At 71.2% G+C, this 111,353-nt stretch carries 107 protein-coding genes and 1 pseudogene; 53 read left to right on the top strand and 55 right to left on the bottom strand.

Going from position 1 to position 111,353, the window contains the following annotated elements; genetic code table 11:
* The coding region (locus G3I78_RS14235; protein ID WP_164424228.1) for a molybdopterin molybdotransferase MoeA at window positions 1–1,176 on the top strand (1,176 nt) is incomplete at its 5' end.
* A complete protein-coding gene (locus tag G3I78_RS14240; RefSeq protein WP_343243746.1) occupies window positions 1,173–2,279 on the top strand; it encodes a potassium channel family protein in 1,107 nt (368 codons plus the stop codon). The genes G3I78_RS14235 and G3I78_RS14240, both read left to right, overlap by 4 nt.
* On the opposite strand, the gene G3I78_RS14245 is transcribed toward G3I78_RS14240, so the two are convergent.
* Both G3I78_RS14245 and G3I78_RS14250 read right to left on the bottom strand, forming a co-directional pair.
* On the bottom strand, window positions 2,280–3,128 hold the full coding sequence (locus tag G3I78_RS14245; protein ID WP_164424232.1) for an ABC transporter permease: 849 nt from the start codon (window positions 3,126–3,128) through the stop codon (window positions 2,280–2,282). It abuts the gene before it with no gap.
* Entirely contained in the window at window positions 3,125–4,117 is a 993-nt protein-coding gene (locus tag G3I78_RS14250) for an ATP-binding cassette domain-containing protein (RefSeq protein WP_164424234.1), read from the bottom strand. The genes G3I78_RS14245 and G3I78_RS14250 overlap by 4 nt, the downstream gene beginning before the upstream one ends.
* 128 nt (window positions 4,118–4,245) lie before the next feature.
* Between G3I78_RS14250 and G3I78_RS14255 the strand changes: the two genes are divergently transcribed.
* Entirely contained in the window at window positions 4,246–5,232 is a 987-nt protein-coding gene (locus G3I78_RS14255; protein ID WP_164424236.1) for an NAD(P)H-quinone oxidoreductase, read from the top strand.
* A gap of 3 nt (window positions 5,233–5,235) precedes the next feature.
* Here G3I78_RS14255 and G3I78_RS14260 read toward each other — a convergent pair whose 3' ends face one another.
* Complete coding sequence (locus tag G3I78_RS14260; protein WP_164424238.1) at window positions 5,236–5,934, bottom strand: hypothetical protein; 699 nt, start codon at window positions 5,932–5,934, stop codon at window positions 5,236–5,238.
* A 136-nt stretch (window positions 5,935–6,070) separates the two neighbouring features.
* On the opposite strand from G3I78_RS14260, the gene G3I78_RS14265 reads away from it, so the two are divergent.
* Both G3I78_RS14265 and G3I78_RS14270 read left to right on the top strand, forming a co-directional pair.
* A complete protein-coding gene (locus G3I78_RS14265; RefSeq protein WP_164424240.1) occupies window positions 6,071–6,613 on the top strand; it encodes a bacterial proteasome activator family protein in 543 nt (180 codons plus the stop codon).
* A 384-nt stretch (window positions 6,614–6,997) separates the two neighbouring features.
* A complete protein-coding gene (locus G3I78_RS14270; protein ID WP_164424242.1) occupies window positions 6,998–8,560 on the top strand; it encodes a protein kinase in 1,563 nt (520 codons plus the stop codon).
* 75 nt (window positions 8,561–8,635) lie between these two features.
* On the opposite strand, the gene G3I78_RS14275 is transcribed toward G3I78_RS14270, so the two are convergent.
* From G3I78_RS14275 to G3I78_RS14285, 3 genes are all read right to left on the bottom strand, one after another.
* Complete coding sequence (locus G3I78_RS14275) at window positions 8,636–9,664, bottom strand: phosphotransferase (protein ID WP_164424244.1); 1,029 nt, start codon at window positions 9,662–9,664, stop codon at window positions 8,636–8,638.
* Between the two features lie 92 nt (window positions 9,665–9,756).
* On the bottom strand, window positions 9,757–10,197 hold the full coding sequence (locus G3I78_RS14280) for a pyridoxamine 5'-phosphate oxidase family protein (RefSeq protein ID WP_164424246.1): 441 nt from the start codon (window positions 10,195–10,197) through the stop codon (window positions 9,757–9,759).
* A 72-nt stretch (window positions 10,198–10,269) separates the two neighbouring features.
* On the bottom strand, window positions 10,270–10,926 hold the full coding sequence (locus tag G3I78_RS14285; protein ID WP_164424248.1) for a response regulator transcription factor: 657 nt from the start codon (window positions 10,924–10,926) through the stop codon (window positions 10,270–10,272).
* A 323-nt stretch (window positions 10,927–11,249) separates the two neighbouring features.
* Between G3I78_RS14285 and pdhA the strand changes: the two genes are divergently transcribed.
* From pdhA to G3I78_RS14300, 3 genes are read left to right on the top strand one after another with little or no spacing between them, the layout of a single operon-like run.
* The gene (pdhA, locus tag G3I78_RS14290; RefSeq protein ID WP_164424251.1) at window positions 11,250–12,401 is read left to right on the top strand and encodes a pyruvate dehydrogenase (acetyl-transferring) E1 component subunit alpha; all 1,152 of its coding nucleotides are present in this window, start codon (window positions 11,250–11,252) and stop codon (window positions 12,399–12,401) included.
* A gap of 1 nt (window position 12,402) precedes the next feature.
* Window positions 12,403–13,380 (top strand): alpha-ketoacid dehydrogenase subunit beta, encoded by a 978-nt coding sequence (locus tag G3I78_RS14295; RefSeq protein ID WP_164424253.1) that lies wholly within the window; start codon window positions 12,403–12,405, stop codon window positions 13,378–13,380.
* A gap of 10 nt (window positions 13,381–13,390) precedes the next feature.
* Window positions 13,391–14,869, top strand: coding sequence for a dihydrolipoamide acetyltransferase family protein (locus tag G3I78_RS14300; RefSeq protein ID WP_164424255.1), 1,479 nt, complete (start codon window positions 13,391–13,393; stop codon window positions 14,867–14,869).
* Window positions 14,870–15,001: 132 nt separating this feature from the next.
* Here G3I78_RS14300 and G3I78_RS14305 read toward each other — a convergent pair whose 3' ends face one another.
* Window positions 15,002–15,742: an alpha/beta hydrolase gene (locus tag G3I78_RS14305; RefSeq protein WP_164424257.1), complete on the bottom strand. Its 741-nt coding sequence runs from the start codon at window positions 15,740–15,742 to the stop codon at window positions 15,002–15,004.
* 198 nt (window positions 15,743–15,940) lie between these two features.
* Entirely contained in the window at window positions 15,941–16,840 is a 900-nt protein-coding gene (locus G3I78_RS14310) for a serine hydrolase (protein ID WP_164424259.1), read from the bottom strand.
* A 209-nt stretch (window positions 16,841–17,049) separates the two neighbouring features.
* Between G3I78_RS14310 and G3I78_RS14315 the strand changes: the two genes are divergently transcribed.
* Window positions 17,050–17,700, top strand: coding sequence for a GntR family transcriptional regulator (locus G3I78_RS14315; protein WP_164424261.1), 651 nt, complete (start codon window positions 17,050–17,052; stop codon window positions 17,698–17,700).
* Complete coding sequence (locus tag G3I78_RS14320; RefSeq protein WP_164424263.1) at window positions 17,697–18,992, top strand: MFS transporter; 1,296 nt, start codon at window positions 17,697–17,699, stop codon at window positions 18,990–18,992. The genes G3I78_RS14315 and G3I78_RS14320 overlap by 4 nt, the downstream gene beginning before the upstream one ends.
* A 33-nt stretch (window positions 18,993–19,025) precedes the next feature.
* On the opposite strand, the gene G3I78_RS14325 is transcribed toward G3I78_RS14320, so the two are convergent.
* Complete coding sequence (locus tag G3I78_RS14325; protein ID WP_164424265.1) at window positions 19,026–19,850, bottom strand: maleylpyruvate isomerase family mycothiol-dependent enzyme; 825 nt, start codon at window positions 19,848–19,850, stop codon at window positions 19,026–19,028.
* 181 nt (window positions 19,851–20,031) lie between these two features.
* Between G3I78_RS14325 and G3I78_RS14330 the strand changes: the two genes are divergently transcribed.
* Complete coding sequence (locus G3I78_RS14330) at window positions 20,032–20,826, top strand: carbon-nitrogen family hydrolase (protein ID WP_164424267.1); 795 nt, start codon at window positions 20,032–20,034, stop codon at window positions 20,824–20,826.
* A 22-nt stretch (window positions 20,827–20,848) separates the two neighbouring features.
* Here G3I78_RS14330 and G3I78_RS14335 read toward each other — a convergent pair whose 3' ends face one another.
* The 13 genes from G3I78_RS14335 to G3I78_RS14395 form a co-directional block, all read right to left on the bottom strand.
* Window positions 20,849–21,088: a hypothetical protein gene (locus G3I78_RS14335; protein WP_164424269.1), complete on the bottom strand. Its 240-nt coding sequence runs from the start codon at window positions 21,086–21,088 to the stop codon at window positions 20,849–20,851.
* Window positions 21,085–21,981 carry an EamA family transporter gene (locus G3I78_RS14340; RefSeq protein ID WP_164424271.1) on the bottom strand — a complete coding sequence of 299 codons (897 nt, stop codon included), beginning with the start codon at window positions 21,979–21,981 and terminating at the stop codon, window positions 21,085–21,087. The genes G3I78_RS14335 and G3I78_RS14340 overlap by 4 nt, the downstream gene beginning before the upstream one ends.
* Window positions 21,978–22,502, bottom strand: coding sequence for a flavin reductase family protein (locus tag G3I78_RS14345; protein WP_164424273.1), 525 nt, complete (start codon window positions 22,500–22,502; stop codon window positions 21,978–21,980). The genes G3I78_RS14340 and G3I78_RS14345 overlap by 4 nt, the downstream gene beginning before the upstream one ends.
* Window positions 22,499–23,782: an MFS transporter gene (locus G3I78_RS14350; protein ID WP_343243747.1), complete on the bottom strand. Its 1,284-nt coding sequence runs from the start codon at window positions 23,780–23,782 to the stop codon at window positions 22,499–22,501. The genes G3I78_RS14345 and G3I78_RS14350 overlap by 4 nt, the downstream gene beginning before the upstream one ends.
* Window positions 23,779–24,873: an LLM class flavin-dependent oxidoreductase gene (locus G3I78_RS14355; RefSeq protein WP_164424275.1), complete on the bottom strand. Its 1,095-nt coding sequence runs from the start codon at window positions 24,871–24,873 to the stop codon at window positions 23,779–23,781. Before G3I78_RS14355 ends, G3I78_RS14350 begins: the two co-directional genes overlap by 4 nt.
* Window positions 24,870–26,129, bottom strand: coding sequence for an ATP-grasp domain-containing protein (locus tag G3I78_RS14360; protein WP_164424277.1), 1,260 nt, complete (start codon window positions 26,127–26,129; stop codon window positions 24,870–24,872). The genes G3I78_RS14355 and G3I78_RS14360 overlap by 4 nt, the downstream gene beginning before the upstream one ends.
* Entirely contained in the window at window positions 26,126–27,457 is a 1,332-nt protein-coding gene (locus G3I78_RS14365) for a biotin carboxylase (protein ID WP_164424279.1), read from the bottom strand. The genes G3I78_RS14360 and G3I78_RS14365 overlap by 4 nt, the downstream gene beginning before the upstream one ends.
* A 62-nt stretch (window positions 27,458–27,519) precedes the next feature.
* Window positions 27,520–28,857 carry an ATP-grasp domain-containing protein gene (locus tag G3I78_RS14370; RefSeq protein WP_343243748.1) on the bottom strand — a complete coding sequence of 446 codons (1,338 nt, stop codon included), beginning with the start codon at window positions 28,855–28,857 and terminating at the stop codon, window positions 27,520–27,522.
* A gap of 194 nt (window positions 28,858–29,051) precedes the next feature.
* Window positions 29,052–29,813 carry an iron-containing redox enzyme family protein gene (locus G3I78_RS14375; RefSeq protein ID WP_164424281.1) on the bottom strand — a complete coding sequence of 254 codons (762 nt, stop codon included), beginning with the start codon at window positions 29,811–29,813 and terminating at the stop codon, window positions 29,052–29,054.
* 56 nt (window positions 29,814–29,869) lie between these two features.
* Window positions 29,870–30,202: a 2Fe-2S iron-sulfur cluster-binding protein gene (locus tag G3I78_RS14380; RefSeq protein WP_343243749.1), complete on the bottom strand. Its 333-nt coding sequence runs from the start codon at window positions 30,200–30,202 to the stop codon at window positions 29,870–29,872.
* Window positions 30,199–31,365: an NAD(P)/FAD-dependent oxidoreductase gene (locus G3I78_RS14385; protein WP_343243750.1), complete on the bottom strand. Its 1,167-nt coding sequence runs from the start codon at window positions 31,363–31,365 to the stop codon at window positions 30,199–30,201. Before G3I78_RS14385 ends, G3I78_RS14380 begins: the two co-directional genes overlap by 4 nt.
* Entirely contained in the window at window positions 31,362–32,291 is a 930-nt protein-coding gene (locus G3I78_RS14390; protein WP_164424283.1) for a 2-dehydropantoate 2-reductase, read from the bottom strand. Before G3I78_RS14390 ends, G3I78_RS14385 begins: the two co-directional genes overlap by 4 nt.
* A 164-nt stretch (window positions 32,292–32,455) precedes the next feature.
* Window positions 32,456–32,632, bottom strand: coding sequence for a hypothetical protein (locus G3I78_RS14395; protein ID WP_164424285.1), 177 nt, complete (start codon window positions 32,630–32,632; stop codon window positions 32,456–32,458).
* A 108-nt stretch (window positions 32,633–32,740) separates the two neighbouring features.
* Here G3I78_RS14395 and G3I78_RS14400 point away from each other — a divergent pair, with 108 nt between their 5' ends.
* Entirely contained in the window at window positions 32,741–33,769 is a 1,029-nt protein-coding gene (locus tag G3I78_RS14400; RefSeq protein WP_164424287.1) for a hypothetical protein, read from the top strand.
* A gap of 75 nt (window positions 33,770–33,844) precedes the next feature.
* On the opposite strand, the gene G3I78_RS14405 is transcribed toward G3I78_RS14400, so the two are convergent.
* Window positions 33,845–34,342 (bottom strand): LURP-one-related family protein, encoded by a 498-nt coding sequence (locus G3I78_RS14405; RefSeq protein ID WP_164424289.1) that lies wholly within the window; start codon window positions 34,340–34,342, stop codon window positions 33,845–33,847.
* A 99-nt stretch (window positions 34,343–34,441) separates the two neighbouring features.
* Here G3I78_RS14405 and G3I78_RS14410 point away from each other — a divergent pair, with 99 nt between their 5' ends.
* A complete protein-coding gene (locus tag G3I78_RS14410) occupies window positions 34,442–36,292 on the top strand; it encodes an NHL domain-containing thioredoxin family protein (protein ID WP_164424292.1) in 1,851 nt (616 codons plus the stop codon).
* Between the two features lie 62 nt (window positions 36,293–36,354).
* Here G3I78_RS14410 and G3I78_RS14415 read toward each other — a convergent pair whose 3' ends face one another.
* The 3 genes from G3I78_RS14415 to G3I78_RS14425 form a co-directional block, all read right to left on the bottom strand.
* Window positions 36,355–36,585 (bottom strand): DUF6458 family protein, encoded by a 231-nt coding sequence (locus G3I78_RS14415; RefSeq protein ID WP_164424294.1) that lies wholly within the window; start codon window positions 36,583–36,585, stop codon window positions 36,355–36,357.
* A gap of 68 nt (window positions 36,586–36,653) precedes the next feature.
* On the bottom strand, window positions 36,654–37,946 hold the full coding sequence (locus G3I78_RS14420) for a M18 family aminopeptidase (protein ID WP_164424296.1): 1,293 nt from the start codon (window positions 37,944–37,946) through the stop codon (window positions 36,654–36,656).
* Between the two features lie 88 nt (window positions 37,947–38,034).
* Window positions 38,035–39,861, bottom strand: a complete 1,827-nt coding sequence (locus G3I78_RS14425) for an acyl-CoA dehydrogenase (protein WP_164425254.1) — start codon at window positions 39,859–39,861, stop codon at window positions 38,035–38,037.
* A gap of 221 nt (window positions 39,862–40,082) precedes the next feature.
* Between G3I78_RS14425 and G3I78_RS14430 the strand changes: the two genes are divergently transcribed.
* Complete coding sequence (locus G3I78_RS14430; RefSeq protein WP_164424298.1) at window positions 40,083–40,550, top strand: SseB family protein; 468 nt, start codon at window positions 40,083–40,085, stop codon at window positions 40,548–40,550.
* A gap of 17 nt (window positions 40,551–40,567) precedes the next feature.
* Here the strand turns inward: G3I78_RS14430 and G3I78_RS14435 are convergent, their stop codons facing one another.
* A complete protein-coding gene (locus G3I78_RS14435; RefSeq protein WP_164424300.1) occupies window positions 40,568–41,296 on the bottom strand; it encodes a TetR/AcrR family transcriptional regulator in 729 nt (242 codons plus the stop codon).
* Between the two features lie 176 nt (window positions 41,297–41,472).
* Here G3I78_RS14435 and G3I78_RS14440 point away from each other — a divergent pair, with 176 nt between their 5' ends.
* Together G3I78_RS14440 and G3I78_RS14445 are read left to right on the top strand one after the other, a co-directional pair.
* The gene (locus tag G3I78_RS14440) at window positions 41,473–43,035 is read left to right on the top strand and encodes an MFS transporter (RefSeq protein ID WP_164424302.1); all 1,563 of its coding nucleotides are present in this window, start codon (window positions 41,473–41,475) and stop codon (window positions 43,033–43,035) included.
* A gap of 111 nt (window positions 43,036–43,146) precedes the next feature.
* Window positions 43,147–44,118 (top strand): pirin family protein, encoded by a 972-nt coding sequence (locus G3I78_RS14445; protein WP_164424304.1) that lies wholly within the window; start codon window positions 43,147–43,149, stop codon window positions 44,116–44,118.
* Between the two features lie 80 nt (window positions 44,119–44,198).
* Here the strand turns inward: G3I78_RS14445 and G3I78_RS14450 are convergent, their stop codons facing one another.
* On the bottom strand, window positions 44,199–45,068 hold the full coding sequence (locus tag G3I78_RS14450) for a Bro-N domain-containing protein (protein WP_164424306.1): 870 nt from the start codon (window positions 45,066–45,068) through the stop codon (window positions 44,199–44,201).
* A gap of 145 nt (window positions 45,069–45,213) precedes the next feature.
* On the opposite strand from G3I78_RS14450, the gene G3I78_RS14455 reads away from it, so the two are divergent.
* Window positions 45,214–46,260, top strand: a complete 1,047-nt coding sequence (locus G3I78_RS14455; RefSeq protein ID WP_164424308.1) for an AI-2E family transporter — start codon at window positions 45,214–45,216, stop codon at window positions 46,258–46,260.
* Here the strand turns inward: G3I78_RS14455 and G3I78_RS14460 are convergent.
* Window positions 46,230–48,353 carry a SpoIIE family protein phosphatase gene (locus tag G3I78_RS14460; RefSeq protein ID WP_164424310.1) on the bottom strand — a complete coding sequence of 708 codons (2,124 nt, stop codon included), beginning with the start codon at window positions 48,351–48,353 and terminating at the stop codon, window positions 46,230–46,232. The two genes, G3I78_RS14455 and G3I78_RS14460, sit on opposite strands and share 31 nt — an antisense overlap.
* Window positions 48,354–48,496: 143 nt before the next feature.
* On the opposite strand from G3I78_RS14460, the gene aspS reads away from it, so the two are divergent.
* From aspS to G3I78_RS14490, 6 genes are all read left to right on the top strand, one after another.
* Window positions 48,497–50,260 carry an aspartate--tRNA ligase gene (aspS, locus tag G3I78_RS14465; RefSeq protein WP_164424312.1) on the top strand — a complete coding sequence of 588 codons (1,764 nt, stop codon included), beginning with the start codon at window positions 48,497–48,499 and terminating at the stop codon, window positions 50,258–50,260.
* Between the two features lie 397 nt (window positions 50,261–50,657).
* Complete coding sequence (locus G3I78_RS14470; protein ID WP_164424314.1) at window positions 50,658–51,554, top strand: intradiol ring-cleavage dioxygenase; 897 nt, start codon at window positions 50,658–50,660, stop codon at window positions 51,552–51,554.
* A 149-nt stretch (window positions 51,555–51,703) separates the two neighbouring features.
* On the top strand, window positions 51,704–53,014 hold the full coding sequence (locus G3I78_RS14475) for an MFS transporter (RefSeq protein ID WP_239157827.1): 1,311 nt from the start codon (window positions 51,704–51,706) through the stop codon (window positions 53,012–53,014).
* A gap of 30 nt (window positions 53,015–53,044) precedes the next feature.
* Entirely contained in the window at window positions 53,045–54,004 is a 960-nt protein-coding gene (locus tag G3I78_RS14480; protein ID WP_164424318.1) for an intradiol ring-cleavage dioxygenase, read from the top strand.
* A 219-nt stretch (window positions 54,005–54,223) separates the two neighbouring features.
* On the top strand, window positions 54,224–54,991 hold the full coding sequence (locus tag G3I78_RS14485) for a hypothetical protein (protein ID WP_164424320.1): 768 nt from the start codon (window positions 54,224–54,226) through the stop codon (window positions 54,989–54,991).
* Window positions 54,992–55,152: 161 nt separating this feature from the next.
* Complete coding sequence (locus tag G3I78_RS14490) at window positions 55,153–56,511, top strand: polysaccharide lyase family 1 protein (protein ID WP_164424322.1); 1,359 nt, start codon at window positions 55,153–55,155, stop codon at window positions 56,509–56,511.
* Between the two features lie 23 nt (window positions 56,512–56,534).
* Here the strand turns inward: G3I78_RS14490 and G3I78_RS14495 are convergent, their stop codons facing one another.
* From G3I78_RS14495 to G3I78_RS14520, 6 genes are all read right to left on the bottom strand, one after another.
* Window positions 56,535–57,011: a hypothetical protein gene (locus tag G3I78_RS14495; protein ID WP_164424324.1), complete on the bottom strand. Its 477-nt coding sequence runs from the start codon at window positions 57,009–57,011 to the stop codon at window positions 56,535–56,537.
* A 126-nt stretch (window positions 57,012–57,137) separates the two neighbouring features.
* Window positions 57,138–58,070, bottom strand: a complete 933-nt coding sequence (locus G3I78_RS14500; RefSeq protein ID WP_164424326.1) for a hypothetical protein — start codon at window positions 58,068–58,070, stop codon at window positions 57,138–57,140.
* Window positions 58,067–58,651: a hypothetical protein gene (locus tag G3I78_RS14505; protein WP_164424328.1), complete on the bottom strand. Its 585-nt coding sequence runs from the start codon at window positions 58,649–58,651 to the stop codon at window positions 58,067–58,069. The genes G3I78_RS14500 and G3I78_RS14505 overlap by 4 nt, the downstream gene beginning before the upstream one ends.
* Before the next feature lie 113 nt (window positions 58,652–58,764).
* The gene (locus tag G3I78_RS14510; protein ID WP_164424330.1) at window positions 58,765–59,022 is read right to left on the bottom strand and encodes a hypothetical protein; all 258 of its coding nucleotides are present in this window, start codon (window positions 59,020–59,022) and stop codon (window positions 58,765–58,767) included.
* Window positions 59,019–59,366, bottom strand: a complete 348-nt coding sequence (locus tag G3I78_RS14515) for a hypothetical protein (RefSeq protein ID WP_203615029.1) — start codon at window positions 59,364–59,366, stop codon at window positions 59,019–59,021. Before G3I78_RS14515 ends, G3I78_RS14510 begins: the two co-directional genes overlap by 4 nt.
* Window positions 59,367–59,428: 62 nt before the next feature.
* Window positions 59,429–60,301 (bottom strand): helix-turn-helix domain-containing protein, encoded by an 873-nt coding sequence (locus G3I78_RS14520; protein ID WP_164424331.1) that lies wholly within the window; start codon window positions 60,299–60,301, stop codon window positions 59,429–59,431.
* Between the two features lie 374 nt (window positions 60,302–60,675).
* On the opposite strand from G3I78_RS14520, the gene G3I78_RS14525 reads away from it, so the two are divergent.
* Window positions 60,676–61,551, top strand: a complete 876-nt coding sequence (locus G3I78_RS14525; RefSeq protein ID WP_164424332.1) for a helix-turn-helix transcriptional regulator — start codon at window positions 60,676–60,678, stop codon at window positions 61,549–61,551.
* On the top strand, window positions 61,548–61,760 hold the full coding sequence (locus tag G3I78_RS14530; protein WP_164424333.1) for a DUF397 domain-containing protein: 213 nt from the start codon (window positions 61,548–61,550) through the stop codon (window positions 61,758–61,760). Before G3I78_RS14525 ends, G3I78_RS14530 begins: the two co-directional genes overlap by 4 nt.
* Before the next feature lie 177 nt (window positions 61,761–61,937).
* Here G3I78_RS14530 and metG read toward each other — a convergent pair whose 3' ends face one another.
* Together metG and G3I78_RS14540 are read right to left on the bottom strand one after the other, a co-directional pair.
* A complete protein-coding gene (metG, locus tag G3I78_RS14535) occupies window positions 61,938–63,644 on the bottom strand; it encodes a methionine--tRNA ligase (protein WP_164424335.1) in 1,707 nt (568 codons plus the stop codon).
* Between the two features lie 155 nt (window positions 63,645–63,799).
* Window positions 63,800–65,584 carry a VWA domain-containing protein gene (locus G3I78_RS14540; protein ID WP_164424337.1) on the bottom strand — a complete coding sequence of 595 codons (1,785 nt, stop codon included), beginning with the start codon at window positions 65,582–65,584 and terminating at the stop codon, window positions 63,800–63,802.
* Between the two features lie 272 nt (window positions 65,585–65,856).
* Here G3I78_RS14540 and G3I78_RS14545 point away from each other — a divergent pair, with 272 nt between their 5' ends.
* Window positions 65,857–67,935 carry a PhoX family protein gene (locus tag G3I78_RS14545; RefSeq protein ID WP_164424339.1) on the top strand — a complete coding sequence of 693 codons (2,079 nt, stop codon included), beginning with the start codon at window positions 65,857–65,859 and terminating at the stop codon, window positions 67,933–67,935.
* Window positions 67,936–68,007: 72 nt separating this feature from the next.
* Here the strand turns inward: G3I78_RS14545 and G3I78_RS14550 are convergent, their stop codons facing one another.
* The gene (locus G3I78_RS14550; RefSeq protein WP_239157828.1) at window positions 68,008–68,994 is read right to left on the bottom strand and encodes a LysR family transcriptional regulator; all 987 of its coding nucleotides are present in this window, start codon (window positions 68,992–68,994) and stop codon (window positions 68,008–68,010) included.
* Window positions 68,995–69,143: 149 nt separating this feature from the next.
* Between G3I78_RS14550 and snpA the strand changes: the two genes are divergently transcribed.
* Window positions 69,144–69,806, top strand: a complete 663-nt coding sequence (gene snpA / locus G3I78_RS14555) for a snapalysin (RefSeq protein ID WP_164424341.1) — start codon at window positions 69,144–69,146, stop codon at window positions 69,804–69,806.
* Window positions 69,807–69,866: 60 nt separating this feature from the next.
* On the opposite strand, the gene G3I78_RS14560 is transcribed toward snpA, so the two are convergent.
* The 3 genes from G3I78_RS14560 to G3I78_RS14570 are packed head-to-tail and all read right to left on the bottom strand — an operon-like array spanning window position 69,867 to window position 73,519.
* A complete protein-coding gene (locus tag G3I78_RS14560) occupies window positions 69,867–71,792 on the bottom strand; it encodes an FUSC family protein (protein ID WP_164424343.1) in 1,926 nt (641 codons plus the stop codon).
* Between the two features lie 22 nt (window positions 71,793–71,814).
* Window positions 71,815–72,762 (bottom strand): endonuclease/exonuclease/phosphatase family protein, encoded by a 948-nt coding sequence (locus tag G3I78_RS14565; protein ID WP_164424345.1) that lies wholly within the window; start codon window positions 72,760–72,762, stop codon window positions 71,815–71,817.
* Window positions 72,763–72,772: 10 nt separating this feature from the next.
* Window positions 72,773–73,519 carry an alpha/beta hydrolase gene (locus G3I78_RS14570; RefSeq protein WP_164424347.1) on the bottom strand — a complete coding sequence of 249 codons (747 nt, stop codon included), beginning with the start codon at window positions 73,517–73,519 and terminating at the stop codon, window positions 72,773–72,775.
* Between the two features lie 74 nt (window positions 73,520–73,593).
* Between G3I78_RS14570 and G3I78_RS14575 the strand changes: the two genes are divergently transcribed.
* Window positions 73,594–74,937: a PLP-dependent aminotransferase family protein gene (locus G3I78_RS14575; RefSeq protein WP_164424349.1), complete on the top strand. Its 1,344-nt coding sequence runs from the start codon at window positions 73,594–73,596 to the stop codon at window positions 74,935–74,937.
* On the opposite strand, the gene G3I78_RS14580 is transcribed toward G3I78_RS14575, so the two are convergent.
* Window positions 74,916–75,512: an HAD family acid phosphatase gene (locus tag G3I78_RS14580; protein ID WP_164424351.1), complete on the bottom strand. Its 597-nt coding sequence runs from the start codon at window positions 75,510–75,512 to the stop codon at window positions 74,916–74,918. The genes G3I78_RS14575 and G3I78_RS14580 overlap by 22 nt on opposite strands.
* Window positions 75,513–75,566: 54 nt before the next feature.
* Window positions 75,567–76,442 (bottom strand): hypothetical protein, encoded by an 876-nt coding sequence (locus tag G3I78_RS14585; protein ID WP_239157829.1) that lies wholly within the window; start codon window positions 76,440–76,442, stop codon window positions 75,567–75,569.
* A 120-nt stretch (window positions 76,443–76,562) separates the two neighbouring features.
* Here G3I78_RS14585 and G3I78_RS14590 point away from each other — a divergent pair, with 120 nt between their 5' ends.
* Window positions 76,563–77,111: an SH3 domain-containing protein gene (locus G3I78_RS14590; protein WP_164424353.1), complete on the top strand. Its 549-nt coding sequence runs from the start codon at window positions 76,563–76,565 to the stop codon at window positions 77,109–77,111.
* A gap of 75 nt (window positions 77,112–77,186) precedes the next feature.
* On the opposite strand, the gene G3I78_RS14595 is transcribed toward G3I78_RS14590, so the two are convergent.
* Window positions 77,187–77,615 carry a hypothetical protein gene (locus G3I78_RS14595; protein ID WP_164424355.1) on the bottom strand — a complete coding sequence of 143 codons (429 nt, stop codon included), beginning with the start codon at window positions 77,613–77,615 and terminating at the stop codon, window positions 77,187–77,189.
* A 246-nt stretch (window positions 77,616–77,861) separates the two neighbouring features.
* Between G3I78_RS14595 and G3I78_RS14600 the strand changes: the two genes are divergently transcribed.
* Window positions 77,862–79,016 carry a hypothetical protein gene (locus G3I78_RS14600; RefSeq protein WP_164424357.1) on the top strand — a complete coding sequence of 385 codons (1,155 nt, stop codon included), beginning with the start codon at window positions 77,862–77,864 and terminating at the stop codon, window positions 79,014–79,016.
* Here G3I78_RS14600 and G3I78_RS14605 read toward each other — a convergent pair.
* On the bottom strand, window positions 79,013–80,248 hold the full coding sequence (locus G3I78_RS14605; protein WP_164424359.1) for an amidohydrolase: 1,236 nt from the start codon (window positions 80,246–80,248) through the stop codon (window positions 79,013–79,015). The two genes, G3I78_RS14600 and G3I78_RS14605, sit on opposite strands and share 4 nt — an antisense overlap.
* 116 nt (window positions 80,249–80,364) lie before the next feature.
* Between G3I78_RS14605 and G3I78_RS14610 the strand changes: the two genes are divergently transcribed.
* On the top strand, window positions 80,365–81,177 hold the full coding sequence (locus tag G3I78_RS14610; protein ID WP_164424361.1) for a hypothetical protein: 813 nt from the start codon (window positions 80,365–80,367) through the stop codon (window positions 81,175–81,177).
* Between the two features lie 82 nt (window positions 81,178–81,259).
* Here the strand turns inward: G3I78_RS14610 and G3I78_RS14615 are convergent, their stop codons facing one another.
* The gene (locus G3I78_RS14615; protein ID WP_164424363.1) at window positions 81,260–82,033 is read right to left on the bottom strand and encodes an NPP1 family protein; all 774 of its coding nucleotides are present in this window, start codon (window positions 82,031–82,033) and stop codon (window positions 81,260–81,262) included.
* Between the two features lie 161 nt (window positions 82,034–82,194).
* Between G3I78_RS14615 and G3I78_RS53185 the strand changes: the two genes are divergently transcribed.
* The 3 genes from G3I78_RS53185 (at window position 82,195) to G3I78_RS14625 (ending at window position 86,630) form a co-directional block, all read left to right on the top strand.
* A complete protein-coding gene (locus G3I78_RS53185; RefSeq protein WP_343243751.1) occupies window positions 82,195–83,925 on the top strand; it encodes a hypothetical protein in 1,731 nt (576 codons plus the stop codon).
* 168 nt (window positions 83,926–84,093) lie between these two features.
* Window positions 84,094–85,941, top strand: a complete 1,848-nt coding sequence (locus G3I78_RS53190; RefSeq protein WP_343243752.1) for a hypothetical protein — start codon at window positions 84,094–84,096, stop codon at window positions 85,939–85,941.
* Between the two features lie 80 nt (window positions 85,942–86,021).
* A complete protein-coding gene (locus tag G3I78_RS14625; RefSeq protein WP_164424365.1) occupies window positions 86,022–86,630 on the top strand; it encodes a tellurite resistance TerB family protein in 609 nt (202 codons plus the stop codon).
* Between the two features lie 10 nt (window positions 86,631–86,640).
* Here G3I78_RS14625 and G3I78_RS14630 read toward each other — a convergent pair whose 3' ends face one another.
* On the bottom strand, window positions 86,641–86,940 hold the full coding sequence (locus G3I78_RS14630; protein ID WP_164424367.1) for a DUF6401 family natural product biosynthesis protein: 300 nt from the start codon (window positions 86,938–86,940) through the stop codon (window positions 86,641–86,643).
* 117 nt (window positions 86,941–87,057) lie between these two features.
* On the opposite strand from G3I78_RS14630, the gene G3I78_RS14635 reads away from it, so the two are divergent.
* Window positions 87,058–87,672, top strand: a complete 615-nt coding sequence (locus G3I78_RS14635) for a Uma2 family endonuclease (RefSeq protein WP_164424369.1) — start codon at window positions 87,058–87,060, stop codon at window positions 87,670–87,672.
* A gap of 16 nt (window positions 87,673–87,688) precedes the next feature.
* On the opposite strand, the gene G3I78_RS14640 is transcribed toward G3I78_RS14635, so the two are convergent.
* Window positions 87,689–87,895, bottom strand: a complete 207-nt coding sequence (locus G3I78_RS14640; protein WP_164424224.1) for a hypothetical protein — start codon at window positions 87,893–87,895, stop codon at window positions 87,689–87,691.
* A gap of 90 nt (window positions 87,896–87,985) precedes the next feature.
* Here G3I78_RS14640 and G3I78_RS14645 point away from each other — a divergent pair, with 90 nt between their 5' ends.
* From G3I78_RS14645 to G3I78_RS14665, 5 genes are all read left to right on the top strand, one after another.
* Entirely contained in the window at window positions 87,986–89,332 is a 1,347-nt protein-coding gene (locus G3I78_RS14645; RefSeq protein WP_164424371.1) for a helix-turn-helix transcriptional regulator, read from the top strand.
* A gap of 149 nt (window positions 89,333–89,481) precedes the next feature.
* Complete coding sequence (locus G3I78_RS14650; RefSeq protein ID WP_164424373.1) at window positions 89,482–90,495, top strand: permease; 1,014 nt, start codon at window positions 89,482–89,484, stop codon at window positions 90,493–90,495.
* A complete protein-coding gene (locus tag G3I78_RS14655) occupies window positions 90,483–91,472 on the top strand; it encodes a TIGR03943 family protein (RefSeq protein WP_343243753.1) in 990 nt (329 codons plus the stop codon). The genes G3I78_RS14650 and G3I78_RS14655 overlap by 13 nt, the downstream gene beginning before the upstream one ends.
* A gap of 346 nt (window positions 91,473–91,818) precedes the next feature.
* The gene (locus G3I78_RS14660) at window positions 91,819–92,634 is read left to right on the top strand and encodes a GAF and ANTAR domain-containing protein (protein WP_164424375.1); all 816 of its coding nucleotides are present in this window, start codon (window positions 91,819–91,821) and stop codon (window positions 92,632–92,634) included.
* A 443-nt stretch (window positions 92,635–93,077) separates the two neighbouring features.
* Complete coding sequence (locus G3I78_RS14665) at window positions 93,078–93,776, top strand: GAF and ANTAR domain-containing protein (protein ID WP_343243776.1); 699 nt, start codon at window positions 93,078–93,080, stop codon at window positions 93,774–93,776.
* Window positions 93,777–93,795: 19 nt separating this feature from the next.
* Here the strand turns inward: G3I78_RS14665 and G3I78_RS14670 are convergent, their stop codons facing one another.
* Window positions 93,796–94,605 (bottom strand): hypothetical protein, encoded by an 810-nt coding sequence (locus G3I78_RS14670; RefSeq protein ID WP_164424378.1) that lies wholly within the window; start codon window positions 94,603–94,605, stop codon window positions 93,796–93,798.
* Window positions 94,606–94,698: 93 nt separating this feature from the next.
* On the opposite strand from G3I78_RS14670, the gene G3I78_RS14675 reads away from it, so the two are divergent.
* Window positions 94,699–95,115 carry a dihydrofolate reductase family protein gene (locus G3I78_RS14675; protein ID WP_164424380.1) on the top strand — a complete coding sequence of 139 codons (417 nt, stop codon included), beginning with the start codon at window positions 94,699–94,701 and terminating at the stop codon, window positions 95,113–95,115.
* Here G3I78_RS14675 and G3I78_RS14680 read toward each other — a convergent pair.
* The gene (locus G3I78_RS14680) at window positions 95,108–95,776 is read right to left on the bottom strand and encodes a DUF4232 domain-containing protein (protein WP_164424382.1); all 669 of its coding nucleotides are present in this window, start codon (window positions 95,774–95,776) and stop codon (window positions 95,108–95,110) included. The two genes, G3I78_RS14675 and G3I78_RS14680, sit on opposite strands and share 8 nt — an antisense overlap.
* Window positions 95,777–96,146: 370 nt before the next feature.
* Between G3I78_RS14680 and G3I78_RS14685 the strand changes: the two genes are divergently transcribed.
* The 9 genes and pseudogenes from G3I78_RS14685 (at window position 96,147) to G3I78_RS14725 (ending at window position 103,887) form a co-directional block, all read left to right on the top strand.
* On the top strand, window positions 96,147–97,226 hold the full coding sequence (locus G3I78_RS14685; RefSeq protein ID WP_164424384.1) for a hypothetical protein: 1,080 nt from the start codon (window positions 96,147–96,149) through the stop codon (window positions 97,224–97,226).
* A 128-nt stretch (window positions 97,227–97,354) separates the two neighbouring features.
* Entirely contained in the window at window positions 97,355–98,050 is a 696-nt protein-coding gene (locus tag G3I78_RS14690; protein ID WP_164424386.1) for a DUF4062 domain-containing protein, read from the top strand.
* Window positions 98,051–98,057: 7 nt separating this feature from the next.
* A complete protein-coding gene (locus G3I78_RS14695) occupies window positions 98,058–98,669 on the top strand; it encodes a uracil phosphoribosyltransferase (RefSeq protein ID WP_164424388.1) in 612 nt (203 codons plus the stop codon).
* 19 nt (window positions 98,670–98,688) lie between these two features.
* Window positions 98,689–98,907, top strand: coding sequence for a DUF1653 domain-containing protein (locus G3I78_RS14700; RefSeq protein ID WP_164424390.1), 219 nt, complete (start codon window positions 98,689–98,691; stop codon window positions 98,905–98,907).
* Between the two features lie 216 nt (window positions 98,908–99,123).
* Window positions 99,124–100,344 (top strand): annotated as a pseudogene (gene thrS / locus G3I78_RS14705) (threonine--tRNA ligase); the annotation flags it as partial.
* Between the two features lie 38 nt (window positions 100,345–100,382).
* Window positions 100,383–101,345, top strand: coding sequence for a nucleoside hydrolase (locus tag G3I78_RS14710; RefSeq protein ID WP_164424395.1), 963 nt, complete (start codon window positions 100,383–100,385; stop codon window positions 101,343–101,345).
* A gap of 115 nt (window positions 101,346–101,460) precedes the next feature.
* A complete protein-coding gene (locus G3I78_RS14715) occupies window positions 101,461–102,447 on the top strand; it encodes a helix-turn-helix domain-containing protein (RefSeq protein ID WP_164424397.1) in 987 nt (328 codons plus the stop codon).
* 215 nt (window positions 102,448–102,662) lie between these two features.
* Window positions 102,663–103,154, top strand: coding sequence for a hypothetical protein (locus tag G3I78_RS14720; RefSeq protein ID WP_164424399.1), 492 nt, complete (start codon window positions 102,663–102,665; stop codon window positions 103,152–103,154).
* 64 nt (window positions 103,155–103,218) lie between these two features.
* A complete protein-coding gene (locus tag G3I78_RS14725) occupies window positions 103,219–103,887 on the top strand; it encodes a hypothetical protein (protein ID WP_203614993.1) in 669 nt (222 codons plus the stop codon).
* 5 nt (window positions 103,888–103,892) lie between these two features.
* On the opposite strand, the gene G3I78_RS14730 is transcribed toward G3I78_RS14725, so the two are convergent.
* Window positions 103,893–104,096 (bottom strand): DUF397 domain-containing protein, encoded by a 204-nt coding sequence (locus G3I78_RS14730; protein WP_164424403.1) that lies wholly within the window; start codon window positions 104,094–104,096, stop codon window positions 103,893–103,895.
* Between the two features lie 6 nt (window positions 104,097–104,102).
* Window positions 104,103–104,984 carry a helix-turn-helix transcriptional regulator gene (locus G3I78_RS14735; protein WP_164424404.1) on the bottom strand — a complete coding sequence of 294 codons (882 nt, stop codon included), beginning with the start codon at window positions 104,982–104,984 and terminating at the stop codon, window positions 104,103–104,105.
* A gap of 230 nt (window positions 104,985–105,214) precedes the next feature.
* Here G3I78_RS14735 and G3I78_RS14740 point away from each other — a divergent pair, with 230 nt between their 5' ends.
* The gene (locus tag G3I78_RS14740) at window positions 105,215–105,592 is read left to right on the top strand and encodes an ATP-binding protein (protein WP_164424406.1); all 378 of its coding nucleotides are present in this window, start codon (window positions 105,215–105,217) and stop codon (window positions 105,590–105,592) included.
* A 68-nt stretch (window positions 105,593–105,660) separates the two neighbouring features.
* Here G3I78_RS14740 and G3I78_RS14745 read toward each other — a convergent pair whose 3' ends face one another.
* Complete coding sequence (locus tag G3I78_RS14745; protein ID WP_164424408.1) at window positions 105,661–105,876, bottom strand: hypothetical protein; 216 nt, start codon at window positions 105,874–105,876, stop codon at window positions 105,661–105,663.
* A 47-nt stretch (window positions 105,877–105,923) separates the two neighbouring features.
* Complete coding sequence (locus G3I78_RS14750) at window positions 105,924–106,133, bottom strand: hypothetical protein (RefSeq protein WP_164424409.1); 210 nt, start codon at window positions 106,131–106,133, stop codon at window positions 105,924–105,926.
* Window positions 106,134–106,434: 301 nt separating this feature from the next.
* Between G3I78_RS14750 and G3I78_RS14755 the strand changes: the two genes are divergently transcribed.
* Window positions 106,435–107,694: an MFS transporter gene (locus tag G3I78_RS14755; RefSeq protein WP_343243754.1), complete on the top strand. Its 1,260-nt coding sequence runs from the start codon at window positions 106,435–106,437 to the stop codon at window positions 107,692–107,694.
* Between the two features lie 624 nt (window positions 107,695–108,318).
* Here the strand turns inward: G3I78_RS14755 and G3I78_RS14760 are convergent.
* Window positions 108,319–109,257 carry an LAETG motif-containing sortase-dependent surface protein gene (locus G3I78_RS14760; RefSeq protein ID WP_164424411.1) on the bottom strand — a complete coding sequence of 313 codons (939 nt, stop codon included), beginning with the start codon at window positions 109,255–109,257 and terminating at the stop codon, window positions 108,319–108,321.
* 289 nt (window positions 109,258–109,546) lie between these two features.
* Between G3I78_RS14760 and G3I78_RS14765 the strand changes: the two genes are divergently transcribed.
* On the top strand, window positions 109,547–111,208 hold the full coding sequence (locus tag G3I78_RS14765; protein ID WP_164424413.1) for a glycoside hydrolase family 13 protein: 1,662 nt from the start codon (window positions 109,547–109,549) through the stop codon (window positions 111,206–111,208).
* Window positions 111,209–111,353 lie beyond the last annotated feature (145 nt).

Genomic DNA, 111,353 nt, shown 5'->3' on the forward strand with positions numbered 1-111,353 from the left:
GTCCCCCTGGCCGCCCGTGCGGTCACCCGCGGTGCCCGCCGCGCCCCCGTGTCCGTGCGGCTCGACGACGCCCTCGGCCTCACCCTGGCCGCTCCCCTCGCCGCCCTCACCGACCTGCCCTCCTTCGACACCTCGGCCATGGACGGCTGGGCGGTCGCGGGACCCGGGCCCTGGGCCGTACGGGACGAGGGCGTGCTGGCCGGGCACGCCGGGCCCGCGCCGCTCACCGACGGCGAGGCGGCCCGGATCGCCACCGGCGCGCGCATCCCCCCGGACACCACCGCCGTCCTGCGCAGCGAGCACGGACAGCTCGACGAGAAGGACCGGCTGCACGCCACCCGCGAGGTCGTGCACGGCCAGGACATCCGCCCGCGCGGCCAGGAGTGCCGCAGCGGCGACCAGCTCCTGCCGCCCGGCACCCTGGTCACCCCGGCCGTCCTGGGCCTCGCAGCGGCGGCCGGATACGACACCCTGGCCGCCGTCCCGCTGCCCCGCGTCGAAGTCCTCGTCCTGGGCGACGAGTTGCTCACCGAGGGCACCCCGCGCGACGGGCTGATCCGGGACGCGCTCGGCCCGATGCTGCCGCCCTGGCTGCGCGCGCTCGGCGCCGAGGTCACCGCCGTACGCCGGCTGGGCGACTCCGCCGAGGCGCTGCACCGGGCGGTCGCCGGTTCCGAGGCCGACGTGATCGTGACGACGGGCGGCACCGCGGCCGGGCCCGTGGACCACGTCCACCCCACCCTGAAGCGCGTCGGCGCCGAACTCCTGGTCGACGGCGTCAAGGTGCGCCCCGGCCACCCCATGCTGCTGGCCCGGACCAAGGAGCACCAGCATCTCGTCGGCCTGCCGGGCAACCCGCTGGCCGCCGTCTCCGGCCTGCTCACGCTCGCCGAGCCGCTGCTGCGCACCCTGGCCGCACGCCCCGCCCCGGAGCCGTACACCCTGCCCCTGCGCGAGGAGGCGCACGGCCACCCGTACGACACCCGGCTCGTCCCGGTCGTGCTGCGCGGCGACAGCGCGGTCCCGCTGCACTACAACGGCCCGGCGATGCTGCGGGGCATCGCGGCCGCCGACGCCCTCGCCGTCGTACCGCCCGGGGGTGCCCGGGCCGGTCAGGAGGCCGAACTGCTCGATCTGCCGTGGGCGTCCGCCGGAATCGGGGTGTGTTTCACGTGAAACTTCCGGGCCATGACGCGATCGCCCGGCAGGCGGACGAGCATCTGGTGACCCATCGGGTGAAGCTTCCGCGCAAGGTGGTGGAGCATCCGTTCCGGCAGGTCGCCAAGCGGGTGCTGATGGCCCTGCTGGTCCTGACGGCGACCGCCCTGATCGTCTATGTCGACCATGACGGGTACAACGACAACTCGGACAAGTCCGTCGACTTCCTCGACGCCTGGTACTACGCGACCGTCACCCTCTCCACCACCGGATACGGCGACATCACCCCGGTCAGCGACGCGGCCCGGCTCACCAATATCTTCGTCATCACGCCCCTGCGCGTGCTGTTCCTGATCATCCTGGTCGGCACCACGCTCGAAGTCCTCACCGAACGCACCCGTGAGGAGTGGCGGCTCAACCGCTGGAGGTCCACCTTGCGCGACCACACCGTCGTCATCGGCTTCGGCACCAAGGGCCGGTCGGCGATCCAGACCGTCTGCGCGACGGGCCTGAAGAGGGAACAGGTCGTGGTGGTCGACCCCAGCGGCAAGGCGATCGAGGCGGCGACCGCCGAGGGCTACGCGGGCATCGTCGGGGACGCGACGCGCAGCGAGGTGCTGAAGCGGGCCGAGGTGCACAAGGCGCGGAAGATCATCATCGCCACCCAGCGCGACGACACGGCGGTGCTGGTGACGCTGACGGCCCGGCAGCTAAACAAAGCCGCGAAGATCGTGGCCGCGGTGCGCGAGGAGGAGAACGCGCCGCTGCTCAAGCAGTCCGGCGCCGACGCGGTCATCACCAGCGCCAGCGCGGCCGGCCGGCTGCTCGGGCTCTCGGTGCTGAGCCCCGCCGCCGGCATGGTCATGGAGGACCTCATCCAGCAGGGCAGCGGCCTCGACATCGTCGAACGGCCCGTCATAAAGGCCGAGGTCGGCATGAAGCCGCGCGAGACGGACGACCTGGTGGTGAGTGTGCTGCGCGGGCACCGGGTGCTCGGCTACGACGATCCCGCCGTGGGCACGCTGGAGCTGACGGACCGGCTCATCACGATCGTGCGGGCGTCGCCGGGCATCCAGGTGGCACCCGACGCGCGCCCGCTTCCCCCGATGCCTTCGAGCTGATCACTTGCGGTTGTAGAGCCGCATGGTGACCGGCCCGAAGACCGCGACGAACAGGCCCGCCCAGCCCAGCGCCCAGGCGACCTCGTCGGCCGGCCAGTCGCCCGCCATCAGCCCGCGCACCGCCGAGGCGAGGTGGGTGACCGGGCTGTTGTTGACGAAGGCCTGGAGCCAGCCCGGCATGGTGCTCGGGTCGACGAAGACGTTGGACAGGAAGGTCAGCGGGAAGATCACCATCATGCTGACGCCCATCACCGACTTCTCGGTGCGCAGCAGCAGCCCGAACATGGTCCAGATCCACGAGAACGCGAACGAGAAGACGACCAGCAGGGCGATCCCGGCGAGCACTCCGGCGACTCCGCCGTCCGGGCGGTAGCCCAGGACGATGCCGACGGTGAGCATCACGACCGAGGCGATGGTGTAGCGCAGGGCGTCGCCGAGCAGATAGCCGACCATCACCGACGGCCGCCAGATCGGCAGCGTGCGGAACCGGTCGAAGACGCCCTTCTCGATGTCGGTGTTCACCGAGATGCCGGTGTACATCGTGATCATCACGACCGACATGACGAGGATGCCCGGCAGCAGGAACTGGATGTACTCCTTCGGGGAGCCGGCCAGGGCACCCCCGAACAGGTACGTGTACATCAGCACCATCATGATCGGGAACGCGGTGACGTCGAAGAGCTGCTCCGGCACGTGCTTGATCTTGAGGATCGCCCGCCAGCCGAAGGTCAGCGAGGCCGACAGGGCGCTCGGACGCGGCGGCCGCTCCCCGGTGACCAGCAGCGCGGCCAGCGACTCGGCGCTGACGGGGGCGAGATCCTGGGTCTCGGTCTGGGTCACGGTGCTCATGCCGCCATCTCCTCGGCGTCGTCGGTGGGGTGTCCGGTGAGGGCGAGGAACACCTCGTCCAGGCTGGGCTGCCCCAGCGAGAAGTTGTCGACGGTGATGCCGGTGCGGGCCAGTTCGGCGAGTGCCCGGGAGGCCTGCTCGGCGGCCGTGTCACCGGCCTCCGAGGCGAGCCGGGCCGTCAGCGCGACCGAGTCCGGTTCCAGCTGCACCCGCGCGTCCAGGGACCGCCGTAGGATCTCCGCCGCCTCGGGCCGCTGTCCGCCGTCGCGCAGTCGCAGATGTACGGTCCCTGCGCCCACGGAGGCCTTCAGCTCGCCCTTGGTGCCCTCGGCGATCACCCGGCCGTGGTCGATGACGGCGATCCGGGAGGCCAGCTGGTCGGCCTCGTCGAGGTACTGCGTGGTCAGCAGCACGGTGGTGCCCTGGGCGACGACCGCGCGGACGATGTCCCAGACCTGGTTGCGCGAGCGCGGGTCGAGGCCGGTGGTGGGCTCGTCGAGGAAGAGCAGCTCGGGGGTGTTGAGGATGGACGCGGCGATGTCGATACGGCGCCGCATTCCGCCCGAATAGTGCTTGACCTGCTTGTTCGCCGCCTCCGTCAGCCCGAAGGCCTCCAGGAGCTGACCGGCACGCACGCGTGCGTGCTTCTTGTGGTGGCCGAGGAGACGGCCCAGCAGGACCAGGTTCTCCATGCCGGTGAGGTCCTCGTCGACGGAGGCGTACTGGCCGGTGAGGCTGACCCGGCCGCGGACCTCGTCGGCCTCGCGGACGACGTCGTGGCCGAAGACGTGTGCCTGGCCGGCGTCTGGGCGCAGGAGGGTGGCGAGCATTTTCACGGTGGTGGTCTTGCCGGCGCCGTTGGGTCCCAGGACGCCGTAGACCGTGCCTGCCGGCACCGCCAGGTCGACTCCGTCGACGGCCCTGGTGTCGCCGAACGTCTTGACCAGGCCCGCTGTCTCGATGGCCAGGGCTGACGTGTGCTGGCTCATGGGTGGACTTCCTTCCGCGTACTTGGGCTACGCATGGGGAGACCTTTACCGTCGCGCGAATTCATCGGTCCCGCACGTGAGAATTTGGGTGGGTCAGGTTGTGGGGCGGTGCGGGTAGCGTCGGTTTCATGTATGCGATCACGATTCCTGAACCCGGTGGGCCCGAGGCGTTGGTCTGGGACGAGGTCCCGGATCCCATCGCCGGTGACGGCGAGGTGCTGGTCGACGTGGTGGCCGGGGCCGTCAATCGGGCCGACATCCTTCAGCGGCAGGGGTTCTACAACCCGCCGCCCGGTGCCTCCCCCTATCCCGGACTGGAGTGCTCCGGGCGGATCGCCGCGGTCGGGCCCGGGGTCTCCGGGTGGGCCGTCGGTGACGAGGTGTGCGCGCTGCTCGCGGGCGGCGGGTACGCGGAGAAGGTCGTCGTACCGGCCGGGCAGCTGCTGCCCGTGCCCAAGGGCATCGACGTGAAGCGGGCCGCCGCGCTGCCTGAGGTGGTCTGCACGGTCTGGTCGAACGTCTTCATGGTCTCCCACCTGCGCCCCGGCGAGACGCTCCTCGTGCACGGCGGCTCCAGCGGTATCGGCACGATGGCGATCCAGCTCGCGAAGGCCGTCGGCGCGAAGGTCGCGGTGACGGCGGGCACGCAGGAGAAGCTGGACCGCTGTGCCGAGCTGGGCGCGGACATCCTGATCAACTACCGCGAGCAGGACTTCGTCGAGGAGATCAGGACGGCCACCGACGGGGCGGGCGCCGACGTCATCCTCGACAACATGGGCGCCAAGTACCTCGACCGCAATGTGCGGGCCCTCGCCGTCAACGGACGGCTCGCCATCATCGGCATGCAGGGCGGCGTCAAGGCCGAGCTCGACATCGCCACGCTCCTGACCAAGCGGGCCGCGATCAGCGCGACCTCGCTGCGGGCCCGGCCGCCGGCCGAGAAGACGGCGATCGTGGCGGCCGTACGGGAGCATGTGTGGCCGCTGCTCGACGCCGGGCACGTCCGTCCGGTGGTCGACCGCGAGCTGCCGATGAGCGATGCGGCCGGTGCGCACCGGGTCGTCGAGGAGAGCGGACACGTGGGCAAGGTTCTGCTGGTCGCGTCCGCGTCCTAGACCTCAGCCGCGGCGCACCCGCAGGGCGAGCAGGCCGAGGCCCAGGCCCAGGCCGACCAGGACCAGGCCGGTGCCGAGGGGCAGGATGAACACCTTGGGCTCGGCCGCGGTGGGCTGCGCCGCGTGGGGCCGCGGCGGGACGGCCGGGCGCCGGGGCGGCTCCGATACGGCGGTGAGGGCGCCGTCGTCGTTGCCGTCGCCGGAGTCGGCGCGGGGCGGTGGGGACTCGGTGTCGGCGGGGGTGACCTCCTCCGAGGCCTCTGGGTCCTCCGGCCGTCCGGGCCGTTGCCTGCCCTCGCCCGCTCGGCTTCCCGCACGGGTCGGGGTGGCTGTGGAGGACGGGGTCGGGGCTGCGGAGGCGGAGGGGGAGGCGCGGAGCGGGCCGTGGGCCGGGGTGGCGGTGGTGCTTGGTGCGGTGGCGTCGACGTACGACTGTGTCGGCCAAGGAGTCGTGGCTCCGGGACCACGCACCGACCCCGGCACCGACCCCGGCACCGACCCCGGCACCGACCCCGACCCCGGCACCGGCACCGGCACCGGCACCGGTACCGGCACCGACCCCGGCACCGAGCCGAACCCGGCCGCCGTCGACATGACCACCCGTGCCCCGACGCCGTACGCCTGGCTCGCCCCCTGGGGGATCGCAGCCGTGCTCGATCCCACCACGATCGCCAGTGCCGTCGCGCATAGCCAGGGAGTCACGGGACAAGGGTGGCATTTCGGTCGGGTGCTGGCATTTCGGGTGGTGCTGTGGTGTCGATCTGCTGGTGGAGCGGTGGATCAGGTGTCACCGGGGGCACCTCAGTGGTGAGGTGTACGGGTGCGAGAGAATGGCGGCATGGAGATGCCGAGGAACGAAGGTTCGCCGGAAAGCCCCCAGATCCTGGTCGTGGGACAGGACGGGATGGCGCTGGGCGGCGGGGGTGACGAGGACTCCCGCGAGGTTCCGGTCACGGAGATGGTCGAGCAGCCCGCGAAGGTCATGCGGATCGGCAGCATGATCAAGCAGCTGCTCGAAGAGGTGCGCGCGGCTCCCCTCGACGAGGCCAGCCGGGCCCGGCTCAAGGAGATCCACCACAGCTCGGTGAAGGAGCTGGAGGACGGGCTCGCCCCCGAGCTGGTGGAGGAGCTGGAGCGGCTCTCCCTCCCCTTCAACGAGGACGCGACCCCGAGCGACGCGGAACTGCGCATCGCGCAGGCCCAGTTGGTGGGCTGGCTGGAGGGTCTCTTCCACGGGATCCAGACCACCCTGTTCGCCCAGCAGATGGCCGCGCGGGCGCAGTTGGAGCAGATGCGCCGCGCACTGCCCCCGGGCGTCGGCGGCCAGGAAGAGGGCGGCGACCCGCGCGCGGGCGGCCGCACGGGCGGACCGTACCTGTAACCACCGACCGCGAAGGGCCCGGCAGCCGACGCTGCCGGGCCCTTCATGTCACCTGTGGGAAGCGCTCGTTCGGGTTCTTTCTGCCAGGCGGGCCGGCGTGACCTTGGACACGGCACCCCGGCCCGTCCCGTCGGGCGGTGCGGCGGGCCCGGTGCCCGTTCCATGACCGTAAGCGAAAGAAAAGGCGCGCGGGCGTTACAGGTGCCCTACCGCCGGTACACAGGATTTGCACGCCGAGACGTAGTACAGGTTTGATGACCGGTCCGTCTCGGGCCGGTCCCCGGGCTCATCCCGGACCGGCGGCTTGCGCTGAGGCTGTAGCGTGGCCGACGGAGACCGTAACAACACCGCGCGCACCGCGGGCAGAAACGACGGCGAGGACCGATGGCACAGCAGCAGCGCGCTCAGGGCCCGTCCGACCCCGAGGCGGCTGGCGGCGGAATGTCAGATGCGCCGGAGCTGTGGGGTAACGGCGGACTGGTGGGGGACGGCCGATATCGGCTGACCCGCAGACTCGGCCGGGGCGGTATGGCCGAGGTGTTCGCGGCCGAGGACGTACGGCTCGGCCGCACCGTGGCGGTCAAGCTGCTCCGCGCCGACCTCGCCGAGGACCCGACCTCCAAGGCCCGCTTCACGCGCGAGGCCCAGTCCGTGGCCGGCCTCAACCACCACGCGATCGTCGCCGTGTACGACTCCGGCGAGGACTTCGTGGGCGGCCAGTCGGTGCCGTACATCGTCATGGAGATCGTCGAGGGACGGACGATCCGCGATCTGCTGATCAACGCCGAGGCGCCGGGGCCCGAGCAGGCCCTGATCATCGTCTCCGGCGTCCTGGAGGCGCTCGCCTACTCGCACCAGCACGGCATCGTGCACCGTGACATCAAGCCCGCGAACGTGATCATCACGCACAACGGCGCCGTCAAGGTCATGGACTTCGGCATCGCCCGCGCCCTGCACGGCGCGTCCACCACCATGACCCAGACCGGCATGGTCATGGGCACCCCGCAGTACCTCTCCCCGGAGCAGGCCCTCGGCAAGGCCGTCGACCACCGCTCCGACCTGTACGCCACGGGCTGTCTCCTCTACGAACTCCTCGCGCTGCGGCCCCCGTTCACCGGCGAGACCCCGCTCTCCGTCGTCTACCAGCACGTGCAGGACATCCCGACGCCTCCGTCGCAGGTCTCCGACGCCGTGCCGCCGGAGCTCGACGGCCTGGTCATGCGCTCGCTCGCCAAGGAGCCGGACGACCGTTTCCAGACGGCCGAGGAGATGCGCGGGCTCGTCCAGTACGGCCTCCAGATGCTGTACGACCAGGGCGGCCACACCGGCACCTGGAACACCGGCCCGGTGACGGCGCACGACGGCCGGAACACGCCCTCCGGTGGCTTCGCGAGCACCAGCGTGCTTCCGCACCCCGGCGCCGCCTCCGGCACCACCCAGATCCCCCAGCCGATCCTGCCCGGCGGCTACGGCGGCGGGGACGACGGCGGCTTCGAGGGGCACGGCAACCGGGGCAGCGGCCGCGGCAAGCTGTGGATCCTCGCCGTGCTCGCGGTGATCGCCATCGCGGCGGGCGTCGCCCTCGCGCTCAACGGCGGCGGCGGGGGCGGTGCCGGCACCGACACCACGCCCACGGCGACCACCTCGCAGAGCACCGACGACCAGTCGGCGAGCGAGACGCCGAGCGACGAGGCTACGGAGGAGTCGACCGACACCTCCACGGACGACAGCGGCAGCTCGGGCGGCTCGTACACGCCGTCCTACACCCCGTCGTACACGCCGTCCTACACGCCGACGCCGACGCCCACGGAGCCGACCGAGGAGCCGACGACCAGCGAGCCGACGGACGAGCCGACCACGGCGGACCCGACCGGCGACCCGACCGGTGACCCGACGGGCGGCACCATCTCGGGCGTCACGGACGGCGGCACCGGCGGCGACGACTGACCGAGCCGCGGCTGACCGAGCCCAACCTTCACGCGCGCGTGCGACCCGAGGACGGGTCCACGCGCGCGTGCCGTTTCAGTCGACGAACGCGTCGCACACCGCGTCGTACTCCCGCGTCCACCACACCACCAGCGCCGAGGCCGCCGGGAACTGGGGGTCCGCGCGGGTGTCGCCGCGCTCGTAGTGCCAGCGCAGCATCCAGAAGTCGTTGAGCCGCTCCCACCACACCCGGTGCACGGCCGCGGCCAGCTCCGAGGGCGTGGCGCCCGCGGTACGCCGGTACGCGCGCGCGTACGCCCGCACCTTCGGCAGGTCCAGCGGCCCCGGCGGTCGTACGAAGAAGATCGCGGCGGCGCGTACGGCCTCCTCGGCGCGGGGCTGGACGCCGAGCCGGTCCCAGTCGACGATCGCGGCGGGCGCGTCGCCCCGGTAGAGCAGGTTGAAGGGGTGGAAGTCGCCGTGCACCCAGCCCGCCGGGGCGCCGCGCGGAGGCCGCCGCCCGACGTGCTGTTCGAGCAGTGCCCGCCGCTCCAGGAGCCGGTGGCGGGCCAGCTCGTCGAAGGAGTCCGCGGGACGGTGCCGGCGCACGCGCGCGAGGAGGTCGTCGATGAGGTCGAGGGTGCGGACGGGGTCGGCGCCGGCGTCGGTCCTCCCGCCCCGCTCCCGGCCCGGCTCCGTCCCCACGCGCGCGTGGGTGGGCATCACCCGCTCCAGGCTCGCGTGCACCACTCCGAGCAGTGACCCCAGGCGTTCGCACTGGGCGGTGGTGAGCTGGGCGCCGTGGCGGTGGCGGCCGTCGATCCAGGGGTGCAGGGCGTAGGCGTGGCCGCCGACCACCGCGACCGTACGGCCGTCGCGGGCGGGGAGCGGCGGGGCCACCGGGACGCCGAGGTCGGCGAGGCGCTGGGTGGCCCGGTGCTGGCGGGCGATGGCCTCGGGGGCGGCCGTCTCGGGGTCGAAGTGGTGCTTGAGGAAGTAGCGGCCGCGGGTCGTACGGAGCCGGTAGCCGCGGTTCAGCAGCCCTTGGTCGACCGGGTCGCAGGCGAGCGCGGACCCGGCGGAGTACTGGCGGAGGAGGGCGCCCAGCGGGGGCGCGTGAGGCATGAGGGGTGGTACAGGAGAGCGCGGCACGCGGCAGATGCTAGGGCACGGGAAGGGGCCGTGAACTGGGCATTGTCACAGCCAGTCATATTCGTTCACGGTGTGTACTTGAAGTGGCGTTCCAGGCCGCCGTCCGTCGAGTGCACGGTCCCGAACTGTGGCTCGACGGACAGATAGACGGGCTCGTACGGCTCCCCGTCGACCAGTCCGGGCGCGGGCCCGAACCGCTCGACCTCCGCCGCGGTGGGCTCGTACGCCACGCACTCGCCCACCACTTGCACCGACCACAGGCTCTCCCCCGGCCGGGCGGAGCCGAGGTTGTCCGAGCCGTACGCCACCACGCTGCCGACGCACGCCCGGTGGTAGCCGACGCTCCTGGGCATCCGGATCAGGAGCCGGCCGTCCGCCACGATGTGCCGGGCGAAGGCGAGGAAGGGCAGGGCGCGCATGCTGGTCGCGACCCGGCCGTAGTCGGTGCGGGCGAGCAGGTCCACGGCGAGCTGTTCGACGGGGGGCTGGGAAACGGCAGGGGGCATACGGAGACTGTGCGGGACGGGCGGACCGCTCCAGTAGGGCCGTAGGTCCTCACTTCGGTGCTTCTCCGTGACTCAGCGCTTCTCCGCCTGTAGGCGGGCCACATACGCGGCGGCCTGTGAACGGCGCTGCATGTCGAGTTTGGACAGCAGGCTCGACACATAGTTCTTGATCGTCTTCTCGGCGAGATGCAGCCGCTCGCCGATCTGGCGGTTGGTGAGGCCCTCGCCGATCAGGTCGAGGATGCGGCGCTCCTGGTCGGTGAGGTGCGCGAGCCGGTCGTCCCGCTTGACGCCGCCGTCGCGCAGCCGCTCCAGCACGCGCGCGGTGGCGACCGGGTCCAGCAGGGAGCGTCCGGCGGCCACGCCCCGGACGGCGTCCAGCAGCTCGGCGCCGCGGATGGCCTTGAGGACGTATCCGGAGGCGCCCGCCATGATCGCGTCGAAGAGCGCCTCGTCGTCGGCGAACGAGGTCAGCATCAGGCACCGCACCGAGTCGTCCCCGGAGCGGATCTCCCGGCACACCTCGACCCCGCTGCCGTCGGGAAGCCGTACGTCGAGGACCGCCACGTCGGGCCGGGTGGCCGGAATCCGCGCCAGGGCGTCGGCGGCCGTACCGGCCTCTCCGACCACCTCGATGTCGTCCTCCACCGAGAGGAGCTCATGGACGCCTCGCCGGACGACCTCATGGTCGTCGAGTAGAAATACCCTGATTTTTCCTTCTTCGCGCACTCGACAAGTCAAACACGGAAAGTCTTCCGGTGGCCTGGGTGGACGGGATAACGTGCCGTTGCTCCGGCCTCCTGCAAGGCTGTGACCAGCGACCCTTCGAGCCTTTCCCGATTTACTTGGAAATCCAAGCAAAATCGCAGGTCAAAGGGGGTTTCACAGAAATGTGGAGCACTGGGTAACGTGATTCTTGCAGGGCGCTCGCCGGGGCACCTGTCACGCCTGTTCCGGCCGAGTCGCACCCACCCCGTGCACGGGAGTCGGGAAACAGGTGAGCCGCACTGGTACCCGGCAACCCCGGGGGCCGGACCGACGGAGGAGCACACGTGACCGTGGAGAGCACTGCCGCGCGCAAGCCGCGACGCAGCGCCGGGACCAGGAAGTCCCCGAGCACCAAGCCCGAACTCGTTCAGCTGCTGACGCCCGAGGGCAAGCGCGTCAAGAACGCCGTGTACGACAAGTACGTCGCGGACATCACCCCCGAAGAGCTCCGCGGTCTGTACCGCGACATGGTGCTCACCCGCCGTTTCGACGCCGAGGCCACCGCACTCCAGCGCCAGGGCGAGCTGGGCCTGTGGGCCTCGCTGCTCGGCCAGGAGGCCGCCCAGATCGGCTCCGGGCGCGCCCTGCGTGACGACGACTACGTCTTCCCGACCTACCGCGAGCACGGCGTGGCCTGGTGCCGTGGGGTCGACCCGACCAACCTGCTCGGCATGTTCCGCGGGGTGAACAACGGCGGCTGGGACCCGAACAGCAACAACTTCCACCTGTACACGATCGTCATCGGCTCCCAGACGCTGCACGCCACGGGGTACGCGATGGGCGTGGCCAAGGACGGCGCGGACTCGGCGGTCATCGCCTACTTCGGCGACGGCGCCTCCAGCCAGGGCGACGTGGCCGAGTCGTTCACCTTCTCCGCGGTCTACAACGCCCCGGTCGTGTTCTTCTGCCAGAACAACCAGTGGGCGATCTCCGAGCCCACCGAGAAGCAGACCCGCGTCCCGCTCTACCAGCGCGCGCAGGGCTTCGGCTTCCCCGGCGTCCGGGTCGACGGCAACGACGTGCTCGCCTCCCTGGCCGTCACCAAGTGGGCCCTGGAGCGGGCCCGCGGCGGCGAGGGCCCCACGCTCGTCGAGGCGTACACCTACCGCATGGGCGCCCACACCACCTCCGACGACCCGAGCAAGTACCGGGCCGACGAGGAGCGCGAGGCGTGGGAGGCGAAGGACCCGATCCTGCGCCTTCGCCGGTACCTGGAGTCCTCAAACCACGCGGACGAGGGATTCTTCGCGGAACTGGAGACCGAGTCCGAGGCGTTGGGCAAGCGAGTGCGTGAGGTGGTGCGTGCCATGCCGGACCCGGACCACTTCGCCATCTTCGAGAACGCGTACGCGGACGGACACGCGCTCGTCGACGAGGAGCGGGCCGAGTTCGCCGCCTACCAGGCGTCGTTCGCCGACGCCGAAGGGGGAAACTGAGATGGCGGAGAAGATGGCGATCGCCAAGGCGATCAACGAGTCGCTGCGCAAGGCCCTGGACTCCGACCCCAAGGTCCTCGTCATGGGCGAGGACGTCGGCAAGCTCGGCGGCGTCTTCCGTGTCACCGACGGCCTCCAGAAGGACTTCGGCGAGAGCCGGGTCATCGACACCCCGCTCGCCGAGTCGGGCATCGTCGGCACCGCGATCGGCCTGGCCCTGCGCGGCTACCGCCCGGTGGTGGAGATCCAGTTCGACGGCTTCGTCTTCCCGGCCTACGACCAGATCGTCACCCAGCTCGCCAAGATGCACGCGCGCTCGCTGGGCAAGGTCAAGATGCCGGTCGTCGTGCGCATCCCCTACGGCGGCGGCATCGGCGCGGTGGAGCACCACTCGGAGTCCCCGGAGGCGCTCTTCGCGCACGTGGCGGGCCTCAAGGTGGTCTCCCCCTCGAACCCCTCGGACGCGTACTGGATGATGCAGCAGGCCATCCAGAGCGACGACCCGGTGATCTTCTTCGAGCCCAAGCGCCGGTACTGGGACAAGGGCGAGGTCAACACCGAGGCCATCCCGGGTCCGCTGCACAAGGCCCAGGTGGTCCGGGAGGGCACCGACCTGACCCTCGTCGCGTACGGCCCGATGGTGAAGCTCTGCCAGGAGGTCGCCGCCGCGGCCGCCGAGGAGGGCAAGTCGCTGGAGATCCTGGACCTGCGCTCGGTCTCGCCGCTGGACTTCGACTCGATCCAGACCTCGGTGGAGAAGACCCGCCGCCTGGTCGTGGTCCACGAGGCCCCGGTGTTCTTCGGTTCGGGCGCGGAGATCGCGGCCCGGATCACCGAGCGCTGCTTCTACCACCTGGAGGCCCCGGTGCTCAGGGTCGGCGGCTACCACGCCCCCTACCCGCCGGCCCGCCTGGAGGAGGAGTACCTGCCGGGCCTGGACCGGGTGCTCGACGCCGTCGACCGTGCCCTGGCGTACTGAGGAGAGGGTCGTGACGACGATGACGGAAGCGTCCGTACGCGAGTTCAAGATGCCCGACGTGGGCGAGGGGCTCACCGAGGCCGAGATCCTCAAGTGGTACGTCCAGCCGGGGGACTCGGTGACGGACGGCCAGGTGGTGTGCGAGGTCGAGACGGCCAAGGCGGCCGTCGAACTGCCCATCCCCTACGACGGGGTGGTGCGCGAGCTGCGCTTCCCCGAGGGCACCACGGTGGACGTGGGCACGGCGATCATCACCGTGGACGTGTCGGGCGGCACCGGCGCGGCGCCCGCCCAGGAGACCCCCGCGGTCGCCGAGCACCCCGCCGCGCCCGCCGCTCCCGCTCCCGCCGAGGAGAAGCCCGAGGGCCGCAAGCCGGTCCTCGTCGGCTACGGCGTGGCCGTCTCCTCGACCAAGCGCCGGCCCCGCAAGGGCCCCGAAGTACCGGTCCAGCAGGCCTCGGTGGAGATCCGGACCGAGCTGAACGGCCACGGCCCGGCCCCCGCCGAGCAGGCCACCGCAGGCCAGGCTCCTGCGAGCCAGGCCACCGCAGCCCAGGCCGCCCCGGCGCAGTCCCGCCCCCTGGCGAAGCCGCCGGTGCGCAAGCTGGCGAAGGACCTGGGGGTCGACCTCAGCACAGTGGTCCCGTCCGGCCCGGACGGCGTCATCACGCGCGAGGACGTGCACGCGGCGGTCGCTCCGGCCGAGGCCCCCGCACCCGTGCCCCCCCTGACGGCACCGGCCGCGGTGTCCGCCGCGTCCGCCGCCCCCGCCGCGTCCTACGACTCGGCGCGCGAGACCCGGGTCCCGGTCAAGGGCGTCCGCAAGGCCACGGCCGCGGCGATGGTCGGCTCGGCGTTCACGGCCCCGCATGTCACGGAGTTCGTGACGGTGGACGTGACGCGCACGCTGAAGCTGGTCGAGGAGCTCAAGCAGGACAAGGACCTCCAGGGCCTGAGGGTCAACCCGCTCCTGCTGATCGCCAAGGCGCTGCTGGTGGCGATCCGCCGCAACCCGGACATCAACGCGTCCTGGGACGAGGCGAACCAGGAGATCGTGCTCAAGCACTACGTCAACCTGGGCATCGCGGCGGCCACTCCGCGCGGTCTGATCGTCCCGAACATCAAGGACGCCCACACCAAGACGCTGCCGCAGCTGGCGGAGTCCCTGGGCGAGCTGGTGTCCACGGCGAAGGATGGCAGGACCTCCCCGGCCGCGATGCAGGGCGGCACCGTCACCATCACCAACGTCGGCGTCTTCGGCGTCGACACCGGCACCCCGATCCTGCCGCCCGGCGAGTCCGCGATCCTCGCCGTCGGCGCGATCAGGCTCCAGCCGTGGGTCCACAAGGGCAAGGTGAAGCCCCGTCAGGTGACCACGCTGGCGCTGAGCTTCGATCACCGGTTGGTGGACGGGGAGTTGGGCTCGAAGGTCCTCGCCGACGTGGCGGCGGTCCTGGAACAGCCCAAGAAGCTGATCACCTGGGCCTGACCCGGCGGACCGGCCAAGACCGAGGGGACGGCCACGACTTCGTGTCGTGCCCGTCCCCTCGGCCGTCACCGGCTCACCTCACCGTCACCGGCTCACCGAATCCGTCTCCGGATCACTTCATCCGTCTCCGGCTCACTTCAGGTGCCGGTCGAAGAACCGCGCCGCCGCGTCCCCCTCGTACTGCGGGACACCGGTGTGTCCGCCCATGTTGGCGTGCAGCGACTTCTCCTTGGAGCCGAAGGCGTCGAACAGGTCCAGGGCGGCCTGCCGGTCGTTGCCCTCGTCGTCCCACTGGAGCAGGACGTGCAGGGGAACGGTGACCCGGCGGGCCTCCTCGAACATGGCGCGGGGGATGAAGCTCCCGGCGAACAGGACAGCGGCCGAGATACGCGGTTCGACCACCGCCAGCCGGGTCCCGATGGAGATCACGCCCCCCGAGTATCCGACCGGACCGCCGATCTCGGGCAGCGACAGGAGGGCATCCAGGGTCGTCTGCCACTCCGGGACCGCCTCGTCGACCAGGGGGAGGATGAGGGCGTCGATGATCCCGTCGCTGACCGGCTCACCGGCGCCCATGGCCCGGCGCAGGTCCGCGAGGGCCTGCGCGACGGCGGGCCGGCGGGGCCGGTCGCCGTTTCCGGGGAGCTCGATGGCGGCCGTGGCGTAGCCGCATGCCGCCGAGTGCAGGGCTCGGCCCACCAGTCGGGGGTAGGCCCTGCGCAGCCCGACGGGAGGGGGGCTGACGAGGATCAGCGGCACCGGCGCGGACGCCGTCGCGGACGCGGGCGTCCACAGGATGCCGGGGATCTCGCCGAGGGTGAACTCACGCTCTAGGACGCCGTCTTCGAGGTGCTGTTCGGAAGTGAAACGCATGGTCGTGCCTTTCGGGAAAGCGCTGGAACGGCGCTCCCGGACGACCTATCGCCCGACCGCGACCCCGGAGGGGAGCACCCACGTGTTTACGTTCACGGGTACCACCTCCTGGTCTCTTGCACGGCCTCCGGAAAACTAGCAGGGGCCGCCGCGACCCGCCAACGGGTTTTCGCGACGGCCCCTGCCGGGCTGTGTGCGTCAGCTGATCTTCGCGTAGCCGTAGTTGATGAGCTTCTTCACGTCCGCCGTGCGGTTGGCGGCCGAGGAGGCGGTCATGACCGCGCCCATGACGGACTCGCCGTTCTTCGTGGCGGCGAAGACGAGGCAGTACTTGGAGTCGGTGCCCGAGCCGGTCTTGATGCCGAGGGTGCCGTTCCAGCCGAGCAGGGTGTTGGTGTTCGTCCAGGCGGCCATGGTGCGGGTGCTGCCGGTCTTGGTGATCGTCTTGGCCTTGTACGACTTGGTCTTGACGACTGCCTTGAAGGTGCTGCTCTTCATCGCGCTGCGGGCGAGCAGCGTGAGGTCCCGCGGGGTCGAGGCGTTCGAACCATTGCTTATTCCGTCGAACGAGTCGAACTTGGTGTTCTTCATGCCCAGGCTCTTGGCCGTGGAGTTCATCTTCGCGATGAACGACTTGGTGCGCGCGGAGACCGTGGAGCCGGTGCCGAACTTGTCGGCCAGCGCCATCGCCGCGTCGCAGCCGGACGGCAGCATCATCCCGTAGAGCAGCTGACGGACGGTGACCTTGTCGCCGACGATCAGGTGAGCCGACGACGCGCCCTTGCGGACGATGTAGTCGCTGTAGTCCTTCTTGATCGTGATCTTGGCGTCCAGGTTCAGGTTCGACTGCGACAGGACGACCTTGGCGGTCATGATCTTCGTGGTGGAAGCGGTGAGCCGCTTGGTGTCAGGTGCCTTGCTGTAGAGCGTCTTGCCGTTCGCGCTGTTCATCAGGAACCCGCCCTTGGCGGTGATGGTCGGCGTCGTGACGGCCTGCGCGGGTGCCGCGGTGAGAGCTCCGGTGGCGAGCACTGCGCCGGTCGTGACGACGACGGCTGCGGCTCTGCGGACACGGAAGCTCTTGTTGGCGGTTTTCAAGTCAAATACCCCGAATGCGTCGAATGCCCCTGAAGCGCGGCCGAGTTGAAGGGGAAGAAGGTGGGGCCGCGCATGTCTGACACGTAGATAGCACGGAAGGTTGTGCGGCCGCTGGGGCGGGGTGCGGCTTTCAGGGGGCCGCCCCGGCCGAGGGGTCCGCATGCTGGACGTGATCCACCATGCGTACGTGTTGTATCTAAGCTGTGGGCATGACCCTGGCCGTGAAACAGCCCCCCGCCGCCGACCGTGTGTACACCCACGTCAAGCAGGGTGTCCTCGACCGCCGCTACGAAGGCGGCACGCTGCTCACCGAGGGCGAGCTCGCCGAGGCCGTCGGGGTCTCTCGCACGCCCGTGCGGGAGGCGCTGCTGCGTCTGGAGGTCGAAGGGCTGATCAGGCTCTACCCGAAAAAGGGAGCGCTCGTCCTGCCCGTCTCCGCCCAGGAGATCGCGGACGTGGTCGAGACCCGCCAGCTCGTCGAGGGCCACGCCGCCCGCAAGGCCGTACCGGCGTCCCCGCGGCTCATCGCCCGCCTGGAGGAGCTGCTCGCCCAGCAGAAGGAGCAGGCCGAGGCCGGGGACCTGGCGGGCGCCGCCGTCACCGACCGCTGCTTCCACGCCGAGATCGTCCGCAGCGGCGGCAACGAGATCCTCAGCCGGCTCTACGACCAGCTCCGCGACCGGCAGCTCAGGATGGGCGTCGCCGTGATGCACGCCCACCCCGACCGGATCACCAAGACCCTCGTCGAGCACGAGCAGATCCTCCGGGCGCTGCGCTCCGGGGACGCGGAGGCGGTCGTAGCGCTGATCCACGGGCATGTGGAGTGGTTCTCCAACCTGGCGCGGGGGGAGGTCCGATGAGCCGCTCCCCGCTTCCCGGCGACCCTCCGGGCGGGCGGCGCGCGATGGCCGTGTGGGGCATCGGCGTCTCGGTCTACTTCGTCGCCGTCATCTTCCGTACGTCCCTCGGGGTCGCCGGCCTCGACGCGGCCGACCGCTTCCACGTGAACGCCTCCGCCCTGTCGACCTTCTCGATCCTCCAGCTCCTCGTCTACGCCGGCATGCAGATACCCGTCGGCCTGCTGGTCGACCGGCTCGGCACCAAGAAGGTGCTGGCCATCGGGGCCGTGCTGTTCACGGCGGGACAGCTGGGCTTCGCCTTCTCCCCCTCCTACGGCACCGCCCTCGCCTCCCGCGCGCTGCTGGGCTGCGGTGACGCGATGACCTTCATCAGCGTGCTGCGCCTGGGCACCCGCTGGTTCCCGGCCCGCCGCGGACCGCTGGTCGCGCAGTTCGCCGGGCTCGCCGGCATGGCGGGCAACCTGGTCTCCACGCTGGTCCTGGCCCGGCTGCTGCACGGCATCGGCTGGACGGCCGCGTTCGCGGGCAGCGCGCTCGCCGGGGTCGTCGTCCTGGTGCTGCTGCTCCTCTTCCTCAAGGACCACCCCGAGGGCCACGAGCCGGAACCCTTCCCGCACCGCGGCGCGGCCTACGTACGGCGTCAGATCGCCGCGTCCTGGCGCGAGCCCGGCACCCGGCTCGGCCTGTGGGTGCACTTCACCACGCAGTTCCCGGCGATGGTGTTCCTGCTGCTGTGGGGACTGCCGTTCCTCGTCGAGGCGCAGGGGCTGTCCCGGGCGACGGCGGGCGAACTGCTCACCCTGGTCGTGCTCTCCAACATGGTCGTCGGGCTCGTCTACGGCCAGGTCGTCGCCCGGCACCACGGGGCGCGGCTGCCGCTGGCGCTCGGCACCGTGGGAGCGACGGCGCTGCTGTGGGCGAGCACGCTGGCCTACCCCGGCGAACACGCGCCGATGTGGCTGCTGGTCGTGCTGTGCGTGGTGCTCGGCTCGTGCGGCCCCGCCTCGATGCTCGGCTTCGACTTCGCCCGGCCGGCGAACCCGCCGGAGCGCCAGGGCACCGCCTCCGGCATCACCAACATGGGCGGCTTCGTCGCCTCGATGACCACGCTGTTCGCGGTGGGCGTGCTGCTGGACGCGACCGACGGCGACTACGGAGTCGCCTTCTCGTCGGTGTTCGTGCTCCAGGCGCTCGGGGTCAGCCAGATCCTGCGGCTGCGCGGGCGCGCGATCAGCAGGGAGCGGGAACGTCTGGTCGCCAGCCGGGTCGAGACGGTGCACGTCCCCGCGTAGCCGCCCGGGCCACGGGGGACTCACACCCGATTCCTACGGCGTCACCGTGAAGTTGCGCAGGATCGCCGCCGTCAGTTCCGGGTCGCCCTCCGCCTTCACCCGGTCCGACACCGCGTCCAGCGGCACCCGGCCGCAGGCGAGGCGGACGTAGGTCTCCCAGTCGAGGGTCAGGGTGGCGGCCGGGCCGAGCGCGGGCGCGGTCTCCAGGGTGCCGCGGCCCTGGATGTCGACGCGGATGGTGCGCAGGAACTCGATGGGGCCGTGCACGTCGAAGACGATCGCCGAGCTGCGCGGGGCGTCGGCCTTGACGGCCACTATGTCGGGCAGCGCGGCCAGCAGGACGTCCCGGGCGATGTGCGCGCCGGGGGAGTCGAGGTCACCGGGGCGGCCGAGGGCGGTGCGCAGGTCCTGTTCGTGCACCCAGACGTCGAAGGCGTGGCCGCGCATGGACTCCGCGAGCGTCAGTTCGGTTCCGAGCGGGCCGCGCACCTTGGTGCCGGGGTCCCGGGACTCGTTCCGCAGCTGGCGGTTGCGGCGGATGATGACGTACTCCAGCTCGGAGGTCATCTCCGGCGCCGTGTGGTGGCGGCGGACGTCGACCTGCATCTCCATGTACCGCTGGTGGTCGTTGGTGACGTGGAACAGGTCGCGGGGGAGGGTGTGGATGGGCCGGGGGTCGCCCAGCATCTCGCAGTCCAGCCCGATGACATGGGAGACCACGTCCCGCACCGACCAGCCCGGGCACGGGGTGCGGCGGTTCCACTCTCCCTCCACGAGCGGGGTGACCAGCTCGGATATCGCTTCGATGGAGTGGGTCCAGGCGTCGGCGTAGGGCTGGAGGGTGGGATGCAGACTCACGGAACGGGACCCCTCGGCGGTCGGAGCACGGGCTGGTGATGGCGGCGTTGCCAGTGGAGGTGGTGGCTGTCGGCGGGTGTCTTGAAACGCTAAGTTACGCTGCTGTGAGGCACCCCGGCAGTGCTTTCGTGTGACGATCGTAGGCCCGTGTGGACGGCTCGAATGCCAGGACGGTGGTAGTGTGCGCGCCTCTCTGATCCAGATTGCCGTGGATGAGGGTGAATCGGTTGATTCGCGCCGTGAGCGAGTGGCCTCGCTGGTGCGTGATCAGGCCGGTGCCGATCTCGTCGTGCTGCCGGAGCTGTGGACCACCGGGGCGTTCGCCTTCGAGGAGTTCGGCCGAGAGGCCGAGCCGCTGGTGGGGCCGACGTACGAGGTGATGGCCAAGGCGGCGAGCGACGCGGGCGTCTGGCTGCACGCGGGGTCGATCCCCGAGCGCGACGAGGCGGGGCGGCTCTACAACCGCTCGCTCGTCTTCTCCCCCGCCGGTGAACTGGCCGCGAGCTACCGGAAGATCCACCGCTTCGGCTTCGACAAGGGCGAGGCGGTGCTGATGGGCAGGGGCGAGGACCTGGTGACGGTCCCGGTGCCCGGCACCACCCTCGGGCTCGCCACCTGCTACGACCTGCGCTTCCCCGAACTCTTCCGCGGACTGGTGGACGCCGGTGCCGAGGTCCTGGTGCTGCCCGCGGGCTGGCCGGAGCGGCGCCGGGCGCACTGGACGCTGCTGGCCCAGGCGCGCGCGGTGGAGAACCAGGCGTTCGTGCTCGCGTGCGGAACGGCCGGGACCCACGCGGGAGTTCCGCAGGCCGGTCACTCGATCGTGGTGGACCCGTGGGGCGAGGTGCTGGCCGAGGCCGGATCCGGTGAAGAGATCCTCACCGTCGAGTTCGACCCGGCGAAGGTGGCGGCGACCCGGGAGCAGTTCCCCGCGCTCAAGGACCGGGTGCTGGGACTGGAGACTCCGGGGCGCTGAACCGCCGTACGCGAAAGGGCCGTCAGCCGCCCGGAGCCGGCCGTACGCCCACCGAGCACGGCACCGGGTGCGCGGCCGCGGAGCCCGGTCCGGCCAGCAGGGACGCGGCCAGCCGTGCCGCGTGCTCGCCCGCGACGACCAGTTCGACGCAGTCGTCGCGGTCGCCGCGGACGGTGATGTGGAAGGAGACATGGCCCTCGGTGTCGTACGACAGGGTCACGGCCCCGTCCACCACGCCGGGGATGGTCGTCGGTGCGTTCATGCTTCCGCCTCCTGGAGTGAGTTGCGCAGCGCGGCCGTCAGCCGGGTGCCGTACAGGCTGATCACCAGGCCGAGGACGATCAGCAGGCCCGAGACCACCTTCAGGGCGGGCAGGGCCTCGTCGAAGATCACCACCGAGCCGAGCACGCCGAAGACGGGGACCAGCAGCGACAGCGGGGCGACCGTGGAGACCGGGTACTCCTTGAGCAGCCAGTTCCAGACGCCGTACGCGAAGAGCGTGGTCGGGTAGGCCTGGAAGAGGATCGACGCCACGGCCGTCAGGTCGAGCGCGGACGCGAGGCCGGTGTAGCCGGACGTGCCGTGCACCGCCAGGTCCAGCAGGAAGAGCGGGACCGGGGAGAACACGCAGGACCAGACGAGGAAGGCCAGGACGTCGTCCGGCGCGGCCTTCTTCAGCAACACGTTGGCGGTGCTCCAGGAGAACGCGCCGAGGACCACCAGGGCGATCCCGGCGGCGCTCACGCTGCCGTCGGTCAGGAAGAAGACGCAGGCGAGGCCGGAGAGGGCGACCGCAGTGCCGTAGAGCTGGTTGCGGGTGAGCCGTTCGCGGAAGACGGCGGCGCCCAGGAAGATCGTCAGGAACGCGCTGAGCTGGAGCACCAGCGAGGCCAGGCCCGCCGAGAGGCCGGCCTCCACACCGAGGTTGACCACACCCCACAGGCCCACGCCGAACACCAGGCCGTAGCCGGCGAGATACCGCCAGGGCACGGCGGGGCGGCGGACGAACAGCACCGCGGGGAACGCGCAGAGCGCGAAGCGGACGCCGGCCAGCAGGAACGGGTCGACCGACTCCAGGCCGATCTTGATCACGGAGAAGTTGATGCCCCAGATCGCGGTGACCACCACCGCGAGCAGGACGTGCCGGGTCCTCATGGGCTCTGCCTCCCGTCGTCGGCGGTGGTCCGGAAGTCCCGGCGGTGCCACAGCAGCGGCCGGGACGCGGGGGCGGCGGTGTGCAGTCCGGTCAGTTCGCCGATCAGCAGCTGGTGGTCGCCGACCGGGACGAGGTCGGCCGTACGGCAGCGCAGCGCGGCGTGCGCGCCGACCAGCCGGGGGAGCCGGGTGCCGGGCCAGTCCTCGAAGGGGAGTCCCGCGAAGCGGTCGGCCCCGTGCTCGGCGAACTTCCGGGCCACCGGCGCCTGGTGCTCGCCCAGCAGGTTGACCACGAAGCCGGTGACCTCGCCGAACGCCGCCCGGCAGCTGGAGCCGTTCGACAGCCCCACGACGACCAGCGGCGGCTCCAGCGACGCCGAGGTCACCGAGCTCGCGGTGAAGCCCCAGCGGCGGCCGTCGGCGTCCCGGGTGGTGATCACCGTCAGCGGGGCCGCGAGCAGGGACATCGCCTCGCGGAACACCGCCGGGTCCGCGGCGGCACCCTTGGTGAGCGTGGTCATGCGGTCCTCCCCAGTTCGGGCACCGGCTCGGCGGTGACGGTGTCGGCGAGCGCCCGCCGGAACGCCCCGATGGTCAGCGGCATCACGACCGCGCCGACCGCCGCGAGACCCAGCGCGAGCACCGTGATCAGGTGCTGCGGTCCGAACGAGGCGCCCAGCGTGCCGATCAGCAGCCCGCCCACGGGGTACGGCGCCCAGCCCACCAGGAAGAAGGGGCCCATGACCTTCCCGAGGTGCTCCGCCGGGATGACCTTCACGCGCTCGGTGCGGTTGAAGACGTTGAAGTAGGCCACCCCGACCATCGCGACCACGAACCCGGCCGCGTACAGCGGGAATCCGGTGGCGAAGCTCAGCACCAGCAGGGCCGCGCACTGCACGGTGTAGCCCACCACCCCGAGGAAGGACACCCCGAACCGGCGCACCAGCAGCGGGGTGAGCGCCAGGTTGGCCAGCCCGCTGACGCCGACGAGCGTGTTGAGGAGGGCGAACGACGACTCGGGGGCGCCCAGTTCACCGGTGACCACGGCGGCGTTCGCGGCCAGTACGGTCGCGAAGACCAGGTTGATCGAGAAGTTGAGGACGGCGAGCAGCACGACCGGGCGGTTGGTCATCAGCAGCCGCCAGCCGAGGCCCAGGTCGGAGAGGGTGGCCCGGACGTTCCCGGCCGCCTGTCCGCCGGTGCCTGCGGTGCTCACGGTGCCTCCGGTACGGGGCAGGCCCAGCCAGCAGGCCGCGCCGCCCGCGAACAGGGTCGCCGCCAGCACCAGCAGCCAGATCTTGCCGAGCAGGGCCGCCGCGAGGACGGCGAGACCGGGTCCGAGCGCGGTGGCCAGCAGCTCCATGTTCTGGAACAGCGCCTGGGTGCGCGGCAGGTCGTCGCCCTTGGCGAGCCGCGGCACCACCTTCTCCACCGACATCCGCACGACCGGCATCACGGAGGCGAGCAGCGCCCCGTTGGCCATCAGCAGCCCGACGGTCCAGGACGGCACGGCCAGGCACAGCGCGACCGTGCACAGCAGGACGACGGCCCGCCCCGAGTTGCCGCGCGAGAACAGCCGTACCCCGCCGTCGCGGTCGGCGAGCAGGCCCGCGAACGGGTACATCAGCAGCGCCGGAAGCCACTCGATGGCGAAGGAGGCGCCGAGCGTGGAGACCTTGCCGGTCTCCTGGTAGATGAGCAACGGCACGGCGAACAGGACGAGTTGGTCGGCCATCAGGCCCGAGCAGACACCGGTGGCGAACAGGAACCGGCGCAGCCGCTCGGCGGGGGTCCGGCTCACCGGACACCCCCGGACGGGGCGAGTTCCTCAGCCGCCTCCAGCTCACGGACCAGCGGGACCACCCGGGTGTAGAAGTGCCGCATCTCGTCCCGGGCCGGCCAGCCGGAGAAGATGAACTGGCCCACCCCGGCCGCCTTGTACTCCAGCAGGTACCCGGCCACCTCGGCGTAACTGCCCACCAGGCACAGGGCGGGACCGCCGCGGTAGGCGACGGCCCCGGAGAAGATCAGCGGCGACAGCCAGCCGTGGTCGGACTGCTCGGCCAGCCGGAAGGAGTTCTTGACCGCGTGCGAGTCCGCGGCGGCGACGAATTCCGCGACGAACTCACGGTGGTTCTCGTCGGTGTCCCGCATCACCTCGGCCAGCTCGGCGAGCGCCTCCTCACGCGTCTCGCGCGCCAGCACCTGCATCCGCAGCCCGACCTGCCGGCCCTGCTCCAGGAACGGCCCGGTGACCTTCGCGATCTCCTCGGGGGTGTCGCCGTACCGGAACCAGCAGTCGCCGTACCGCAGCGCCATCCGCTGGGCGGGCCCGGAGGCACCGCTGACATAGATCTCGGGCCGCCGCCCCTCGTGCAGCCCGAGCCCCAACTGGGCGTCCTTGAGGCGGTAGTGGTCTCCGTCGTACGACAACGGGGCCTCTCCGCCCCACAGTCGGTGCAGGATGTCGAGGAACTCCTCGGCGCGCGCGTACCGTTCGTCGTGGGCGAGGAAGTCGCCGTAGTACGCCTGCTCCACCGGGGAGATCCCGGCGACCAGGTTGAGCGCGATCCGGCCCTCGGACATCCAGGACACGGTGTTGACGATCTGGGTGAACAGCGTCGGGGAGAGCAGGCCGGGGCGGTAGGCCAGGATGTAGCGCACCGCCCGGGTCTCGCGGACCAGCGCGCCGAGCAGCGGCAGCGGGTCGGGCAGGCTGTAGCTCTGGGCCATCAGCAGGGACTCGACGCCCAGCCGGTCCGCCTCGCGGGCGAAGTCGATGGCGCCCTCCAGGTCCAGGACGTTCGAGCGGTACTGCTCGGTCGACTTCTTCTGGCCGCTGTCCAGGGCTGAACCCCAGTGGAACCTGAGCGCGGTGGGGGCGCTGCTCATACCTGTGCTCCTTCGTGAGCGTGAGTGCGGATGCGCAAGGAGGCGAACAGCCGGGCCATCCACTCCCGGGTCTCCTCGGGCGAGCCGGTGCCGGCGATACCGGCGAGGGGTGTCTCGTGGGCGCCGTAGGTGATGTGGTCGGGCAGGGCGGTGCCGTGCGCCGCCTCCTGCCAGGTGACCGAGCGCGGATCGGCCGAGAACTCCTCGGCGCCGTCGAAGCCCGCGAAGACACCGGGGGCCAGATGGTGGCCGGGGTGCACGAACCAGCCGTACCAGCGCGCGGACCCGCGCTCCGGCAGCAGGCCGGCCACCCGCTCGCCGAGCAGGACGCGCAGCTCCCAGGAGGGCAGGTGGACGCCGGTGCGCAGCTCGAAGGTGGCGGCCACGTCCGCGCCGCCGACCCGGTTGCCGACCTCCAGGAAGACCAGCTCGCCGCCGCTGTCCCGGATCGCCTCCAGATGGAAGCTGCCCTCCCGGATCTCCACCGCGTCCAGCGCCCGCGCGACCCACTCCCGGGCCGCGTCCGTCAGCCGGATCTGGAAGGACCCGAGCGGCACGCCCTGCGCGTAGCCGAGGCAGGTGCCCAGGTACTCGCTGCCGGTCAGCGCCAGCACCCGGCCGTCCTGGACCAGTCCGTCGAAGTGCAGCACCGGCCCGTCGACGAACTCCTCCACCTCGTACGACGCCACGGCCTCGTCGGTCACCTCGGTGCCGTCCAGCTCGGACACCCCCGAGGTGCGGCCGGTCACCGAGGCGTAGGCCTCGCGGGGATCGCCGTACACGACGACGTCCTCGCTGGAGGCGCCCCGGTGCGGCTTGAGGACGGTCGCGCCGGACCAGGGCGCCCGGCCGTCCGCGCGGAGGAAGTCGGTGAGCGGCAGGAAGCGCGGGACCCGCAGTCCGGCGCGGTCCACGGCCCGCTTCATCAGCACCTTGTCGCGGGCCAGCAGGACGCGCGCGACCGGGGCGCCCGGGACGCCGAGGCGCTCGCGCAGCCGGGCCGCGTCCAGGAGTTCGTACTCGGACATCGAGATGATCCGGTCGAACGTCCGCGGGTCCCCGTCGAGCCACTGAACGGCCTCGTCGTACGGGTCGCGCAGGCCGGGCCGCTCCACCTCCTCGCGGCGCAGGCCCTCGGGGAGCGTGTCGAGCGCCGGGCGCCTGCCGAAGTAGGTGACGTCGTGGACGTCGTGGTCGATGCCCCGGTGGTACTCGATCTTGGGGTAGGGGACGCGGTGCAGGACGAGGATCTTCATGGGCAGGTCTCCAGCAGTGCGGGGGCCGCGGGCCGGTGGGCGGCGCAGGCGGTGTCGAGGGCGGCCGGCCACACCTCGCGCAGGGTGTGCACGACCTCGCGGACGTCGGTGTGCGCGGAACGCAGGACCACGCAGCACTGGGCGGCGAAGTCGGCGTTGTCGCGGGCGGTGGCGTGCAGTTCGCGGCGGTCCGGCGCGACCCAGCCGAACTCGGGCGCGGTCAGCTCGTCCGGCGCGAGGCCGTGCCGGGACCGGGTGGCGGCCAGGGCGTCCTCGAACGGGTCGGCGTCCGGGCGGACGTCGGCCGGGGCGAACGCCCGGTCCGTCGCCACGCCGAGCATCACGGTCGCGGCGGCGCAGTCCGGCTCGGGCAGCGCGGTCTCCACGGGCCGGCCGAAGGCCGCGTCCACCCACTTCTCGTACAGGTCGACGCCGTGCACCCAGCGGGCCAGCGACCAGATCCGCATGCCGGCCGGGCGGCGGTTGGGCTCGACGACCGCGGCGGCCGTGTCGTCGTCGCTGAGCTTGATCTCGTTGTGGAAGGGCCCGTCGCACTGGCCCACCAGCCAGTTCGCGAGGCCGCCCGCGCGGCGCAGGGTGGCCCGTCCCGCCGGGGTCACCCGGGCCGGCAGCACCTGGGCGACCTCGACCGGGTAGCGGCCGGGGGCGCTGACCTTCTCGGTGACGAAGGAGAGCTCGCCGAGGCCGTCGTAGGAGAACTCCCTGCGGTACGGGATGAGTTCCTCGCACAGCACGCCGTCCGCGAGGTACGGGCGGACCTCCGCCCAGGCCGCGTCCAGGTCGTCGCCGGGGCGGACCAGGACGACACCGCGGTTGTTGCCCTCCTTGGCGGGCTTCACGACGAAGCCCTCGGGGTGGCGGCGGGCGAACGCGGCGATGTCCGCCGGGGATTCGACCTCGACGAAGTCGACGGGGGTGAGGCGCTGGGCGGAGAGGAGGTCCCGGTGGCGGTGCTCGGTGTCCCGGTAGGTGATCTTGCAGAAGGCCGCGGCCGCCGGCTGCGGGGCGTCCACCCTCAGGCCGAGCCGGGTGAGGAGGTCGGCTCCGCTGTGCACGGCGTCGTCCGAGAAGACGACGCCGGCGGCGAACTCCTCGCGGCGGGGGGACAGGAGCTTCTCGCCCTTCGCGGCGAAGTCCGGGTCCAGGGGGTCGAGTTGCACGACCTCGTCGCTGATGCGGGTGTCGGTGTCGGTGGGGTGCGCGCGGATCAGGGTGGTGAGGGCGCCGTGCCGTTCCCGGGCGTAGCGGCGGATGCGCTGTACGTCCGCCACACGGCTCAGGTTGTAGTCGACTATCAGGAAGCGCATGGTCGTGGGTCTCCGTTTCGGGTGCGGCGCCGTCGGGGCTGGTCGCGCAGTTCCCCGCGCCCCTAAGCGGGTTGGGCGTAGCGGACTTCGATCGCGTGCTCGGAGACCTGGACCAGCCTCGGCAGGAGGACGTCCCGTTCGTCGAGCCGGAAGCGCCACAGGAGCTGGCCCAGGAAGACCTCCCGGGAGCGCGGCTCCACGGTGTCGCCCTCCTTCAGGAGGATCTGCTCGACCACCGGAGCCAGCGGGAGGTCCTCGGCCAGGCCGATGCGGGTGATGCGGCCGGGGTGCGCGAAGAAGACCCGGAAGAAGGTCGCCCGGTCGGTGGGCGGGGTGCCGTCGGGGGCGTAGGCGAGGGGGCGCAGGCGTTCCCTGGACCGCTCCGCCGGGTGGGTCAGGACGTCCAGCCAGAGGTCCAACAGGCTTGCCTCGCCGTTGAGTTCGCGGACGCTCGGGCTGATCAGGGCGCCGCCGACGCGGGGGTTGACCTCGATCAGGTCCCAGCGGGAGCCGTCGTGGCGGGCCTCGACGTGGAAGCAGCCCCAGCGCAGGTCCAGATGGGCGAGGAGGGCGGTGAGCCAGGTGATGCCCTCGGCCGTGACCGCCCGGTCCACGGAGTACGGCGGGCTCACGCACGCGTCCTCCAGGACCGCGCCCGCGGTCTCCGTCAGCACGTACTTCTCGTGCACGCCGGCCACGAAGACCTCGCCGTCGACGACGAGCACCTCGAAGCTGAACTCCCGGCCCGGCAGGTAGTCCTCGACCAGGAACGCGGGTCCGGTCTCGGCGAAGACGGAGGCGTACACGGTGTCGCCGGCCGCCTCGGCGGTGATCCGCTCGATCTCCGCCCAGCTCGTCGTCGCCGACAGCGGGAAGGTGCCGTAGGAGGCGATCCCGCTCACCGGCTTGACGAAGTGACGCCCGGGCCGCCGCTGGTGTTCGGCCAGCGACTCCTCGGTGAGCGCGACGGCGCGCACGGCGCTCAGACCGGCCGCCGTGAGCTTCTGACGGAGTGTCAGTTTGTCGCGCAGGGCCAGCACTTGGTCCGGGCCCAGGTCGGGCACGCCCAGCAGCGCGTTGGCGTGCGCCATCAGATGCCGGTAGCCCTCCCACACGGTGACACAGCCGAGCAGGGTCTCGCCGCGGGCGCGCAGCTCCCCGACGTACGACTCCACGTCGGCCCGCGTCAGCACGTGGGCGCCGGTGGCGTGGACGTGGGTCGCCTTGGCCGCCAGGTCGTGCAGCCGGGCCGGGACGTGCTCGGGCTCCGGCAGCGAGGTGAGGACATGACTGCGCAGGCCGCGCGCGTCCAGGGCCGCGATCAGATCCTCCATGAAGGAGAAACCGACGTGACTGAGCAGCAGCACGCCATTGCCGGGGGTCGTGCTTGGGTTGCTCACGTTGGTGTCCCTTCGGTGGGGTGGTGGGTGGGTGGGTGGGTGGTGCGGGGGGTGGGGTTTGGGGGCTGGGCTTCTTGGACCTGGACCCGAGGGAGATCGGGTCCAGGGCCGCACCGCGCAGGCGCCTGCGCGGTGCGGGGTCCGGTTCAGGCCGTCCGGTGTCCGACCGTGGGCGGAAGCGCCCGGCGGTCGGGTCAGGCGGCGGCCTTCTCCGTGGCGCCCAGCGTGTCGGCGTAGAGCTCCTCGAAGTACTGGGCCAGCAGGCGCTGGTGCTCCGCGAGGTAGCGCTTGAGTGCCTCGATGTCCTGCTCGCCGCGGATGAGGAAGCGCAGCGCGGCCCAGACCTCGCCCGGGTGGTCGTCGTTGATGTCCGTGTGCGAGTGGCTGATCTGGCCGCCGATGTTGCCCTCGCCGACGGACTCCTTGAGCGCGACGAGCTTCTTCGGCTCCAGCTTCACGTTCACGTACTCGACCAGGTACGAGTAGGCGACCACGCCGAGCGGGCCCTCGTGGTCGAGCAGGTAGGAGAAGTAGCCGGTCAGCAGCTTGGTGGAGAGGTAGGGCTCGACCGCGAGGAAGTCCTCACGGCTCACGCCGACCTTGGCGAGGTCGTCGATGAAGAGCTCGTCGTGGAGCATCTCCTCCTGCTCGTAGTTGGCCCACACCTGCGCGGCCTCGGGGCTGCGCTTGGCGATCTCGGTGAGCGCCTTCGACTCGGCGACGCGCAGCAGCCGGATGCGCCAGGCCGTCTCGATCAGGTTCCGCTTGTAGTACTCGGAGTCGACGTCCTTGCCCTCCAGATGCGCGGCGGCCGGCACGGTCTCGTACCAGTCCGCTATCTGACGGTCGATCTGTACGTCGATCTCGGCGCGGAGTTCGGCGGAGGCGGCCGCGTTCAGGAACGGGCGGCGGTTGTCGTAGCCGACGTTGATGACGCGGTTGGCGAGGCTGGACATGGTGGATTCCTTGTCTTCTCAGGTGCGTTGTCGGATGTGGTCGGTGGGGTGGGTTCTCAGGAGTCCGCCGGGAGGCGGATGGTCGCGGAGTCCAGGAGGCGGCACTGGCAGGCCAGCCGGTGCCGGCCGTCGGCCCGGCCGAGGTCCTCCAGGAAGTCGAGCTCGTCGGGGTCGCTCGCGCCGAGCGCTTCGGCGCCCTCGACGACCTCGACCACACAGGCCCCGCAGGCACCGGAACGGCAGCCGAACGGGATGACGCGCTGCGGGGTCTCGTACTCGACGTCGGTGAGCGGGGAGCCCGCGGGCAGCAGGATCTCCAGACCCTGCGGGAGCAGGGTGAGCTTCTTCAGCAGCACGGCGGTCACAGGCCTTTCGCGTGCGGTGGTCACCGGCCCTGGGGTGGCGGACGGTCGGAGGAGTGCTCGGGGGCGAGCCGGGTGCCGGGGCGCAGGGCCACGGCGGCGTGGTGCACCGCGGTCGCGGCCTCGCCGAAGCCGACCGAGATCAGCGGGACCCGGCCCGGCCGGGCGCAGACGTCGCCGACCGCGTAGACCCCGGGCAGGCTGGTGCGCTGGGAGGCCGGATCGACGGTGAACTGGCCGAACTCCAGTTCGGCGCCCCAGTCGGCGAGCGGCCCGAGGCGGGTGACGAAACCCAGGGCGGCGACGAGCGACTGGGCGGGCAGGTCCACGGTGTCACCGGCGCCGCCCCCGGAATGTTCACCGGATTCCGTGGTCACCGTCACCCGCTCCAGCCACTCTGTTCCGTGACAGGCGGTCACCCGAGCGTCCGTCAGGACGCGTACGGGAGCGTCGTACACCTGCTTGACGCTGTACTCGTGGGCCCGGAAGGAGGCGCGGCGGTGGACCAGGGTGGTGCTGCGCGCGAGCGGTGCGAGGGCCAGCGCCCAGTCCACGGCGCTGTCCCCGCCACCCACGATCACCACGTCCCGTCCCTCGTGCTCGGTCAGGCGCGGCACGTGATAGGCGAGACCCCGGCCCTCGTACGGCAGCGCGGCGGGCAGGGTGCGGGGCGTGCAGCGGCCGAGCCCGGCGGCGATCACCACGGCACCGGCGTGCACGAGGTGCCCCCGGTCGGTGCCGACGGTCCAGCCGTCGCCGCGCCGGGTGAGCGTGGTCGCGCCGTGCCCGAGCAGATAGCGCGGTTCTCCGGCGGCCGCCTGCGCGACCAGTCCGTCGATCAACTCCCGCCCCTTCACGGCGGGGAGTCCGGCGATGTCGTAGAGGGGCTTCTCCGGGTAGAGGGCGGCGACCTGGCCGCCGGGGTGGTCGAGCGCGTCGACGACCGCGCAGGTGAGACCGCGGAAGCCGGCGCAGTAGGCGGCGTAGAGGCCGGTGGGGCCGGCGCCTATGACGGCGATGTCGACGGTGGACTCGGAGGCGGGTCCGGGGTCCGGTGCGGCGGTGGGGTTCGCGAGGGGTTCGTAGGCGTTCGTGCCGTTGGATCCGGTCGTTTCCGTCTCCGTCTCCGTTTCCGTCTCCGTTTCCTTTTCCGCCCCCGTCTCTGTCTCCGTTTCCGTCTCCGTGGTCACCACTGCTGCTCCCCGCGTTCCTCCCGCAGCCGCAGCACCTCGTACAGCACGCGGTGCACCGGGGTCGGGACGTCGTGCCGGGTGCCGAGGCGGACCACCGAGCCGGTCCAGTCCTCGAGTTCGGAGGGGAGGCCGGCCAGGATGTCGCGCTGGAGCGAGGAGGTGCCGTGGGCGGGCTGGGCGTCGATGAAGTCGAGGGTCGACGCGACGACACCCTCGGGCAGCCGGACCCCGGCCGCCGCGGCGAGCCGCTCGATCTCGCGCATGCCGTCGGTGAGCAGCGCCCGGGTCCCGGCGCGGGAGCGCAGCACCCCGAACGGCGAGTCCGTCACCGCGCCGAGCGAGCCGAAGGGCACGACGAACAGGAACTTCGCCCACAGCTCGGCCCGGACGTCCGCCGTGACGGGCGCCTTCACCGAGGCTCCGGTGAGCGCCGCCCGCAGCCGCCGGACCCGCTCGGAGTCCCGGCCGTCCCACTCCCCGAGGGTGAGCGAGCCCTCGCCGCCCACGTGCTGGACGCGGCCGGGCCCGGACAGCCGGGCGATGATCTTCGCGACGCCCGGCAGCACCGCCTCGCGTCCGAAGACCTCGGCGACCCGTTCCGGCGCCTCGACGCCGTTCTGCAGTGTCACGATCCCGGTGTCCGGTCCGACCAGCGGCTTCGCCAGTCGCAGTGCGGGCTCCAGCTGCCAGGTCTTGACCGCGAGGAGCACGAAGTCGGCCGTACCGATGCCGTGTGTGTCGTCGGTGGCCCGCACGGACGGCAGGGTGAAGCCGCCGTCCGGGCCCTCGACCGTGAGTCCTTCGCGGCGCAGTGCCTCGAGATGCCCGCCGCGGGCGACGAACCGGACGTCGTGTCCCGCGGCCGCGAGCCGTCCACCGAAGTAACCACCGATACCACCGGTACCGATTACCGCTGTTTTCACGATTCTTTCCTCGCTCTTTGCCCGATCTTTATCCGGTGCGGTGGGCGGCTAATGTTGCCGGAGCATTGCTTTATTGCGGGACTATTGCGGAACGAGAGATCCCCATTCCGTTTCGCCGTCGGCTATAGTTGATCCGTTTCACCGGCTGTCGTTTCCCGGAAGGATCAGTGCCAGATGGCGTCGTCCGCGTGCACGGATGCGCTGATCGCGCTTTGCTCCTGCCCGACCTGCTCGGCACCTGCGACCGCGCCCAGCAGGGCGTTCGTCGTCGCACCGGTGGCGAGAATTTCCACAAGCGAAAGGGCGGCTATGAACGAGACGAAAGAATGCTTGACACGCACTAGTGATTCCCCCATGTGTGTAGCGACTGTCGGGGGGTTTCCCCGGGCCGCGACAAATACCCTGCCGGATCGTATGCGGTACGCGCCACAGAAGACCGGTGGTGAGAAGTGCCAGACGAGTTCTTCTCAGGCCTGATTCCGCCCATCGGTGAACTGCATGAGCGGCTGTACTCCACAGCCCTGGAGAACGGAGTTCTCAGTCCGCTGCGCGCGGCCGCCGAGCTGGACGTCGCCCAGGCGGAGGTCGAGACGGCCGTACTGGATCTCGTCGAACTCCATCTGCTGCACCCGGCCGAGGACGCCGACGACCTCGGCGACTCGGGGAAGCGGACGTACACCGCCAACAGCCCGGACGTGGCCGCGACTCATCTCAATGGGCCCGTGGAGGCCCGGATACGGCAGATGCAGCGCCAGGTCGACCAGGTCAACAGCCATGTCATGACCATGCGTACGGTGTTCGAGCGGGCCTGGCAGAGCCACTCGCTGCTGGCCACCGTGGAGCATCTGACCGAACTTGACGCGATCCGCACGGTCCTGGAACGGCTCTCGGCGACCACGCGCGCGGAGATGGCCTCCGCGCATCCCCTGCTGCCGCCGCAGGCCGTCCTGGAGGAGGGCAGACGGCGGACCGCGGAGGCGGCCGAGCGGGGCGTGCTGGTCCGCACCCTCTACCCGCACTCGGTGCTCTCGCACGCCTACATGCGCCAGCACATGGGCGCGGCCACCGAGCTGGGCATGCAGTTCCGCACAGTCGGCCACATCACCGACCGGATCATCCTCTTCGACGACACCGCCGTCATCACCGACCCGGAACGGCCCCCGGGCCAGGGCGCGCTCGTGGTCCGCGACCGCTCCCTGGTCCGCTATCTGTACCGGTCCTGGGAGAGCATGTGGAACTCCGCGCGCCCCTTCACGGCCGCGGACGTCGACCCGCCCGCCGCGCCCAAGGACGAGGTGCGCCGGGCCGTGCTGAGCATGCTGGAGTCCGGCATGAAGGACGAGATGGCCGCCCGCCGGCTGTCCATGTCCACCACGACCTACCGCCGCCACGTCTCCGAGGTCCTGCTCGAACTCGGCGCCCAGAGCCGCTTCCAGGCGGGAAGCTACGCGCGCCGGGTGGGGTGGCTCAGCGACTGAGCGGAGGAGCGGCGCGACCGGGCCGAGGATCGGCGCGAGCGGGCGGAGGAGCGGCGCGAGCGGGCGCCCCGGATGTCAGTCGTCCTCCCGGTCCTTCTCGGCCAGGTGGATCACACAGACCGCGACCGCGATGAGCAGCGCCGGGTCCGCGTCGTCGCGGACGATGTCGACGCCGTACGTCTCGCGTACGTGCAGCCAGCGCCGGGAGACGACCGCGAGGAGTTCGCCGTCGTACTCGACCGCGAACTCGCGGTCCAGGATCTTGCCGCTGACGTCGAGTTCGGTGCTGCCGTCGGCGAGCGCCACCCGGTAGTGGTTGCGCAGCAGCGACAGCCGCTTGCGCCTGATGGTGGCCAGCGGCTCGCCGTCCCGCTCGATCACCATCGTGTCGCGCAGGGCGAACATCTTCTGGTGGATGTCGATCAGGACCCGCCCGCGGGTGTCCTTCAGCTCGAAGGTGTCCCGGATCCGCATGGCCTTGCCGTCGACGAGGAAGACCTTGTTGCCCTGGTCGTCCTCGATCCAGTAGTCGTCACCGAAGCCGAGCAGCCGGTCGCGTACGAGGAATCTCATGCCGTTACCGCTTCCCCGCCGGCCGCCCCGGAACGCCATCGATGGGCCGACGGGGCACGCGCCGAGGTGACTGTCGGTGGCGGGTGGCACTCTTGAGCCATGAGCAGGTCCACGAGTGATTCCGCGGGTTCCGCACCCCGCCGCGTCCGCGTCCGCGCCCCCGAGCTGGTCGGCGAGGGCGGCTGGCTGAACACGGGCGGGCAGGGGTACACCCTCGCCGACCTGCGAGGACGCATCGTCGTCCTGGACTTCTGGACCTTCTGCTGCATCAACTGCCTGCATGTCCTCGACGAGCTGCGCGAGCTGGAGGAGAAGCACTCCGACACCGTCGTCGTGATCGGGGTCCACTCACCGAAGTTCGTCCATGAGGCGGAGCACGCGGCGGTGGTGGACGCGGTCGAGCGGTACGGCGTGGCGCATCCCGTGCTCGACGACCCCGAGCTCGCCACCTGGAAGCAGTACGCGGTGCGGGCCTGGCCGACGCTCGTGGTGATCGACCCCGAGGGGTACGTCGTCGCGCAGCACGCGGGCGAGGGCCATGTGCACGCCATCGAGCGCCTGGTGACGGAGCTGGAGGCCGAGCACGCGGCGAAGGGCACCCTGCGCCGCGGCGACGGACCGTACGTCCCGCCGGAGCCCGAGCCGACCACCCTGCGCTTCCCCGGCAAGGCGCTCCTGCTGCCCTCCGGGAACCTCCTGGTCAGCGACACCACCCGGCACCGACTGGTGGAGCTTGCGGCGGACGGCGAGACCGTCGTACGCCACATCGGCTCCGGCACGCGCGGCTTCGCCGACGGCACGGCGGACACGGCGACGTTCAACGAACCGCAGGGCCTCGCCCTTCTCGACGACGGCGCCGTGGTCGTCGCCGACACCGTCAACCACGCCCTGCGCCGCCTCGACCCCGGCACCGGCGAGGTCACCACCCTGGCCGGCACCGGCCGCCAGTGGTGGCAGGGCTCCCCCACGGCGGGCCCCGCGCGCGAGACCGACCTGTCCTCCCCGTGGGACGTGGCCGTGTGGCACGGCCTGGTGTGGATCGCGATGGCCGGTGTCCACCAGTTGTGGGCGTACGACCCGGGCGACAGGACGGTCGCGGCCGTGGCCGGCACCACCAACGAGGGCCTGGTCGACGGCCCCGGCGCCGAGGCCTGGTTCGCCCAGCCCTCCGGCCTCGCCGTGTCACTCGACGGCGAGCATCTGTGGCTCGCCGACTCCGAGACCTCCGCGCTGCGCCGGGTCGACCTCGACGGCACCGTCCACACCGCCGTCGGCACCGGCCTCTTCGACTTCGGCCACCGCGACGGCCCCGCCGGACAGGCCCTGCTCCAGCACCCGTTGGGCGTCACCGCGCTGCCCGACGGCTCGGTCGCGGTCAGCGACACCTACAACCACGCCCTGCGCCGCTACGACCCGGCGACCGGCGAGGTCACCACCCTCGCGACCGACCTGCGCGAACCGAGCGACGCGGTGCTGGTCGGCGACGACATCGTGGTGGTCGAGTCGGCCCGCCACCGCCTGACCCGCCTGCGCCTGCCGGAGGAGGCGGTCCGTGTCACCGCGGTCGCCCACCGCACCCGGCGCGCGGCGACCGAAGTGGCCCCGGGCAAGCTCGTGTTGGACGTGATCTTCCAAGCTCCCGCGGGCCAGAAACTCGACACCCGCTACGGCCCGTCCAGCCGCCTCCTGGTCTCCTCCACCCCACCCGAACTGCTCCTCGCGGGAGAGGGCGCGGCCACGGACCTCACCAGAACCCTGGAACTCAACCCTGCGGTCCCCCGAGGCGTCCTGCACATCTCGGCGATGGCGGCCTCCTGCGACGACACCCCCGACACCGAATACCCGGCCTGCCACGTGCACCAGCAGGACTGGGGAGTCCCGATCAGAGTGACCGAGGGCGCGACCAACAGACTCCCACTGATCCTCGCGGGGATGGACGAAGGTGGTTAGGGGCGCGGGGAACTGCGCGACAAGCCCCCACCGGCGGTCAGCCGAATCACAACGGGACTCGCTCAGTACTCGTCTCGCCGATGCCGGTCATCCACAACGGTCGTGGACGCCGGAGGCACGACCACCTGCCGCCGCCGTCGCGCGATACTGCTGAACGTCGTCACCCCGATCAACCCCACGATCATCAGAATGACCCCGACCAGATCCAGATTGACCCCCTGCATGTCCCAGTCCGTCGCGAACGTGAGAATCGCTCCCACGGCGATGAGGATGATGCACCCGCCGAGGCCCATGAGTGTCGCCTCCCTGTCCGGCCCGGTCGTTCCGGCCCGCACACGCGGGTACCCCCACTCCGTCCGAACTACCCCTCCAGGAACGCCACCAGCGCGTTGGCCAGCAGATGCGGGTCGTCCGCGCCGCACAACTCCCGGACGCTGTGCATCGAAAGGATCGCCACCCCGATGTCCACGGTCTTGATGCCGTGCCGGGCCGCGGTGATCGGCCCGATGGTGGTGCCGCAGGGCATGGAGTTGTTGGAGACGAACGACTGGAAGGGCACCCCGGCCCGCTCGCAGGCCGCCGCCCACACCGCCCGCCCCGAACCGTCCGTGGCATAGCGGTTGTTGACGTTGACCTTGAGGATCGGCCCGCCGTTGACGCGCGGGTGGTGCGTCGGGTCGTGCCGCTCCGCGTAGTTGGGGTGCACCGCGTGCCCGGTGTCGGAGGACAGGCACACCGTCCCCGCGAACGCCCGCGCCCGGTCCTCGTACGACCCGCCGCGCGCGAACACCGACCGCTCCAGGACCCCGCCGAGCAGCGGCCCGTCCGCGCCTGTGTCGGACTGCGAGCCGTTCTCCTCGTGGTCGAAGGCGGCGAGCACCGGGATGTACGGCAGTTCACGGGAGGACACCGCGGTCAGGGCGGCCACGCCCGCGTGCACGGACAGCAGGTTGTCCATGCGCGGTCCCGCCAGCAGCTCCTTGTCCCGGCCCAGATAGGCGGGCGCCTCCACGGAGTGCGTCATCAGGTCCCAGCCGGTCACCTCGCCCGCGCCGAGCCCCAGTTCCTCCTCCAGGAAGGCGATCAGGTCACCGTCGCGCACATGGTCGCCGAGCCCCCAGACGGGCTGGAGGTGGCGCTGCTTGTCGAGCTTGAGGCCGTCCGAGGACACCGCGCGGTCCAGGTGGATGGCGAGCTGGGGCACCCTCAGCAGCGGCCGGTCCACGTTCACCAGGCGCGTGGAGCCGTCCCGCAGGGTCAGCCGGCCGGCCAGCCCCAGGTCACGGTCGAGCCAGGAGTTCATCAGGGGGCCGCCGTAGATCTCGACGGCGACCTGGCGCCAGCCGTGCGCCCCCGCGTCCGGCAGCGGCTTCACGCGCAGGTTCGGGGAGTCGGTGTGCGCGCCGACGATCCGGTACGGCGTGTGGGGCGCCGCGCTCTCGGGGACGTACCAGGCGATGATCGCGCCGCCGCGCAGCACGTACTTGCCGCCGCTCGTCCCGTCCCAGGCGTCCGTCTCCGAGACCTGGCGGAAGCCTGCCTTCTCCAGCCGCTCGGCGGCGTTCGCCACCGCGTGGTACGGCGTGGGGCTCGCCGCCAGGAAGGACATGAGGTCGTCGGTGTGGCCGCGGTCGAAGCGGTGGGGTGCGCTCATGGGGTTCACCTTAACGACGTACGAGAGCCCGCTCCCGGCGATGGGGAGCGGGCCCTCGTGAGGACGTGTGCAGCTGTACAGATGTGTCCTAGAACGCGGCCTCGTCGAGCTCCATGAGGTCCAGCTCGACGCCCTCGGCGACCTTGCGGGCCAGGGTCACGCCGGGCAGGACGTTGGCCGCGAAGAACTTCGCCGCCGCGATCTTGCCGGTGTAGAAGGCCTTGTCCTTCTGCGAAGCCGTCTCCAGCTTCTCGGCGGCGACGGCCGCGCCCTTGAGGAGCAGGTAGCCGACGACGACGTCACCGGAGGCCATCAGCAGACGGGTGGTGTTGAGGCCCACCTTGTAGATGCTCTTGACGTCCTGCTCGGTGGCGGCGAGGTCGGTCAGCATGAGGCCGACGATCGCCTCCAGCTCGACGGCGGCCTTGGCCAGGTGCTCACGGGCGCCCGCGAGCTCCTCGCCGCCGGTGCCGAGCGCCAGGAACTTCTTGATGTCCTCGGCGAGGGAGTTGAGGGCCGCGCCCTGGTTGCGGACGATCTTCCGGAAGAAGAAGTCCTGGCCCTGGATCGCGGTGGTGCCCTCGTACAGGGTGTCGATCTTGGCGTCCCGGATGTACTGCTCGATCGGGTACTCCTGGAGGAACCCGGAGCCGCCGAAGGTCTGGAGTGACTGGGCGAGCTGCTCGTAGCCCTTCTCGGAGCCGTAGCCCTTGACGATCGGCAGGAGCAGGTCGTTCAGGGCCTCCAGGGCCTTGACGTCCTCGCCCGCCGCCTCCTTGACCTGGATCTCGTCCTGGACGGAGGCCGTGTACAGCACCAGGGCGCGCATGCCCTCCGCGTACGCCTTCTGCGTGATCAGCGAGCGGCGCACGTCCGGGTGGTGGGTGATGGTGACCTTGGGCGCGGTCTTGTCGCCGAAGGCGGCGAGGTCGGAACCCTGGACGCGCTCCTTGGCGTACTCCAGCGCGTTCAGGTAGCCCGTCGACAGCGTGGAGATGGCCTTCGTGCCGACCATCATCCGCGCGAACTCGATGATCCGGAACATCTGGCGGATGCCGTCGTGCTTGTCGCCGATCAGCCAGCCCTTGGCGGGGTGGCGGTCGCCGAAGGTCATCTCGCAGGTGTTGGAGGCCTTCAGGCCCATCTTGTGCTCGACGTTGGTGGCGTAGGCGCCGTTGCGCTCGCCCAGCTCGCCGGTCTCGAAGTCGAAGAGGTACTTGGGCACGAGGAAGAGGGAGAGCCCCTTGGTGCCGGGCCCGGCACCCTCGGGGCGCGCCAGCACGTAGTGGAGGATGTTCTCCTCCATGTCGTGCTCACCGGACGTGATGAAGCGCTTGACGCCCTCGATGTGCCAGGAACCGTCCTCCTGCTGGACCGCCTTGGTGCGGCCGGCGCCGACGTCGGAGCCCGCGTCGGGCTCGGTCAGCACCATGGTGGAGCCCCAGGTCTTCTCCACGGCGATCTTCGCGATGTGCTTCTGGACGTCGTTGCCCTCCTCGAAGAGGATGCCGGCGAACGCCGGGCCCGAGGAGTACATCCACACGGCCGGGTTCGCGCCGAGCAGCAGCTCCGCGTACGCCCAGATCAGGGAGCGCGGGGAGGTGGTGCCGCCGATCTCCTCGGGCAGGCCCAGGCGCCAGTACTCGGAGTCCATGAAGGCCTTGTAGCTCTTCTTGAAGGAGGCCGGGACCGGCGCGGTGTTGGTCTCGGGGTCGAAGACCGGCGGGTTGCGGTCGGCGTCGGCGAAGGACTCCGCCAGCTCGTTCTCCGCGAGGCGGGTCAGCTCCTCCAGGACGCTCTTCGCGGTGTCCGTGTCCATCTCCGCGAACGGTCCGGTGCCGTACACCTTGTCGCGTCCGAGTACTTCGAAGAGGTTGAACTCGATGTCGCGCAGATTCGACTTGTAGTGCCCCATGGCGACGGCTCCGTAGAGAGATCGGCGAGGCACTTGGTTCCTCGCGCTCGTTCACATACCAACAAGTAGCTACGATGATGCTACCCGTCGGTAATAAGCCGCAACCCCGATCCGGCCATCTGTGACGGTTCCCACCGGCACCGCCGGCGGCCGGTCGCGGCCCGCACGGAAGACGCCAGTGGCTGTCCGCCGCCCGCACCCCCCTCGGTACGCTTACGCCCATGTACGGCTACGACCAGAATCCTGGTGCCCAGCAGCAGTACGGCGTCCCGCCCCAGCAGCCGATGCAGGGCGGGTACGGCCAGCAGCCGCCGCTGTACCCCGAGCCGTCCCCGCCCTCGCTCGCGGACGCGGTGCGTGCCTTCACCACGGGACAGATGTCGGCCGAGGACTTCCAGCAGGTCTTCGCCACGTCCAAGGTGTACTGCCCGCGCGGCGACAACCCCGGATTCCTCGCCCTGCACAACACCCAGCAGCCGGTGATCCCCATGTTCACCTCGCTCAAGGAGCTGCGGCGGTACGCGGGCAAGGAGTCCAAGTACTTCGTCATCACCGGCGCCGAGGTGATCGACCTGCTGCCGACCGGCTACGGCTTCGTCCTCGACATGGAGGGCGAGCACCGGATGGTCTTCGACGCGAAGGCGGTCGAGCAGATGGTGGAGTTCGCGATGCGGCGGATGTACGGCTGAGCCGCCGCGACGCGGGTTCACCGCGCCAGCCGTAGCTCCAGGCCGTCCAGGACGACGTCCAGCGCGGCCGTGAACTTCGCCTCCCGCAGCGCGGCCGGGTCCGTGGTGGCCGCCTCCTGCGTCTCGCTGTGGCCCCGGGCCAGATGGCTGTGCGGCGCCGTGGCCTGCTGGACCGCGGGCAGCAGCCGGGCGATGAGGCCCGACTCGGAGTCGCCGGAGCGGGCGACCGTGGTGAGCCAGGCGGCCTCCGTGGTGCTCATGCCGATCACGTACGACATCACGGCGTCGATCGCCGTGGCCGGATTCCGGAATCCGGCGGCCGTGAACAGGGCCGCCAGCCGCTCCGAGTAGGACATGAGGTTGGGGCCGAGATAGGCGAGCCCGGCCTGTCCGAGGACCGGCGGCAGCCACGGGTGCCGCAGGGCCGTCGTACGGAAGGAGCGGGACGCCTCCGTGACGGCCCCGCGCCAGTCCGGGCCGTCCGCCGCCGGGACGTGGATCTCCGCGGCGACCTCGTCCACCGCCAGCTCCATCAGCTCGTCCTTCGTGGCCACGTGCCGGTACAGGGAGGCCGCGCCCGCGTTCAGCCGGGTGGCGAGCTTGCGCATGCTCAGGGCCTCGACGCCCTCCGCGTCCAGCATCACGATCGCCTCGCGCACGATCGCGGTCCGGCTGAGCGCGGGCTGGTCGGCCTCGCGCTGCGGACGGGCCCAGACGGAGGGGACGGGGCTCGGCTTCGTCGTCATCGCTGCTCCTTCTCCTGCGGCGCCCTTTTCGCAAGGCGCCTTCCGGCACGGTCCGACCTGCTGCGTACATCGTTCGCGTCCAGCGTACATGAATCGGGACTTGCGAACACTGTTTCCCTGTGCGTACAGTGTTCGCAACGAAGGAACGGTGTTCACGAAGCCGGAGGGGACCTGTCATGGATGCCTTGGAAACCCGCGATCCACGCCGCTGGTGGATCCTGGTCGTGCTGTGCCTCAGCTCGCTGGTGCTGGTCGTCGACAGCATGGCGCTGACCGTCGCCGTGCCCGTGATGACCGAGGAGATCGGAGCGAGCGCCCAGGACACCCAGTGGATCCTGGACTCCTACATCCTGGTCTTCGCCGGCCTCCTGCTCACCTCCGGCAGCCTCGGCGACCGGTTCGGCCGCCGCAGGGTGATGCTGATCGGACTCCTGCTCTTCGGGGCCGCCTCCCTGGCCGCGGCCTGGTGCGCCACCCCCGGTGAGGTCATAGCCGTCCGGGTCGCGATGGGAGTCGGCGGCGCGCTGATCATGCCGTCCACCCTCTCGATCCTCATCACCGTCTTCGACGAGGAGGAGCGCGGCAGGGCGATGGCCGCCTGGAGCTCGGTGGCGATGCTCGGCCTGGTCGGCAGCCCGGTCCTGGGCGGGATCCTGATCGCCCACTTCTCCTGGCAGTCGATCTTCTACCTCAACGTGCCCGTGGTGGCGCTCGCGATCGTCGCCGGTCTGGCGCTGATGCCGGAGTCCCGGGCGCCCTGGCAGAAGGCCGACCCGCTGGGCGCGGTGCTGTCAGCGGCCGGGATGACCGCCCTGGTCTGGTGGATCATCGAACTCCCGCAGCACGGCGTGTGGACGGCCGCCCTGCCGGTGGCCCTCCTGTCCCTGGCCGGCTTCGTGATCTGGGAGAACCGCACCGAGTCCCCCATGGTCCCGCTGGTCCTCTTCAAGCACCGGAACTTCAGCGGGGGTTCGCTCTCGCTGGCCCTGGTCCAGATCGGCAACGGCGGTCTGCTGCTGGTCCTCACCCAGTACCTCCAGTTCGTGCTCGGCTACTCGCCCGTCAAGGCGGGCCTCGCCTTCCTGCCGCTGGCGGTCACGGCCCTGCTCGGCAACGGCGTCGGGGTCAAGCTCGCCGCGAAGTACGGCAACCGGTGGGTGATCCTCGCGGGGATGCTGGTGATGGTGGCCTGCTTCACCCTGCTGACCACGGTCTCGGCGGACTCCGGCTTCACCGTCCCGGCGGTCGCGCTCGGACTGCTCGGCCTCGGCGCGGGTCTGGCGATGCCGGCCGCGGTGGCCGCGCTGATGGGTACCATCCCCGAGGACAAGGCGGGCGTCGGCTCGGCTCTGAACGACACCGTCCAGCAGGCCGGTACCGCGCTGGGCATCGCGATCCTCGGTTCGCTCCTGTCGAGCGGCTTCGCGGACCGGATGCCCGAGGGGACGCCGGAGCAGGCGAGGCACTCGATCGCCGGGGCGGTGGCCCTGGGGGACAGCGCTCTGGTGACGGCGGCCCGCGAGGCCTTCACGGCCTCCATGTCCACGACCTTCACGGTCAGCGCGATCGGAGTCCTGGCGGCGGCGCTGCTGGCGGCGCTGATGATGCGCGACGACCGCCGGGGGGCGGAGGGCCCGGAGGGGCCGGCCGCGCGGCCCGAAGGGGCTGACGAGATCGAAGGGGCCGAAGCGGCTGAAGGGGTCGAGGGGGCTGATCGGGAGACGGAACTCGCCGCGTGAGCCGACGCGGGGAGAGGGCGACGCCCGGAGGGAATGTCCTCCGGGCTTTTCCCGTTGGGGTGGCAGAAAGTTCAACGCTCAACTAAACTCGAAGCACAAGGAGGTACCGACATGCCAGCAGTGACTGTCGACAACCCGCTGACCCTGCCCCGCGTGGCCGCGCCGGCAGACGCGGTGGCCCGCCCCGTCCTGGGTGTGACGACGGCGCCCAGCGGCTTCGAGGGCGAGGGCTTCCCGGTACGCAGGGCGTTCGCCGGGATCCACTACCGCCACCTCGACCCGTTCATCATGATGGACCAGATGGGCGAGGTGGAGTACGCGCCGGGCGAGCCGAAGGGTACGCCCTGGCATCCGCACCGCGGCTTCGAGACCGTCACCTACATCATCGACGGGATCTTCGACCACCAGGACTCGCAGGGTGGCGGTGGCACCATCACCAACGGCGACACCCAGTGGATGACGGCCGGTTCGGGCCTGCTGCACATCGAGGCGCCGCCGGAGTCGCTGGTCATGTCCGGCGGTCTCTTCCACGGCCTCCAGCTGTGGGTGAACCTGCCGGCCAAGGACAAGATGATGGCCCCGCGCTACCAGGACATCCGGGGCGGCAACGTGCAGTTGCTGTCGACCCCCGACGGCGGCGCGCTCCTGCGGGTGATCGCCGGTGAGCTGGACGGCCACGAGGGCCCCGGGGTCACCCACACCCCGATCACGATGATCCACGCGACACTGGCGCCGGGCGCGGAGCTCACGCTGCCGTGGCGGGAGGACTTCAACGGCCTGGCGTACGTGCTGGCGGGCCGCGGTTCGGTGGGCGCGGAGCGCCGCCCGATCCACCTCGGCCAGACCGCGGTCTTCGGCGCGGGCGGCTCCCTGACGGTCCGTGCGGACGAGCAGCAGGACTCGAACACACCGGACATGGAGGTCGTCCTCCTGGGCGGCCGCCCGATCCGCGAACCGATGGAGCACTACGGCCCGTTCGTCATGAACACCCGTGAGGAACTCCAGCAGGCGTTCGACGACTTCCAGAAGGGGCGGCTGGGGACGATCCCGGCTGTGCACGGAATGACCGAGGGCGGGCTGTAGGTCCGGTACTGTACGACACAGGCCCGATGCCGCAACTTTGGTTTGCGGCATCGGGCCTGCTCTGTGCAGGCGCTACCGGACTACGGCAGTACGTAGAACGGGGCGCCGTTCGGAGTGCGCCCCACCTGGCGTACGCATTCCTGCTCGGACAGCAGCTCCAAGCTGTCCTGGACGCGGTCGGGCGAAAGCCCGGTGCAGACGGCGATCTCCTCCGCGGTGTAACCGGCGCCGCCGTGCAGCAGTGCCGGGGCCAGGTGGGCGGCCACCGCATGGACGTCCTCGGTGACGACGAGGTTTCTGGACCTCCAGTTGGCCAGGAGCTGCTGGGGTGTCAGCTCCGGGGCACGGACGGGGCGGGTGCGGTCGTCGGAGCGCCGGAGGGTCTTGGTGATGTCGCGGAGCATCTCGACGATCGTGTTCTGCTGGTCGTCGATCTGTCGTAGCGTCGCGTCCGTCCTGGCGCTGCGCGCTTCGAGTCGGACGAGCGCGTCGGTGAGTTGCTGGGGTACGGCGTAGGCAGTGGTGCCGGTGGGCTGTACAGGCGCTGGGTCCAGTGAGTAGGAGCCGTCGCGCTGGATGGTGGCGATGACTTCTGAGACCCACTCCTTGAAGGGTCGTGACGTCGGCTTTGTGCAGCCGTTGACCAACCGGATCAGGCCCTGGAGGTCCACCAGGTGCATGTCTCGGCGCCACTCCCGACCTGCGGGAATGCTGAGAACGTATCCTCCAGTTACGTTCTCAAGAATCTCTCGGTGCTCTGTCGGGACGTGGTCCGTCAGAGTTTTCCGAGGGTTGGTGTAGCCCAGCTCCTTGAGTAGGTCCACCGCCGGAAACCAGTGCGTCCCGTCCGGCATCGTCAGCCTCCGGACCCGCGCCCCCGTCGCCGCGAACACGAAGTCGTTGATGTCGATCGCGTCGGGGCGCTGTTCCTTGTTGTTCTGCTCGTCCATCGAGCATCACCTCCGCTCGGGAACGTAGGCGTCGGCTTCTGCAACTGGTGTCTGAAGAATGGCCGTTCACCCGATATAGCGAAAGAAGTATCGATTCAGTCGATGTCGCGGAGCTGTCGACGGCCCCCTGTGATCGCCTGACCCCATGCAGCTCCTCCCCACCCCCGTCCGCCGTCTGGCCGCCTGGTGTCTCGTCGTTCTGCTGGTCGCCGGGGTCGGCTATGTCGGGATCGCGTTGTGTGTGGAGTTCAGGACCGCTGTCGTGCCGGTGTTGCTGGCGTTGCTCGGGACCGCTCTGCTCGGGCCGTTGCACCGGCGGCTGGTCGGGGCCGGGCTGCATCGGTCGCTGGCCGCCGGGGTGACCTGTGTGGCGGTGGTCGCCGTTGTCGGCGGGGCCGTGTACATCGTGGTCGCCGCGCTCATCGACACCGGTGACCAGATCCTCGACTCGTTGAAGGACGCCGCCCAGGGGGTGGCCGATCACTTCGGGGCCGCCGGGACCTCGCTCGACGATCTGGCCTCCAACGCCAAGGAGTTGCTGTCCAAGTTCGGGGGGACCGCCGCCTCCGGGGTCATCAGCGGGGTGAGCGTCGTGGGCGAGAGCATCGCCATGGCCGTACTCGCGCTGCTGCTCGTGTTCTTCTTCCTGCGGGACTCCCATCTCGCCGTCACCACCCTGCGCTCTTTCGTGCCCCGCTCCTCCGGCGACCTGGTCGAGGCCATGGCGCGACGGGCGTACGGAGGGGTCGAGGGGTTCATGCGGGGGACGACCCTGATCGCCCTGATCGACGCCCTCTGCATCACCGTCGGGCTGCTGGTCCTCGATGTGCCGGGGGCCGTCGGGCTGGGCGCGCTCGTCTTCGTCGGGGCCTACATCCCCTACCTCGGCGCCTTCATCTCCGGTGCCGTCGCCGTGCTCGTCGCCTTCGCCGACCGGGGGTTCGTGATCGCGCTGTGGGCGCTCGGGGTGGTGCTCGCCGTGCAGGTCCTGGAGGGGCATGTGCTCCAGCCGATGATCCAGAGCCGGACCGTGCAGATGCATCCCGCGGTCGTCATGCTCGCCATCACCGCCGGGGCCTCCGTCTCCGGGGTCCTCGGGATGCTGCTCGCCGTACCGCTCACCGCCGCCGCCTTCGGGGTCGTGCACGAGCTGCGGGAGCGCTACTCGGAGACCTCGCCCGAGGACTCGTAGAACTCGAACCAGATGCTCTTGCCCTCGCCCCGCGGGTCGACGCCCCACAGGTCGGCCAGCAGTTCGATCAGCATCAGACCGCGGCCGGAGGAGGCCAGTTCGCCGGGGCGGCGCTTGTGGGGCAGGTCGTCGCTGGTGTCGGTGACCTCGACGCGCATCCGCCGGTCGCCCGTCTCGCCCCGGACCTCCGCGAGCAGCAGGGCGTCCGCGTCGGTGTGGACGAGGACGTTGGTCAGCATCTCGGAGAGCAGCAGGACCGCGGAGTCCACCTGGTCGGACGAGGGCCAGTCGTGCAGCAGCTCGCGCAGCTGCTGGCGGGCCACCGCGACCCGCTCCGGTTCCGCCTGGGCCACCGAGAGCATCGTGCGCCGCACCGCCGGCCGGACCGCGACCGTGTCCGGGCGGCCGCACTCCTCGCCCTGCCGGCACAGCAGCAGCACCGCGATGTCGTCCTCACGGCGGTCGGCCAGCGGACCGGTGGTGTGGTGGGAGGAGGGCCCGTGGACGGCCTGGACCAGGGCGTCGGCGAGCCCCTCCAGATCGCCGTCGTGGGTCTCCAGGATCGTACGGATGCGCTTCCAGCCGGTCTCGAAGTCATGGCCGCCGGTCTCGATCAGGCCGTCGGTGCAGAGCATCAGCGTCTCGCCGGGCTCCAGGACGATCCGGGTCGTCGGGTAGTCGGCGTCCGGGTCGATGCCCAGCGGGAGGCCGCCGTCCGTGCGGCGGGCCAGGACCGTGCCGTCGGCCATGCGGATCGCCGGGTCGGGATGGCCGGCCCGGGCCACCTCCAGGACCCCGCTGCCCGGATCGGCCTCGACGTACAGACAGGTCGCGAAGCGCGGGTCGACGACGTCCTCGTCGCCCATGCCGTGCAGGAAGCGGGAGGCGCGGGAGAGCACCGCGTCGGGGCGGTGGCCCTCGGAGGCGTAGGCGCGCAGGGCGATCCGGAGCTGGCCCATCAGCCCGGCCGCCCGCACGTCATGGCCCTGGACGTCCCCGATGACCAGGGCGAAGCGCTCTCCCCCGGGCAGCGGGATCATGTCGTACCAGTCGCCGCCGACCTGGAGGCCGCCGCCGGTCGGGACGTAGCGGGCGGCGACGGTCATGCCCGGTATCTCGGGGCCGAGCATGGGCAGCATCGAGCGCTGGAGGCCGTCGGTCAGCTCCCGCTCCGACTCCTCGACCCCGGCCCGGGAGAGCGCCTGGGCCAGCATCCGCGCCACCGTCGTCAGCACCGAGCGCTCGTCCGGGGTGAAGGCGACCGGATAGGTGAAGCCCGCCATCCACGCGCCCATGGTGCGGCCCGCGACCGTCAGCGGCAGGAACGCCCAGGACTGGCGGTCGAAGTGCCGGGCGAGCGGCCAGGTGACCGGGTAGCGCCGCTTGTACTCGTCGGGGGAGGAGAGATAGACCGCGCGGCCGGTGCGCACGACCTCGGCGGCCGGATAGTCCGTGTCCAGGGCCATGTGGGAGAAGGGGCCCTCGTCGCCGGGCTGCTGACCGTGGTGGCCGATGATCGTCAGCCGGTCGCCCTCGACGCCGAAGACGGCCAGTCCGTCGGGGCTGAAGCCGGGCATGGACAGGCCCGCGGCGACCCGCAGCACCTCGGCGGTCGAGCGGGCCTCGGCGAGGGCGCGGCCCGCGTCCAGCAGGAACGCCTCGCGGGAGCGCCGCCAGTCACCGGTGACCGCGGTACGCCCGGCCGGGGTGCCGGGGACCGGTTCGGTGACCTCCTGGAGGGTGCCGATCAGCTGGAAGGACCGCTTCTCGCGGTTGTACGACGGCTTGGAACGCGAGCGCACCACACGGATGACCCGGCCCTGCTCGTCCATGATCCTGATCCGCACCTCGGCGAGGGTGTCCTCGGCGACGGCGAGCCCGACCACGCTGATGATCTCGTTCCAGTCGACCGGGTGCAGACGGGCCCTGGCCTGGGCCTCCGTGAGCGTGGCCTGCTCGGCGGGCAGCCCGAGCAGCCGGGCCGCCTCGGCGTCGACCGTGACGAGCTCCGTGGCCGTGTCCCACTGCCACAGGCCGGTCGCGAGGGCGGTGAGGACCTCCCCCACGGCGGGCAGGGGCTCACCAGTGCGCATTGCCCCACTTTAAGAACAGGAGATCCCCGAGTGCCACTGTTCGCCGAGTCGTAATGGTGGGGAGGCGATCTCGGGGGCCCCGGTAGGCTGGGTGCTGTTTCACGTGAAACACACCCCGATCCGCGAAGGCTGGATGAACGACGATGCATCGGTACAGGTCCCACACCTGCGGCGAGCTCCGCTCCTCTGACGTCGGCACCGACGTCCGGCTGAGTGGCTGGCTGCACAATCGGCGCGACCTGGGCGGCATCCTCTTCATCGATCTGCGCGACCACTACGGCATCACGCAGCTGGTCGCCCGTCCCGGCACCCCCGCCTACGAGGCCCTCGACAAGGTGACCAAGGAGTCGACGGTCCGCGTCGACGGCAAGGTCGTCTCCCGGGGCGGCGAGAACATCAACCCGGAGCTGCCCACCGGCGAGATCGAGGTCGAGGTCGGCGAGGTCGAGCTGCTCGGCGCGGCTGCCCCGCTGCCGTTCACGATCAACGCCGAGGACGGCGTCAACGAGGAGCGGCGCCTTGAGTACCGCTTCCTCGACCTGCGCCGCGAGCGCATGCACAAGAACATCATGCTGCGCTCTTCGGTGATCGCCTCGATCCGCTCGAAGATGGTCGCGCTGGGCTTCAACGAGATGGCGACCCCGATCCTGTCCGCCACCTCCCCCGAGGGCGCGCGCGACTTCGTGGTCCCCTCCCGTCTGAACCCGGGCAAGTTCTACGCCCTCCCCCAGGCGCCGCAGCAGTTCAAGCAGCTGCTGATGATCTCCGGCTTCGACCGCTACTTCCAGATCGCGCCCTGCTTCCGGGACGAGGACGCGCGCGCGGACCGTTCGCCGGGCGAGTTCTACCAGCTCGACGTCGAGATGAGCTTCGTCGAGCAGGAGGACGTCTTCCAGCCGATCGAGCGGCTGATGACGGAGCTGTTCACGGAGTTCGGCGGCGGCCGTGAGGTCACCTCGCCGTTCCCGCGCATCCCGTTCCGCGAGTCGATGCTGAAGTACGGCTCGGACAAGCCGGACCTGCGCGCCCAGCTGGAGCTCGTCGACATCACCGACGTCTTCGAGGGCTCGGAGTTCAAGGCGTTCGCCGGCAAGCACGTGCGGGCGCTCGCGGTGCCGGATGTCTCCGCGCAGCCCCGGAAGTTCTTCGACCAGCTCGGTGACTACGCGGTCTCGCAGGGCGCCAAGGGTCTGGCCTGGGTCCGGGTGGCCGAGGACGGTTCGCTGTCCGGCCCGATCGCGAAGTTCCTCACCGAGGAGAACGTCGCGGAGCTGACCAAGCGGCTCTCCCTGGCCGCCGGTCACGCGGTGTTCTTCGGTGCGGGCGAGTTCGACGAGGTCTCGAAGATCATGGGCGCGGTCCGCGTCGAGGCCGCCAAGCGCGCCGGGCACTTCGAGGAGGGCGTCTTCCGGTTCTGCTGGATCGTCGACTTCCCGATGTACGAGAAGGACGAGGAGACCGGCGCGATCGACTTTTCGCACAACCCGTTCTCCATGCCGCAGGGCGGCCTTGAGGCCCTGGAGACCCAGGACCCGCTGGACATCCTGGGCTGGCAGTACGACATCGTCTGCAACGGCGTCGAGCTGTCCTCCGGCGCGATCCGGAACCACGAGCCGGACATCATGCTGAAGGCGTTCGAGATCGCGGGCTACGACCGCGAGACCGTCGAGGAGAAGTTCGCGGGCATGCTGCGCGCGTTCCGCTTCGGCGCCCCGCCGCACGGCGGGATCGCCCCCGGCGTCGACCGGATCGTCATGCTCCTCGCCGACGAGCCGAACATCCGCGAGACCATCTCCTTCCCGCTCAACGGCAACGCCCAGGACCTCATGATGGGCGCGCCGACGGAGCTGGAGGAGACGCGGCTGAGGGAGCTGCACCTGTCGGTGCGCAAGCCGCAGCCGAAGTAGATCGGCACAGCCGTAGCGCCCAGGGCGTGCCGCCGGATCCGGTGGCACGCCCTGTTTGCGGGCACCGGCGACGCCTCACGCGCCCTTGCTCGCAGAGTCTCGGCGGACGCGTGCAGCCCTGGTTTGCAGGTCCTGGCGATACCGTCACGCGTCCCTGGCTTGCGGGTCTCGGCAACGGTGTGCGCCTGCACGGCTCACGTCGAGGGACCGACGGGCCGGGCGACCGGAGTGCTTCGCCGGACCGCGGTGCGGCAGATGCAGGTGGCTGTGTGGCGGGTACAGGCGACCGTGTGATGTGTGCAGGTGGCTCGGAACCGACGGCGGTTCCGGGCCACTTCGTTATTCACAGCTTCTTCCGATGTTCCTGCCAGGATCTCGGCCTCTACGGTCCCTGGGCATGACGGACACTCAAGAAACCGACAGCACAGGGAAGTTGACGCGGCGCAAGGCCGTCGCGGTGGGCGCGGGAGCGGTCGCGGCGGTCGGGCTGGGGGCCGGTGCCGCGGGCGCCCTGACCGCGGGGAGAAAGCCGAAGCCCGCGGCCGGGGCCTGCTACAAGCTCACCTCGGAGACCACCGAGGGGCCCTATTACATCGACGCCGACAAGCTCCGCCGGGACATCACCGAGGACCGCGAGGGCATCCCGCTCCTCCTCGACCTCAGGGTGATCGACTCCGAGACGTGCAGACCGATCAGGAACGCGGCCGTCGACATCTGGCACTGCGACGCGGTCGGCGTCTATTCCGGCTACGAGTCCCAGGGCAACGGCGGCGGAGGCGGAGGGCCCGCGCCCACCGGGGCGCCGACCGACGTACCTACCGACGTACCTACCGACGCCCCCACCGGGACCCCCACCGGCCCTCCCCCGGGCGGCGGTCACCAGGAACCCACCGACGACACCCGCTATCTGCGCGGCACCTGGCGCACCGACCGGCACGGTCACGTCGGCTTCCGGACCGTCTTCCCGGGCTGGTACCGGGGCCGTTGTGTGCACATCCACGTCAAGGTGCACGTGGACGGTGAGTGGACGGACGCCGGGTACGAGGGCGGCCACGCCTGCCACACCGGCCAGTTCTTCTTCGACGAGGAGTCCGTCCTGGCCTCGGCGGAGCTGGAGCCGTACGCGTCCAACGAGGCCGAGCGCACCACGCTCACCGAGGACACGATCTACGACCAGAGCGGGGTCACGGGCGGGCTGCTCCGGCTGAGGTATCGCAAGGGCGACATCGGCAGGGGTGTGCGCGGGTCGATCACGGTCGGGGTGGATCCGGAAGCGACGAACGACGGTTCGTAAGAGCACCGGCTCGTAAAGGCGTCCTCCATCGATAGTTCACATATATGGCCATCCGTCAGCCCATTGACCCGGACGATTGCCATCCGTAGCGTTCTCCGGGCTCAAGTACGTGATGCATGGTCATGTATGTGAACGTCGAGGAGACAACGATGTCAGCCGAGAGCCGCGCCGTCGGCAAGTTCCTGCGCAGAATGATGCCGCTGCTGGTCCTGATGCTGCTGGTCAACAACCTGGACCGGACGAACATCGGGTTCATCCAGGAGGACCTCCAGGCCGACGTCGGCGTCAGCGCGACCGCCTACGGTCTCGGCGCCGGGCTCTTCTTCATCGGGTACGCCCTCTTCGAGGTCCCCAGCAACATGCTGCTGGAACGCTTCGGCGCCCGGGTCTGGCTGACCCGCATCATGATCACCTGGGGCCTGGTGATCGTGGCGATGTGCTTCATCCACAACGTCACGATGTTCTACACCCTGCGCTTCCTGCTCGGCGTCGCCGAGGCCGGCTTCTTCCCCGGCGCCATGCTCTACATCACCCAGTGGCTGCCCGACTCCAGCCGCGGCCGGGCCACCGCGATCTTCCTGGGCGGTTCGGCCGCCGCGGGCATCGTCACCGGCCCGATCACCGGCGCCCTGCTGGAGCTGCACGGAGCGGGCGGGATCGCCGGCTGGCGCTGGATGTTCGGCCTGGAGGGCACCTTCTCGGTGGTCGTCGGCATCGTCGCGGGCTTCTTCCTGGTCTCCCGGATCGAGGACGCCCGCTGGCTCGACGCCGACGAGAAGGCGGCCCTGCGCGCGGCCGTCTCCCAGGACGAGCGGGCCCGCAGCCACGCGCCCAAGGTCTCCCGCCTCAAGCTGCTGATCCACCCGCAGGTCCTGCTGCTGACCGGCGCCTTCTTCGCGATGACCCTCACCGGCTACGCGATCACCTTCTGGCTGCCGAGCCTGATCGAGGAGATCGGCGGACTGTCCTCCTTCGAGGTCGGCGTCCTGTCGGCGATCCCCGCGGTCTGCTCCATGATCGCCATGTACTCGATGAGCCGCTTCACCGACCGCGCCCCCGACCGCCGCCCCTTCCTCGCGATCACGCTCGTCCTGTCCGCGATCGGCACCTACCTCGCCACCCTGGGCAACCCCTGGTTCGGGCTCGCGGCGATCACCCTCGCCGGTGTCGGCTCCAAGTGCGCGGCCACCCTGTTCTGGCCGATGGCCCAGTCCGGGCTCGACCTCAGGATCGCCGCGCCGGGCCTCGCGCTGGTCAACTCCATCGGCAACCTGGGCGGCTTCGTCTCGCCGTTCCTCTTCGGCTATCTCAAGGACACGACCGGCAGCACCAACGGCGGCCTCTACATCCTTACGGCGGCCTCGCTGCTCGCGGTGGTCGCCGCGAAGTACATCCGCGGCGCGCGGACCGCCGTAGAGCTGAAGGAGGCCACAGGAAGCCACAGTCCGCTCCCACGCTGAGGACAGCCTTCTTACCTAACTTCCCTGTTCATGACGGGAAACCAGCCGGAACACCAGCAGACGGCCCACGAGCCGAAACACAAGAAGGACCTGACGCGGCGCAAGGTCGTCGTGGCCGGAGCGGGCGCGGCCGTGGCGGTGGGCGCCGCCGGCACCCTCGCCGCGTCGGGTGCCTTCGCGGGCGAGAAGAGCACGGCAGCCTCGGCGAGCGGCACCTCCACCGCCGCCGGGACCTGCTACAAGCTCACCTCGGAGACCACCGAGGGCCCCTACTACATCGACGCCGACAAGCTCCGCCGGGACATCACCGAGGACAAGGAGGGCATCCCCCTCACCCTCGCCCTCAAGGTGATCGACTCCGAGACCTGCAAGCCGCTGCGCAACGCGGCCGTCGACATCTGGCACTGCGACGCGCTCGGCCTCTACTCGGGCTACGAGAGCTTCTCCCAGGGCGGCGGCACCGCCCCCACCGACGCCCCCTCCGGCACGCCGACGGACACCCCGTCCGGCACCCCGACCGGCGAACCCCCGTCCGGGGCGCCCTCCGGCGGCACCGGCGGTGGCGGCGGCCACGAGGAGCCGACCAGCGACACCCGCTATCTGCGCGGCACCTGGCGGACCGACAAGCACGGGCTGGTCACCTTCAAGACGATCTTCCCGGGCTGGTACCAGGGCCGTTGCGTGCACATCCACACCAAGGTGCACGTCGGCGGCGAGTGGACCGACGCCGGCTACGAGGGCGGCACCACCTGCCACACCGGCCAGCTGTTCTTCGCCGAGGAGGCCGTCCTCGCCTCGGCCGAGGTCGAGCCGTACTCCACCAGCACCACCACCCGCACCACGCTCACCGAGGACACGATCTACGACCAGAGCGGCACCACGGGCGGCCTGCTCAAGCTGAAGTACCACAAGAAGGACATCGCCAAGGGCGTCCAGGCGTCCCTCACCCTGGGCGTCGACCCGGACGCGACGAACGAGGGCACGTCCTGACGTCGTAGCCCCGTGTTCGTGCGCAGAGGCGCCCGGGACCGCACGGTCCCGGGCGCCTCCGTCGGTGAACGGACCTGCTACGGGAGGCGGGTGCGGCCGTCATGGCGAGTCCATGGCCGCCGCACAGGTTCCTCGGTGCCTCCGCATAGTCCGGAGGCGTGTCATAGGGGTCATGAGGTCGTGTCGGCCTGCTGACCTGCTGAGACGCTGGAGGAAGCGATGGGGTTCATGGTGTTGCTCGCGCTGGTGCTGATCGCCGGTGCGGTCGCCGTGGTGGCGGCGCAGCGGCGGGCGGTGGGTGGGGTGGGGGTGGTGCCGAAGGTGCCAGTTGCCCCTGTCGCGCCCGTCGGTCCCGTCGCGCATACCGTTTCCGACCTCGACGCCCGGGCTGAGGCCGAGCGGTGGGTCGAGAGGCTCGGCGGGAGTCTGTCCACACTGGACTCGGGCGGTGACTCGGGCAGTGGCTCGGGCGGTGATGTCGGTGGCGGCAAGGCCGCCGGGCAGGCGCTGGCCGACGCGGAGGAGCGGTACCGGGCCGCGCGGGGGCAGCTCGCCGCCGCCGGTACGCCCGCGCAGTACGCGATGGTGACGCAGACCGCGGTGGAGGGCCTCTACTACGTCCGCGGCGCCCGGATCGCGCTCGGGCTCTACCCCGGGCCCGCCCTTCCCGATCTCGGTACGGCCACCGTCACGGCCAGGGACGGCCGGGTAACGGTCGACGACCGGACGTACGCCGTCTCCGACCGGCCCGGCGGGGCGACCCCGTACTACTACCCGGGCGGGGTCGTGGGCGGACGGCGGGTGCCCGGGGGCTGGTACAGCCGACCCTGGTGGAAGACGGCGCTGGTGGCGGGCGCGGCGGGGGCGGGCGGGATGCTGCTGGCCGACGCGCTGTTCGACGGGTTCCACCAACACGGGCCGGGCGGGGGCCTGTTCGGCGGACCGGGTGGATTCGGTGGACCGGGCGGGTTCGACGGGATCTTCTGAACTCCGTCCCGCCGTAAGCCGACACGGGTTTGATCCACGGCAACTCATCCGGGACCGGCGGCGACTGAGGGGTCGTAAGCCTCTTCACGAGGGCTTCACAAGCCTCCACGTGAGGGCTTCACAGACCGCTCCAGCTGTACGAACCCGTAAGGACGTTCCCTGTGGCCTCCCCCTCCCCCTCCCACCGCCGCTCCCTCCGCAAGCGCCGTACCCTCGTCGTCTCCGCCGCCGTGGTGGCCGCGGGCGTCGGCGCCGGTGCCGTCGTGATGAACGCGAACGCCGGGACCGTGGACCTGTACCACCAGACGCTCGCCGCGAAGGACGGCTGGGCGTCGTCCGGTACCGGCACGACCGGCGGCACCAAGGCCGACTCGGCGCACACCTTCACCGTCGCCGACCGGGCGCAGTTGGTGAAGGCGCTCGGGTCCGCGTCCGACACCACCCCGCGGATCATCCGGATCAAGGGCACCATCGACGCCAACACGGACGCCGCCGGCAAGAAGCTGACGTGCGCCAACTACGCGTCGGGGACCGGCTATTCGCTGACGTCGTACCTGAAGGCGTACGACCCCGCGGTGTACGGCCGCTCGAAGCTGCCGTCGGGCACGCAGGAGAAGGCGCGGGCCGCGGCGCAGGCCAAGCAGGCGAAGAACATCGTGTTCAAGGTGCCGGCCAACACCACGATCGTGGGCGTGCCGGGCACGAAGGCCGGGATCTCCGGCGGGATGCTCCAGATCCAGAACGTCGACAACGTCATCGTCCGCAACCTCTCCTTCGCCGCGACCGAGGACTGCTTCCCGCAGTGGGACCCGACGGACGGCGACGACGGCAACTGGAACTCCAACTACGACTCCGTGACGCTGCGCGGCGCGACCCATGTCTGGGCGGACCACAACACGTTCACGGACGCGCCGCACCTGGACTCCGCGAACCCGAAGTACTACGGCCGCGAGTACCAGATCCACGACGGGGCGCTGGACATCACCAAGAGCTCCGACCTGGTGACCGTCTCCCGCAACCAGTTCACCAACCACGACAAGACGATGCTGATCGGCAGCAGCGACAGCGAGCCGAGCGGCAAGCTGCGGGTCTCGATCCACCACAACGTCTGGAAGGGCATAGTCCAGCGCGCCCCGCTGGCCCGCGTCGGCCAGATCCACATCTACGACAACTACTACGACGTCACGGCCCTCAACGGCTACGCGGTGCAGTACAGCATCAACTCCCGTGCCAAGGCCCAGGTCGTCGCCGCGAACAACTACTGGAAGGTGCCGTCCTCCGTGAAGGTCGCGAGGCTCCTCTCCGGCGACGGCACCGGCGCGATCAAGGGCTCCGGCAACCTGGTCAACGGCACGGCGACGGACCTGGTCGCCGCCTACAACGCCGCGTCGTCGAAGGACCTGAAGACGACGGTGAACTGGACCCCGACCCTGACGGCGGGCCTGGAGACCTCGGCTTCCGTCGTGAAGAACCTGCCGACGTCGCTGGCGACGACCACGGGGGCCGGAGTGCTCTCCTAGCTCACGTGCAGCTCACGTGCAGCTCACGTGTCGTAGGTCCCGTCCCACGGCTCCGCGAAGGCGAGGCGGTCCGGGTACAGCTCGGCCCACTGCTCGCCCTCGTCCTCGCGGAGGACCAGGCCGAAGAGGACGCCTTCGTGGGTCACCTGGAAGGGGCGGATCGCGATGTCCGTGTAGGAGCGGCGCGGAAGGCTGCGGAGCAGGGTCGCGCGGTGCACCTGGGCGCGGGTGAGGGGAGAGGCGTCACCCTCGGGGTTGCGCTTCTGCTCCGCCCAGGTACCGGCGCACCAGATGTCCGAGTCGCGGTAATTGCCGTCCGCGTCGAAGGTGTGCAGAACCGCGTAGAGGCGTTTCTGCTCTTCCCAGCCTTCCTCAAGGTGGAACCCCTCGGGAAAGGCATACGTGATCGACGCCAGGAACTGACCCTCCGCATACCGCCCGATCGTCTCGGTGCGGTGCTGCGGCTCGTACGCGACAGGAATGACCCCGGGCACTGCCATGGCGCAAACCATACGTCTTGGCGGGGACACGGCGATGCCCGGGTCGGTATCCGGACCACTCGGGGGGAGCTTTCGAAGCAGTCGTGACAGAGCTGATGGACTTGCTGGCTTCGCCCGGCCGCACGACTACGGTTCGAGTGGTAGAGCCGCCTGCTCGGCAGCCGGACCGAGGTACGTGTACCCGGAGGACCGCGCGATGCCCAGGGAGTCCAGCTGCTGCCGGAACCGGACCCGGAAGTGGACGTTGTCTCCGAGCCCGGGACGCATGCGCAGCAGTTCTTCGGGATCCTCGAAATGGACCTCGTACGCGAGCGAGTTCTTGGCCGTACCTGTTTTGACCTTCACCACACCGCTTTCCCGGAGTTCGGTGATGCGCCCGGAGACGATCATCTCCTGGTCGCGGTCCCTGGTCTCCCTGAGCCGCTTCACATAGCTCCTGCCACGCGCGGTCAGGTGGGCGCGGCGCAGGCTGCCGTCGGCGCAGTACCAGGTGACGCCCAGGTCGAGCGCATACTTGCCAAGAGCCCGGGACACGGATTCGAGCGCGTCGAAGAGCTTCGTCCACTCCCGGATGTCCCGCTCCGACTCCAGAGCGTCGAGGAGCAGGGTGAGAGTGCCGAGGCCGGAGGCCGCGGCGGACGTGGCGGGTACGCGAAGGGCGTCGGGGTGCGAGGACTCGACGGGAGTGAGGACAGGTCGGGCGTGGATGACGGTGCTGCCTGCCGAGATTCCGGTGAGTTCCAGCTGTACCGGCGTACCTGCTGCTTCCGAGACCAGCTTTTCCACGGGCTCGAGCAGTGCGTCGCCCCACTCGAAGCGGAGAGTACCGCCGTCGGTGTCCGGTCCGGTCAGGCGGAGCTGAAGTTCCTCTTCGAGCTGAGCGTCCGGCGCGTACTCCCGTGCCGCGGCCAGCCGGCTCGCGCGGTGGTCGGCCTCGATCTCCTCGTCGTCCCTCTCCTCCGTGCCCAGTGATTCCAGGAGCTGGGCGGCACGTCGGGATTCGGCGGGATCGTCTTCCTGGAGCGCGCGCCTGCGGTCGCGCCAGCTGTCGCCGGTCACAGTCGCACCTCCAGGTAGCCGCGTGCCGGGGCGGCACTGTCCTCTGACGGTGAGCGGTCTTCTGCGTCCGGCAGCCGACAGCGCTGCCACCAGTCGTCCCACACACCTCGTTCTGTGAAGTATGTCCGTTCGTCCGGAGTGAAGCGCTCCGGCTCGAAGACATGCGGAACGGGCCGGTACCCGATGCGCAGCGGCGAGACGCCGAACTTCTCCCGCATTCTGGACCGGCTCTGGAAGGCGGAGGTCAGCCATTTCGAACCCGCCTTCCCTCTTACGGCACGTTCGGCACGGGTGTCGATGAGCAGTGTGACGTCAATGTTCGCCGGGTCGAGTTTGGCACTGACGAAGCTGCCGCCGAGCCACAGGCTGTGGATGAGCGGTAGGCCGCCGAGGGCGTCTGCGTAGGCGTCCTCCAAGGTGAGGAACCGGTCGAGGTAGTCGTGCAGGCCGTCCCACAGCCGGGTACGGGTCCGGGAGTCCTCGAATTGGGGAGCGCTGACCAGCAGGGACTCCGCCTCGTCGAAGGAGACGGAGTATCGGCCCAGAGGGAGGAAACCGTTTTTGGCGAAGGAGGGCGACACGCAAGGTCCTGTCCGACGAAAGGGAGATTCATCCTGCCTGGTCGGCTTTGCAGCTGTGGATGGATTTCAGGAAAAAGGTCCCAAAGGCTGCGGACCGTGGGGTGCGCGCGGGCTCAGAATCCCAAGTACGTGATCTGGACGATGAACACGCGCTCGCTGCGCACGACGACCTGATACGTGAACATTCCGCCTGGAACGATGACATCGCCGCCCCTTGGGTCGCCGCCTTGGTGAGCCCGGCCGTGGATATGGACCGCCTCGGCGGCTCTGACCAGTTCGTCCGCCTTGCTTGCCACCTTGGCGAGGAACTCGGCGGGCGCGGTACGGGCGACCTCCTCTGCTCCGAAGGCGTACTCCCACTTCCAGCTCAACCGCGGACTGCCGTCATGGCTTCGTCCAGTACGGCGGTCAGCTCGCGCAGGGCCTCCCGCGCGACGTCGGGATCCTCGTCCTCCAGCGTGCTCTGCGCACGCTCGAAACGAGAGGCCAGGTCGGGACGGCGGGCGATCTCGATGTCCCTGGCCCAGCGGAGGACCCAACTCTGTACGGGGCTCAGGGACTCCCACTTCACGGCCTTGGCGAAGGCATCGTCCTTCGTGGCCTGCATCTCCTCGAGACGGGCCGGAGCCACGACGGCGAGGGCCGTGCGCAGGGCGTCAGGGGTCTGCTCGGGGCGCGGGACCAGTTCCCGCCCGTGGTCGGCCAGCGTGCTCATGGTGTCCTCCAGGAGTACCCCTGCCAGGGTATCCGGGCCGGACCGGGCGAGGGCTCGCATGCTCACACGGGCTCCTTCGGATTGGCTCGGCAGCCGCGGCAGCGGCCGGGGGTGGGGGAACGGAAGGCGAGGCCGCAGCCGTCGCAGGTCTTGAAGGGGTGTCTGGGCTCCGGCGCCGGTGAGGCCGGGGGCCTGGGCGGGGGAAGGGGCGGCAGCTGGGCCGTCAGGCGGTGGGCGAGGAAGGCGGCCGGGCGGATCAGGGGTTCGTTCGGGAGGTTCTCGGTGAGGGCGTGGCGTATGGCGGTGGGGGCGATGTCTCGCTCCAGCCACGCGGCGACGCCGGGGGCGAGGTGTTCCGCGTCTGTGGCGGACAGGAGGAGACGGGGGTCGCGGCGGCGGAGGCCGGCGAGGATGTCGATGGCTGCCTGGAGGAGGGCGGGGGAGGTGTATCCCGGCTGCGGCACGGCGGGGAGGCGCTTCTTGCGGGGAGGGGGCTTGTCCGCGGCAGGGTGCTGGGCGGCCCTGTTGGAGCTCTCGGTGGGGCTGGTGGTTCGGTGCCCTGGCCTGTTGCAGGAGACCGTGCGGGTGACCATCTGGCCGGTGGGGGTGCGTACGTGGGAGCGGCGGAGGTAGCCGTTGGCTTCGAGTTCACGGAGGGCGGCGGCGATGCGGGTGGGGCCCTCGGGGAAGCGGTTGGCGAGGGTCTTGATGTCGACAGCCGTGCCTGGTCGTACCGACTGGATGTAGCACGCGAGCCCGATGGCGAGCAGCGACAACTCCTGGTGCTGGACGAGGTGGTTGCCGATCACCGTGAAGTTCTCGGTGTGGCGGGCGTTGTCGTGGACCACGCCGGAGTGGGGTCGCGCGTGGGGGTGGTTTTTGCCCGGTACGCGGGACTGGGCGCGCGTGGGCGCACTAGGATTTTCGGTATCCATCGGGAAGAGGGTCCGTTCTTCCTTGGTGGTCAGGCCCTCGCCTTGGGATTGCACTCCCGGCGAGGGCCGACGCATGTCTGGGGTTGTCGGTCTTGCTGCGCTGAGCGTAAGGCAGGCAACCGGTCCCGAATCCAGCCGAGTTGGGCATATTCACCCTCGCGGGTGAGTTTGCCCGGCGGGAGGGAGGGGTGGGGCTTGGTGGGGTCCTTTTCTCCCCGTGGGTGGTGCATAGGGAGCGCAGGTCACACCGGAACGCGGCCCCTCGGATTCCGGCGCAGCGGTTGTCCAGGCCTTGTCCAGAGGTGTCCGGACTGTCCGGAGTACGTGTACGGGTAGGGGCGTTGCGGCACGGTCGTACGACGGAGGGGTGCGGGATGTCGGTGGAGTCGGAGGCGGGACGGCTCAAGACGGAGGCGGACGAGCCGGGTTGGGAGGTGGATCCGGACGACGACTGGGGGCTGGCCGTACTTGCCACGGTGGGGCGGCAGTTGAGGCTGCGACGGGAGGCCGTGGGGCTGCGCGTGCCCGACTTCGGGGAGGCGGTCGGGTACGGCGAGGACATGGTCTACAAGATCGAGGCGGGTAAGCGGATTCCTAGAAAGGAGTATCTGGACCGGTCCGACGAGGTGTTGGACGCGGGCGGGCTGATCTCGGCGTCCTGGGAGGACGTGAAGAAGGTCCGGTACCCGAAGAAGGTGCGGGACCTGGCGACGCTGGAGGAGAAGGCGGTCGAGATCGGGGTGTATGTGTGCAGCAGCATTCCAGGCCTGCTCCAGACGCCCGACCACGCACGGGCCCTACTGGGATCCTGGCTGCCCGTCTACGCGCCTGAGGATCTGGAACGCCGTGTGGCCGCCCGGATGGCCCGGCAGTCGGTCTACGAACGCTCGCCGGCTCCCACCCTCGCCTTCGTCCTGGAAGAGGCGACGCTGCACCGCGGGGTTGGAGGCACAATGGTGCGGCGACAGCAGTTCGAACGTCTGCTGGAGGTGGGGCGGTTGCCCAACGTCACGCTTCAGGTGATGCCGTTGGACAGTCCACCGCATCCGGGCATGAGCGGGAGAATCGAGTTGCTGAAGTTCGAGGACGGCACCGCCGTCGGACGCTGCGACGGAGCGTTCAACGGCCGCCCGGTCTCGGACCTGAGGGAACTGCGGATCCTCGAGCTGCGATACGGCACCATCCGGGCCCAGGCTCTTCCCCCGGGGGAGTCGGCGGCCCTCATCGAGCGACTGCTGGGAGAAACATGATCCGCAAGCCCACTGCCGGTGACGCCTCCGAGCTGGCGTGGTTCAAGAGCAGCTACAGCGACGGCCCCGACGGGGACTCCTGCGTCGAGATCGCCAACACCCCCACCACGATCCACGTCCGAGACTCCAAGTACCGCGACGCCGGCCCCCGCCTGGCCCTCGCGCCGCAGGCCTGGGCGGACTTCGTGGGGTACGCCTCGGGCAGCTGATCAGTCGCCCTCCGACGTCGTCGGCGCGCGGTTGATGGTGTCCCGTTTACTGCTGGGCGGAGGTCAGCATGTCGTCGTCGATGTCGATCGGCGTCCTGGACATGTGACCTCCGGCCTGGAACCCCAGCGGGACGACGGCGGCGAGTAACCCCGTCGGTGCTCTCGGGACAGCCGAGGCTAGCCGCCGAAGCGCTCCTTGTACGTCTCCAGGTCCTCGTCGGTCAGCTTGGCGAAGAGGACCGGGGGGACCGTGAAGGGGATGCCTGGGGTGAGGGTGGTGAGGGATTTTGCCTCGGCCGGGGTGGTCCAGGTCGCGGTGTCGTTCTCCAGGGTGAACGCCTCACGCATGACCTTCGCCGTGGCCGGGATGAAGGGTTCCGAGACCACCGCGTAGAGGTGGATCAGGTTCATCGCGGTGCGCAGGGTGAGGGCCGCGGCGGGCTGGTCGGTCTTGATCTCCAGCCAGGGGGCCTTCTCCTCCAGGTAGGAGTTGCCGGCCGACCACAGGGCGCGCAGGGCCGCCGCCGCCTTGCGGAACTGGAGGGACTCCAGCTGCGACTCGTACTCCGCGAGGAGCTCCGCGATCTGCTCGCCGAGCCGGGTCTCCGCCTCGCCGGGCTCGCCGCCCGCGGGAACCTCGTCGCCGAAGCGCTTCTTGGAGAAGGAGAGGACGCGGTTGACGAAGTTGCCGAGGGTGTCCGCCAGATCCTTGTTCACCGTCGCCGTGAAGTGCTCCCAGGTGAAGGACGAGTCGTCCGACTCCGGGGCGTTGGCGATGAGGAAGTAGCGCCAGTAGTCGGCGGGGAGGATCTCAAGAGCCTGGTCGGTGAAGACGCCCCGCTTCTGGCTCGTGGAGAACTTCCCGCCGTAGTACGTCAGCCAGTTGAAGGACTTGACGTAGTCGACCTTCTTCCACGGCTCGCGGACACCCAGCTCGGTCGCCGGGAACATCACCGTGTGGAACGGGACGTTGTCCTTCGCCATGAACTCGGTGTAGCGGACCTCCGCGTCCACGTCGTACCACCACGACTTCCAGTCGCGGGTCGACGGGTCCTCGTCCGACCACTCCTTCGTCGCCGCGATGTACTCGATCGGGGCGTCGAACCAGACGTAGAAGACCTTGCCCTCCGCCGCCAGCTCCGGCCAGGTGTCGGCCGGTACCGGCACGCCCCAGTCGAGGTCACGGGTGATCGCCCGGTCGTGCAGGCCCTCGGTGAGCCACTTGCGGGCGATGGAGGAGGACAGGTGCGGCCACTCGCCCTCGTGGGCGGCCACCCACTCCTCGACCTCGTTCTGCAGCTTGGACTGGAGGAGGAAGAGGTGCTTGGTCTCGCGGACCTCCAGGTCGGTGGAGCCGGAGATCGCCGAGCGCGGGTTGATCAGGTCGGTGGGGTCCAGGACCCGGGTGCAGTTCTCGCACTGGTCGCCGCGGGCCTTGTCGTAGCCGCAGTGGGGACAGGTGCCCTCGACATAGCGGTCCGGCAGGAAACGGCCGTCGGCGGGCGAGTAGACCTGGCGGATCGCCCGCTCCTCGATGAAGCCGTTCTCGTTCAGCTTGCGGGCGAAGTGCTGGGTGATCTCGACGTTCTGCTCGCTGGAGCTGCGGCCGAAGTAGTCGAAGGCCAGCGCGAAGCCGTCGTAGACCGCCTTCTGCGCGTCGTGCGCCTGCGCGCAGAACTCGGCGACCGGGAGCCCGCGCTCCTTCGCCGCCAGCTCGGCCGGGGTGCCGTGCTCGTCCGTCGCGCAGATGTAGAGGACATCGTGACCACGCTGGCGGAGGTACCGGGAGTACACGTCCGCCGGGAGCATGGACCCCACCATGTTGCCCAGGTGCTTGATCCCGTTGATGTACGGAAGGGCGCTGGTGATGAGGTGTCGAGCCATCGGGGGCTGCTCCCAGGTCGGGTGGTTTCAAACGTGTGCTTGCGAACCTTGAAATCGTATCCGACACGGGTGGGCCGCCCGCTTCCCGTTTTAGGGGGTGGGAAGGGGGCGGCCGCTTGTCTCCGAGGGGGGTGCGGTGGTGCGGTGCTACGGCGTCACGGGCGCCAGTTCGCCAGGATGCCCTCGTAGATCTCCGTGTCCGTGAGCTCCTTCGGGGTCTCGCCCGCGAGGAAGTGGGAGGTGTTGGGGAGCTTGAGCTTGCGGAGGTAGTCGAAGGCCTTGTTCTCCGGGTCACCGAAGGCGACGAACGAGAAGAAGACCGTGGGGTGGGTCTTCGCCGCGGCCGTGAGGGCCTGGGTGGCGGGGGTCTTCGCGTCCGGGGCGCCGTCGGTCTGGAACACCACCAGGGCGGGGGTGTCCGGGTTCTCCTTGGTGTGGTGCGCGAGGACTTCCTCGACGGCCGCGTGGTAGCTGGTACGGCCCATGCGGCCGAGCCCTGCGTGCAGGTCGTCGATCTTGTTCTCGTGGTCGGTGAGGGTGAGTTCGCCGGTGCCGTCGAGTTCGGTGGAGAAGAAGACGACGTGGACCGTGGCGGTGGGGTCCAGGTGCGCGGCGAGGGCGAGGGTCTGCTCGCCGAGGGCCTGGGCGGAGCCGTCCTTGTAGTACGCGCGCATGCTCGCGGAGCGGTCCAGGACGAGGTACGTCTTGGCGGTGGTGGTGTTGAGGTCGTGGGTGGAGAGGGTGGTCGCGGCGGCGTCGTAGGCCGTGCGGAGGGTGGGGGGTACGGCCTTTTCGTTCCCACCCGCACCACCCGCACCACCTGTGCCGGTCTCGTCGTCGGCTGCGATCGCTGCCGCGAGGGGTTCGGGGGCGGGGGCGGGTTCGGGGCTGACCTCGGCGGTCGGCTCCGGCTCCGGCTCCGGCTCTACGGTGGTCTCGGGCTCCGGGTCGGGGGTGACCTCGGCGACCGGCTCGGGCTCGGGCTCCGGAGTGGGTTCCGCTTCCTCGGCGGCCACGGGCTCGGGGGCCTCGGCGGCCGGCTCCGGTGACTTCTCTTCCTCCACCGCTACGGGCGCGGGCTCATCGGCCACCGGCTGCTCTACGGCGGTGTCCTCGGCCCCCTTCTCCTCGGCGACCGGCTCTTCCGCCGGGGCCTCGGGCTCAGCCGGTGCCGCCTCTTCCGCCGCGGGCGGCTCGACAGCCGTCTCCTCAGCGGGCTCGTCGGCGACAGCTGCCTCAGCGACCGGCTCCTCGGCGACCGGCTCCGCTACGGCGGTCTCGGGCTCAGCGGCCTCCGCCACCGGCTCCACCACCGCGGCCTCCGGCTCCCCGGCAGGCGTCGCCTCCGTCACCGGCTCCGTCGCCACGGCGGTCTTGGGCTCAGCCGACGTCTCCCCAAGCACCGCTTCCTCAGCGACCGTCGCTTCAGCAGGCACGTCCCGCTCAGCGACCGGCTCCTCGGCCACCGGCTCCTCAGCGACCGGCGCCTCCACAGGCGCCTCCCGCTCAGCCGCCGGCTCCTCAGCCGTCGCCTCCTCGGTCACCGGCGTCTCGACAACCACCGGCTCCTCAGCCGCTGACTCCTCAGCCACCGGCGTCTCGACAACCACCGGCGTCTCCGCCCCCGCCGTCTCCGTCGCAGCCGCATCCCCCTCCCCAGGCGACTGCTTGGGCACTGCCACCTTGTCGAAGGCAGCCGAGACGAGCTCGTGCTCGGACTCCGTGGAGAGCGTGGCGGAGCGCGGCTCGGGGACCGTTGCCGCAGCGGGCGTCGGTGTCGGCTCTGTCGTGGCGGTGGAGGCCGGTGTCGGCTCCGTCGCCGGGGACGGGAGCTTCGGTTCCGTCGCCTCCTGCGAAGGAACCGCACCCTCTGCCTCGGTGGCCGCGGCCTTGCGTGATCGGCCGCCGAACGCGTTCCGCAGGAGAGTGAGAATGCCCATGTGCGCAACCCTTCGCATGAGTTGATGCCCGTCAATCCCTGGCCAGGACGGACACGTAAGGTTAGCGGCCCTTGATGGCGATCTTGGGCAGGGGCGGGTGCCCGGGACGCCCGCAGTCAAGACCTACTTCCGGACTTCACCCACGGACGTCCCCAACTTTCCTACGTCCACCCCGGGTTCATCCACCGTTCACCGCACCGCCCCGCTCTCGCACAAACGCGCCCCTACCGTCCGTCACGCGAGCTTCAAGGGGAAGCAAGGGGAGAGTAAAAGTGCGTATACAGCTGCCGTTGATCGACACCCGGGCCGGCAAAGAGTCGCATCCCGGCGGGCGGTCCGCCCTGACCTGCCGTTTCCGGTGTGGTGACGCCTGTTTCCACCCGGCGCCCAACACCTCCGCCAACCCGTACGTCGGCGATGTCATCGCCACCGCCCTCAGCCGCCGTTCGATGATGCGCGCCGCCGCCGTCGTGACGGTCGCGGCCGCCGCCGGCACCGCGGGCACCGTCGTGGGCGCCCCGTCCGCCGAAGCGGCTCCGCTGGGCACGCACAAGCCCAAGCCCAGGCCCAAGGGCGCCCGCGGTCTGCGGTTCACCCCCGTCGCCCCCAACACCGCCGACACCGTGACCGTCCCGGCCGGGTACTCCCAGAACGTCGTCGTCCGCTGGGGCGAGCCCATCCTGCGCGGTGCCCCCGCCTTCGACCCGGACCGGCAGACCGCCGCCGCCCAGGCCGGTCAGTTCGGGTACAACAACGACTTCCTCGCGCTGCTGCCCGTGCCGGGCGAGCGTGGCCGGCAGGTGCTCGTCGCCAACCACGAGTACACCGACGAGGTCCTGATGTTCCGCGGCTACGACGCCGCCAACCCCACCCGCGAGCAGGTCGAGATCGCCTGGGCCGCGCACGGGCTCGGGGTCGTCGTCGTGGAGGAGAACCGGAAGAACGGCGCGCTGACCGTCGTACCCCGTCATCACCTCAACCGGCGCGTCACCGCCACCACCGAGTTCCGGCTCACCGGTCCCGCCGCCGGGTCCGACCTCCTCAAGACCTCCGCCGACCCGACCGGCCGCAAGGTCCTCGGCACGCTCAACAACTGCTCCGGCGGTACGACCCCGTGGGGCACCACGCTGCACGGCGAGGAGAACTTCAACCAGTACTTCGCCAATGCGAGCCGGGCGACGGACAAGCGGTACGGCCTCGGGACCGGCGCCAGCGAGCGCAAGTGGGAGCGGTTCGACAAGCGGTTCGACGTCGCCCAGGAGCCCAACGAGTCCCACCGCTTCGGGTACGTCGTCGAGCTCGACCCGTACGACCCCTCCTCCGCGCCCCGCAAGCACACCGCGCTCGGCCGGTTCAAGCACGAGGGCGCGACCGTACGGCTCACCCACGACGGGCGCCCTGTCGTGTACTCCGGGGACGACGAGCGGTTCGACTACTTCTACAAGTTCGTCGGCAGCAAGCGGATGAAGCACGGCAGCAGCAGGGCCGTGCGCGAGCACAATCTGTCGCTGCTCGACGAGGGGACGCTCTACGTCGCCCGGCTCACCGGCGACTCCCCCGCCATCGAGATCGACGGCACCGGGAAGCTGCCCGCCGACGGGGAGTTCGACGGCAGCGGAGAGTGGATCCCGCTGGCCACCGCCACCGCGAAGGGGGCCGTGTCGCATGTCGAGGGCATGTCCGCCGACGAGGTGTTCGTCTTCACCCGGCTCGCCGGGGACAAGGTCGGCGCGACCAAGATGGACCGGCCCGAGGACATCGAGCCCAACCCGCACTCCGGCAAGGTGTACGTCGCCCTGACGAACAACACCAACCGCGGTGTCGGCTCCAACGGCCCCGCCGACGAGGCCAACCCGCGCAACGCCAACAAGCACGGGCACATCCTGGAGCTGACCGAGCGCTGGAACCGGCCCGAGAGCACGAAGTTCGCCTGGACGCTGTTCCTCGTCGCCGGTGACCCGGAGGACCCCGCCACCTACTTCGCCGGGTTCCCGAAGGACGACGTCAGTCCCATCTCCTGCCCCGACAACGTGGCCTTCGACCCGCACGGCAACCTGTGGATCTCCACCGACGGCAACCAACTCGGCTCCCACGACGGACTGTTCGGCGTCGCGACCAAGGGCGAGCGGCGCGGTGAGCTGAAGCAGTTCCTGACCGTGCCGACCGGCGCGGAGACCTGCGGTCCGCTGGTCCAGGACCGGCGTGTGCTGGTGGCCGTGCAGCACCCGGGCGAGATCAGCGGGGCGACGGTCGAGGCACCGGCGAGCACCTGGCCCGACGGCCCGGGGAAGATCGTGCGGCCCGCGGTCGTGGCCGTGTGGCGCAAGGACGGCGACGACATCGGCGTCTGAGCCGGGGCGAAGGCCGAGTCAGCCGGGGCGAAGGCCGCGTCAGCCGCGTCAGCCGCGTCGGCCCGTCGCCGGTCAGGGAGCGGCCGGAACCGTCGGTCGCGCCCCCCGGCGATCGGCCGCGGGCGTGGCTCCGGTCCCGGCCCCGGTCCCGGCCAGTTCCAGCCATTCCCGGTACGCCGGCGCCTGCCGAGCGGTCTCCCAGTACGCCTCCTCCAGCGCCGGACGGACCCCGTCCAGGTCCGTCTCGGTGCGGGCGGCGAGCAGCAGCCGTACGCCGAGCGGGTCGCCGTGCAGGCGCCGTACCGCCATGTCGGGGCGGGGGACCCGGGTGGGCTGGCAGACGGTGACGACCTCGCCGGTGGCGACCAGGGCGTCGGCCGTGTGGTAATCGCCGTGCAGGACCACGGGGTTGACGCCGGAGGCGCGGAACATCCGCTGCACGGCGTCCCATTCGCCGTCGACCGTGGGGTCGATCATCCAGCGGTCCGAGGCCAGGTCGGCGACGGCGACCACGGGTTTCGCGGTCGCCGGGTGGTCGGCCGGCAGCGACACGAACTGCGGCTCGCGCTCGACCAGGACCCGCAGGCACAGCTCCCTCGGGATGTGCAGCGGACAGCCCTCCACCTCGTGCACGAAGGCCACGTCGAGCTGGCCGTCGGCGACCATTCGCAGCAGGGCGTTGGGGGAGACGTTCATGTCGAGGGTGGGGTCCTGGCCGTGGGCGCGCAGCCGGCGCAGCCAGCCGGACAGGGCCCGGCTCGCGGTGGACCCGATGCGCAGCTGCGGACCGCCCGTGGCGGCGGCGCGGGCGTCGGCCACCAGGGAGCGCATCTCGGCCACCAGGGGGCGGGCGCGGCTGAGGACGAGTCTGCCCAGCGGGGTCGGGCGGCAGCCGGATCTCGCGCGGACGAACAGCGGGCCGCCCAGGGCCTGTTCGATCCGGCGCAGCTGGGTGCTCAACGACGGCTGGGCCACGCCCAGTTGGCGGGCGGCCCGGTGCAGGCTGCCGGTGTCGGCGATGGCGCACAGCGCGCGGAGGTGTCTCACCTCAAGGTCCATGCGATCGGAGCGTAAGCCTGGGGCAGAGGTTGCACCAGATGTGTGCGACGGCGGGGATAGGGCCGCGCTATCGCCGGTTGGCATCATCACAGCCGCCGCACAGGCACCGACACTCACATCGACGACTCACCCCCACCAAGGAGTCCTCGATGCGCAAGCACACCTGTGCCCTCGCCGCGACAGCGGTGGCCCTCGGCCTGGCAACGGCCGTTCCGGCAGCGGCGGTTCCGTCCACCGTGACCCCGGCCCAGGCACCGCGGGCCGGCTACACCGCTTCCTCGACGACGGACACCAGCGACGCCTTCTTCCAGGCCGTGCTGAGGTCCGTGGCCGAGAAGCGGGCCGCGAACCCGAACAGCGCCGCCGCCGTCACCGTCGTCTACGACGCCTCCAGAGCACCCACGTTCAGCGCCCAGATAGCCCGCAGCACCCAGATATGGAACAGCGCGGTCTCCAACGTCCAGCTCCGGTCGGGGTCTTCGTCGAGCGCCGACTTCTCCTACCGCGAGGGCAACGACTCGCGCGGCTCGTACGCCTCCACGGACGGGCACGGCAGCGGTTACGTCTTCCTGGACTACCGGCAGAACCAGCAGTACGACTCCACCCGCGTCACCGCGCACGAGACCGGCCACGTACTCGGCCTTCCGGACCACTACACCGGCCCGTGCAGCGAGCTGATGTCGGGCGGCGGCCCCGGCACCTCCTGCACCAACTCCATCCCGAACGCGGCCGAACGCAACCGCGTGAACCAGCTGTGGGCCAACGGCCTGGCCGCGGCCATGGACAAGGCCCTGGAGAAGTCCGGGCGTTAGCCACCACCCCCCACCCCGGTGCGGGCCGCCACCACGAGGGCGGCCCGCACCGGCATGCGGTCAGCGGGGTGAGGTGATGGCCCGTGCGGCGGCCACCTCCTGGCGTACCGGTTCCAGGACGCTGCCCGCGGGGCCGGTGAGGTCGGTGCGGACCTCGTAGAGGGTCTCGGCCTCGCGCAGGCCGTCCGCCAACTCGCGCAGTTGCAGGGCGACCTGGTCGATCTCGGCCGTCGAGGGCGGCTGGGCGCCGTGCCGGACCCGGACCCGGGCGGCCGTGGTCGCGTCCACGATCCGCTCCACGGCCACGACCAGCGGCCACCAGGCCGCCGCCCGGCGTCCGGTGGGCGGCGGTTCGGTCAGGGCCCGCTGGAACTCCGTACGGACGACCGAGAGGTCGCGGTAGAGGCGGCGGCGCATCCGGGCCCGGGCCGCCGGTTCCGCGCCCTCGGAGAACGCCGACTCGACATAGGCCGCCGTGTCCGCCACCGCGTCCGCGAGCCGGTCGCCGACCCGGGTGTGCCAGCTCTCCGGCCACAGCAGATAGCCCGCGACCAGGGCGATTCCGCAGCCCATCAGGGAGTCGAGCAGCCGTGGCATCAGCAGTGCGGTGCCCTGGTGGTTGAGGACGTCCGACAGCAGGAGGATCACCGGGGTGATCGCGGCCGTCTGATAGCCGTAGCCCCGCGGGGTGAGCGCCGGGATCAGCGGGGCCAGCAGCAGCATCACCGGGACGTCCCACCATCCGCGAGGGACCTGCGAGAGGACCGCCGCCGCGACCACCAGCCCCGCCACCGTGCCCAGCGCCCGCAGCAGCGCCCGCGAGAACACCGAGCCGAAGTCCGGCTTCAGCACGAAGGTGATCGTCAGCGCCACCCAGTAGGAGCGGGGCACGGGGACGATCGAGACCAGCGTCTGGGCCAGGCCGATGCACAGGGCCAGGCGCAGGCCGTAGCGCCAGGACGCCGCCGACAGGGCCACGTTGCGGGCGGCGCGGGCGGCGCGGACGCCGAGTCCCGCCGGGCGGCCCAGCCGGTCGTCTATGCCGCGCGGGTCCACGTCCGGTACGGCGACCACCTCGGCCGCGTGCCGCAGCGCGTGGTCGACGGCACGCGCGGTCTCCGACACCGGGACAGGGAGCTTCAGCCCGGTCGGGCCCATGTAGCCGGTCTCCACGGCCTGGGCGAGGTGCCGTACCGCCGCCGGGATCTCCGGGTCCAGCGGCCGGCCGGAGAGATGGGCCGCGGGGGCCGCCTCCACCACCGGGGTGATCGCGTTCAACTGGGCCAGCAGCCGGGTCAGTTCGGGGCTTCTGCCGTGATGGCGGGCGCGCCGGGCGAGGATGAGGTCGTACGACTGGTTCAGGGACTGGGTGACGGCGTGCCGTGCCTCGTCGTACTCCTCGCGGCCGCACGCGGCCATCAGCGCGGCCACCGTCCGGTAGGTGCCCGCGACCGCCGACCGCTCGGGCACCCCGGACCGCAGCGGCCAGGCGAGCAGGGCCAGCAGCAGGACGAGCAGTCCGCCGCCCGTCATCAGCAGCGGGGCCAGCCACCAGTCGCCCGGCATCGGCAGGCCCGCGCCCACCACGGAGTTCAGCAGGAGCAGCAGGCCCGAGACCGAGGCGACCGCGCCGATCGTCGAGATCATCCCGGAGACGAGCGCGACCCCGGTGACCACGCCGACGGCGAGCCAGCCCTGGCCGTACACCAGCGAGCCGAGCGTGACGCCGACCGCGCCGAACAGCTGGGGGACCGCGATGTTGAGGATGCGCATCCGGTACGCGTCGGCGGTGTCGCCGATGACCCCGGACAAGGCGCCCATGGCGGCGAGGGCGCCGTACGCGGCCTGGTCGACCGCGAGCCCGATCGCCAGGGGCAGGGTCATCGCGAGCGCGGCACGGGCCACGGCCGACCGGTTCAGGGGCGCCTGCTGGGGCTGGAGGTTCCGGACCAGCCAGTCGGGCGGGGTGAGGCCGATGCGGGACATGGCGTCATTATGGGCGCCGAGGTCATCGGGACCCGTGCAGCGTGACGTCCACGAGCAGCGCCCGGTGGTCGGTGTCCGCCAGGTCCAGGAAGCGCGCGTCCCGCGCCGAGAAGTCCGCCGACACCAGCACGTGGTCGATCTGCGCGCCGATCGCCGGGGCGGTGCGGGCCGGCCAGGTCGGGGTGCGGCCGGAGCCGGCGAGGCGGGCCGCGTCGCGCAGGCCGGTGTCGAGGATCGCGCGGAAGGCCGCGTGGTCCTGGGAGGCGTTGAAGTCCCCGGCGAGGATCGCCGGGCTCCGTGCGGCCGTCGCGGCGAAGTCCCGCAGCTTTCCCAACTCCCCGCGCCACACGTCCAGTTGTCCGGGCAGCGGCGGCATCGGATGCGCGAGTTGCAGGCGTACGGCGTGACCGCGCACGTCGGCGACGGCGCCGGGCATGCCCATCGTGGCCGGGACCGGCGGGGCCGCCCGCAGCGGGAAGCGGCTCAGGATCACCGACCCCGTCGAGCCGCCGCCCTCCACCGACCGCCGGTAGGGGTAGTCACCGGCCAGGGTCCGGCGCAGGGTGGCCGAGCAGCCGTACTCGCACTCCTCCACGAACACGACATCGGGTCGCTCCTCGCGGACGGCGGTGACGAGGGCGCCGGTGGCCCGGCCGAACTCGACGTTCGAGGTCAGGACGCGGAAGGAGGCGAGCGCCCGGCCGTCCGGTTCGCCGCCGCTGCCGTACGGCTCGACGAACCAGGCCAGCAGGCCCAGGACCACGGCCGCCCACACCGTCCCCGGCCACCAGCGGGTGAGCAGCGCGAGCGCCAGGCCCGCTCCGGCGGGCGCCAGCAGCCAGGGCAGGAAGGCGAGGAGCTGGGGGACGGGGGTGATGCCGTCGGTGTCGGCGAGACGGCAGCCCAGGACCGCGCTCACGGCGGCGAAGAGCAGGGCGGCGGTCCAGATACCGAGGCTCCGGCGGGTCACCGTCCCGAGCCTACGAGCGGCTGTCGACCTTCGCCAGGAACTCCCCGAGCGCGGCGTTGAACTCCTGCGCCCGCTCCAGATTCGGCAGGTGGGCCGCGCCCTCGAACACCCTGAGCTCCGCGTCCGGGAGCGCCGCCCGCATCGCCGCCGCGTCCGCGACCGGCGTGTAGGTGTCGTCGGCGCCCACGGCGACCAGCGCCGGGACGGTGACCCGGGTCAGCAGCTCGCGGTAGTCGGGGCGGGCGGCACGGGCGCGCAGGGCCGCGGCGGCGGACTCGGGTCGGGTGGCCGTCATCATGCCGTGGACGTGGGCCTTGACCTCGGCGGAGGCGTACGGCGCGACCATCTTCTCCAGCACCTCGTCGGCGTACGGGCCCATGCCCTCGCGCAGCAGCCGGTCCGCCGCGGCGTGCCGGGCCCGCACGCCCTCGGGGGTCTCGGCCGCCGGGAAGGTGTCGGCGAGGACCAGGCCCCGGATCCGGCCGGGGAAGCGCCGGTAGCAGTCCATGACGATCTGGCCGCCCATGGACAGTCCCGCCAGCACGCAGGCCGGTACGTCGAGCCGGTCCAGCAGCGCCTCGATGTCCTCGGCGAACTGTCCGAAGGTCTCGACGGGGGACCCGGCGGGCGTGGCGCCGTAGCCGCGCAGGTCGGGGGTGATCACCCGGCGGGAGGCGGAGAACGCCTCGGTCTGCGGGTGCCACATCGTGTGGTCGAAGGGGTGGCCGTGGACAAGGACCAGGGGGATCGCCGTCATGTCGTCGACCCTAGGCAGCCGGTTTTCGTCGGTGCAATAAAATCTTTGTCCTCGGTGCAATCACAGGGGGACCCGTGCACGACTTCCGGCGCATCGCCGACCGCATAGCCGCCGACATCGTCTCCGGGCGACTGCGTCCCGGCGAACGGCTGCCCCCGCAACGGCAGTTCGCGCGGCGGCACGGGATCGCCCCGTCGACGGCGGAGCGGGCGTACGGCGAACTCGTGCGGCGGGGACTGGTCGTCGGCGAGGTGGGACGCGGGACCTTCGTGCGGGCGGGTGTGCCGGTGCGGCCGGGCCGGGGGATCGTCGAGGACGCGGGGGCGCCCGTCAACCTGGAGCTCAACTACCCGTCCGCGGAAGGCCAGTCCGAGCTGCTCGCCGGTGCCCTCGCGCCCCTGCTGCGGCCCGACGTGCTGACCGAGGCGCTGCGTCCCGCCGCCGCGAACGGCACCCCGGCCGCCCGTGCGGCCACGGCCGCGCTGCTCACCACGCCCGGCTGGCGGCCCGGCGCGGACCGGGTGCTGTTCACCGGCAACGCCCGCCAGGCCGTCGCCGCCGCCCTCGCCTCCCTGGTCCGGCCGGGCGGCCGGGTCGGCGTCGAGGAGCTGACGTACCCCGTGGTCAAGGAGATCGCGGCCCGGCTCGGCCTCACGCTGGTGCCGCTGGCCACGGACGCGGACGGACTGCGGCCCGAATCGGTCGCCGCCGCGCACCGCACGGCTCCCCTGTCGGCCCTGTACGTCCAGCCGACCCTGCACAACCCGACCTCGGTGACCATGAGCCGCGCCCGCAGGCGCCAACTCGCGCTCACCGTCGAGGACTTGGGCATCCCGGTCGTCGAGGACCGCATCTGGTCGTTCCTCGCGGACACCGACGACCCGCTCGCGGCCCACGCGCCCGCGCTCACCCATGTCGTCGACGGGCTCTCCAAGCGGGTCGCGCCCGGCCTCACCGTGGGCTTCCTCGTCGTACCGGGGGAGCGGGTGGCGGCGGTGGCCGACGCGGTGCGGTCCGGGGGCTGGAGCGCGGGGCGGTTCGCCCTGGAGGCCGCGGCGGGGTGGATGGCGGACGGGACCGTGGCCCGCCTGGTCGGCGCCAAGCGGGCCGAAGCGGCGCGCAGGCAGCGGCTGGCGGCCCGCTGCCTGGACGGTTTCGCCGTACGCTCCGACCCGCGCGCCTACTACGCCTGGTGGGAACTCCCCGCACCCTGGCGGGCGGAGACCTTCACGGCCGCCGCCGCGGCGCTCGGCATCGCCGTCTCCCCCGGCCCCTCCTTCGCCGTGGACCCGAACCGCACCCCGGCCGCGGTACGGCTCGGCCTGGCGTCGGCCCCCACGGCGGACCTGGAACGAGCCCTGCGCACCCTCGCCGAACTCGCCGCGCGGGGCGCGGGTCAGTCCAGCAGGCCGTCGTAGTCGGGCAGCTTGTAGGTGGCGTCGGCGTAACCGCCGTTCAGGTCCGTGGTGTTGTTGCCGATGTTGGCGACGACGTCGTAGCCGTTCGCCTCGATCGCCTTGCGCTGCGAGGTCTTGAAGTCCTGGACGGACTCGGTGACCAGCTGCGCGACCGTGCGGGCGTACAGGCCGTCGACGGTGTAGCCGACCGACTTGAGGTTGGACGTGGTCACCGAGTTGAAGAGGTTGCTGCGGGCGCTGATGAAGAACACGCTCAGGCCCTTGGCATGCGCGTCCTGCGCGAGCGCCAGCACCGGCGGGGTGGCCGGGGTGGAGGTGCCGACGCCCTCGAAGTGGCTCTCCAGCGCGGTGTTGTCGATGTCCAGCACGATCGCGAGCTTGGCGCCGGAGGTGTTCGCGGCGGCCCGCTGGTCGATGTAGGTCTGCGCGGGACCGGTGACGGCGGCCACGTCGGACAGCCACTGCGCCTCGGTGACCGTCGAGTCGGCGGCCTGGGCGGGCAGCGCGGCGGCGAGCGACAGGGCGAGGCCGGTCACGGTGGCGGCGACGGCGTGGCGGGTGGTGATACGTGTCATCGTGCGAGCTCCTCGGATCACGGCGGCCACGCGGTTCGGGCCGGCGGCCGGTCGTCAGCTCACGTTTCCCGGGTCCGGCGTGGGGCGGGTGGCGGCCGGGGGATCACCGGGTGACACGAAGGTCATGGACTGGTCAGAAACCTGTGAGACGGGCCGGGGCGAACTCGTCTCGCGGCTTCGGAGGCGGGCACCGGCCCAGGCGGCGAGGGCGATCGTCAGGCCCAGGGCGACCAGCAGCCAGGAGGCCTGGCGCAGGGTGGCCGTCAGGGCGTCGTAGATGGCGCCCGCGGCCGGGCGGTGGGCCGGGTCGGGCAGGTCGGTGAGGGTCAGATGGCGGCCGACGGCCACGGCGAGACCCAGCAGCGCACCGCCGAGCGCCGTGCCGAGGGCGGTCGCGGTGAGCGCGCGGCGGCGGCAGGCGGCGACCGCGATGCCGGCCACGGCGAGGACCGCGGCCGTGACGGGCAGCCAGAAACCGGCGACTTCGAGCACGTCGTAGCCCTTCCGGAGACGGTCGAGCTCGGGCGCGGGGAGCACGGCGACCCGGGCCCGGGGGAGGTCCAACGGCAGGTGCTCGTAGGACAGTTGACGCTCCACGTCGGCGAGGTCGACGGTCACCTCGTGGCTGCCGCCGTCGTGCAGCGCGCTCAGCACGGCGTCGTGGACGGCCCGGTTGCCGGCGTCCCACGCGGCGGGGAAGGCCGGGGTGCGCGCGAAGTCGTGCACGAAGGGCCGCAGCGGCTCCGAGACCTCCCCCTCCACCGCGTCCCGCACCGCCGGGTCGGCGGCGAGCGGTGCCATCGCGGTGACGTACCGGCCGGAGTCCGCGAGCCCGTACGCCGCCCAGGCCGCCAGCGTGCCGAACGGCAGCAGCAGACAGGCCAGGGCGATCAGTACAGCCGACAGGGCGCCGCGGACACGGGGGGTCATCCCTCCAGGCAAGACGCCCGAAGGCGCCCGCGCGAGCCGTGGAGCTGGGGATTCCACCTTCCGGTGGAGGGTTCACCCGAACGGGTGTCTCATGGATCAAGGGGATGAAGGAGGCCGACCATGCGCACCACTACGGCCCTGCGGACCCTGGCCGTGGCCCTGCTCACCGGCGGAACGCTCGCCGTTTCGGCGGCGGGCACGTTCGCGGCGGCAGCCCCGCCCACGTACGCCGAAGGCCACGGTGGCGGCGGTCCGATCTGGGGCACCATCGTCTCCCGCACCGCGCTCAACGTGCGGGCGGAGCCCACCACGCACTCCGCCGTCGTCGACCAGCTCTCACCGGGCAGTCAGGACCGGGTCGAGTGCATGGTCCGCGGGCAGAGCGTCAACGGCAACCCGTACTGGTACTGGTTCACCGGTGCCCAGGGATGGGTGAGCGCCGAGTTCGTCGACACCGGCTGGCGTTCCGTGCCGACCTGTGCGGATCCCTGCCCGCAGTGGAAGGACAACACCTGGAACAACGCCGACTGGAGCGACCCGAGCTGGAACTCCGGTTCCGACTCCTGGGCAGCCTCCGGCTCCGGCTCGTGGAGCGCCTCGGGCTCCTGGAGCTGGAGCGCGGCCGGATCCTCGTCGGACGCCTGGAGCTGGGTACCGGGCGCCTGGTGAGTGGAGGGATGAGGGAAGCGTCCGGGCCCCGGCCTCAAAGCCGGGGCCCGGACGCATGGTCCGTCAGCGTCACCGTCAGCGGATGCGGTTCCCCTCGCCGTCCTCGTGCGTGTAGTACCGGTAGAAGAACACCCCGAAGATCCCCGCGGCGACCGCGAGACCGACCGCCGTGGAGCGCAGCACGCTCTCCCCGCTCTGGCTGTACAGGAACCCCACCGCCGCGCCGGCGAACCCGGACTTCACAGCGGAATGCAGCTCACGCTTGAGCAGCGGAGCGAAGGTGGCCACGGCCAGGCACAGCACGATGAAGGCGACCGCCGTCACGAAGCCGAACAGCAGGTTCCAGCCGGTGATCGGCCCGCCGTCACGGCGGTTCGCCGCCGCCCAGTAGCCGTAGACGAGCCCCAGCACGACCGGGATGCCGTACCGGGCCGCCAGATGGACCTTCGGGCTGAACACGTCGGGTGTCCGGGCGAATCCGCCCGCGGGTGCCGCATGAGCCATGAGGGCACTCCTCTCTCTCCACCCCCCGCTACGCCCCCGGACTACCAGAGCACACCTGCCGGCAGACCCTGGCAAGTCGAATGACGGCACCGGCTTCGCCGTGACCCCGCCGACCGGCCGGCCCGGTCCGCGACGGGGCCGACGAGCGGGCAGGAAAGGGACGTTTGCGATCCTGAGAACTCCCCTTTGCAGCGGCACCGGTTACCGTGCTGCCGTAAGTGATCCACGGGGGATGGGGAGGGACCGATGCCGGGAACCGTGCTGCTGCTCGCCGCCTCGCCGGTGGGCAAGAGCTGTCTGGTGGACGCGGCCTCCGTGCTCCCCGTCCTCGCGGCGGTGTCCCCGACCGTGCTCTCCGGCACCGACACGGCCAACGTCATCGAACTCGCCGACCCCCTGGACCCGCAGGCCGTCCTCACCCGGCTGCGGGCCGCCGCTGCCGCACCCGGGCCGCTCACCGTGTTCGTCGCGGGCCAGCTCGCCCTGGACCGCCGCCAGCACCTGCCCCACCTCGCGCTGGCCCGCACCACACCGGCCACGGTCCGCTACACCGCGCTGCCCTGGCAGTGGATCCGCGAGGAGTTCCGGCTGCGCGCCCCGGGTTCCACGACGCTCTTCCTCGACCTGCACGCCGACGCGGACGCCTGGGCCTGGCTGCGGGCCCACGCGCTGGACTCCGGGCGCAACAACGCGGTGTACGGGCGGATCGCGCCGCCGCCGTCCCGTCGTACGGTGGCCTCGCCGGCGTACATGAAGACGATCGCGACGATCCTGCGCAGCGGATGGCGGCCGCCGGTGGAGCAGTTGCACCAACAGGCGTTCACCAGGCTGGGACCCGACGCGTACGGGGACGTCGTACTGACGGTGCCGCCGGTTCCGGTGGCCGCCCCCGGGGGCTTCGCCGCCAGACCCCCCTACCGTCCCGAACGGCCTCGTCCCCGGACCCCGGAGGCGCCGAAGCCACCCGAGCGCCCCCAGGACCCGCACGTCCAGATCACCGCGGCGGTCCAGGCCGGCCGGCACCAGGACGCCGACGCCCTCGCCCTGGCCCACGAGCAGGCCGCCGCGCAGGCCCACGGGTCCGCCTCCGAGCAGGCCCTGCACTGGTCCGAAGTCCGGGCGGATCTCGCGATGTTCGCCCGGGACTCGGCGCGCAGCTGCCGGATCTGGCTGACCGTGGCGGAGACCCGGCTGGCCGGCGGACAGGCCCCGGACTCGGCGGCCGTGGAGAAGGCCGTGGACCGCGCCCACCACCAGTGGGGCCAGGTCCGCGACAAGTCCAGCGCCCAGGAACTCGGCGCCCCGCTCGCCCAGTTGCGCACCCGCGTCCCCGGCCGCCGACCCGGCGCGCTGGAGAACGTCCGCAAGCAGCTCAGGGAGTTGCAGGCGACCCCGTTCTAGACCAGGTACGCCAGCGCCCCCGACACCAGCGTCCGCACCCCCGGACCCACCGTCGACAGATCCGGCGCGAAGTGCGGACTGTGGTTGCTCGGGACCGCGTCGAACTTCTCCATCAGGTCCTCGCCCGGTGCCGCGTCCCACACGTCGGCCGGGGTGGAGGTCACGAACCAGTAGGAGTACGGGAGTTCGCCGACCGCGAGCAGGGAGAAGTCCTCGCTGCCCATCGCCGGGCCCGAGTCGAAGACGGTGTCGGTGCCGAGGACCTCGCGGTGCACGGCGGCGATGCGGTGGTCGGTCTCCGGGTCGTTGACGGTGACCGGGAAGGAGCCGCCGAGGGTGACCTCGGGCTCGCGCGGACAGCCCGCCGCGTGGCACTCGCCCTCGGCGATCCGGCGGATCGCGGCGAGCATGCGGTCCCGGACCGCCTCCGACTGGGTGCGCAGGTTCAGGGAGATGCGCGCGGTCGAGGGGATGACGTTCGGCGCCGTGCCCGCCTCGATCCGGCCGACGGTCAGGACCGCGGACTCGCGCGGCTTGATCTCCCGGCTGACAACCGTCTGGAGCCGCGTGACGATGTACGCGGCCGTCACCACCGGGTCGACGGTCGTCTCGGGCCGTGAGCCGTGCCCGCCCCGGCCGTGCACCACGATCTCCACGTCGGTCGTCGCCGACATGATCAGACCCGGCACATGCGCGTACAGGCCCGCCGGTCCCGGTGCCACATGCTGGCCCAGCAGCACGTCGGGGCGCGGGAAACGGTCGTAGAGCCCGTCCGCGACCATCGCGGCCGCCCCGCTGCCGGTCTCCTCGGCGGGCTGGCCCACCAGGAGCAGCGTCCCGGACCAGGTCTCCCGCCCGTCCGCGAGCGCCTTCGCCGCCCCCGCCAGCCAGGTCACGTGCAGGTCGTGCCCGCAGGCGTGCATGGCCCCGGGCCGCTCGGAGGCGTACGGCAGCCCGGTCCTCTCCTCGACCGGGAGGGCGTCCAGGTCGGCGCGGAGCAGGACCGTCGGCCCGTCGCCGTTGCGCAGGACCCCGGCGACCCCGGTGCCGGCGATACCTTCGGCGGTCTCGAACCCGGCCGCCCTCAGCCGCCCGGCGAGCAGCCCCGCCGTGCGGTGTTCCTCGAACGACAGCTCGGGGTGGCGGTGCAGATCCCGGTAGAAGTCCTCCAGATCGGGGAGCGGGAGGCCGGCGGTGAGCTCCAGCGCGGTACGGGCGGCGGCAGACGTCATGCGGGCAGCGTAGGCGCCGCGGACGTCACCCGCATGGCCGCACATCCCGCGGCCGGGGGCCGGTCGCGCTGCTATCCACGAAGCAGGGGGACGGCATCCACCTAAGGAAGGCCAGCATGGCCACGACCCTGTCCATAGATTTCACACAAGGCCTCAACGACGCCTGGTCGAAGGTCGCCCAGTTCGTTCCCAAGCTGGTCGCCTTCCTGGTCGTCCTGGCCATCGGCTGGTTCGTCTCGAAGATGATCGCCCGCGTCCTGGACCGGGTCCTGCGCAAGGTCGGCTCCGAGCGGCTGTCGGAACGCGCGGGCACCCAGCGGCTGCTGCGGGACTCCCAGTACGACATGACGGGCATCGTCTGCAAGATCGTCTACTACGCGCTGATGCTGATCACCCTCCAGCTCGCGCTCGGCGTCTTCGGCGACAACCCCGTCTCCACGATGATCAACGGCATCGTCGCCTGGCTGCCGCGCGGCATCGTCGCGGTCGTCCTGATCGTGGTCGCCATGGCCATCGCCAACGCGGTCCGGGGCATCGTCGGCGGCGCCCTGTCGTCGGTCTCCTACGGCCGTACGGTCGCCACCGTCCTGTGGGCCTGCATCCTCGCCCTCGGTGTCATAGCCGCCCTCGGCCAGGCGGGCATCGCCCGGGACGTCACCCGGCCGCTGCTGTACGCGGCGCTCGCCACCGTCGTCGGTGTCCTGGTCGTCGGTGTCGGCGGCGGCATGATCCAGCCGATGCGGCAGCGCTGGGAGCGGATGCTGACCACGGTGGAGACCGAGTCGACGCGCGCCAGGGGCAGCATGAGCGCCTACCAGGCGGGCCGCGAGGACGCCATGCGCGGCCAGCCGGCGCGGGAGCGCACGGACCTGCCGGGCGGCACCGGCATGCAGGGCGGTACCGGTATGCCGGGCGGCACCGACATGTGACCCGCCGGTCCCGGACACGGGAAAGCGGCCGCCGGCACCAGGGGGAGTGGGTGCCGGCGGCCGCCGTACGGGGGGTGACGCGTCAGAAGGCGGGGACCGCGGAGGGGCGGGCCTTGTTGACGTTGCTGAGGAAGTTCTTGCCGATCTGGAAGTTGGCGTTGCCCCAGTTCTGGTTCAGCTTGTCCTGGAGGTTCTTGTTCAGCCCGGCGAAGTTGACCAGCGCGGGCGTGTCCCAGTTGCCGTTGCCCCAGGCGATCGGCTTCTCGCCCCACTTGGCGAAGCGGAAGGCGTGGGTGCTCGGACCGTCCTTGTGGTAGACGATCTCGACGTGGTTGCCGTTCATCGGCACCTCGTTGATCGGGTGGGTGCTGTACCCGCCGTGCCGGGAGGCGGCCAGATAGCGCGGCTTCTCCTCGCCCTGCTTCTGGAACACCACGACGGACTCCCAGTCGTGGCGGTGCCCGCACTCGGTGATGCTGGTGGGGTCGCACTGGTCCTTCTCGAAGTACAGCGTGTACGCGTAGGCGCACCAGCCGTTCTTGCACAGGGACTGCGCGTAGGTGTTCGCCTTGCCGAGGTGGTTGGTGCGGCAGCCGCCGGTGAGCGAGCCGGACGGGTTGAGACCACCGTTGACGTTGCCGTTCGCGTCGACGGCGGCGGCCGGGAAGCAGCTGTCCGAGTCGTAGTCGAAGTACGGCATGTACTTGTTCTGGAAGGTGGTTCCGCTCCACGGCAGCGGGTTCAGGATGCCCGCGCTGGCGCTGCCTGCCATGCCGACGGCCAGGGCGGCGGCGCTGCCGATGACGAGCGCGGCCTTGCCGAGGCGGGACTTCGTGCTGTTCTTGGTCTGGGGCATGAGAGGCAGCCTGGCAACCCGCACGTTGATAGGCAGCTCATTTCGTCACTGAAATCAACGCGATCAATCCGCATGGCCCACAATCCCCACGTGTATCCGTCATCAACCTCACATCTTGTGTTCGTTTACGACGGATCGTGCGCAAACGTACGTTGTCGCCCATGGGACGCCCCGAACGACCGCTGGACCCGGACGCAGGTCCCGTCCAGCGCCTCGCACACGAGCTGAGGGAACTGCGCAGATCCGCGGGCTCCCCCTCGTACCGGGCCATGTCGGCGCTCGGCGGCTTCTCCGCGACCACCCTGTCCCAGGCCGCCGCCGGTGAACGGCTGCCGTCGCTCGCCGTCGTCCAGGGATACGTCCGGGCCTGCGGCGGCGACCTTGGGGAGTGGGAACCGCGCTGGAAGGAGGCGGAGTCGCGGCTGAACGAGGCGGGCCGGGAGGAACCGGCCGACGCGGCGCCGCCCTACCGGGGCCTCGCCCGCTTCGAACCCGACGACCACGACCTGTTCTTCGGCCGCGACCGCATGCTCGACCAGCTGCACCGGCTGGTGTGCGACCACCGGTTCGCGGTGCTGTTCGGGGCGTCCGGCAGCGGAAAGTCCTCCCTGCTGCGCGCCGGCCTCATCCCCCGCCTCCGGCAGGAGACGGCCCGCCGCGAGCGCCCGGCGGTGCTGCGCGTCCTGACCCCCGGACCCCGGCCCGCCGCCACCTACGCGCATCTGCTGACCCCGGCCGAGGGCGAGCGGGAGAGCTGGGTCGTGGTCGACCAGTTCGAGGAGGTCTTCACCCTCTGCCACGACCCGCGGGAGCGCTCCCGCTTCATCGACCTGCTGCTGGCCGCCCGCGACCCGGACAGCCGGCTGCGGGTCCTGATCACCGTACGGGCCGACTTCTACGCCCGCTGCGCCGAGCACCGCGCCCTCGCGGACGCCCTGGGCGACGCCGGGCTGCTGCTCGGCCCGATGACGGCGGACGAGCTGAAGGAGACGGTCGTAGGGCCCGCGCAGGCGGTCGGGCACCTGGTCGAGCGGGAGCTGACCGCGCGGCTCGTCGAGGACGTCCTCGGCCGCCCCGGCGGACTGCCGATGCTCTCCCACGTGCTCCTGGAGACCTGGCGGCGGCGCAAGGGCCGGCTGCTGACCCTGGCCGCGTACGAGGCGGCCGGCGGAGTGCACGGCGCCATCGCGGCGAGCGCCGAGGAGGTGTACGGCCGGCTGTCCCCGGCACAGGCCCGCACCGCCCGGCAGCTGCTGCTGCGGATGGTCGAGCCGGGCCACGGCACCCCCGACACCCGGCGCCCGCTCGGCCGGACCGAACTCGACGAGTGCGCCGACCCGGAGACGCCGGTCGTGGTGGACCGGCTGGCCAGGGCCCGGCTGCTGACCGTGGACGAGGAGGGCGTGCAGCTCGCCCACGAGGCCCTGATCACCTGCTGGCCCCGGCTGGACGGCTGGATCGAGGAGGAGCGCGACCTGCTGCGCCGCCGGCGCCGGCTGAGCGACGCCGCCGCCGACTGGGAGTCCGCCGGACGCGACCCCGGCGCCCTGTACCGGGGCGCCCGGCTCGACGAGGCGCGCAAACTGCTGACGGACGAGGGGAGCGCCGGTTTCCTCACCGCGCCGGAGCGGACGTATCTCGACGCCTCGCTGGCCGCCCGCGACGCCGACGACCTCGCCGCCGCCGCGACCGCGCGCCGGGGCCGACGGCTGCGCACCGCGCTCTCCGCGCTCCTGGTGGTGGCGCTGGTCGCGGGCCTGGCCGCCTACCAGCAGCACCGCGACAACCAGCGCCGGCGCACCGACGACGCGGCCCGCCGGGTCGCCGAGATAGCCGACGCGATGCGCACCACCGACCCGCGCACCGCCCAGCTGCTCGGCGCCGCCGCCTAGCGGGTCGCCGAACTCCCCGAGACCCGCCGGGCCCTGCTCGGCTCCCTCACCCAGCCCGAGACGGACACCTTCACCGACCCGGCGCCGGGCGACACCCCGCAGCGGCTGCTCACCGGCTCGGGGCGCGTCCTGCTCAGCGTCGAGGACGGCGTCTGGCGCACCTGGGACGTGCCGGGGCACCGCCGGATCGCCTCGGGCCGGCTGCCGGAGAGCGGCTCCGTGCTCGCCGTCTCCCCCGACGCGCGGCTGTTCGCGGTGCAGATCGCCGGGGCGGGCGTACGGCTGTGGGACGCGACGGCCGTGCGGTGGACGGCCGCCCCGGCGCTGCCCGCCGACACGGCCGACGTCCGCTTCACCGCCGACGGCCGGGCCTACGCGGCCGACCGCATGGCCGACGACACGGTGACCCTGCGCTCGGTCGCCGGCGGCCGCCCGCTCCTCTCCACCCGCGCCCTCGGCCTCGCCGACGTGGCCCCGAGCGCGGACGGCGGCCGGGTCGCCGTCTGCCCGGCCGGGCGGCGCACCCCCGAGGTCCGCGACACCGCGAGCGGCCGGGTGCTGCCGGGCCACTGGACGGCCGTCGCCGACGCCTGCGCCGACGGGGACACCTCGATGCTGGTGGCCGGCGAGGGCAGCGGCCACCGGTTCGCCGCCGTCACCGCGGGCGCGATCCGGGTCTGGGACACCGGCTCCGGCGACCAGGTAGCCGAGATCGCCGACGCGCACGTGTCGTACGCCGCCTTCAGCCGCGACGGTGCCTTCCTCGCCACCGGCGACGGCCAGGAGCTGCGCGTGTGGCGGCTCTCCGACCCCGAGACCCCCGTCTTCCGCCGCTCCCTCAACAACCAGCACCTGTACGGCGGTCTCGCCTGGGACCCCCGCAGGCCCGAGCTGCGCTACCTGGAGGGCGGCACCGTCCACACCCTCGACCTGGGCAGCGCCGTCGGCCCCGGCTGGCGCGCCGACCCCGTGTCCGACGTGCGGTTCGGCCCGGACGGCCGGACCCGGGCCACCGTACGGCTCGTCGGCGACGACTACGTCTTCCAGCTGTACTCCACGCGCGCGGGGAGCCCCGGACGCACCCTGCCGCCGGTGCGGCTGCCCGTCTCCAGCGACCCGTCCGCCCCCGTCCTGGCGGTCGACGCGCTGCCCCTGATGGCGTTCGCCCCGGACGGCTCCGCCTTCGTCTACGGCGTCTCCGCGCCCGGCGCGGACGCCCGCACCCAGCACTTCACCCTGTGGGACCTGCGGCTCGGCCGGGCCCGCGCCACCCTGGACCTGCCCGGGCGGGCGGTCAGCACGCTCGCCCTCGGCCCCGGCGGACGCACCCTGTACGTCTCCCGCCCGGCGGGGTACGAAGAGCCGAGCGGCGAGGTCCGCGACGAGGTCTGGGACACCGGGCGCGGGCGCCGGACCGCCGTGCTCGACGGGATGGCGAGCACCGACCTCGCCGTCGACCCGGGCGGCCGGCTCCTCGTCGGCGACGGCCGCACCGCCCGGCTGCCGTCCGGCCGGGTGAGCCGCCACGACCTGGTCCAGGGCGAGGAGGTCGGCGCCCTCGCCTTCAGCGCGGACGGCGCGCTGCTCGCGGCCGGTGACCAGACGGGGCGGGTCGCCCTGTGGGACGGTGCGCTGAAGCGCCGGGCGGGCGTGCTGCGCAACGTCTTCCCCGGCCCGCTCGGCGACACCCCGGAGGCCGTCTCCGCGCTCGCCTTCGACCCGGACGGCCGCACCCTCGCCGTCGGCGGCGACGCGGGCACCCTCCAGCTCTGGGACGTGCAGACCCTCCAGCCGCTCGGCGGCCCGCTGACCACGCCGGGCGAGCGCGTCGACTCGCTGGCCTTCAGCGCCGACGGCACCACGCTGTACGCGGGCGGCGCGCACGTCCCCTTCCAGCGGTACGTCATCACCCCCGAGCAGGCGGTCGCCCGGGTCTGCGCCCGCGCGGGCGGGGACCTCACCAGGGCGCAGTGGCGGACGTACATCCCCGACGCGGGGTACCGGAAGATCTGCTGACGCGACTTTGCGGAACCTTTGGGATGCGTGTGTCCGTTGGTCGGGGTGAGAGCACTCAGACGACTACCGAGGTGACGTCAATGGCACTGTTCGACCGGCTCAAGGACCAGGCCAAGAACATCCAGCAGCAGGTCCAGGGCGGACGCGGGACGACCACCGGCGGCGCGGCTCCCGGCCACGGCTCTCCGTACGGCACCTCGCAGGGCGCCGGCGCGCACGGCGGATCGCAGGGCGGTGCGCGCGGCGGTTCGCGGGCCCAGCTCGTCGGTGTGCTGAAGTCGCAGCTCGGGTCCCTGAAGACCGAGTTGAAGAGCGGCGCCTACCGGGACGCGAGCATGGCGATGTGCGCCCTGGTCGCGGCGGCGGACGGGCAGGTGGACGGCGCCGAGATCCAGCAGATGGAGTCGCTGATCCTGGGCAACGACGTGTTGCAGAACTTCCCGCCGGAGCAGCTGCGCACGCGTTTCCACAAGCATGTGGACCAGCTCACCCGCAACTTCCCGCAGGGCAAGGCCGAGGCGCTCCAGGAGATCGCCAAGGCCGCCAAGAAGCCCACCGAGGCCCGCGCGGTCGTCCAGACCGGCATCGTCATCGCCGGCGCCGACGGCCACTTCTCCCAGGCGGAGCAGTCGATCCTGCGCGAGGCCTGCGCGGCGCTGGGGGTGGACCCCGCGGAGTTCCAGCTCTGAGGGAGCTCCCTCAGCCGAGCAGGTCGTGCCGCGTCACCAGCCAGCTGATGGCGGTGAGGCGGCACACCGCGAAGTCGTGCCCGACGGGCTCCCGCCAGTCGATCTCCCCGAGCGCGTCGAGAAACCCGAGCGCGTAGTCGGCGAGCTCCTCCCGGCGCGGCGCCCGCGGCACCAGCCCCGCACTCCCACCCCCGAGCCGCTCCCGCACCTCCGCCACATGCTGATCCACGGCGGCCACGAAGCCGGGCTCGAACGCGAACTCCGCGAACCGGGGCGCGAAGGAGCTGCTGATCTTGGCCAAGGGGGACATTCCTCCACGGTAAAGGTGGGTTTCGTGGGGGAGGAGGGGGGTTCGGGATGGTTTCCGTCACATACGCCGTCACACGTACGATGGGATGGCCTGGCGGCTCCCGAAGGAGATGGCTGTATGAGTGAGCAGACCGTCTACCGGCATCTGCGTGAGCTGCGTGAGCACTTCACGCCGCCATCCGGCTTCACGTATCCGGAGATCAGTGACGGGACCTTCGTCATGATGATGAGCCCCCGCCCTCGTCACCAGGTCACCGCCAAGGATGTCGCACGTCAGCTGGACCCGCAGCTTCCCGACGGGATACTCACCTTCGAAGCCACCGACACCGATGACGACGGTCTGGGCAAGCTCCGGGTCCCCGATCTCATCGTCACCGCACGCGAGGCGATGCTGACCGACGGCCCGCTGGACCCGCGTGAGATCTTCCTCGCCATCGAGATCGTGTCGCCGTCCAACCCGAGCAACGACTACGAGGTCAAGAGCCGCGACTATCCCGCCATGGGCATCGGCCACTACCTCATTCTCGATCCCCGCGACGGCACCTGGACCTACCAGTGGGGCATCGACACCAGCGCCGGGCGTCCCTGTTACGCCAACCGTCTCCGCAAGCAGCCGTACGGCACCCCGCTGGCCGTCGCCACCGACCTCGGCACCTGGAAGCTCGACACGAGTGAACTGCCGCTCTACAGCCGGAAGGACATGATGCTGGGCCCGGAGACCGACGGGACGTGACCGTCCTGGGCCGGGCTCACTGCGCGGTGCGGCCGGTGTCCTGCTGGGTCTGCTCGGCCTGTTCGGTGGGGTGGGGTTCCGTGGCTCTCGCCGGGCCCGTGTTCGCCGCGAGGATCAGGGTGGCGACGGCCACGATCGCGGCGGCGAGACCCCTGGTGTAACGCGCGGTGGTGCTGGTGCGTTCGAGCACGGCGACCTCGCTGCGGTGACGGTGAGAATCCATGGCGGTGACAACGTATTAAGCGGGGTTAATACGCCGTTTAACCTAGGGGCTGCGGGAGCCGAACGGCAAGAGGGACTTGGGGAGTTGGCCATGTCGGAGCGGGACGGCCCGGGGGTCATCGGGCGACGGGTGCAGCAGCTGAGAGTCGAGCGCGGGCTGACCCAGCGACAGCTGGCCGAACCGGCCTACACACCCGCCTACATCTCCACCCTGGAGTCCGGCCGGGTACGCCCCTCTGACGACGCCCTGCGCCATCTCGCCGACCGGCTCGGCGTCGGCTTCGAGGAACTCGCGACCGGCCGCCCGGCCCACCTCGTCACCGATCTGCGCCTGCGCCTCACCGAGGCCCAGCGCACCCTCGCCACCGGGGAGGCCGAGGAGGCCGCCGAGCAGTACGCCCGCCTCCTCACCGAGGCCGACACCCTCGACCTGGCCGAGGTCCGGTCCGCCGCCCTGCTCGGACTCGGCGAGTGCGCCGTGGAGACGGGCGAACTCGGCGCCGCCCGCCAGTACTTCGAACGCGCCGAGCAGGCCCTCGGCGACGACGTCCCGCTGCCCGCCCGCGTCCCGGCCCTGCGCGGACGCGCCCTCTCGCACTACCTCGCCGGTGAACTCCGCTACTCCGTCTACCTGTTGGAGTCCACCCTCGACGAACTCAACCGCGGCGGCCTGCACGACCCCGACGCCCTGCTCCTGCTCTACGCCAGCGTCATCGGCCCCTACATGGACATGGGCGCCCACGCCCGCGCCGCCCAGGCCGCCGAACTCGCCCTCGCGCTCGCCCCGCAGGCCGGCGACCCCGCCCTCGTCGCCCGCATGCACCGCTCCGTCGCCCGCACCCTGCTCGCCGAGGGCCGGGTCGCCGAGGCCGACGCCTCCCTCGCCAAGGCCGCCGAGCTCTACCGGCAGCTCCAGCTCCGCACCGAACTCGCCAACTGCCACTGGATGCGCGGCTACGTCTACGCCCAGAACGGCGAACTGGAGCGCGCCGAGGACGAGTTGAGACAGGCCCTCGCCATGCTCTCCGCCAAGCGCGCGGCCCTCTACTCCAGCCAGGCCGCCGTCGAACTCGCCGACGTGCTGCACCGGCGCGGCAAGTCCGAGGAGGCCGCCGCCCTGCTGCACGGCGTGCTCAGCGACCTCAGCTCCGAGCGCGGCGCCCTGCACTCCGCCGCCGCCCACCGGCTGCTCGGCATCATCGCCGAGGACGCCCGGGACACCGAGGCCGCCGAGGAGCACTACGTCCGCGCCCTGAGCCTCCTGGAGCGGGCCGGTGCCGCCGGTGACCTGGCCGACCTGTGCCGGCTGCTCGGCGATCTGCTCCGCCGTACCGGACGGGTCGAGGCGGCACTGGACGCGTACCGGACCGGCCTCGGCCACCGCACGGCCCCCGGCACCACCACCCTGGGCCCGGCCCCGGCCCAGCCACCGCTGTAGGGGCCCGCGCGCCGGCCGCCGCCGTGGTGAGGTTCCGGGCCTCGCACACTCTCGCCTCCACAGCCCCCTATGTGACGATTCAGGGCCAGTGCACAGTTGGAGACGGTTAACCTGCGCGGGGACAGCGGAGGCAGGGCGGGGCGGGGCGCGTGGAGAACCAGAGGACGGTGGGCGACGGGCTGCGGCTCGTCGTACTCGGCGTACGGGCCCTGGTCTACGCGGCCCTCGGCGGCGCCGCGCTGCTCGCCATCGCCACCGTTGCCTCGGTGCTCGGCCCCACTCTCGCGCTCGACCTCTACACCCCGCCCGTCGCCGCCTGGTGGACCGTCTTCACGGCGATCGCGGTCCAGGGCGTGCCCTTCCTGCTGCTCGGCACGGTCGTCTCCGCGGCGATCGGCGCCTTCGTCCCCGAGCGCGTCTTCACCCGGCTCCTGCCCCGCAACCAGGCCCTCGCGGTGCCGGTCGCGGGCGCGGCCGGAGTCGTCCTGCCCGGCTGCGAGTGTGCCTCCGTGCCGGTCGCGGGGAGCCTGATGCGGCGGGGGGTGGCCCCGGCCGAGGCCCTCGCGTTCCTGCTGTCCGCGCCCGCCATCAACCCCGTGGTGCTCGTCGCGACCTCCATCGCCTTCCCCGGCCGGCCGGCGATGGTCCTCGGCCGACTCGTCGCCTCGCTCGCCACGGCCGTCGTGATGGGCTGGCTGTGGGCCCGGTTCGGCCGGGCGGAGTGGCTGCGGCTGCCCCGGGGCGGGCCCGCTCACGCCGAGCGGGGTCTCAAGGCCTTCGGCGCCGGACTCCAGCACGACTTCCTGCACGCGGGCGGCTTCCTGGTGCTCGGCGCGGCGGCCGCGGCGACCTTCAACATCACGGTCCCGCGCTCGGTGCTCGACCTCTTCACCGGCTCCGCCTGGCTGTCGGTGCTGCTGCTGGCCGTCCTCGCGGTCGTGCTGTGCGTGTGCAGCGAGGCCGACGCGTTCGTCGCCGCCTCGCTCAGCGGCTTCTCGCCGACCGCGCGGCTGGCCTTCATGGTCGTCGGGCCGATGGTCGACCTCAAGCTGATCGCGCTCCAGGCCGGCACCTTCGGCCGCTCCTTCGCCGTCCGCTTCTCGGCCGCGACCTGGGTGGTGGCCGTACTGAGCAGCACGCTCGTCGGGTGGTGGCTGCTGTGAGGCGCTACGGCCCCTGTCTGCTCCTCGCCCTCGTCGGCGCGGCGGTCCTGCGGATCTCCCTCTTCAGCGACCTGTATCTGCGCTACGTCCAGGCGGGGCTGCGCCCGTACCTGGTGGTGTCCGGCGTGCTGCTGGTGCTGCTGGGGGCGGCGATGGCCGTCGTACGACGGACGGGGCGGGACCGGGAGGGGGCGTACGGCTCCGAGGGCGCGCATGGCTCTGAGGGGGTGCATGGCTCTGGCGGGGTGCACGGATCCGAGGGGACGCACGGCTCTGAGGAGGCGCACGGATCTGACGGATCTGAGGGGGCGCACGAGTCCGACGGAGAGCCGGATCCCGACGGAGAGCCGGATCCCGACGGAGAGCCGGATCCCGACGGAGAGCCGGATCCCGACGGAGAGCCGGAGCCTGATGGAGCGCACGGGCCCGACGCGGCGCATGGGCCCGACGCGGCGCACGGGCACAGTCACGGTGCCGCCGGTCCCCGGGTCGCCTGGCTGCTCACCCTTCCCGCCCTCGCGCTGCTGCTCTTCCCGCCGCCCGCGCTCGGTTCCTACAGCGCCGGGCGGGAGGCCGCGCAGCAGGCGGCGCAGGGGGTCGGGAGCTTTCCGGCGCTGCCCGCCGGGGACCCCGTCGAGCTCACCGTCGCGCAGTTCAGCTCACGCGCGATCTACGACAGCGGGCGCTCGCTGAAGGGCCGTACCGTGCGGATGACCGGCTTCGTCACCCACGGCGACGACGGGACCTGGTACCTCACCCGGCTGCTCGTCTCCTGCTGTGCCGCCGACGCCAGCACCAGCAAGGTCGAGGTGCGCGGCGCCGCCGACGGGGCGCCGCCGGTCGACACCTGGGTCACCGTCACCGGCACCTGGCACCCCAAGGGCAGGCTGGGCACCGACGGCGCCTGGCCGCCGGTCGTGGACGCGAGCGCGGTACGGCGGGTGAAGGAGCCCTCGGACCCCTACGAGAAACGCTGATCCCGGGCGGCCGCGCGGTCGGACCTGCGGCGGCCGCCCGGGGGTGAGGACGCGCGCGGCTCCCTTCGCGCGGTCCTCCAGGAAGTCCCCGGCCCGCACGGGACGGCGGGAGGCGCCCCGGTCGGCGACGCGGGAGGCGGGGACGGTGGCACGGCACCGCTCAGAACGGCGATGGCCCGGGGGCGTGGGTGAGGGGGACGGACCAAGACATGGGCGGCTCCGGCACAGTCGGACGCTGTGCGGCCGCTCCCTGACCGTCCCAGCCGACGGTAATGAACGGGTGAGCGGTCTGTGAAGGGCGCATGCGGGTACTCGGACGGTCCGGCATCCGATGGAAGGACGTCCCGTGACGGACCCAGCCTCCCCGCCCGACGGGCCGGGACGCGGTGAGCAGATCCTGGCCAGGCTCCAGCAACTGCTGCTGGACTCCGACCGGTTGGACGACTTCCTGCGCGAACTCGTACGGCTCGCCGCGGGCTCGCTGCCCGCGCCGGTGTACTGCTCGATCACCCTCAGCGCCGAGAGCAGCTCCCACCCCTACACGGCCGCCGCCAGCCACGAACTCGTGGACCACTTCGACCAGCGGCAGTACGACGAGGGCGAGGGCCCCTGTCTCGACACCCTCAGGACCGGCGTCCCGAACCTCGTCGACGACGTCGAGGAGGAGGACCGCTTCGGCTCCTTCCCCGCCATCGCCGCGGAGTACGGCCTGCGCAGCATGCTCGCGCTGCCGCTGGCCGCGCCCCGGCAGCAGGTTGCCGGGGTCCTGAACATGTACTCCACCCGGCCCGGCGGCTTCACCCCGCAGGTGCGCGAGCAGGCCGCCGTGTTCGCGGGCCACGCCTCGGGCGCGCTGGGTGTGGCCCTGAAGTTCGCGGGCCAGCTCCAGTTCAGCCTGGACCTCCAGAGCGCCATCGCCTCCCGCACGGTCATCGACCAGGCCCTCGGCATCCTCATGGCCCAGGAGGGCTGCGGCCACGAACGCGCCCTGGAGATCCTCACCCGCGCGTCCCAGCACCGGAACGTCAAACTCCGTGACCTCGCCGTCGACCTGGTCCGCAGCGTCTCCGGGAAACCGCCTTCCGTACGGCCGCTCACGCCCCGCAACTCCCCGCTGAGCGGCGCGGGGGACGAGGCGTTTCGCCCGGTGGACGAGGGGTAGCCGGGCGGTGCCCTGGGCGGGTACGGCATCGCGCCCCCGGTGCCGGTGAGCCCGCTCGGGGGCCGACGACATGACAGCCCGCGCTGAGCGGCTGAGCGAAGGAGGCGGTGGCCGTGCGGCCCAGGGACGACCGCGGCGACGGCATCGGTGACGAGTTCGGCCCGGTCGCCGGTCAGGGGCCGGGGGCGGGGGGCGGCTTGCGGGCGGACGGTCGGTCCGGGGGGTTCGGTGTGCCCGGGGACGAAGATCCCGGGTCCGGTCGGTCCGGTCGGTCCGGTCCGTCCGAGGGGCGGGGGGCCGGATCGCCGGGTGCGGCCGGTTCGGGTGAGCCCGGCTTCTCGGAGCCCGGATTGCCCGAGCCCGGCGTCTCCGAGCCCGCCTCCGGAGTTTCCGGTGACCCCTCCCGCGCCGCCTCCCGCGAGGCCGAGCGCGACCGTGACCGGGTGTGGGCCTCCGACGTGATCGCGGACGGGGTGCGGGGCGCCGACCCGGGGGCGATCCCCGGCAAGCTGTGCGGGGTCGCCGTGAGACTGCTGCCGGTGACCGGCGCGAGCGTGTCGCTGCGCAGCAACGGCATGCCGGTCCAGCTGAGCGCCAGCAGCGACCGGGCCGCCCATCTGTGCGAGGTGCAGGCCACGTTGGGCGAGGGGCCCTGCATGCGCGCGGCCGAGACCGGCGACCCGGTGCTCGCCGCCGACCTCACGGCGGGCCCCGACCTGCACCGCTGGCCCGTCTTCGCCCAGCAGGCCATCGCCGTCGGAGTACAGGCCGTGTACTCGATGCCGCTCGGCAACGACACGGTGTGCGTCGGCACCCTCGACCTCTACCGGGACGCCCCCGGCGAACTCACCCGGCGGGAACTGAACACCGCCCGGCTGGTCGCCAGCGTCATGACCGTCGCCCTGATGGCGCTGCCCCGCCCGGTGGAGGAGGGCCCCGGCGCCGACGAGCCCTGGCTCAGCGGCCTGGCCGGCGACCACGACGCCGTCTACCAGGCCATCGGCATGATCATGGTGCAGCTCGGGGTCGGCTCGGACGAGGCCCTGGCCCGGCTGCGCGCCCACGCCTTCTCCCACAACCGCACCGCCCTGGAGGTGGCCCGGGACGTGGTCGCGCACCGCACCCGCTTCGACCGGGACTGACCGGGCCGCCCCGCCGGGGTCACACCTGGACCCGCCCCTGCTTCCTGACCTCCGTCAGCCGCCGCACCCCCAACTCCACGGCGGCCCGCGTGACATCGGTCTGCACGTCGCCGAAACCGCCGTAGCTGAGGCTGATCACGTCCTCACCGACCCGGACCGCGGCGATCTCGACGGTGAGCGTGGTGGGCTCGCCGTCCGGGGACTCGCCGGTGAGCAGGACCCGGAGCCCCTGGCGGCCGTCGCCGCTCTCCGGCAGCCGGGTCTCCGTCACCTGGGCGCCCAGGACCGCGCCGGTGGTGGTCGTGGCCGCGAACTGGGCGCACTTCGCGGGCAGCGTCCTCAGCCAGGCCAGCGTCTTGTCCACCTCGGCGGGTGCGACGGCGGCCACCTGGTAGCGGAGCTGCGTCTCGTTCCACTCGTCGTCCATGCCGACGACCGCGCGGGGGTGGGCGGCGTCGCCGAACAGGTCGTCCGCGTACAGGTTGTCGAGCAGCCGCTGGCAGTCCGCGTTGTCGGTCTTCGCCTTCAGCACCCCGTCGTGCCAGGTGGCCGCGCCCTGCGTCGGGGTCCACGGCTCGCCGAGATCCGCGTCGGTGACCAGGGCCGCCTGAGCCATCGCCTCGGTGAGGGTTGAGGCGGAGGCGGGCTTCGGGGTGGCGGACGGGGGCGGAGCGGTGGTGGGCCGGGCGATGGGGGGCTTGGGGGCGGTGGGCGGGGTGGTGAGCGCGGAGCACGCGGTGGTGGTGGCGGTGAGGAGGGTGCCGAGGGCGAGGACGGCGGCGGTGGCGCGCGGTGGGGTGCGCGGGGCGGGGACGGGGGCCGGGGTCATGCTTCCAAGTGATCACCGGGTCCGGCGAGGCCACCAGCGCACCGGTCCGTCCGGGTTACCGGTTCGTCCGGGGCCACGGCCGCGGGCCGCCGTATGAGCGTCATCGTCATCGAGTTCGTCACCCTGGACGGCATCGTGTCCGACCCCGACGGCTCCGGCGGCACCCTCGCCGAGGGGGTCATGCTGATGGGCCGTACGACCTGGCAGGCGTTCACGCGCATCTGGCCCGGCCGGGACGACCCGTTCGCCGCCCGGATGAACGCCGTACCGAAACTCGTCGCCTCCCGCTCCCTGACCGACACCTCGGCCTGGACGAACTCCCGGCTCCTGGAGGGCGAACTCGCCGACGCCGTACGGCGGGAGAAGCGCGACGTCGTCGTCACGGGCAGCCTGAGTGTCGTGCACGCCCTGATGGCCGAGGACCTGGTCGACGAGTACCGCCTGCTGACGTTCCCCACGATCGTGGGGGCGGGCGTGCTGTCCTGCTACCGCAGGGCTTCCGTCAGCTGAAGGGGACGGCGTCGGCCGGGTCGGTGTGCCAGTTGGTGACGACGGGCTTGTCGACGGTGATGGTGCCGACCGGCAGGGAGACGGGGTCCGGGTCGTCGTCACCGACGGCGACGATGATCGAGTCCAGCTCCTTGCCACCGTCCGAGTTGGTGGACTTCGGGTTCACGCCGGCGTAGGCGACGGTGCTCCCGCTCAGCTTGATCTGCTGCCCGACGGACTGCTCGGCGGGCCCCGCCTCGGTGCCGTCCGACCCGAACGCCACGGTCGGCAGCGCGGCGGGCAGCCAGCAGGTGATCCCCGACTTGGCCTTCGCCATCACCAGGATGTATCCACCGGCCTGGCTCTCCGAACGGGTGCTCCAGGAGATGTCGTTGGCCCCGCAGACCTGCTCGACGGGCTCGCGCTTGCCGTTGCCGGTGTCCGCGCCGGAGCCGGTGCCCTTGCCGGTGCCGGTGCCGGTGGCCTTGGATCCCGTACCGCTTCCCGTACCGCTGCCTGTGGCTGGCGAGGCGGAGACGGACGGGGACACGGAAGCGGTCCCCTTCGCCGCACCGGTGTCCTCGACCGGGTCCGCGCTCGCGTCCTGGCAGGCGGTCATCAGCAGGGCTCCGCCCACGAGCGCGACAGAGGCGAGGAAGGCCTTGCGACGGTTGCCGGACATATGAGATCCCCCAGGTCATGGATGGTGGAGACCGGATCGGCTCCGGCCTCGCGCTGCTTCCTTGATCACTATGAGGGAGCTGTGGGGCGGTCGGCTCCGGGCGTGATCGTTCCCGGACAGCGTTGTCACGTGGTGGTGACATGACCTCCTGGTCACGGAGCGGGTCCACGCACTCCGAACTGCGGACCGAGGAGGACCGCCCGACCGAGGCCGCCGCCACCTTCGAAACCGGCCCGGACCGATCACATGCACCTCGCAGCGCGATGCTCAACGTCGGGGCCAGGCCTCGGCCTTGCGGTGGACGCAAAACACGTTGGCCGGTCTGTCACGGAGCTGCGACGATGCCTCCCGATTCGCTGGCGGAGGGCATTTGTTCGTTTTCCTGTGTGGGGGATGCGGCGCCGAGCTGACCACCCCGCTGTCCCGGGTCGCCCTGCCGGCACACGCTCGTCAGAAGTACGGGAACGGGCTTCAGCTCCCGGTGCTCATGGAGTCGGGCACGTTCGCTGAGGACCCGGAGCCCTGGGGGCCGCCGTGGCGGAGATGGGAGGAGATCCATCCGGACGAGGCGGTGGCTCGTGGTGTCTACGCGCCGGTCCACGCCCTCTCCGACGGCGCCCCCGGCTCGATCGTCATCGCACCCGGCGACGCCCGCGGCACCCGTCTGATCCCCGAGCGGGCCGGCGGCTACTGCTGTGGCCTCGACGGAGCAGAGGGCCCCAACATGGCATGCGAGGAGTGCGGCCTGCCCGTCGCGAGCCGGATCGACGACTGCTCACTCTGGCAGGCGGTACGGCTCGCTCCCGACGCGGTGCGCCGCCTCCTCGTCGACGGCGCCGACCCCGCACCGCTCACCTGGGCAGAGCTGCTGGAGGGAGGGAAGTCCACGCCTCCGTTCGAGCCGATCGCCACATGGGGGTCGAGGCTGGGGCCGAACCACTTCTGGTCGTGGAGCCCACTGTGGGAGGCCGCGGTCGGCCGGGCACTCGCACATCTGCTGGCAGCCTCGGAGGGCCGGCCGGTGACCACCCCGGACGGTCTGAGCAGGGAAGTGTTCCAACGCGCCCTCGACGCCCTACTGCCAGTGGGGCCGCCGGTACGGCGCGCCGTCCTGGCCGGACCGGGACGACCCACCCCCGACGCGGACGCCGACATCCTCCTCGTGCCGGTCCATCCGCAGACCGGAGAGACCTGGACCCCGGAAGGCCCCGCCACCACGGCCTGTCCGGTGCCCCTCCCGTTCGAGGTGTGGTTGTGGCTGGCCTTCCCCAAGCCGCATCTGCCGGTTCCCGCGTCGGGCGGCATGCCCGACGGAGTCCTCCGCGACGATCCACCCGCACCGCGTCCCCGGTACTTGTTCCGGGCCGACCCGGGCGCCTTTCTGCACACGCTGGTCCGGCTGCCGGCCGTCCGTAGTCCGTGGTTGCGCGAGATCCCCGAAAACCTTTGACGCGTCGCAGCAGGCGAATCAATTTCCCCCACAAGCTTGTCTCATAACGTCTTGGCGCTGATAGATTTATCGTCCCCGCGAGTGCTCCAACAGGATCGGTGATCATGTGCGCCTACAGAGTGAAAATCATGCTCAGTTCGACGATCGCAGACCTTTCGGCGGAGCGGTCCGCAATAGCGAGATCGCTCCAGGCGGCCAGTAACGTGGAGCTGACGGGCGTGAGTCCGGGAACGACTCCCTCACGTGCGGGGAGCCCGTTCTATGAAACCGTGAATATCGCCGAGGAATGTCATCTGTACTTCCTCATCCTCGGTGGAAAGTACGGCTACGAGACCGAGATGGGAAAGTCGGCGACGCAGCTGGAGTATGAAGCGGCCTACCGGACGGACCCGACCAAAATCATCGTCATGCGTAAGGAGAACGTGACTCCGGACGCTCGGCAGGCGGAATTCATTGCCCAGGTGGAGGATTACCACAAAGGCTACTTCGTGAATCGCTTCAAGACGAAGTCCGAAGCTGCCGAGAAGGCTATTTCCTCTTATTATGCATGGCTTCTTGATCGCGCTTCGATCGGGCGCAAACTTGACTACTTCGACCATTTCATTCGCATCGCCAGTCAGCGGTCTCCTTTCCCGGGGGCAAGAGCGGAATATCGTCTCACTGACGACCGTATCGAATTGACTTTCAATATCGTCGGCCATGTTCATTCTGTTCACTTTGACAAGGTGGCACTCTACAACGACTTCTGGGGAAGCGTTCTTCATCTTGAGAAGCGATTCGAGGAATGGAGGGGGAAGGGTTTTGGTGTCGGTCCAACGCATTGAGATGCCGATGGCGAAGTATTACGAGGGGGTGATTCGGGACAGGGATTCCGAGCCCGCGGAGATCAGAAAAGCGCTGGTGAATCTTGGGCGAGAATTCGGTCGCGTGCTGGCGGGAATGCTGTGTCTTGAACCTGCTGTCGTCGTCACTCCTCTCGACGAAGAATGCAGCACCCTGAAACTCAGGGACGACCTGACCGTCGTCGTCACCACCAAGGCTGATCTCGAGTTGTTCGGGAGGGTTCTGGCGGAATCGCTCGAACCCGCACTCGTGGGGTTTATGGACTTCGAGGGCAGACGCGGTCTCGAAGCGCTGGAGTCGCCGGTGAGGGAGATCGAGCTGCCGGCCACCCGAGGCCGCAAGGTGACCAATCTCGTCATCGCGAAGTCGGTGCTGGCCACCGGCTGTACGGCCATCTCCCTGACCCAGACCGCCCTCAACGCATACCAACCCGAACGCATTCTGATCGCTTCACTGTTCTACTCGATCACCGGAATCAATGAGCTCGCCGCCGAATTTCCGACGGCAGAATACCTGGTACTGGGTGAAGCCGACCGTCTCGACGGAAACGGAATGCTGCATCCGGGCGTCGGACTCATTGAAAAGAGAATCCAGATCTAGCGCGAGAGGTGTGAAACAAATGAAGCCGAATCAAACCTACCGGCATTACAAGGGGAACGAGTACAGGATCGTCGCCCTCGGAAAACATACCGAGACAGGTGAAGAACTGGTGGTTTATCAGGCACTCTACGGAGACGGGCAGGTCTGGGTGCGGCCACAGGATGTCTTCCTCAGCGAAGTGAATTTCGACGGCGCGACGAGGCCGCGGTTCCACTTGACCGGAGAGGCCGGTTCCTGACCGAATCGAGTACGGCGCCGAAAACCCTTCGCCCCACCCCCACCACCCCCGCTACCCTCCTCCCCATGCAGCCCGCCCACCCCTTCCCGTCGATCACGACGACGCCGGAGCAGGTCCCGGCGCGCTGACAGCTGACGCAGTCCGAAGCCCCGGGGCGAGTGCCCCGGGGCTTCGTCGTTCCCGTCGCTTCCTCGCCCCCCCACCGCCGCGAGGGAGAACCTCATGTACGACCACCGCCGACTCGGCCGTGAACTCGATCTGTTCGACACCGACCCGCTGATGGGCGCGGGGCTGCCGTACTGGCTGCCCGGCGGGGCCGTCGTACGGCACGTCCTGGAGGAGTACGTCAGGGACGCCGAGCGGGCCGCCGGGTACCGGCACGTGTACTCGCCCGTGCTCGGGAAGCGGGAGCTGTACGAGATCTCCGGGCACTGGGACCACTACAGCGAGGACATGTTCCCGCCCATGAGGCTCGGCGGCGAGGAGGTCGTACTGCGGCCCAGCCTCTGCCCGCACCACGCCCTCATCTACCGCTCCCGCGCCCACAGCTACCGCGAACTGCCGCTGAGGATCGCCGAGTTGGGCGGCATGTACCGCTCCGAGCCGTCCGGCGTCCTCGGCGGCCTCACCCGCGTCCGCGCCATCCAGCTCAACGACGCCCACATCTTCTGCACCCTGGAGCAGGCCGTCGAGGAGGCCCGCGCGGCCCTCGCGCTCATCCGCCGCGCCTACGACGACCTCGGCATCCGCGCCACCAGGTACCGCCTCTCCCTCCCCGGCGACGGCGGCAAGTACGTCGCCGACCCGGACCTCTGGCGCCGCGCCACCGCCCTCCTCGAAGACGTCCTGGACGGCACCGAGTACGAGTCCGTGCCCGGCGAGGCCGCCTTCTACGGCCCCAAGATCGACGTCCAGATCACCGACCCGGCCGGCCGCGAGTCCACCCTCTCCACCGTCCAGATCGACTTCCACCAGCCCGAACGCTTCGACCTCCACTACACCGGCCCCGACGGCGCGAAACACCGCCCGGTCATGGTCCACCGCAGCGTCATCGGCAGCGTCGAACGCGCGGTCGCGCACCTCCTCGACACCCACGGCGGCGCCTTCCCGGTCTGGCTCGCGCCCGTCCAGCTCATGGTCCTGCCGGTGGCCGACGCCCAGGAGGAACAGGCCCATGACGTCGTACGACAGGCTCTCGCGCTCGGCATCCGCGCCGAACTCGCCGGCCCCGCCCACGGCACCCTCGGCGCCCGCGTCCGCGCCGCGCGCCTGGTGCCGTACCAGGCGGTGATCGGGGAGCGGGAGGCCGACGCCGGCTGTGCGGCCGTACGGCTGCGGGACGGCCGTAGGCCCGGCGCCGTACCCGTCGGCCACCTGCTGGAACGGATCCGCGCCCGGGCCGCCGATCGCGGGGCCGAACTCTGGCCCGCTGCGTAAGGTCGGACCCGTACGCCAGTGACGAAAGGACCCCCGCCGTGACCGGTCAGCCCATCCCGGTGATCATCGACTGCGACACCGGTGTCGACGACGCCCTGGCCCTGCTGTTCGCCGTCCGGCATCCCGGCCTCGACCTGCGCGCGGTCACCTGCGTCGCCGGGAACACCGACGTCGACGGTGTGGTCCGCAACACGCTGACCGTCCTGGAGCAGGCCGGGGCCGGGGACATCCCGGTCGCGCGGGGTGCCGAGCGGCCGTTGATCGAGCCCGTGCGCACCGCGCAGCACGTGCACGGGCTCGACGGCATGGGCGACCTGGGGCTGCCCGCGCCGACCCGGGTCGCGGTGGACACGGACGCGGTGACGCTGCTCAGGCGGGAGATCCTCGCCTCCCCGAGGCCGGTCACCCTGATCCCGACCGCGCCGCTGACGAACATCGCCCTGCTGCTGCGCACCCACCCCGAGGTGGTGCGCAACATCGAGCGGATCGTGTTCATGGGCGGCGCGGTGGCGACCGGAAACGCCACGCCCGTCGCCGAGTTCAACGTCTGGCACGACCCGGAGGCCGCCGCCGTCCTGCTCACCGCGGGCGTCCCGATCACCATGTACGGCCTGGACGTGTTCGAGCGGGTCATCGTCCCGGCCGCCGACGTCCAGCGGCTGCGCGGGAGTTCGGAACCGTATCTGCGCATGGCCGGTGAACTCCTCGCCCACCGCGACCCGGCCACCTCGGGCGACCCCACCCCCACCGGCGGCCTCGGCGACGCGGGCGCGGTCTGCGCGGTCGTCGACCCGGGCGGACTGACCACCGAACTCCTGCCGGTGGAGGTCGCGTTGGCGCCCGGCCCGACCCGCGGCCAGACGGTCGTGGACCGGCGCCCGCGGCCCGGCGAGTCCGAGATCCACGAGGGGGAGCGCGAACTGACCCTGGTGGACGTGGCGTTGGGGGTCGACGTGGAGCGCTACGTAAAGCTGTGGCTGACGGCGGTGGAGGGGTCGTAGGCCCCCTTCCGGTGAGAGGGTGACCGGAAGCCCCCTTGCCCCGGCATGGGTGGATCCGTCACCCTCAGGGGGCACCGCCACCGCCCGATGACCGACCACCATCGGAGAACTCCCCATGCTGCGGGTGCACTTCACCGCCGACGACCTCGGCCGCGTCCGCGTCGCCGCCGCGCCCGACCCCCTGTGGGAGATCACCAACAGCTTCCAGGCACTCGCCGGGGAGCACGCACCCCTGCTCTTCGGCGACTGGCGCCGGCTGGTCCGGTCGCGGCTGCGCCCCGCGCACGCGCTGCTCGCCGCCCTCCTCCCGGCCCGCGGCTACACCCCGGACTTCCTCACCCCCGACCTCGACGGCTCCTACGACCTGGAGAGCGCCGTCGACACGGTCCTGCGCACCCCGCGCACCGCCCTGCGCAGAGACCTCACCGCGCTCGCCGCGTCCCCACGCCGGACCCGGCCGATGCCGGGCGAGGCCCGCGCCCTGGCCGACGGCGAACCCCCGGCCCTACGGCGCCTGGGCGCGGCCCTGCACGGCTACCACCGGCACGCGCTCGCCCCGTACTGGCCGCACATCCGCGCCCAGGTGGACGCGGACCGCGCGGTACGCACCCGGGCGGTCCTGACCTCGGGCACGGACGGCCTGCTGGCGAGCTTCGGACCGGTCCTGCGGTGGCGGCCTCCCGTACTGGAGGCCGACTACCCCTTCGACCGCGAACTACGGCTCGGCGGCCGGGGGTTGCTCCTCCAGCCCTCCCTCTTCTGCTTCCGCAGACCGGTCACCCTCGCGGCCCCCGACCTCCAGCCCGTCCTCGTCTACCCCATCCAGCACGCCCTCGGCTGGACCCGCCCGACCAGCACCTCCGCCAGAGACCTCGCCGGCCTCATCGGCCGCACCCGCGCCGCGATCCTCCAGGACGCGGTAGCGGGCCGCACGACCGGCGAACTCGCCCGCCGCCTGGGCATCTCGGGAGCGGCGGCGAGCCAGCACACGGCGGTACTGCGACGGGCGGGGCTGCTGCTGAGCGTGCGGAGGGGGAGGCATGTGCTGCATACGGTGACGCCTGCGGGGGTGGCGTTGTTGGAGGCGGCGGGGGTGGTGTGAGGGTGCTTGTGTGGGTGGGGCGGCGTGCTCGGCGCCGTAGGGACGTGGGCGGGATCTGTAAGTGACGGGCAGAGTCTGTTCGTGACGGGCAGGTTCTGTTCGTGACGGGCGGCGTCCGTTTAAGGCAGGGCTTCAGGGTGTGGCGGGGAGCGGCGTGGCGGGGTCAGCTTGTGGGCGCGACGAACGTCCCGTACTCACAGGGGGTTTGAGACTTCATGCGCGACACCCGACGTACCCTGCTCGCGGGCCTCGGTGCCCTGGGCCTGGCGCTGACGGCCGTGTTCACGGCGGGCCCCGCCGGAGCGGCCCCGGACAACCGGGACTTCGGCCAGATCCTCACCATGCCGGCCGCCCCGCCCGCCTCGGCCCTCCCTGCGGGCGCCGCCGCGGAGCCCCCGACGGCCTGGCCGAAGCCCAACAAGATCCTCCACGTGGGCGCACGCGAGTCCATCACGTGCGAGAGCGGCAACCTGTGCACGGCGACCTACGACCCGACGCAGGGCGACTACGTCGTCTACTACTTCTACTACTGCGACACCTACACCCTCTCCAACTGGTCCGGCACCGGCTCCTACCGCAACGCCCAGACCGGCGGAGCGACCGCGAGGTTCTACGGCCAGACCGGCGGCCTCGTCACCTCCGTCCCGGCGGGCGGCAGCAGCAACTCCTACAACTGGGGCCCGATCTGGTCGATCAAGAACTGCTGACGCAGTGCGGGCCGGGGCCACCGCCGAGTCCGCCCTTCCGGCCCGATAACTAGACTCCGGCCGCATGCAGACCACCCCTCCGCCCCCGCCTTCGTCGATCCCTGTCGCGCCGGCCGGTCTGAGCGACAGGGCCAGGAGGTTCGTAGAGATGGACGGGATCTGCGTGTTGAGGCGGGAGATACGGCGTCACCGTGACGCGTGGCTCGCGGAGGGGATCCCGGCCGCGGAGATCGATCGTGCCGCCGCCTTCCAGGACCGTTGGGGCGGCCTCGCCCTGCCACCCGCGCCCTTCTACGAGGGCGGACCGCGCGTCCTGGCCGCCGGCCGCCCGCGCGGCTCGTCCGGCTCGGGCTGGTCGTTTCGGGCAGGAGACTGCCGGGTCTCCATGCCCTACGGCTTCCTGATCGGCCCCGACGGCACCTTCGGCCTCGACGCCCACCACTGGACCCCCCTGCACGCGAGCACCGACGGCTGGGTGGAGTCCCTGGCCCTCGCCGCACACGCCGCCCGCTGGGCCAAGACCGTCACGAAGCTCAGGGGCGGCGCCGTCGACTCCCTGAACCTCGACGACTACGAGCCCGTACCCGAAGTACAGGGCCTCACCGACACCTGGTGGCGCGGCCACGACTCCCTCATCGCCGTGTACCGAGGCGAGGCGGTCGGCCTCGACGCCCCGCGCTGCCTCGAAGCGCACGTCTACGGCGGCCTGGACGCGTGGGGCCTTCAGGACTGAGCCGGTCAGTGCGGTGTGCTGCGGGTGTGGCTGTGGACGAGCCGCAGGAAGGTGTTCCAGGCGCCGGGGACTATGTGGAGTACCGGTCCGTCGGGGGACTTGGAGTCACGGACGGCGACGGTGGGGGGGATGTTGCGGGCGACTTCGACGCACTCGCCGTGCGCGTCTCCGCTGCTGTACGTGGATTTCTTGAAGTCGTGGTCGGACATGGTGCGTTACATCTCCTTGCGGATGCTGTCGATGAGTCTCACGGAGTTGCTGTGCGCCAGTCCGAGCCGCGTGATGCGATCGAAGGTCGCGTTGTGGTGCGCAGCATCAGTCTCGCTCTCCAACCAGACCTTCGTCGACGACGTATCCACCTGTACGACGTCCAAGGCACCGGGCTCGGCGAAGGAGACGACTGTGAAGGCACAGGTCATCCCGGGGTGGGCGCCGGCGATGAACGGGACGACCTGCACACGTACGTTGGGCAGGCGCGCCGCCTCCAGCAGGTGCTCCAGCTGAGCCCGCATGACGTCCCGGCCCCCGACCAGTTGGCGTACGGCGCCTTCGTGCAGCAACGCCCAGAGCTGTAGCGGGCGTTCGCCGCCCAGCCGCGCCTGCCGGGCCATCCTCGCCTCGACGAAGGTCTCGATCTCGTCGAGGTCGTCCCAGGACCCGTTGCCGACCGCGAGGGCACGGGCGTAGTCGGCGGTCTGCAAGAGGCCCGGGACGAAGGAGAGTTGCCAGGTACGGAGTCCGGTGGCGATGTCCTCCAGTGCCACGTACTCGATCTGCGCCATCAGCTGGGGGTACTGGTTCCACCAGCCCTTGGCCCGGCGCCGCTCCCGGTCCGCCTTGGCCAGGGCGAGCAGCTTGCCGATCACCGCCTCGTCCGTCTCGCCGTACAGATGGGACAGGGCCCTGATGTCGGGATCGCGCAACGGCACCTGTCCGCGCTCGATCTTCGCCACCTTGGTGACGGATGCCGTCAGGGCCTCGGCGGCATGCGTCTGACGAAGGTCGCACGTCTCTCGCATCCGCAGCAGCTCACCACCGAGCCGTCGCCCCAGAACGGTCGTGATGGTCTTCCCACGGTTGGGATCCCTGCCTGCCATGCGCGCCCCTAGCTTCGACTCATCAGGGCCAGCAATATTTCTGTCCTGTTCGATTGCTGGCCAACTCCCCAAGAGGCTACCGTCAGTACCGAATCGCCCACTCAGCGACACCAGTTGGCGGAAGCGCACCGTGCTGCCGCACGGCGAAGCCACCCCAACTCCCCCTGGAGGAACCCGTGTCCGACTCCTGCCCTCCCGGCCCGCCCAAACCCTTCACCCGCCATGACGCGATGACCTACACCCCGACTGCCCGCAGCATCCCCCTCGCCCGCAGACACGTCGCCCAACTCACCACCGCCTGGGGCCACCCCACCCTCGCCGGCGACGCGGCCCTCCTGGCAACCGAGCTGTGCACGAACGCCTTGCTCCACGGCTCCCTGCGAGACCGCCTCATCCGCGTCGAAACATCCCTCACCCCCACGGCCCTGCGCATCGCGGTGACCGACCCCACCGGAGAACGCCTCCCCGGCCCCCACCCACCACCCCACCCCGACGCCCAGTCCGGCCGAGGCCTCCTCATCGTCCGGATGCTGGCGGGTCGTTGGGCGGTGGAGAGGCTGACGGTCGGCAAGACGGTGTGGGCGGAATTGGATGTGCCCGGCGCCTGACGCCACCGTCGAAGCTCCTCCCGCGCACCCCTCACCTGCCGAGGTGGGACGCGGCCGCGGCCGATCGGTCACCCCGGCCCCCACGTCTCCGGCCCCACCCCCCGCCAGTCGATCCACGGCGACACGGCTACCTCCGACGGGTCGATCTCCAGGCCGGCTCGGCGGAGGAATTCCGCGACGTCGGCCGCGTTGTGGGCCAGGCCGAGGATCTCGCCGTCGACGCGGACTCGGCGGCCGCCGGTGGGGGAGGGTGGGTGGACGATCACGCGTATCGGGCCCGACATGTCCTCAGGATCATCCGGGACGGGCGGGTCCGCACTCCGGTACGGCGTCATAGCGGGCCTCGGTTCCGGTCGCGGAGTTCTTTCCATGCCGCGGGGGCCGGGCGGCGCTGCTGCCAGTGAGGGTGGAAGAACAGCCGTGTCGAGAGGTGGTACAGGCGTCGGCGCAGGTCGGTGCGGTCGGGGCGCTCGGCGAGCTGCCGGTACGTGGTGTGCCAGTCCTGCTGCGCCTGGGCGAGGTCGTCGGGGAACGAGCGCATGCCCGGATTCAATCATGTGTTCGATTTTCTGCGCCATCGGATGGGTACCGGCCTCGCTAAAACGCCTTTCGTACGTCGTCACACCCCCACTAGCATCTGCCCAACCCCGTGACGCACAAGGAGCGAGCACATGGTCATGGTCGGTCGTCCCGGCGCGCGTTGACTTCGTCGGCCCCTCTGGGGCCCGTCATCGCGTGCCGCCCTTGATGCGCGGCGCAGCGAGCCTTTTCGTCCCGCTGCCCTGGAACACCTCTGATGGTCGGCGGGTGTCGTCTTCGGTTGGCCGAAGGGGTCCCGTTCCGTGCTGTTCTGTGATTCGTCCGTTTCCGCGAGCCTGTGGCGGGACGCTGATTTTCGTCGGCTCTGGGTGGGGCAGGCCGCCTCCCAGCTGGGGGAACACGCGAGCCTGGTCGTTCTGCCGCTGCTCGCTGTTCTCACGCTTCACTCCGGTGCCGGGGAACTGGGTGTGCTGCGTGCCGTCGGGCAGGCGCCGGTTCTGTTGTTGTCGCTGTTCGTCGGGGCGTGGGTGGACGGGTGGCGGACTCGTACGGTGATGGTGGTGTCCGATGCCGGGCGGGCGCTGGTGCTCGGGGTGGCCGCCGTGGCCGGATGGTTGGGGTTGCTCGGGCTGCCCGGGTTGCTCGGGCTCGCCTTCGTCGTCGGGGTCCTGTCCGTGTTCTTCGACGTCGCCTACCAGGCTTCCCTCGTACGGCTCGTCCAGCGCGACCGGCTCGTCCAGGGCAACAGCGCGCTCGAAGGCAGCCGGTCCGCCGCGCAGATCGGCGGGCCCGCTCTCGGGGGTGCCCTGGTCACGTTCGTCTCGGCGCCGCTCGCTGTCGCATCCGGGGCGGTGTTCTTCGGGCTGTCCTTCCTGGCAGTCGGAAGGATCCGGCGCGCTGAGGCCGTTCCTGAACGGTCTCCTGTGCCGGTCCGGGTTCGGCGGCGGATCCGGGAGGGCATCCGGTTCGTCGTCGGCGACGCCTCGCTGCGGACCGTCTGTCTCGCCTCGGCCGCGTTCCAGTTCTTCTTCGCGGCGGTGATGACCGTATACCTGCTGTTCCTGCCGCGTGACCTGCGACTGTCCGGGACCGCCGTGGGGCTGGCGCTCGCGGCCACCGGGCCGGGGGCGCTTCTCGGGGCGTTGCTGGCGGCCCGGTTGCCGCGGCGGTTCGGGTACGGGGTGGTGCTCGTGGGGGCGGCGGCTCTCGGGGACGGGGTGTTCCTCGTCGTGCCCGCGCTGCACGGGGGCTCCGCGGTGACCGTGCCCGTGCTCGTCGCCGTCAACTTCGTCTTCGGGGTGCTCGGTCAGCTGGTGAACGTCACGGTCATGGCCGTACGGCAGACGGCCACGCCGGACGGGATGCAGGGGCGGGTCGCCGCGACGATCAACTTCGTCGGGATGGGGATGAGTCCGCTCGGCTCGTTGCTGGGTGGGGTCCTGGCGTCGGCGTGGGGTACGCGGGGCGCCCTCCTCGTGACGGCCGCGGGCATGCTGCTGTCCCCGGTGCTTTTGGCCCTGTCCCCACTCGCTCGCCTGGGACGGACCTTGCCCGAGTCCTGAGCTTGAGTCGGGCGCGTATGGGGGTGCCGGGTTCTGTTGTGTGGCGGCTGCGGGTGAGTGGGGGCCGGTCGCGCAGTTCCCCGCGCCCCTGGGGGTTGCAGCCAGCCTGCGTTATGAGGGCACGTTGGGCGCCTATTGGGGTGCCTTGTCGTGTGGTTTGGCGGGTGCGGGTTCGTCGTGGCTTGTCGCGCAGTTCCCCGCGCCCCTGGGGAGCTACACCTACCCTGCGCCGATAGCCGACCCCCCTCGACCGCGGCGCCCCACGCGCGCCACCACGGGCCGTTAGCCGCGTACGGCGCGCAGGGGACGGGGTGGGGGGTGTCCGCCCGCAGCGGCCGGCGTCCGTCGCCCCGTGCCAATCAAACGACAGCCACCGCCGGACCGAGGACGGATACCCCCCACCCCGGCCCCGACCCCACCACCGGACCGAAAGCGCTACACACGCCCCCACCGGGGCGAAACGGGCCGCCGCAGGCCCCAGGGGCGCGGGGAACTGCGCAAAACGCCCGCCCCCACCGAACCCGCAGACGCAGACGCAGACACGGACACACAACCCCCCGCACCCAAAGGACCGCCCCACCGCAACCGGCAGGACGGTCCAGAAGGATTCCGCGACGACGTGCGTCAGGAACGCGCGCCCTTACGGCGACGCGTCGCCAGGACGATGCCCGCGCCACCCGCGAGCAGCACAGCCGCCCCGCCCGCGATCAGCGGAGTGTTGCTGCTCGCGCCGGTCTCGGCGAGGTCGCCGCCGCCGCCGTTCGGGGTGGGGGCGCCCGGCGTCGTGGTGGACTCCGAGGCCGAGGGGGTCGGCGTGGACGTCGACGGGGTCTCGGACGCCGGCGGAGTCGACTCCGAGGCCGGAGGCGTGGACTCCGAGGCCGGCGGCGTCGACTCGGGGGCGGTCGGGGTCGCCGGAGGCGTGGTGGGCGGGGTGGTGCTCGGCGGGGTGGCCGTGCAGTCCTTCGTGCCGCCGTTCCAGGCCGCGATCAGCTTGTCCTTGATGACCGGGCGGTCCGGGCCCTTGGGAAGCTCGCCGTGCTCGAAGCCGTCCTTGGCGTCCAGCTTGCCGTCGTACTTGACCGCGCCGCGGTACAGGTCGATCTGCGCGTAGCAGCCCACGTCGGGGATCGAGATGTCGAGCGTGTCGGTCTGGCCGGCCTTCACGGTCACCGTGTCGAAGTCGTGGAAGACCTGCTCGCCGGAGGTGGCGAAGGTGGCGCCGTGGGCGCGGTAGGACGCGAGGGAGGCCGTGCAGGTGGACGCGTCGCCCGCGGTGCGGACCTTGACGTGGACCTTGCCGTCGTCGGTCGGCTTGAGGTTCTGGTCGTCGACCTTGACCGAGGCGAAGAAGTTCTTCCCGTCGAGGGAGAACTCGCAGCGGTCGGTCTCGGTCTTCGAACCCGCGCCGGTGCCGGGCTTGTAACTGCCGCCCTGCTGCCAGCCCTTGCCGCCGGGGCAGTCGGTGGCCGAGGCGACGGAGGCGAGGGCGGCGGAGAAGGCGAGCGTCGCGGCGCCCGTCCCCAGCAGGCGCCGCATGGTGACACGTCTCGCTATGGACATACGTATCCCGTCAGGATGAGAGTCAGTGGTCTCAGAAAACACCGGGCTCATTGGTCACACGCGCCGCAGTGTCCACACATCGTGGATCTCCTTGCGGAATGCTGTCAACCTGCGGTGATGCAAGGTCCGTTCAAGGGCCATCACAATTTCGACACACCAGGAACGATCAACTCCGAAAAGGCCTCGGGTTCATTTCTGTGTCGACTTGGACAGATATCCCCTTTATTGCCCGAAGGGACTTCCCGACCGGACTTCCCGACCGGACTTCAGGCATTGCAGAGGAGCCCGCGTGACCACCCGCACCACCGCGCCCGACCTCTCCGGCAAGGACCCGGACTGGTGGCGGCAAGCCGTCGTCTACCAGGTCTATCCCCGCAGCTTCGCCGACGCCGACGGGGACGGCCTCGGCGACATCAGGGGCGTCACCCAGCGCCTCGTACACCTGGCCGCCCTGGGCGCCGACGCCCTGTGGCTGAGCCCGTTCTACCCCTCCGAACTCGCCGACGGCGGCTACGACGTCGCCGACTACCGGGACGTCGACCCGCGCCTCGGAACCCTCGGCGACTTCGACGCGATGGTCGCCGAGGCGCACCGGCTCGGCCTGAAAGTGATCGTTGATCTTGTCCCGAACCACACCTCCCGTCAGCACGTCTGGTTCCAGGAGGCGCTCGCCGCCGGGCCCGGGTCCGCGGCCCGTGAGCGGTACGTCTTCCGCGACGGCCGGGGCGCGCACGGCGAGCAGCCGCCCACCGACTGGCAGTCCGTCTTCGGCGGCAGCGCCTGGCGGCGGGTGCCCGACGGGCAGTGGTACCTGCACCTGTTCGCCCCCGAGCAGCCCGACCTCAACTGGGCGCACGAGGAGGTCCGCGAGGACTTCCGCACCACCCTGCGCTTCTGGTCCGACCACGGCGTCGACGGCTTCCGGGTCGACGTGGCGCACGCCCTGGCCAAGGACCTCTCGGAGCCGCTGCGCGACCTCGGCGACCCCGAGCTGAGCGGCGACCACGCCCTCGACCGGATGGCCCCGGGCACCCACCCGTTCTTCGACCGCGACGAGGTCCACGAGATCTACCGCGACTGGCGCACGATCCTCGACTCCTACACCCCGCCCCGCATGGCCGTCGCCGAGGCCTGGGTGCCGGGCGCCCGCCGCGCGCTGTACGCCCGCGCGGACGAACTCGGCCAGGCCTTCAACTTCGAGTACCTCCAGACCCCGTGGGACGCGGACGCGCTGCACCAGGTCATCACCGACTCCCTCACCACCGCCCGCGCGGCCCACGCCTCGGCCACCTGGGTGCTCTCCAACCACGACGTCGTACGGCACGCCTCCCGCCTCGTCCTCCCCCCGGGCACCGACGAGAACGCCTGGCTGCTGTCCGGCGGCCACGCGCCCGAGGCCGACCTCCCGCGGGGCCTGCGGCGCGCTCGCGCGGCCACGCTGCTGATGCTGGCGCTGCCGGGATCGTCGTACGTCTACCAGGGCGAGGAACTCGGCCTGCCCGAGGTCGCGGACCTGCCCTTCGAGGTGCTCCAGGACCCGATCTGGGAGCAGACGGGCCGGGTGCGCAAGGGGCGTGACGGATGCCGGGTGCCGCTGCCGTGGACGCGGAGCGGGCCGTCGTACGGCTTCGGCGCGGGCGGTTCCTGGCTGCCGCAGCCGGAGTGGTTCGAGGGGTACGCCGTCGAGGCCCAGGACGGTGTCGAGGGCTCCACGCTGGAGCTCTACCGCACCGCCCTGCGCCTGCGCCGCAAGCTCCTCCAGGGCGAGGACCTCACCTGGACCGGCTCCGCCCCGGCCGGAGTGCTGGACTTCGCCCGGCACGAGGGGTGGCGGTGCGTCACCAACCTGTCGGAGACGGCCGTCCCGCTGCCGCCGGGCGAGGTACTGCTGACCAGCAGCCCGCTCGAGAACGGGCTGCTGGGAGCAGATACGACGGTCTGGCTCAGCTAGGACCTGTCGTTTGGATCAGTCCGGCGTCGCGGGGTCTGGCACGCGCATCTGCCGCGTTGTCGTCACTCGCCGACGCTCCGCGTCGACTCCCTCCTCCGCCTTGCAGCTGCACGCACCAGACCCCGCTCGGCTTGCCAGGTCTGCA

Origin of the sequence: Streptomyces sp. SID13726 (genome assembly GCF_010548375.1) — a bacterium.
Classification (GTDB): Bacteria; Actinomycetota; Actinomycetes; order Streptomycetales; family Streptomycetaceae; genus Streptomyces.

What these genes read in the sequence shown, in the direction of transcription:
- G3I78_RS14610 (WP_164424361.1), top strand. Translation starts at nt 80,365, where the DNA reads ATGGCCACGACCCTGTCCATAGATTTCACACAAGGCCTCAACGACGCC.
- G3I78_RS14605 (WP_164424359.1), bottom strand. Translation starts at nt 80,248, where the DNA reads ATGACGTCTGCCGCCGCCCGTACCGCGCTGGAGCTCACCGCCGGCCTC.
- G3I78_RS14275 (WP_164424244.1), bottom strand. Translation starts at nt 9,664, where the DNA reads ATGCCTCACGCGCCCCCGCTGGGCGCCCTCCTCCGCCAGTACTCCGCC.
- G3I78_RS14720 (WP_164424399.1), top strand. Translation starts at nt 102,663, where the DNA reads ATGCGCGACACCCGACGTACCCTGCTCGCGGGCCTCGGTGCCCTGGGC.
- G3I78_RS14315 (WP_164424261.1), top strand. Translation starts at nt 17,050, where the DNA reads ATGACCCTGGCCGTGAAACAGCCCCCCGCCGCCGACCGTGTGTACACC.
- G3I78_RS14695 (WP_164424388.1), top strand. Translation starts at nt 98,058, where the DNA reads ATGGCGAAGTATTACGAGGGGGTGATTCGGGACAGGGATTCCGAGCCC.
- G3I78_RS14690 (WP_164424386.1), top strand. Translation starts at nt 97,355, where the DNA reads ATGCTCAGTTCGACGATCGCAGACCTTTCGGCGGAGCGGTCCGCAATA.
- G3I78_RS14250 (WP_164424234.1), bottom strand. Translation starts at nt 4,117, where the DNA reads ATGAGCCAGCACACGTCAGCCCTGGCCATCGAGACAGCGGGCCTGGTC.
- G3I78_RS14365 (WP_164424279.1), bottom strand. Translation starts at nt 27,457, where the DNA reads ATGCGCTTCCTGATAGTCGACTACAACCTGAGCCGTGTGGCGGACGTA.
- G3I78_RS14245 (WP_164424232.1), bottom strand. Translation starts at nt 3,128, where the DNA reads ATGAGCACCGTGACCCAGACCGAGACCCAGGATCTCGCCCCCGTCAGC.
- G3I78_RS14440 (WP_164424302.1), top strand. Translation starts at nt 41,473, where the DNA reads ATGGATGCCTTGGAAACCCGCGATCCACGCCGCTGGTGGATCCTGGTC.
- G3I78_RS14745 (WP_164424408.1), bottom strand. Translation starts at nt 105,876, where the DNA reads ATGTCGGGCCCGATACGCGTGATCGTCCACCCACCCTCCCCCACCGGC.
- aspS (WP_164424312.1), top strand. Translation starts at nt 48,497, where the DNA reads ATGCATCGGTACAGGTCCCACACCTGCGGCGAGCTCCGCTCCTCTGAC.
- G3I78_RS14580 (WP_164424351.1), bottom strand. Translation starts at nt 75,512, where the DNA reads ATGACACGTATCACCACCCGCCACGCCGTCGCCGCCACCGTGACCGGC.
- G3I78_RS14495 (WP_164424324.1), bottom strand. Translation starts at nt 57,011, where the DNA reads ATGGCAGTGCCCGGGGTCATTCCTGTCGCGTACGAGCCGCAGCACCGC.
- G3I78_RS14740 (WP_164424406.1), top strand. Translation starts at nt 105,215, where the DNA reads ATGACCTACACCCCGACTGCCCGCAGCATCCCCCTCGCCCGCAGACAC.
- G3I78_RS14295 (WP_164424253.1), top strand. Translation starts at nt 12,403, where the DNA reads ATGGCGGAGAAGATGGCGATCGCCAAGGCGATCAACGAGTCGCTGCGC.
- G3I78_RS14485 (WP_164424320.1), top strand. Translation starts at nt 54,224, where the DNA reads ATGGGGTTCATGGTGTTGCTCGCGCTGGTGCTGATCGCCGGTGCGGTC.
- G3I78_RS14460 (WP_164424310.1), bottom strand. Translation starts at nt 48,353, where the DNA reads ATGCGCACTGGTGAGCCCCTGCCCGCCGTGGGGGAGGTCCTCACCGCC.
- G3I78_RS14735 (WP_164424404.1), bottom strand. Translation starts at nt 104,984, where the DNA reads ATGGCAGGCAGGGATCCCAACCGTGGGAAGACCATCACGACCGTTCTG.
- G3I78_RS14450 (WP_164424306.1), bottom strand. Translation starts at nt 45,068, where the DNA reads ATGGACGAGCAGAACAACAAGGAACAGCGCCCCGACGCGATCGACATC.
- G3I78_RS14470 (WP_164424314.1), top strand. Translation starts at nt 50,658, where the DNA reads ATGACGGACACTCAAGAAACCGACAGCACAGGGAAGTTGACGCGGCGC.
- G3I78_RS14760 (WP_164424411.1), bottom strand. Translation starts at nt 109,257, where the DNA reads ATGTCCATAGCGAGACGTGTCACCATGCGGCGCCTGCTGGGGACGGGC.
- G3I78_RS14445 (WP_164424304.1), top strand. Translation starts at nt 43,147, where the DNA reads ATGCCAGCAGTGACTGTCGACAACCCGCTGACCCTGCCCCGCGTGGCC.
- G3I78_RS14730 (WP_164424403.1), bottom strand. Translation starts at nt 104,096, where the DNA reads ATGTCCGACCACGACTTCAAGAAATCCACGTACAGCAGCGGAGACGCG.
- G3I78_RS14645 (WP_164424371.1), top strand. Translation starts at nt 87,986, where the DNA reads ATGTCGGAGCGGGACGGCCCGGGGGTCATCGGGCGACGGGTGCAGCAG.
- G3I78_RS14560 (WP_164424343.1), bottom strand. Translation starts at nt 71,792, where the DNA reads ATGTCCCGCATCGGCCTCACCCCGCCCGACTGGCTGGTCCGGAACCTC.
- G3I78_RS14475 (WP_239157827.1), top strand. Translation starts at nt 51,704, where the DNA reads ATGTCAGCCGAGAGCCGCGCCGTCGGCAAGTTCCTGCGCAGAATGATG.
- G3I78_RS14335 (WP_164424269.1), bottom strand. Translation starts at nt 21,088, where the DNA reads ATGAACGCACCGACGACCATCCCCGGCGTGGTGGACGGGGCCGTGACC.
- G3I78_RS14675 (WP_164424380.1), top strand. Translation starts at nt 94,699, where the DNA reads ATGAGCGTCATCGTCATCGAGTTCGTCACCCTGGACGGCATCGTGTCC.
- G3I78_RS14405 (WP_164424289.1), bottom strand. Translation starts at nt 34,342, where the DNA reads ATGAGATTCCTCGTACGCGACCGGCTGCTCGGCTTCGGTGACGACTAC.
- G3I78_RS14640 (WP_164424224.1), bottom strand. Translation starts at nt 87,895, where the DNA reads ATGGATTCTCACCGTCACCGCAGCGAGGTCGCCGTGCTCGAACGCACC.
- G3I78_RS14375 (WP_164424281.1), bottom strand. Translation starts at nt 29,813, where the DNA reads ATGTCCAGCCTCGCCAACCGCGTCATCAACGTCGGCTACGACAACCGC.
- G3I78_RS14425 (WP_164425254.1), bottom strand. Translation starts at nt 39,861, where the DNA reads ATGGGGCACTACAAGTCGAATCTGCGCGACATCGAGTTCAACCTCTTC.
- G3I78_RS14750 (WP_164424409.1), bottom strand. Translation starts at nt 106,133, where the DNA reads ATGCGCTCGTTCCCCGACGACCTCGCCCAGGCGCAGCAGGACTGGCAC.
- G3I78_RS14670 (WP_164424378.1), bottom strand. Translation starts at nt 94,605, where the DNA reads ATGACCCCGGCCCCCGTCCCCGCCCCGCGCACCCCACCGCGCGCCACC.
- G3I78_RS14430 (WP_164424298.1), top strand. Translation starts at nt 40,083, where the DNA reads ATGTACGGCTACGACCAGAATCCTGGTGCCCAGCAGCAGTACGGCGTC.
- G3I78_RS14600 (WP_164424357.1), top strand. Translation starts at nt 77,862, where the DNA reads ATGCCGGGAACCGTGCTGCTGCTCGCCGCCTCGCCGGTGGGCAAGAGC.
- G3I78_RS14525 (WP_164424332.1), top strand. Translation starts at nt 60,676, where the DNA reads ATGTCGGTGGAGTCGGAGGCGGGACGGCTCAAGACGGAGGCGGACGAG.
- G3I78_RS14715 (WP_164424397.1), top strand. Translation starts at nt 101,461, where the DNA reads ATGCTGCGGGTGCACTTCACCGCCGACGACCTCGGCCGCGTCCGCGTC.
- G3I78_RS14480 (WP_164424318.1), top strand. Translation starts at nt 53,045, where the DNA reads ATGACGGGAAACCAGCCGGAACACCAGCAGACGGCCCACGAGCCGAAA.
- G3I78_RS14270 (WP_164424242.1), top strand. Translation starts at nt 6,998, where the DNA reads ATGGCACAGCAGCAGCGCGCTCAGGGCCCGTCCGACCCCGAGGCGGCT.
- G3I78_RS14700 (WP_164424390.1), top strand. Translation starts at nt 98,689, where the DNA reads ATGAAGCCGAATCAAACCTACCGGCATTACAAGGGGAACGAGTACAGG.
- G3I78_RS14265 (WP_164424240.1), top strand. Translation starts at nt 6,071, where the DNA reads ATGGAGATGCCGAGGAACGAAGGTTCGCCGGAAAGCCCCCAGATCCTG.
- G3I78_RS14635 (WP_164424369.1), top strand. Translation starts at nt 87,058, where the DNA reads ATGAGTGAGCAGACCGTCTACCGGCATCTGCGTGAGCTGCGTGAGCAC.
- G3I78_RS14255 (WP_164424236.1), top strand. Translation starts at nt 4,246, where the DNA reads ATGTATGCGATCACGATTCCTGAACCCGGTGGGCCCGAGGCGTTGGTC.
- G3I78_RS14320 (WP_164424263.1), top strand. Translation starts at nt 17,697, where the DNA reads ATGAGCCGCTCCCCGCTTCCCGGCGACCCTCCGGGCGGGCGGCGCGCG.
- G3I78_RS14585 (WP_239157829.1), bottom strand. Translation starts at nt 76,442, where the DNA reads ATGACCCCCCGTGTCCGCGGCGCCCTGTCGGCTGTACTGATCGCCCTG.
- metG (WP_164424335.1), bottom strand. Translation starts at nt 63,644, where the DNA reads ATGGCTCGACACCTCATCACCAGCGCCCTTCCGTACATCAACGGGATC.
- snpA (WP_164424341.1), top strand. Translation starts at nt 69,144, where the DNA reads ATGCGCAAGCACACCTGTGCCCTCGCCGCGACAGCGGTGGCCCTCGGC.
- G3I78_RS14420 (WP_164424296.1), bottom strand. Translation starts at nt 37,946, where the DNA reads ATGAGCGCACCCCACCGCTTCGACCGCGGCCACACCGACGACCTCATG.
- G3I78_RS53185 (WP_343243751.1), top strand. Translation starts at nt 82,195, where the DNA reads ATGGGACGCCCCGAACGACCGCTGGACCCGGACGCAGGTCCCGTCCAG.
- G3I78_RS14615 (WP_164424363.1), bottom strand. Translation starts at nt 82,033, where the DNA reads ATGCCCCAGACCAAGAACAGCACGAAGTCCCGCCTCGGCAAGGCCGCG.
- G3I78_RS14410 (WP_164424292.1), top strand. Translation starts at nt 34,442, where the DNA reads ATGAGCAGGTCCACGAGTGATTCCGCGGGTTCCGCACCCCGCCGCGTC.
- G3I78_RS14305 (WP_164424257.1), bottom strand. Translation starts at nt 15,742, where the DNA reads ATGCGTTTCACTTCCGAACAGCACCTCGAAGACGGCGTCCTAGAGCGT.
- G3I78_RS14515 (WP_203615029.1), bottom strand. Translation starts at nt 59,366, where the DNA reads ATGAGCACGCTGGCCGACCACGGGCGGGAACTGGTCCCGCGCCCCGAG.
- G3I78_RS14680 (WP_164424382.1), bottom strand. Translation starts at nt 95,776, where the DNA reads ATGTCCGGCAACCGTCGCAAGGCCTTCCTCGCCTCTGTCGCGCTCGTG.
- G3I78_RS14340 (WP_164424271.1), bottom strand. Translation starts at nt 21,981, where the DNA reads ATGAGGACCCGGCACGTCCTGCTCGCGGTGGTGGTCACCGCGATCTGG.
- G3I78_RS14520 (WP_164424331.1), bottom strand. Translation starts at nt 60,301, where the DNA reads ATGGATACCGAAAATCCTAGTGCGCCCACGCGCGCCCAGTCCCGCGTA.
- G3I78_RS14435 (WP_164424300.1), bottom strand. Translation starts at nt 41,296, where the DNA reads ATGACGACGAAGCCGAGCCCCGTCCCCTCCGTCTGGGCCCGTCCGCAG.
- G3I78_RS14625 (WP_164424365.1), top strand. Translation starts at nt 86,022, where the DNA reads ATGGCACTGTTCGACCGGCTCAAGGACCAGGCCAAGAACATCCAGCAG.
- G3I78_RS14595 (WP_164424355.1), bottom strand. Translation starts at nt 77,615, where the DNA reads ATGGCTCATGCGGCACCCGCGGGCGGATTCGCCCGGACACCCGACGTG.
- G3I78_RS14280 (WP_164424246.1), bottom strand. Translation starts at nt 10,197, where the DNA reads ATGCCCCCTGCCGTTTCCCAGCCCCCCGTCGAACAGCTCGCCGTGGAC.
- G3I78_RS14415 (WP_164424294.1), bottom strand. Translation starts at nt 36,585, where the DNA reads ATGGGCCTCGGCGGGTGCATCATCCTCATCGCCGTGGGAGCGATTCTC.
- G3I78_RS14360 (WP_164424277.1), bottom strand. Translation starts at nt 26,129, where the DNA reads ATGAAGATCCTCGTCCTGCACCGCGTCCCCTACCCCAAGATCGAGTAC.
- G3I78_RS14540 (WP_164424337.1), bottom strand. Translation starts at nt 65,584, where the DNA reads ATGGGCATTCTCACTCTCCTGCGGAACGCGTTCGGCGGCCGATCACGC.
- G3I78_RS14455 (WP_164424308.1), top strand. Translation starts at nt 45,214, where the DNA reads ATGCAGCTCCTCCCCACCCCCGTCCGCCGTCTGGCCGCCTGGTGTCTC.
- G3I78_RS14345 (WP_164424273.1), bottom strand. Translation starts at nt 22,502, where the DNA reads ATGACCACGCTCACCAAGGGTGCCGCCGCGGACCCGGCGGTGTTCCGC.
- G3I78_RS14725 (WP_203614993.1), top strand. Translation starts at nt 103,219, where the DNA reads ATGCAGACCACCCCTCCGCCCCCGCCTTCGTCGATCCCTGTCGCGCCG.
- G3I78_RS14550 (WP_239157828.1), bottom strand. Translation starts at nt 68,994, where the DNA reads ATGGACCTTGAGGTGAGACACCTCCGCGCGCTGTGCGCCATCGCCGAC.
- G3I78_RS14590 (WP_164424353.1), top strand. Translation starts at nt 76,563, where the DNA reads ATGCGCACCACTACGGCCCTGCGGACCCTGGCCGTGGCCCTGCTCACC.
- G3I78_RS14355 (WP_164424275.1), bottom strand. Translation starts at nt 24,873, where the DNA reads ATGAGCAGCGCCCCCACCGCGCTCAGGTTCCACTGGGGTTCAGCCCTG.
- G3I78_RS14530 (WP_164424333.1), top strand. Translation starts at nt 61,548, where the DNA reads ATGATCCGCAAGCCCACTGCCGGTGACGCCTCCGAGCTGGCGTGGTTC.
- G3I78_RS14630 (WP_164424367.1), bottom strand. Translation starts at nt 86,940, where the DNA reads ATGTCCCCCTTGGCCAAGATCAGCAGCTCCTTCGCGCCCCGGTTCGCG.
- G3I78_RS14570 (WP_164424347.1), bottom strand. Translation starts at nt 73,519, where the DNA reads ATGACGGCGATCCCCCTGGTCCTTGTCCACGGCCACCCCTTCGACCAC.